This is a genomic window from Hymenobacter lutimineralis (assembly GCF_008271285.1).
GTDB classification, from domain to species: domain Bacteria; phylum Bacteroidota; class Bacteroidia; order Cytophagales; family Hymenobacteraceae; genus Hymenobacter; species Hymenobacter lutimineralis.
Map to the genome: position 1 here is coordinate 1 of NZ_VTHL01000003.1, position 115343 is coordinate 115343.

Annotated in this window: 105 protein-coding genes, 1 tRNA gene and 1 pseudogene (1 of these 107 running past the window's edge); 39 read left to right on the forward strand and 68 right to left on the reverse strand. The window is 58.2% G+C overall.

What is annotated here, in order from left to right; all coding sequences use genetic code 11:
• The 3 genes from FY528_RS03910 to FY528_RS03920 all read left to right on the forward strand — a co-directional run.
• Positions 1-499, forward strand: a 499-nt coding sequence (locus tag FY528_RS03910; protein WP_149069692.1) for an IS630 family transposase, incomplete at its 5' end; no start/stop codon positions are given.
• 134 nt (positions 500-633) lie between these two features.
• Positions 634-1623, forward strand: a complete 990-nt coding sequence (locus FY528_RS03915; RefSeq protein ID WP_149069693.1) for a DUF2157 domain-containing protein — start codon at positions 634-636, stop codon at positions 1621-1623.
• On the forward strand, positions 1620-2819 hold the full coding sequence (locus FY528_RS03920; protein ID WP_149069694.1) for a hypothetical protein: 1200 nt from the start codon (positions 1620-1622) through the stop codon (positions 2817-2819). Before FY528_RS03915 ends, FY528_RS03920 begins: the two co-directional genes overlap by 4 nt.
• A 52-nt stretch (positions 2820-2871) precedes the next feature.
• On the opposite strand, the gene FY528_RS03925 is transcribed toward FY528_RS03920, so the two are convergent.
• On the reverse strand, positions 2872-4014 hold the full coding sequence (locus FY528_RS03925; RefSeq protein ID WP_149069695.1) for a cysteine desulfurase family protein: 1143 nt from the start codon (positions 4012-4014) through the stop codon (positions 2872-2874).
• Between the two features lie 135 nt (positions 4015-4149).
• Entirely contained in the window at positions 4150-5538 is a 1389-nt protein-coding gene (glmM, locus tag FY528_RS03930) for a phosphoglucosamine mutase (protein ID WP_149069696.1), read from the reverse strand.
• Positions 5539-5706: 168 nt separating this feature from the next.
• Here glmM and mazG point away from each other — a divergent pair, with 168 nt between their 5' ends.
• The 9 genes from mazG (at position 5707) to FY528_RS03975 (ending at position 13757) form a co-directional block, all read left to right on the forward strand.
• Entirely contained in the window at positions 5707-6534 is an 828-nt protein-coding gene (mazG, locus tag FY528_RS03935) for a nucleoside triphosphate pyrophosphohydrolase (RefSeq protein WP_149069697.1), read from the forward strand.
• A gap of 252 nt (positions 6535-6786) precedes the next feature.
• Positions 6787-7659, forward strand: coding sequence for a MotA/TolQ/ExbB proton channel family protein (locus FY528_RS03940; RefSeq protein WP_197748836.1), 873 nt, complete (start codon positions 6787-6789; stop codon positions 7657-7659).
• A 61-nt stretch (positions 7660-7720) separates the two neighbouring features.
• Positions 7721-8344 (forward strand): ExbD/TolR family protein, encoded by a 624-nt coding sequence (locus tag FY528_RS03945; protein ID WP_149069698.1) that lies wholly within the window; start codon positions 7721-7723, stop codon positions 8342-8344.
• A 10-nt stretch (positions 8345-8354) separates the two neighbouring features.
• Entirely contained in the window at positions 8355-8876 is a 522-nt protein-coding gene (locus FY528_RS03950) for an ExbD/TolR family protein (protein WP_149069699.1), read from the forward strand.
• Entirely contained in the window at positions 8873-9700 is an 828-nt protein-coding gene (locus FY528_RS03955) for an energy transducer TonB (RefSeq protein ID WP_232066249.1), read from the forward strand. The genes FY528_RS03950 and FY528_RS03955 overlap by 4 nt, the downstream gene beginning before the upstream one ends.
• A gap of 219 nt (positions 9701-9919) precedes the next feature.
• On the forward strand, positions 9920-10741 hold the full coding sequence (locus tag FY528_RS03960; protein ID WP_149069700.1) for an energy transducer TonB: 822 nt from the start codon (positions 9920-9922) through the stop codon (positions 10739-10741).
• 159 nt (positions 10742-10900) lie between these two features.
• Complete coding sequence (locus tag FY528_RS03965; RefSeq protein WP_149069701.1) at positions 10901-11149, forward strand: hypothetical protein; 249 nt, start codon at positions 10901-10903, stop codon at positions 11147-11149.
• On the forward strand, positions 11136-12104 hold the full coding sequence (locus FY528_RS03970; RefSeq protein ID WP_149069702.1) for a PstS family phosphate ABC transporter substrate-binding protein: 969 nt from the start codon (positions 11136-11138) through the stop codon (positions 12102-12104). The genes FY528_RS03965 and FY528_RS03970 overlap by 14 nt, the downstream gene beginning before the upstream one ends.
• A gap of 51 nt (positions 12105-12155) precedes the next feature.
• Positions 12156-13757 carry a tetratricopeptide repeat protein gene (locus tag FY528_RS03975; RefSeq protein ID WP_149069703.1) on the forward strand — a complete coding sequence of 534 codons (1602 nt, stop codon included), beginning with the start codon at positions 12156-12158 and terminating at the stop codon, positions 13755-13757.
• 76 nt (positions 13758-13833) lie between these two features.
• On the opposite strand, the gene FY528_RS03980 is transcribed toward FY528_RS03975, so the two are convergent.
• The 15 genes from FY528_RS03980 to FY528_RS04050 all read right to left on the reverse strand — a co-directional run bounded on the left by FY528_RS03980 (position 13834) and on the right by FY528_RS04050 (position 28374).
• Complete coding sequence (locus FY528_RS03980; protein WP_149069704.1) at positions 13834-14901, reverse strand: RluA family pseudouridine synthase; 1068 nt, start codon at positions 14899-14901, stop codon at positions 13834-13836.
• An 89-nt stretch (positions 14902-14990) separates the two neighbouring features.
• Positions 14991-15638: an OmpH/Skp family outer membrane protein gene (locus FY528_RS03985; protein WP_149069705.1), complete on the reverse strand. Its 648-nt coding sequence runs from the start codon at positions 15636-15638 to the stop codon at positions 14991-14993.
• Between the two features lie 38 nt (positions 15639-15676).
• Positions 15677-16360: an OmpH/Skp family outer membrane protein gene (locus FY528_RS03990; RefSeq protein ID WP_149069706.1), complete on the reverse strand. Its 684-nt coding sequence runs from the start codon at positions 16358-16360 to the stop codon at positions 15677-15679.
• 31 nt (positions 16361-16391) lie between these two features.
• Positions 16392-18983, reverse strand: coding sequence for an outer membrane protein assembly factor BamA (gene bamA, locus FY528_RS03995; RefSeq protein ID WP_149069707.1), 2592 nt, complete (start codon positions 18981-18983; stop codon positions 16392-16394).
• A 10-nt stretch (positions 18984-18993) separates the two neighbouring features.
• On the reverse strand, positions 18994-19740 hold the full coding sequence (uppS, locus tag FY528_RS04000; protein ID WP_149069708.1) for an undecaprenyl pyrophosphate synthase: 747 nt from the start codon (positions 19738-19740) through the stop codon (positions 18994-18996).
• A gap of 76 nt (positions 19741-19816) precedes the next feature.
• Positions 19817-20515, reverse strand: a complete 699-nt coding sequence (gene porG / locus FY528_RS04005) for a type IX secretion system protein PorG (protein WP_222931786.1) — start codon at positions 20513-20515, stop codon at positions 19817-19819.
• 81 nt (positions 20516-20596) lie between these two features.
• Positions 20597-21517: a DUF6089 family protein gene (locus tag FY528_RS04010; RefSeq protein WP_149069710.1), complete on the reverse strand. Its 921-nt coding sequence runs from the start codon at positions 21515-21517 to the stop codon at positions 20597-20599.
• Positions 21518-21644: 127 nt separating this feature from the next.
• Complete coding sequence (locus tag FY528_RS04015) at positions 21645-22541, reverse strand: NAD kinase (protein ID WP_149069711.1); 897 nt, start codon at positions 22539-22541, stop codon at positions 21645-21647.
• Positions 22542-22568: 27 nt separating this feature from the next.
• Positions 22569-23996: a POTRA domain-containing protein gene (locus FY528_RS04020; protein WP_187631995.1), complete on the reverse strand. Its 1428-nt coding sequence runs from the start codon at positions 23994-23996 to the stop codon at positions 22569-22571.
• A 10-nt stretch (positions 23997-24006) separates the two neighbouring features.
• Positions 24007-24675 (reverse strand): CBS domain-containing protein, encoded by a 669-nt coding sequence (locus FY528_RS04025; protein WP_262383898.1) that lies wholly within the window; start codon positions 24673-24675, stop codon positions 24007-24009.
• 109 nt (positions 24676-24784) lie between these two features.
• Positions 24785-25567, reverse strand: a complete 783-nt coding sequence (locus tag FY528_RS04030) for an alpha/beta fold hydrolase (protein ID WP_149069714.1) — start codon at positions 25565-25567, stop codon at positions 24785-24787.
• Positions 25551-26183, reverse strand: a complete 633-nt coding sequence (locus FY528_RS04035) for an anthranilate synthase component II (protein WP_149069715.1) — start codon at positions 26181-26183, stop codon at positions 25551-25553. The genes FY528_RS04030 and FY528_RS04035 overlap by 17 nt, the downstream gene beginning before the upstream one ends.
• Positions 26184-26241: 58 nt before the next feature.
• On the reverse strand, positions 26242-26763 hold the full coding sequence (locus FY528_RS04040; protein ID WP_149069716.1) for a CvpA family protein: 522 nt from the start codon (positions 26761-26763) through the stop codon (positions 26242-26244).
• Positions 26764-26825: 62 nt separating this feature from the next.
• Entirely contained in the window at positions 26826-27290 is a 465-nt protein-coding gene (locus tag FY528_RS04045; RefSeq protein WP_149069717.1) for a GatB/YqeY domain-containing protein, read from the reverse strand.
• A 28-nt stretch (positions 27291-27318) separates the two neighbouring features.
• Positions 27319-28374: a hypothetical protein gene (locus tag FY528_RS04050; protein ID WP_149069718.1), complete on the reverse strand. Its 1056-nt coding sequence runs from the start codon at positions 28372-28374 to the stop codon at positions 27319-27321.
• An 82-nt stretch (positions 28375-28456) separates the two neighbouring features.
• Here FY528_RS04050 and FY528_RS04055 point away from each other — a divergent pair, with 82 nt between their 5' ends.
• From FY528_RS04055 to FY528_RS04085, 7 genes are all read left to right on the forward strand, one after another.
• Positions 28457-29173, forward strand: a complete 717-nt coding sequence (locus tag FY528_RS04055; RefSeq protein ID WP_149069719.1) for a pyridoxine 5'-phosphate synthase — start codon at positions 28457-28459, stop codon at positions 29171-29173.
• 88 nt (positions 29174-29261) lie between these two features.
• Positions 29262-30293 (forward strand): tRNA 2-selenouridine(34) synthase MnmH, encoded by a 1032-nt coding sequence (gene mnmH / locus FY528_RS04060; RefSeq protein WP_149069720.1) that lies wholly within the window; start codon positions 29262-29264, stop codon positions 30291-30293.
• A 65-nt stretch (positions 30294-30358) separates the two neighbouring features.
• Positions 30359-31414: a selenide, water dikinase SelD gene (gene selD / locus FY528_RS04065; protein ID WP_149069721.1), complete on the forward strand. Its 1056-nt coding sequence runs from the start codon at positions 30359-30361 to the stop codon at positions 31412-31414.
• Positions 31415-31418: 4 nt separating this feature from the next.
• Positions 31419-32012, forward strand: coding sequence for a PH domain-containing protein (locus FY528_RS04070; protein ID WP_149069722.1), 594 nt, complete (start codon positions 31419-31421; stop codon positions 32010-32012).
• Between the two features lie 131 nt (positions 32013-32143).
• Entirely contained in the window at positions 32144-34000 is a 1857-nt protein-coding gene (locus tag FY528_RS04075) for an ATP-binding protein (RefSeq protein ID WP_149069723.1), read from the forward strand.
• 33 nt (positions 34001-34033) lie between these two features.
• The gene (locus FY528_RS04080) at positions 34034-34813 is read left to right on the forward strand and encodes an alpha/beta fold hydrolase (RefSeq protein WP_168682142.1); all 780 of its coding nucleotides are present in this window, start codon (positions 34034-34036) and stop codon (positions 34811-34813) included.
• Positions 34814-34866: 53 nt separating this feature from the next.
• Positions 34867-35592, forward strand: a complete 726-nt coding sequence (locus FY528_RS04085) for an SAM-dependent methyltransferase (protein WP_262383899.1) — start codon at positions 34867-34869, stop codon at positions 35590-35592.
• 8 nt (positions 35593-35600) lie between these two features.
• Here FY528_RS04085 and feoB read toward each other — a convergent pair whose 3' ends face one another.
• Entirely contained in the window at positions 35601-37784 is a 2184-nt protein-coding gene (gene feoB, locus FY528_RS04090; protein WP_149069724.1) for a ferrous iron transport protein B, read from the reverse strand.
• A 9-nt stretch (positions 37785-37793) separates the two neighbouring features.
• The gene (locus tag FY528_RS04095) at positions 37794-38057 is read right to left on the reverse strand and encodes a FeoA family protein (RefSeq protein WP_149069725.1); all 264 of its coding nucleotides are present in this window, start codon (positions 38055-38057) and stop codon (positions 37794-37796) included.
• Positions 38058-38264: 207 nt separating this feature from the next.
• Here FY528_RS04095 and FY528_RS04100 point away from each other — a divergent pair, with 207 nt between their 5' ends.
• Both FY528_RS04100 and FY528_RS04105 read left to right on the forward strand, forming a co-directional pair.
• Positions 38265-39167 (forward strand): carboxypeptidase-like regulatory domain-containing protein, encoded by a 903-nt coding sequence (locus FY528_RS04100; RefSeq protein WP_149069726.1) that lies wholly within the window; start codon positions 38265-38267, stop codon positions 39165-39167.
• Between the two features lie 211 nt (positions 39168-39378).
• Positions 39379-40248 (forward strand): carboxypeptidase-like regulatory domain-containing protein, encoded by an 870-nt coding sequence (locus tag FY528_RS04105; protein ID WP_168682140.1) that lies wholly within the window; start codon positions 39379-39381, stop codon positions 40246-40248.
• Between the two features lie 78 nt (positions 40249-40326).
• On the opposite strand, the gene FY528_RS04110 is transcribed toward FY528_RS04105, so the two are convergent.
• The 3 genes from FY528_RS04110 to FY528_RS04120 all read right to left on the reverse strand — a co-directional run bounded on the left by FY528_RS04110 (position 40327) and on the right by FY528_RS04120 (position 44980).
• The gene (locus FY528_RS04110; protein WP_149069728.1) at positions 40327-41445 is read right to left on the reverse strand and encodes a bifunctional transcriptional activator/DNA repair enzyme AdaA; all 1119 of its coding nucleotides are present in this window, start codon (positions 41443-41445) and stop codon (positions 40327-40329) included.
• Complete coding sequence (locus tag FY528_RS04115) at positions 41442-42221, reverse strand: isocitrate lyase/PEP mutase family protein (protein WP_149069729.1); 780 nt, start codon at positions 42219-42221, stop codon at positions 41442-41444. The genes FY528_RS04110 and FY528_RS04115 overlap by 4 nt, the downstream gene beginning before the upstream one ends.
• A 260-nt stretch (positions 42222-42481) precedes the next feature.
• Positions 42482-44980, reverse strand: a complete 2499-nt coding sequence (locus tag FY528_RS04120) for a bifunctional UDP-N-acetylmuramoyl-tripeptide:D-alanyl-D-alanine ligase/alanine racemase (protein WP_149069730.1) — start codon at positions 44978-44980, stop codon at positions 42482-42484.
• Positions 44981-45090: 110 nt separating this feature from the next.
• Here FY528_RS04120 and FY528_RS04125 point away from each other — a divergent pair, with 110 nt between their 5' ends.
• Complete coding sequence (locus FY528_RS04125) at positions 45091-45981, forward strand: EamA family transporter (RefSeq protein ID WP_187631996.1); 891 nt, start codon at positions 45091-45093, stop codon at positions 45979-45981.
• 54 nt (positions 45982-46035) lie between these two features.
• Here FY528_RS04125 and FY528_RS04130 read toward each other — a convergent pair whose 3' ends face one another.
• A complete protein-coding gene (locus FY528_RS04130; protein ID WP_149069732.1) occupies positions 46036-48654 on the reverse strand; it encodes a DUF5686 and carboxypeptidase regulatory-like domain-containing protein in 2619 nt (872 codons plus the stop codon).
• Positions 48655-48804: 150 nt separating this feature from the next.
• Between FY528_RS04130 and FY528_RS04135 the strand changes: the two genes are divergently transcribed.
• Complete coding sequence (locus FY528_RS04135) at positions 48805-49317, forward strand: regulatory protein RecX (RefSeq protein WP_149069733.1); 513 nt, start codon at positions 48805-48807, stop codon at positions 49315-49317.
• A gap of 128 nt (positions 49318-49445) precedes the next feature.
• Here FY528_RS04135 and FY528_RS04140 read toward each other — a convergent pair whose 3' ends face one another.
• Positions 49446-50036 carry a GNAT family N-acetyltransferase gene (locus FY528_RS04140; protein WP_187631997.1) on the reverse strand — a complete coding sequence of 197 codons (591 nt, stop codon included), beginning with the start codon at positions 50034-50036 and terminating at the stop codon, positions 49446-49448.
• A gap of 26 nt (positions 50037-50062) precedes the next feature.
• Positions 50063-50695, reverse strand: coding sequence for a DUF4230 domain-containing protein (locus tag FY528_RS04145; protein WP_149069735.1), 633 nt, complete (start codon positions 50693-50695; stop codon positions 50063-50065).
• An 89-nt stretch (positions 50696-50784) separates the two neighbouring features.
• Between FY528_RS04145 and FY528_RS04150 the strand changes: the two genes are divergently transcribed.
• Positions 50785-52017, forward strand: a complete 1233-nt coding sequence (locus FY528_RS04150; protein WP_149069736.1) for a glycosyltransferase family protein — start codon at positions 50785-50787, stop codon at positions 52015-52017.
• Here FY528_RS04150 and FY528_RS04155 read toward each other — a convergent pair.
• The 4 genes from FY528_RS04155 to FY528_RS04170 form a co-directional block, all read right to left on the reverse strand.
• On the reverse strand, positions 51940-52902 hold the full coding sequence (locus FY528_RS04155) for a 1-aminocyclopropane-1-carboxylate deaminase/D-cysteine desulfhydrase (protein WP_149069737.1): 963 nt from the start codon (positions 52900-52902) through the stop codon (positions 51940-51942). The genes FY528_RS04150 and FY528_RS04155 overlap by 78 nt on opposite strands.
• 85 nt (positions 52903-52987) lie before the next feature.
• Entirely contained in the window at positions 52988-55543 is a 2556-nt protein-coding gene (locus FY528_RS04160) for a YfhO family protein (protein WP_149069738.1), read from the reverse strand.
• A 200-nt stretch (positions 55544-55743) separates the two neighbouring features.
• Entirely contained in the window at positions 55744-56016 is a 273-nt protein-coding gene (locus tag FY528_RS04165) for a DUF4834 family protein (RefSeq protein ID WP_149069739.1), read from the reverse strand.
• A 17-nt stretch (positions 56017-56033) separates the two neighbouring features.
• Positions 56034-56795 carry an FkbM family methyltransferase gene (locus tag FY528_RS04170; protein ID WP_149069740.1) on the reverse strand — a complete coding sequence of 254 codons (762 nt, stop codon included), beginning with the start codon at positions 56793-56795 and terminating at the stop codon, positions 56034-56036.
• Between the two features lie 157 nt (positions 56796-56952).
• Here FY528_RS04170 and FY528_RS04175 point away from each other — a divergent pair, with 157 nt between their 5' ends.
• The gene (locus FY528_RS04175) at positions 56953-57831 is read left to right on the forward strand and encodes a hypothetical protein (protein ID WP_149069741.1); all 879 of its coding nucleotides are present in this window, start codon (positions 56953-56955) and stop codon (positions 57829-57831) included.
• On the opposite strand, the gene FY528_RS04180 is transcribed toward FY528_RS04175, so the two are convergent.
• Entirely contained in the window at positions 57784-58269 is a 486-nt protein-coding gene (locus FY528_RS04180) for a hypothetical protein (protein ID WP_149069742.1), read from the reverse strand. The genes FY528_RS04175 and FY528_RS04180 overlap by 48 nt on opposite strands.
• A gap of 157 nt (positions 58270-58426) precedes the next feature.
• Between FY528_RS04180 and FY528_RS04185 the strand changes: the two genes are divergently transcribed.
• A tRNA-Thr gene (locus tag FY528_RS04185) sits at positions 58427-58499 on the forward strand.
• 82 nt (positions 58500-58581) lie between these two features.
• Here the strand turns inward: FY528_RS04185 and FY528_RS04190 are convergent.
• Together FY528_RS04190 and FY528_RS04195 are read right to left on the reverse strand one after the other, a co-directional pair.
• Positions 58582-59259 carry a hypothetical protein gene (locus tag FY528_RS04190; RefSeq protein WP_149069743.1) on the reverse strand — a complete coding sequence of 226 codons (678 nt, stop codon included), beginning with the start codon at positions 59257-59259 and terminating at the stop codon, positions 58582-58584.
• Between the two features lie 259 nt (positions 59260-59518).
• Complete coding sequence (locus tag FY528_RS04195; protein ID WP_149069744.1) at positions 59519-59881, reverse strand: hypothetical protein; 363 nt, start codon at positions 59879-59881, stop codon at positions 59519-59521.
• A gap of 315 nt (positions 59882-60196) precedes the next feature.
• On the opposite strand from FY528_RS04195, the gene FY528_RS04200 reads away from it, so the two are divergent.
• A complete protein-coding gene (locus FY528_RS04200; protein ID WP_149069745.1) occupies positions 60197-60805 on the forward strand; it encodes a C40 family peptidase in 609 nt (202 codons plus the stop codon).
• A 217-nt stretch (positions 60806-61022) separates the two neighbouring features.
• Positions 61023-61316: pseudogene (locus FY528_RS21485) on the forward strand (YkvA family protein); the annotation flags it as partial.
• 394 nt (positions 61317-61710) lie between these two features.
• On the opposite strand, the gene FY528_RS04210 reads toward FY528_RS21485, so the two are convergent.
• From FY528_RS04210 to FY528_RS04230, 5 genes are all read right to left on the reverse strand, one after another.
• The gene (locus tag FY528_RS04210; RefSeq protein WP_149069746.1) at positions 61711-61983 is read right to left on the reverse strand and encodes an acyl carrier protein; all 273 of its coding nucleotides are present in this window, start codon (positions 61981-61983) and stop codon (positions 61711-61713) included.
• A 37-nt stretch (positions 61984-62020) separates the two neighbouring features.
• Positions 62021-65536 (reverse strand): efflux RND transporter permease subunit, encoded by a 3516-nt coding sequence (locus tag FY528_RS04215; RefSeq protein ID WP_149069747.1) that lies wholly within the window; start codon positions 65534-65536, stop codon positions 62021-62023.
• A 33-nt stretch (positions 65537-65569) separates the two neighbouring features.
• A complete protein-coding gene (locus FY528_RS04220) occupies positions 65570-66700 on the reverse strand; it encodes an efflux RND transporter periplasmic adaptor subunit (protein ID WP_149069748.1) in 1131 nt (376 codons plus the stop codon).
• A 61-nt stretch (positions 66701-66761) separates the two neighbouring features.
• A complete protein-coding gene (locus FY528_RS04225; protein ID WP_149069749.1) occupies positions 66762-68396 on the reverse strand; it encodes a TolC family protein in 1635 nt (544 codons plus the stop codon).
• A gap of 35 nt (positions 68397-68431) precedes the next feature.
• Positions 68432-69046, reverse strand: coding sequence for a TetR/AcrR family transcriptional regulator (locus FY528_RS04230; protein WP_149069750.1), 615 nt, complete (start codon positions 69044-69046; stop codon positions 68432-68434).
• Positions 69047-69285: 239 nt separating this feature from the next.
• Between FY528_RS04230 and ispF the strand changes: the two genes are divergently transcribed.
• The 3 genes from ispF (at position 69286) to FY528_RS04245 (ending at position 73473) form a co-directional block, all read left to right on the forward strand.
• Complete coding sequence (gene ispF / locus FY528_RS04235; protein WP_149069751.1) at positions 69286-69765, forward strand: 2-C-methyl-D-erythritol 2,4-cyclodiphosphate synthase; 480 nt, start codon at positions 69286-69288, stop codon at positions 69763-69765.
• A gap of 204 nt (positions 69766-69969) precedes the next feature.
• A complete protein-coding gene (locus tag FY528_RS04240) occupies positions 69970-71655 on the forward strand; it encodes a M28 family peptidase (protein ID WP_149069752.1) in 1686 nt (561 codons plus the stop codon).
• A gap of 156 nt (positions 71656-71811) precedes the next feature.
• On the forward strand, positions 71812-73473 hold the full coding sequence (locus FY528_RS04245; protein ID WP_149069753.1) for a M28 family peptidase: 1662 nt from the start codon (positions 71812-71814) through the stop codon (positions 73471-73473).
• Between the two features lie 9 nt (positions 73474-73482).
• Here the strand turns inward: FY528_RS04245 and FY528_RS04250 are convergent, their stop codons facing one another.
• Positions 73483-73869, reverse strand: coding sequence for a hypothetical protein (locus tag FY528_RS04250; protein WP_149069754.1), 387 nt, complete (start codon positions 73867-73869; stop codon positions 73483-73485).
• A gap of 46 nt (positions 73870-73915) precedes the next feature.
• Here FY528_RS04250 and FY528_RS04255 point away from each other — a divergent pair, with 46 nt between their 5' ends.
• Complete coding sequence (locus tag FY528_RS04255) at positions 73916-75295, forward strand: LutB/LldF family L-lactate oxidation iron-sulfur protein (protein WP_149069755.1); 1380 nt, start codon at positions 73916-73918, stop codon at positions 75293-75295.
• A 39-nt stretch (positions 75296-75334) separates the two neighbouring features.
• On the opposite strand, the gene FY528_RS04260 is transcribed toward FY528_RS04255, so the two are convergent.
• On the reverse strand, positions 75335-75997 hold the full coding sequence (locus tag FY528_RS04260; RefSeq protein ID WP_149069756.1) for a hypothetical protein: 663 nt from the start codon (positions 75995-75997) through the stop codon (positions 75335-75337).
• A 201-nt stretch (positions 75998-76198) separates the two neighbouring features.
• Here FY528_RS04260 and FY528_RS04265 point away from each other — a divergent pair, with 201 nt between their 5' ends.
• On the forward strand, positions 76199-77248 hold the full coding sequence (locus FY528_RS04265) for a YbjN domain-containing protein (protein WP_149069757.1): 1050 nt from the start codon (positions 76199-76201) through the stop codon (positions 77246-77248).
• A 20-nt stretch (positions 77249-77268) separates the two neighbouring features.
• Here the strand turns inward: FY528_RS04265 and sdaAA are convergent, their stop codons facing one another.
• The 5 genes from sdaAA to FY528_RS04290 form a co-directional block, all read right to left on the reverse strand.
• Positions 77269-78174, reverse strand: a complete 906-nt coding sequence (gene sdaAA, locus FY528_RS04270; RefSeq protein ID WP_149069758.1) for an L-serine ammonia-lyase, iron-sulfur-dependent, subunit alpha — start codon at positions 78172-78174, stop codon at positions 77269-77271.
• Positions 78175-78390: 216 nt separating this feature from the next.
• Positions 78391-79476, reverse strand: coding sequence for a T9SS type A sorting domain-containing protein (locus tag FY528_RS04275; RefSeq protein ID WP_187631998.1), 1086 nt, complete (start codon positions 79474-79476; stop codon positions 78391-78393).
• Positions 79477-79706: 230 nt separating this feature from the next.
• Positions 79707-80165 carry a peptide-methionine (R)-S-oxide reductase MsrB gene (gene msrB / locus FY528_RS04280; RefSeq protein ID WP_149069760.1) on the reverse strand — a complete coding sequence of 153 codons (459 nt, stop codon included), beginning with the start codon at positions 80163-80165 and terminating at the stop codon, positions 79707-79709.
• 65 nt (positions 80166-80230) lie between these two features.
• On the reverse strand, positions 80231-81016 hold the full coding sequence (locus FY528_RS04285; protein WP_373281601.1) for a M949_RS01915 family surface polysaccharide biosynthesis protein: 786 nt from the start codon (positions 81014-81016) through the stop codon (positions 80231-80233).
• A 184-nt stretch (positions 81017-81200) separates the two neighbouring features.
• Complete coding sequence (locus tag FY528_RS04290; protein ID WP_149069762.1) at positions 81201-81953, reverse strand: M949_RS01915 family surface polysaccharide biosynthesis protein; 753 nt, start codon at positions 81951-81953, stop codon at positions 81201-81203.
• 242 nt (positions 81954-82195) lie between these two features.
• On the opposite strand from FY528_RS04290, the gene FY528_RS04295 reads away from it, so the two are divergent.
• Entirely contained in the window at positions 82196-83710 is a 1515-nt protein-coding gene (locus FY528_RS04295; RefSeq protein ID WP_149069763.1) for an NAD(P)H-hydrate dehydratase, read from the forward strand.
• 5 nt (positions 83711-83715) lie between these two features.
• Here FY528_RS04295 and FY528_RS04300 read toward each other — a convergent pair whose 3' ends face one another.
• The 4 genes from FY528_RS04300 to FY528_RS04315 all read right to left on the reverse strand — a co-directional run bounded on the left by FY528_RS04300 (position 83716) and on the right by FY528_RS04315 (position 87901).
• Complete coding sequence (locus FY528_RS04300) at positions 83716-84618, reverse strand: UbiA prenyltransferase family protein (RefSeq protein ID WP_149069764.1); 903 nt, start codon at positions 84616-84618, stop codon at positions 83716-83718.
• Between the two features lie 53 nt (positions 84619-84671).
• Positions 84672-85355, reverse strand: coding sequence for a DUF6766 family protein (locus FY528_RS04305; protein WP_262383900.1), 684 nt, complete (start codon positions 85353-85355; stop codon positions 84672-84674).
• A 119-nt stretch (positions 85356-85474) separates the two neighbouring features.
• On the reverse strand, positions 85475-86059 hold the full coding sequence (locus FY528_RS04310) for an inorganic diphosphatase (RefSeq protein ID WP_149069765.1): 585 nt from the start codon (positions 86057-86059) through the stop codon (positions 85475-85477).
• 129 nt (positions 86060-86188) lie between these two features.
• Positions 86189-87901: an alkaline phosphatase family protein gene (locus FY528_RS04315; protein WP_149069766.1), complete on the reverse strand. Its 1713-nt coding sequence runs from the start codon at positions 87899-87901 to the stop codon at positions 86189-86191.
• A gap of 187 nt (positions 87902-88088) precedes the next feature.
• Between FY528_RS04315 and FY528_RS04320 the strand changes: the two genes are divergently transcribed.
• A complete protein-coding gene (locus FY528_RS04320) occupies positions 88089-88814 on the forward strand; it encodes an HAD family hydrolase (protein WP_187631999.1) in 726 nt (241 codons plus the stop codon).
• 142 nt (positions 88815-88956) lie between these two features.
• Here FY528_RS04320 and atpG read toward each other — a convergent pair whose 3' ends face one another.
• From atpG to FY528_RS04360, 8 genes are all read right to left on the reverse strand, one after another.
• Positions 88957-89847: an ATP synthase F1 subunit gamma gene (atpG, locus tag FY528_RS04325; RefSeq protein WP_149069768.1), complete on the reverse strand. Its 891-nt coding sequence runs from the start codon at positions 89845-89847 to the stop codon at positions 88957-88959.
• A gap of 105 nt (positions 89848-89952) precedes the next feature.
• A complete protein-coding gene (atpA, locus tag FY528_RS04330) occupies positions 89953-91536 on the reverse strand; it encodes a F0F1 ATP synthase subunit alpha (protein ID WP_149069769.1) in 1584 nt (527 codons plus the stop codon).
• Positions 91537-91542: 6 nt separating this feature from the next.
• Positions 91543-92103, reverse strand: coding sequence for an ATP synthase F1 subunit delta (gene atpH / locus FY528_RS04335; RefSeq protein ID WP_149069770.1), 561 nt, complete (start codon positions 92101-92103; stop codon positions 91543-91545).
• A gap of 90 nt (positions 92104-92193) precedes the next feature.
• Positions 92194-92685: a F0F1 ATP synthase subunit B gene (locus tag FY528_RS04340; RefSeq protein ID WP_187632000.1), complete on the reverse strand. Its 492-nt coding sequence runs from the start codon at positions 92683-92685 to the stop codon at positions 92194-92196.
• A gap of 154 nt (positions 92686-92839) precedes the next feature.
• On the reverse strand, positions 92840-93100 hold the full coding sequence (atpE, locus tag FY528_RS04345) for an ATP synthase F0 subunit C (RefSeq protein WP_044511419.1): 261 nt from the start codon (positions 93098-93100) through the stop codon (positions 92840-92842).
• 62 nt (positions 93101-93162) lie between these two features.
• Positions 93163-94239 (reverse strand): F0F1 ATP synthase subunit A, encoded by a 1077-nt coding sequence (gene atpB, locus FY528_RS04350; protein WP_149069772.1) that lies wholly within the window; start codon positions 94237-94239, stop codon positions 93163-93165.
• Positions 94240-94272: 33 nt separating this feature from the next.
• The gene (locus FY528_RS04355; RefSeq protein ID WP_149069773.1) at positions 94273-94650 is read right to left on the reverse strand and encodes a hypothetical protein; all 378 of its coding nucleotides are present in this window, start codon (positions 94648-94650) and stop codon (positions 94273-94275) included.
• Between the two features lie 191 nt (positions 94651-94841).
• Positions 94842-95069, reverse strand: a complete 228-nt coding sequence (locus FY528_RS04360) for an AtpZ/AtpI family protein (protein ID WP_149069774.1) — start codon at positions 95067-95069, stop codon at positions 94842-94844.
• Between the two features lie 210 nt (positions 95070-95279).
• On the opposite strand from FY528_RS04360, the gene porW reads away from it, so the two are divergent.
• The 3 genes from porW to uvrC all read left to right on the forward strand — a co-directional run bounded on the left by porW (position 95280) and on the right by uvrC (position 102685).
• Entirely contained in the window at positions 95280-98237 is a 2958-nt protein-coding gene (gene porW / locus FY528_RS04365; RefSeq protein ID WP_187632001.1) for a type IX secretion system periplasmic lipoprotein PorW/SprE, read from the forward strand.
• Between the two features lie 77 nt (positions 98238-98314).
• Positions 98315-100651: a penicillin-binding protein 1A gene (locus tag FY528_RS04370; protein ID WP_149069776.1), complete on the forward strand. Its 2337-nt coding sequence runs from the start codon at positions 98315-98317 to the stop codon at positions 100649-100651.
• Between the two features lie 222 nt (positions 100652-100873).
• Positions 100874-102685 (forward strand): excinuclease ABC subunit UvrC, encoded by a 1812-nt coding sequence (uvrC, locus tag FY528_RS04375; RefSeq protein ID WP_149069777.1) that lies wholly within the window; start codon positions 100874-100876, stop codon positions 102683-102685.
• A gap of 78 nt (positions 102686-102763) precedes the next feature.
• Here uvrC and porN read toward each other — a convergent pair whose 3' ends face one another.
• The 10 genes from porN to lipB all read right to left on the reverse strand — a co-directional run bounded on the left by porN (position 102764) and on the right by lipB (position 113038).
• Complete coding sequence (gene porN / locus FY528_RS04380) at positions 102764-103657, reverse strand: type IX secretion system ring subunit PorN/GldN (RefSeq protein WP_149069778.1); 894 nt, start codon at positions 103655-103657, stop codon at positions 102764-102766.
• Positions 103658-103707: 50 nt separating this feature from the next.
• Positions 103708-105243 (reverse strand): type IX secretion system motor protein PorM/GldM, encoded by a 1536-nt coding sequence (gene porM, locus FY528_RS04385; RefSeq protein ID WP_444542821.1) that lies wholly within the window; start codon positions 105241-105243, stop codon positions 103708-103710.
• Positions 105244-105342: 99 nt separating this feature from the next.
• On the reverse strand, positions 105343-106149 hold the full coding sequence (gene porL / locus FY528_RS04390; RefSeq protein WP_149069780.1) for a type IX secretion system motor protein PorL/GldL: 807 nt from the start codon (positions 106147-106149) through the stop codon (positions 105343-105345).
• Positions 106150-106207: 58 nt separating this feature from the next.
• Positions 106208-107227: a T9SS ring complex lipoprotein PorK/GldK gene (gene porK / locus FY528_RS04395; protein ID WP_149069781.1), complete on the reverse strand. Its 1020-nt coding sequence runs from the start codon at positions 107225-107227 to the stop codon at positions 106208-106210.
• 236 nt (positions 107228-107463) lie between these two features.
• Positions 107464-108435, reverse strand: coding sequence for a PorP/SprF family type IX secretion system membrane protein (locus FY528_RS04400; protein ID WP_232066244.1), 972 nt, complete (start codon positions 108433-108435; stop codon positions 107464-107466).
• Positions 108436-108590: 155 nt separating this feature from the next.
• Positions 108591-109409 carry a uroporphyrinogen-III synthase gene (locus FY528_RS04405; RefSeq protein ID WP_149069783.1) on the reverse strand — a complete coding sequence of 273 codons (819 nt, stop codon included), beginning with the start codon at positions 109407-109409 and terminating at the stop codon, positions 108591-108593.
• A gap of 94 nt (positions 109410-109503) precedes the next feature.
• Positions 109504-110664, reverse strand: coding sequence for a DUF4271 domain-containing protein (locus FY528_RS04410; protein WP_187632002.1), 1161 nt, complete (start codon positions 110662-110664; stop codon positions 109504-109506).
• Positions 110665-110688: 24 nt separating this feature from the next.
• Entirely contained in the window at positions 110689-111744 is a 1056-nt protein-coding gene (locus tag FY528_RS04415; protein WP_149069785.1) for an MraY family glycosyltransferase, read from the reverse strand.
• Positions 111745-111813: 69 nt separating this feature from the next.
• On the reverse strand, positions 111814-112230 hold the full coding sequence (locus FY528_RS04420) for a hypothetical protein (protein ID WP_149069786.1): 417 nt from the start codon (positions 112228-112230) through the stop codon (positions 111814-111816).
• 7 nt (positions 112231-112237) lie between these two features.
• A complete protein-coding gene (lipB, locus tag FY528_RS04425; protein WP_149069787.1) occupies positions 112238-113038 on the reverse strand; it encodes a lipoyl(octanoyl) transferase LipB in 801 nt (266 codons plus the stop codon).
• Between the two features lie 195 nt (positions 113039-113233).
• On the opposite strand from lipB, the gene FY528_RS04430 reads away from it, so the two are divergent.
• Positions 113234-113593, forward strand: coding sequence for a YraN family protein (locus FY528_RS04430; protein WP_149069788.1), 360 nt, complete (start codon positions 113234-113236; stop codon positions 113591-113593).
• Positions 113594-113605: 12 nt separating this feature from the next.
• Here the strand turns inward: FY528_RS04430 and FY528_RS04435 are convergent, their stop codons facing one another.
• Both FY528_RS04435 and htpG read right to left on the reverse strand, forming a co-directional pair.
• Positions 113606-114559 (reverse strand): toxin-antitoxin system YwqK family antitoxin, encoded by a 954-nt coding sequence (locus tag FY528_RS04435; protein ID WP_149069789.1) that lies wholly within the window; start codon positions 114557-114559, stop codon positions 113606-113608.
• Between the two features lie 179 nt (positions 114560-114738).
• Positions 114739-115343: the 3' end of a molecular chaperone HtpG gene (gene htpG, locus FY528_RS04440; protein WP_149069790.1), read on the reverse strand. Its footprint extends 1228 nt past the window's final position; 605 of the gene's 1833 nt are visible here — the last part of the coding sequence; its start codon lies beyond the right edge, outside the window; the stop codon is at positions 114739-114741.

Here is a 115343-nt window from a genome sequence, read left to right on the forward strand (position 1 = left end):
GGGGTTGCGCCTGGACTACGCCCGCACCCACGGCCGGGCCGTGGGCGGACGGCGGGTGCGGGGGGCGCGGCCGCTCAAGCGCGGCCCGGCCCGCACGCTGATCGGCACCTTATCCGTACGCGGGTTGGGGGCGGTGCAGTTGCTGGACGGGGCGCTGACCAAGCGCCGCTTCGCCTTTTACGTGGCCCGCTGCCTGGCCCCTGCGTTGCGGCGCGGCGACGTGCTGGTGCTGGACAACTTGCCCGTCCACCACCTGAGCGGGCTAGCCGAGTGGCTGGCCAAATGCGGGATAGAGGTGGTGTTTTTGCCGCCCTATTCGCCTGACTTCTCGCCCATCGAGCAGGCGTGGAGCAAGCTCAAAACCAAGCTACGGGCCGCCGCCGCCCGCACGCTGGCTGAGTTGGAAGCAGCCCTGCACGAGGCCCTGAACTGGATTACCAGCCAAGACGCGCGCAACTGGTTTGACCACTGCGGGTATCACACACAGACCGCCAGGTAAGTGGACGAACCGTTCACGAATCCGCTATATCATTGAAACATATAAAGTATATATGTACAAGTAGCTTGCATGAGACGTCGTTCAAGATGTGTATGTTTAGCCGGGCGCTGCCGTAAGCCAGCTTCTTGCCTTGCATGATACCGGACCAACTGCTAGACGATTTACAGACTGCCCAGCTGCTTTCCGCTGCTCAAGCCGCCGCCATCCGCGAGGATGAGCAACACCGTCCCTTCTCCCTGCACTACGAGCTGCGCGCGGCCTTGTACTTGGGCGTTACCCTGCTCGCCGGGGGCCTGGGGGTGTTGCTGTACCAGCACCTGAGCGACATTGGGCATGGGGTTATCATTGGCAGCATGGGCCTGCTGATGGTAGCCAGCTTTGGGTACGCCATCTGGCACAAGCAGCCCTTTACCTGGGGGCAAACCCGTCCCGCCAGCTTCGTACCGGACTACGTGCTGCTGCTCGGGTGCCTGCTGTTTCTGGCTTTGGAAACCTACCTGCAGGTGCAGTATAACTTCTTCGGTAGCTATTACAGGCTGGCCACTATCATCCCGGCGGTGCTGTTTCTTCCCCTGGCCTACCACTTCGACCAGCGGGGCGTGCTGGCTATGGGGCTTACGGCCCTGGCTTCCTGGGTGGGCGTGAGCATTGCCCCCCTTTCGGCTTTCACCGAGAACAGCTTGCTGTCGTCGCGGCTGGGCGGGGCCGCGGTACTGCTGGGGTTGGCGCTGACTGGCGCGGGCCTCTACTCCGATTTTGCGGACCGGAAGCGGCACTTTGCCTTTATGTACATTTCGCTGGGGGCCAACTTAGCGCTGCTGGCCGCCACGGTTTCCCTCTTCGATTTTTATCTCTACAGCTTTCTACCCGAAGCCCTGTTGGTTTTGCTCATCCTGGGGCTGAGTGCCGGCCTGGTGTGGTATGCCCGGCGGAGTCATTCCTATCTATTCCTGCTAATGGGCGCGGTGTATGGCTACATCACCATTACCTACCTGTTCTTTCAGCTGCTTGATTCCGGACTTGGGGAAGCCGCCTTTATGCTGGGGATGCTCTATTTCGTGGGCTCGGCGGCGGGCGTTATCTATCTTTTTGTCAATGCCAAGAAAATCCTGCGCTTAGCATGAGCCTGAAAGCCTACAATCCCGCCTGGGCTTACCATGAGGCCATGTTGCACGCCGCCGCCCGCTGGCACCGCCGGGGCTTGCTCACGCCGGAGCAGCACCAAGCCATCCGGGCGCGCTACCCGCTGGAGTTTTACCGCCCCGGGCTGTTTCTGCGCATTGGTCTGTTTATTTTCACGTGCATAGGCGCGGCCGGCGCCGCTGGCCTGCTGGCCCTGCCATTGGCGGAGGCCATGTCATCGGACTTTCTACTGGTGCTGGCCCTACTGTGCGCGCTAGGGGGAATGGTTGTGCTGGAAGTGAGCATTCAGAGCTCCCGCCTCTACTACGCCGGCCCCGACAACGCCCTGCTGTACAGCTCTCTGGTTTGGGTTACGGTATTTTTCATCGCCCTAGCTCACGACTTAGTGCCAGTAGCCAGCCGCGACTTCGAGTCCTTGGGTAACCCGTACGTGCTGCTCGTATTGGGTCCGCTGTTTACCGTATTTCTGTTGGCCAGCATCCGCTACGCAGACAGGCTGGTAGCAGGGGCCACTTACGTACTCCTGCTGTTGCTCGTAGTTAACGCGTTGCTGCAAGTACCCTACGGCCGGGCGTTCCTGCCCTTTGTCCTGATGCTGCTGGCAGTAGGCGCCCACTGGCTGGTACGCCAGTTCCGCAAGCGGCCCGATTATCTGTATTACCAGTCCTGCCTAACGCTGCTGGAAGTGCTGGTGCTGCTCACGTTTTATGGAGCCGGCAACTATTACGTGGTGCGAGAAGTCAATGCCGCGCTCAGCGGGGCGTTTACGTCCCCGCAAATTCCCTTTGCACTAGTTTTTTACGTTTTGACGGCGGGCGTGCCGCTGGCGTATATCGTGGTGGGGCTGCGGCGCCCCAGCCGGCTATGGCTGCTCACCGGGCTGCTGACGGCGGCGTGCTCGGTGGCTACGCTGCGGTACTACCGCTCTTTGCTCCCGCCCGAACTAGCGGCCGTGCTAGCCGGGGCCGTGCTGCTAGTGCTGGCCGCCTGGGCAGCGCGTTACCTGCGGCCGGCCCGGCACGGACTCACGTCGCTGCCCGACGACGAGCAGCCCCCTCACTTCAACCTAGAGTCGTTGGTGGTAGCCCAAACGGCCGTAGTGCCGCAGGCGCCCCAGCCCGGCTTCGAGTTTGGCGGCGGGCAATTTGGGGGTGGCGGGGCCGAAAGCACCTACTAGCCACCAGAATAGCAAGGTTACCGAAGAGTAGGTACCGGGTAGCTACTGGTGCTTACGCCGGCACTTTCCGGTACATCTTGGCCAGTTGCTCCACCGCGTAATCTACTTCCTCTTCGGTGTTGTATTTGCTCATGGAGAAGCGGATGGTACCCCGGGCCGGGTCGCAGTTCAGCGCATTGAGTACGTGCGAGCCGGCATTGGCCCCACTGGTACAGGCCGAGCCCCCCGAAACCGAAATGTGGTTGATGTCGAGGTTGAACAGCAGCATCTCGTTCAGCTCCGAAGGCGGCAAGCTCACGCTGAGCACGGTGTACAGACTGTGGTCGGCATCGGCGGAGGTGCCATTAAATTCCACCCCGTCAACTTCCGCGCGCAGCTTCTCAATGAACCGGTCTTTGAGCCCCTGGATGTGGCGCTGATGCGCCGCCATGTCGCGGTAAGCAATTTCCAGCGCCTTGGCCAGCCCTACAATGCCGTACACGTTTTCGGTGCCGGCCCGCTGGTTACGCTCCTGGGAGCCGCCGTGGATCAGGGAGTCCACGGCCAGGCCCGAGCGGCGGTACAGGAATCCTACGCCTTTGGGCCCATGAAACTTATGGGCAGAACCCACCAGAAAATTGGCCTTCAGCTTCTGCACGTCGTGGCGGTAGTGGCCCATGGTCTGCACTGTATCGGTGTGGAAAACCGCGTTGTGCCGGGCGCAGATGTCGCCAATGGTGACGATGTCGTTCAGGTTGCCGATTTCGTTGTTGGCGTGCATTAAGCTCACAAAGGTGCGTGGGTGCGTAGCCAGCAGTTCCTCCAGGTGCTCCAAATCGAGGCGGCCCTGGGCGTCATGGCGCAGGTAGCTGAGCTGGATATCCCCACACTTTTCCAGCGCCTGCATGGTGTGCAGCACGGCGTGGTGCTCCAGCTGCGAGGTAATGCCGTGCTTCAGGCCCAGCGTCTTCACGCTGCCGGAGGCCGCGTAGTTATCGGCTTCCGTCCCGCACGAAGTGAATACGATTTCGGCGGGAGCGGCATTAATCAGGTGGGCAATGGTCTTGCGGGCGTTTTCGATGGCAGCGCGCACCTGGCGGCCGTGGCCGTGGATGCTGCTGGGGTTGCCAAAATGCTCCCGCATAAAGGGCAGCATGGCATCCAGCACTTCGGGGTCCAGCGGCGTGGTGGCGGCATTATCGAAATACACGTTCATGAGCAAGACTACAGCTTAATCAAACACTGATTGAAAGAGGAAGACGCCACAAAAATACAGGATTCCAGCGGGGCCGCCGGAATCCTGTAAATAATTGAGTCGCAGAAAGCCCTTGAAGGGGGGCTTAGGGAAGGCTTATTGGTTGATGATTTCCTTGATGTCCCCGATAATTTTATTGGCCAAGTAATCCGCCGTGGCATTTGAAGTCGACTCGGCGTAGATGCGGATAATCGGCTCCGTGTTGGATTTGCGCAGGTGTACCCACTCCTTGTCAAACTCAATTTTTACGCCATCAATGGTGTTAATGGGCTGTTTGGCGTAGCGCTGCTGCATCTGCACCAAAACTTCATCGGTGTTGATTTCCGGCGTTAGCTCAATCTTGTTTTTGGAGATAAAGTAGTTGGGGTAGGATGCCCGCAGCCGTGTCATCGTCAGGCCGGTTTTAGCCAGGTGACTCAGGAAAAGCGCAATACCCACGAGGGAGTCACGGCCATAATGCAGTTCGGGGTAGATAATGCCCCCGTTGCCTTCCCCGCCGATAACGGCATTGGTTTCCTTCATCTTGTTTACAACGTTCACTTCGCCCACAGCCGCGGCGGCATAGCTACCACCTTGCTTTTCCGTCACGTCGCGCAGGGCGCGGGTGCTGCTCAGGTTGCTCACAGTATTGCCGCCGCCGTTCTGCTGCAGCACGTAATCGGCCACGGCTACCAGCGTGTACTCCTCGCCGAACATGGTGCCGTCCTCGTTTACCAAGGCCAGGCGGTCCACGTCGGGGTCTACTACAATGCCCACGTCGAAGGAGCCTTTTTCCAGCACCTTGGCAATATCACGTAGGTTCTCAGGCAGCGGCTCGGGGTTGTGCGCAAATTCGCCGGTAGGCTCGCAGAAAAGTTTTTCAATGACTTCCACGCCAAGCTGCTCCAGCAGCATGGGCACGGCAAAACCGCCCGACGAATTCACGGCGTCCACTACCACGCGGAAGTTCTTGGCCTTGATGGCCGCTTTATCCACCAGGGGCAAGGCCAGAATAGCATCAATGTGCTCCTGCAGGAAAGTATCATCCGTGGAATACTTGCCCAGCTTCGTGACGGGGGCAAAGTCAAAGGCTTCGGAGTCGCCCAGCAGCAGTACCTGCTTGCCTTCCTCGTCCGAAATAAACTCGCCTTTGCTGTTAAGCAGCTTGAGGGCATTCCACTGCTTGGGGTTGTGCGAAGCCGTCAGAATGATGCCTCCCCCGGCTTTCTTCGCCGGCACGGCCATTTCCACGGTTGGCGTGGTGCTCAGGCCCAGGTCGATAACATCGATTCCCAGTCCCTGCAGGGTAGCGGAAACCAGGCGGCTGACCATTTCCCCGGATAAGCGGGCGTCGCGACCAATCACGATGGTGGTATTCTGCGTGGTGTTCAGCACCCACGTACCAAAAGCTGCCGCGTATTTTACCACGTCAATTGGCGTGAGGCCGTCGCCGGCCGCGCCCCCAATGGTTCCCCGGATGCCCGAAATAGATTTGATCAGTGCCACAGTGCTTTCTGAAAGTGATGCGTTGAAAAATCAACTAAACGTGGGGCAAAAGTAGGCAACTGCCCGGTGTTTCTCTAAGCTTGAGCTTACCGGCCCCGGCGGCTTCACCGGCCCTCCCTTGCGCCCCATTGCGCCTACAGAACCCCGCCCCGTTGTATATTTGAGTTCATGGAAAATAATTCTGCTACCCGCCGGCCAGCCCAGTTAGAAGCCTTTGGCCGGCTACTCGACGTGCTGGACCGGCTGCGTGCCGAGTGCCCCTGGGACCGGAAACAAACGCTGGAAAGCCTACGCCACCTCACCATTGAGGAAACCTACGAGCTCAGCGACGCCATTATCCGGGGGGACCTGCCCGACCTGAAAAAGGAACTAGGCGACGTGATGCTGCACCTGACGTTTTACGCTAAAATCGCCAGTGAGCAGGGCGCGTTCGACATTGCGGATGTGCTGAATGCCCAGTGCGAGAAGCTGATTTTCCGGCACCCGCATATTTACGGAAACGTGGAGGCCAGCACGGAAGAGGAAGTAAAACAGAACTGGGAGCAGCTAAAACTCCAGGAAAAAGGCAACTCCTCCGTCCTCGGTGGCGTACCTGTTTCTCTGCCGGCGCTGGTAAAGGCCATGCGTATTCAGGAAAAAGCGCGCGGAGCTGGTTTCGACTGGGAAAAGCCGGGCCAGGTATGGGAAAAAGTACAGGAGGAATTACAAGAATTCGGGGACGAATTTGCGGCTGCTACTCCTTCGGCGGAGCAACAGGAACGGGCCGCAGCAGAGTTTGGCGACCTGCTATTTTCCCTTATCAACTTTGCCCGGCACGCGGGCATCAACCCGGAGGAAGCCCTGGAACGCACTAACCGCAAGTTTATTCACCGTTTTCAATACCTCGAAACTGCGGCGGCCCGCGAAGGGTATTCCCTCCGCGACCTAACGCTGGCGCAGATGGATGTTTACTGGAACCAAGCCAAGCAGCTACCGGCCACGGGCAAACCGGAATAGCGTTTTTTTAAGACTAAGCCTGCATGAAAGCGTTTAAACGCATTTGGGATTTGGCAGCGCCAAGGGTTTTGTTTAGGTTTGCCAGAGAGAGTCTATTTTTCGGACTGGCCCCGCGCACGAGCAGACCCACTTACTTGTCTTTATTTTTGACAACGGTGCGGGTGAGCGGGGCGTTTCCGTCTTAAAGCTTTTCGCAACAGTTTTAATCACAACTTCATCTTTCACCAACCAACCCCCTAATTTTCCGGAACAATGGAACAAAAGAATGCCATGAACAAGAACGTGCGGCCTGCCGCTCCTGCAGCGCCCAAGGGCGAGGCAAAAGGCGGTTCCGCGTTTGCCGCCATCGTGATTCCGCTGGCTTTTGTTGTAAGCGTCATCATCTACCTGTTTGTACTGGGTAATGGCGCTAACTTCCAGGGTGGTAACCATGATAACGCCGCCTTGCCAGGTAACTACCTGGGCACCATTTACAAAGGGGGTGTCATCGTACCGATCCTTATGTCCCTTTTCCTGTTGGTAATTACGTTCTCCATCGAGCGTTTCCTGACCATCAGCAAAGCCAAAGGCACGAAGAGCATCGAGAGCTTTGTGCGCACTATCCGTCAGAAGCTGAACGCCAACGACATCTCGGGTGCTATTGCCGTATGCGACCAGCAGAAAGGTTCAGTAGCTGCCGTAGTTAAATCCGGTCTGCTGAAGTACCAGGAAATGGCCCGTGAGCGTGGCCTCGACAAAGACCAGAAGATCCTCGCTATCCAGAAGGAAATCGAAGAGTCGACGACGCTGGAGCTGCCCATGCTGGAAAAGAACCTGGTTATCCTCTCTACCATTGCTTCGGTATCGACGCTGGTGGGTCTGCTGGGTACGGTATTCGGTATGATCAAGGCCTTCTCGGCACTGGCTCAGGCTGGTAACCCCGACGCCGTAGCGCTGGCAGAAGGTATTTCGGAAGCTTTGATTAACACGGCTATCGGTATTGCCGGTTCGGCCATCGCCATCATTGCTTACAACTTCTTTACCAGCAAAATTGACGAGCTGACTTACAGCATCGACGAAGCCGGCTTCAGCATTATTCAGACCTTCGCGGCTCAGCACGGCGAAAAAGAAACTTACACGGCCTAGTTTGCGGTTAGCGCAATAACGCCTTAGTAAGTCTCGTTGTCTGAATAAAACCACGCAAGAAATGCCTAAAGTAAAGCCCCATAGAACGTCCCCTTCGCTGGATATGACCCCGATGGTGGACCTGGCCTTCCTGCTGGTGACGTTCTTCATGCTCACCACCAAGTTTGCCCCCGAGGAAGTGGTGATAGTGGATACTCCCTCCTCTACCTCGGAAATCAAGCTGCCGGAAAGCAACGTTATCCGCCTCCTCATCGACAAGGATAAGCGCGTGTTCTTCGGGCTGGAAAGCGACAAAGCGCGGGCTCTGCTGCTCGACCGGATGGGCGCCAAGTACGGCGTTTCGTTCACCGAAAAGCAAAAGCGCGCCTTTGGTGGCCTCAACAGCTTTGGCGTACCGGTTCAGCAGCTCGGCTCTTTGCTCGATATGAGCACGGAGAAGCGCAAAGAGGTAAAGCAGCCTGGTCTGCTTTCCGAAGCCGACACGGTGCAGCTCATCGACTGGGTAATGACCGCGCGCCAAGCCAACATGGACGCGGTGAAAAAGCCCACCTTTATTGCCATCAAAGGTGATAATGACGCCGATGTTGCCACGGTAAGAAGAGTAATCCAGCTGTTGCAGAACAAGAACATCAACCGTTTCAATCTCATCACCGACTTGGAAAACAAGCCGGTAGTGAGCCGATAAGCGCAGCGACATGGCAGAAATACAACAACAAGCCGACTCCGGTAAAGGAGGTAAGAAGCGGGCCAAAAAAATGTCGACCAAAATCGACATGACTCCCATGGTGGATTTGGCCTTCCTGCTTCTGACCTTCTTCATGCTCACGACCACGTTCAACAAACCGAACGTGATGCAGGTGACGATGCCCGTGAAGGAAAAGAACCCGGAAGAGCGTTCGGAGCTAAAAGCCTCGGATGCCTTCACCATCCTGATGGGTGAGAACAACAAGCTGTACTACTACGAAGGGCTGGCGGACGCCACCACGAAGCCAGAGCTCAAGCTTTCGAGCTACGATGCTAACGGCATTCGGAAAGTACTGCTGCAACGGCAGCGGCAAAACCCTAAAACGGTGGTGCTGATCAAGCCGGATGACAAGTCCAACTATAAGAACATGGTGGACATCCTGGATGAAATGAACATCACCGACCAGAAAAAGTACGCGCTGGTGCCCATTTCGAAAGTTGATACTGAACTTATTGCATCCTCCGGCTTATGATGGATAACGCACAGCTAGCGCAGGCCAGCCTCAACGACATCGTATTTGAAGGCCGTAATAAGGCCTACGGTGCGTATGTGCTGCGGCGCTTGTACAACAAGCACGTCACGCGCGCCCTTCTCATTGCCGTTGCCCTCTTCGCTTTGCTGGTAACCTTCCCGCTTCTGGCGCGGATGTTCAGCAGCAACGACGTGGTGGAAGACGACAAAATGCTGAAGGAAAACGTCCTGATGGATGCACCTCCCCTGGACGAAACCAAACCCCCACCACCGCCACCGCCACCCGAGGCGCCACCACCCCCACCACCTAAGCTGACGACCATCAAGTTTACACCTCCGGTTGTAAAGAAAGATGAAGAAGTCCGTAAAGTGGAGGAAATTCCAGATCAGAAAGAGCTGGAAGACAAGGTAGTGGCCACCGTAACGGTGAAGGGTAACACGGATAACCCGAACGATCTGGCAGGCCTTGAGGGCGATGGCGACAAAGTAGTAGCCGAAGTAGTAGAGCAGAAAGTCTATACCTATGTAGAGCAGATGCCGGTGTTCCCCGGTGGCCAAGAGGCCCTGCTGCAGTACATTGGTAAAAACATCCGCTATCCTGCTCTTGCCCTGCGCAACCAGATTGAAGGCAAGGTGTTCGTGAACTTCACCGTAGGCCCCGATGGCAGCGTAACCGATGTAAAGGTTACAAAGCCCCTGGGCGGCGGTACCGACGAAGAAGCTGTGCGCGTAATCAAGACGCTGCCCCGCTTCGCTCCCGGTAAGCAGAATGGTCGGGCAGTTAGCGTATCGTTTACGGTACCGGTAACTTTCGCCATCAAGTAACTACCACTCGGCTTCGGCCAGGCTAAAACCCGAATCAAGCTCCGGCTTGGTTCGGGTTTTTTGTTGTCTTTTTCCGTCGAAAAAAATATACGCAACCCTATACTAGATGGTCAGGGCTAGGCGTTTTGTTCTTGAAAGCCAGATAGGGTTCTGAATGTGAGTTGGTTGGCTTGGAAATTATTCGTGCAGCATTCCGTTCACCTTTAACCTATACCACCTATGTCCACGCTCAACCTGCTTACCGCTTCCCTCGACGACATCGTGTTCGAGGGGCGCAACAAGGCCTATGGCGCCTTCGTCATCCGGCAACTGTATCACCGCCACCTGCAACGGGCCGTTATTCTGGCTACGGCCTTGTTTCTGCTGTTGATTGCTACGCCCTTGCTGGTGCAATACCTGAGCCCCAACACGGTGATAGTGCCTAGTCCGATAACCGATCAACCGAGGATTGAACTCACTTCTGTAGACTTGCCGAAACCCCAGACGGCCGCCCGGCCAGCCGTAGCACCGCCCGTAGTGCGCCCGCCTGACGAAATAGTGCCTACCGTGAAGCCCGACGAGCTGGTGACTAAGCCAGACCTAAAGCCCGTAACGCCTCCCACCAATAGTGCCATCGATTTGCCGCCGGGTACGCAGGTGGGACCAGTAGCGCAATCCGGCTTAGAATATGGCACCCCTGCCGGCTCCGACTCCGGTAAAGCAGCTCCCGCGGTGTTAGCACCGCCCAAACCTTTCCTGACCGCCGAGGTAATGCCTTCCTTCGTTGGAGGCGAGAAGGCCCTCGGGGAGTATTTCCGCAAGCACCTGCGTTATCCTTCGCTGGCCCTGCGCAACCAGATTTCGGGACGCGTATTCGTTTCGTTTACCGTTGGTGCTTCGGGCGAGGTACTGGATGTGGAAGTGCTGAAAGGACTGGGCTATGGCACCGAGGAGGAGGCCAGCCGCGTTATCAAAGGCATGCCGCATTGGTCGCCTGGGCAGCAGGGTGGCCGCGCCGTACCGGTGCGCTTCACGCTGCCCATCACGTTTCAGTTTCAATAGCGGGCCACAGCGGCCCTAGTCAGCGCCCTTTGTTGCCCAGCCAGCAACAAAGGGCGCTTTCATGCCGAGTAGGTTGGGGCTCGGTAAGCCCGTGGCCCCGCAACCAACCTACTGGCTACCTTTGTACGTTTAAGCTTTTCTGCCTCTACTTTCCTCTCCATGCTTGACCGACGACCCGCCCGTGAACGGCTTGGCCAGAGTAGCCCCCAACGCCTGACGCGCTATTTCGTGCTGTTTATGGCCTGCGTATACGTAGCGCTGGGGCTTTACCTGCTGCTTTCGACCGTTTCTATCTTTTCGCTCCCTTCCACCCCGCGCCGAATTCTGGGTGGCGTGTTCATCCTGTACGGAATCATTAGATTTGTTCGCAACTATCGGGCTATAACCGGCAAAAATGATGAAGAGTAATACGCTGCTTCTGCCCGCGGGGGCCTTCTTACTGGCCGGCTTGCTGCTGGGGGGCTGCAACGGCGGCAACCCGCCCACAGCGGAAACTATCGACGATACGCCGACCAGCGGGGTACTGAAGGTGGCCGTAGATGCCACGTTTGAGCCCATTATAAAATCACACGTCGACACGTTCCAGCAGCTCTACCAGTACGCCAAGGTGCAGCCGCAATACGTGCCGGAGGCTGATGCCATGGAGGCGCTGCTCAACAATAAAGTGCGCTTGGCTATTGTTTCCCGGGAGCTGACGACAGAGGAGAAAGCGCACTTCGAGCGCCTGAAGCTGTTTCCGCGCACCACGCACGTTGCCACCGATGCCCTGGCCATCATTGTGAACCCTGCTAACGCAGATTCTTTGTTGACTATGGCGCAGCTGCGCGACATTTTTACGGGCAAGACCACCCAGTGGCAGCAAGTAAACCGCGGCAGCAAGCTGGGCGATATTACGGTGGTTTTCGACTCCAATAACTCCAGCACCAGCCGCTACGTGCAGGATTCCGTTACGCGTGGCGCGGCCCTGACCAAGAAGTCATTTGCCTCCAAATCGAACCCAGCGCTGCTGGATTACGTTGCTACCCACACCAACGCTATTGGAGTAATTGGCGTGAACTGGATCAGCGACCGGGATGACGCCTCCGTCCAAAGCTTTTTACGGCGGGTTCGGGTCGTTGGCATCAGCAGCGCAGCGGCTCCTAAAAGCACGGAGGATTACGTGCAGCCTTATCAGGCCTACCTGGCGCTGAAAACGTATCCGCTCCGCCGCAACGTTTACGTCATCAGCCGGGAGGCCCGCGCAGGACTTGGCACCGGTTTTGCCTCCTTTGTGGCGGGGACGAAAGGCCAGCTCATCATTCTCAAGTCGGGCTTGATGCCGGCGGTGGGCCAGACGCGAATCGTGACGACGAAATCCAACTAACCTTGCTCCCTACTCACTTTTTTTCTTACGCTTTCATTTAATTTTTCGCACATGAAGTTTAAGCCCTGGAAGCTTTCCCTCCTCGTTGCTTTGTCCGTCAGCACCACGGCTGCCGTGGCGCAGAACGTAGCTGGCGCTCAGAAAGCCATTGAGCTGGAGCGCTACAGTGATGCCCGGCGCCAGTTGGGTCAAGGCCAGACCCCCGAAGCTGCTTTTGAGCTGGGCCGTTTGTACCAGAAAATGGAAAAGCCTGATTCGGCAGCGTATTTCTTCACGCAGTCGGCCACCGCTTCTAAGTCGCCACAGTCGCTGATTGCCGCAGGCCGTGCCTTCCTGGCACAAGGCAAAAATGCTGAAGCTCAGATTCAGTTCGATCAGGCCGTAAAAGCTACCAAGTCGAAAGACAAGGAAACCCTGATTCAGATCGGCCAGGCCTACGCTGAGTCGAGCAGCAAAGACAACGGCAAAGCCCTGGAATACCTGACGCTGGCTAACAAGCTCAACAAGAAGGACGATCCGCAAGTCATGAACCTGATTGGCGACATCTACCTGAAGCAGGACAATGGTGGCGGCGAAGCCATGAACAGCTACGAGCGCGCCATTCTGGCCGACCCCAACAACGTAACTGCTTACTACCGCAAAGGTCAGTTGAACGTTCGCTCCCGCAACTATAACGGTGCCCGCGATGCTTTCCAGAAAACCACCATTCTGGACCCCAACTTTGCGCCGGCTTACCGCGAACTCGGCGAGATGTACTACTTCGTTGGTAAGTACGATGATGCTCTGAGCACCTTCCAGAAGTACCGCGACATGGCGGAGAACACCCCGGCCACGCAAGCTAAGTATGCTTCGTTCCTGTTCCTGACCAAGAAGTACCCAGAGGCGCTGACGGAAGTGCAAACTATTCTGCAGCGCGACCCCAAGAACGTGACGATGAATCGTTTGCAGGCGTATTCGCTCTACGAAACCGGCAAGAACGAAGAGGCCATTACGGCTATGGATACCTACATGAAAATGGTACCAGCCGACAAGCTCATCACCGAAGACTACGTGTACTACGGGAAGATGCTGGCCAAAGCTGGCCGCACGCAGGAAGGCATTGCCACTATTGAGAAGGCCATTAAGAATGACCCGACCAAGGCTGATGAGCTGCAGGGCGACTTAGCGCAGGCTTATCTGGCTTCGAAGAACTATCCGATGGCCATCAAAACCTATAGCGCCATTGCGAAGAAGAACCCTGAAACCCTGACCAACAAAGTATACCTGGCCCGGGCTTACGAGTTCAACAAGCAATACGCCCAGGCAGACAGCCTCTACGGTGTGATTACGACCGCGAAGCCTGACTACATCCCCGGCTACCTGATGCGGGCCCGTGCTAACGCTAACCTGGACCCAGACTCTAAGCAGGGTGCGGCTAAGCCTTACTACGAGAAGTACCTGGAACTGGCCAATGACCCTACTAAGTATAAGGATGGCATGGTAGAAGCCAACAAGTACCTTGGCTACTATTACTACCAGAAAGGCGACAAAGCGGCTTCACTGCCCTACTGGCAGGCAGCCAAAACGCTGGACCCCGCCGATGGCCAGGTAACGACGGCCATCAACGAAATTACGCGCAAGGCGCCGGCCAAGGCTCCCGTTAAGCGGAAGTAATTTCCATCTGCCTGTTTGCTAAAAAGGCCGCCTCGCGTACTGCGAGGCGGCCTTTTTTTGTAGTCATGCCCCCCTCCTAGTATCCCTGCTCCGCGTAAGCTGCCCATTTCAACAGCGCGGCTTCGAAATCGGCGGGCAACTCTGCCTCAAAGTGTAGGGTTTCTCCCGTAACCGGATGCACGAACCCGAGTGATTTAGCGTGTAACGCCTGCCGAGGTATCACCGCCAATACTTTTTCTACAAAGTCCTTGTAGGCGCCGGTACGCTGCCCGTATAGAATCTTGTCTCCCCCATAAGTGACATCGGAAAACAAAGGATGCCCAATATGCTTCATGTGCGCCCTGATCTGGTGCGTCCGACCAGTTTCCAGGTTACACTGCACCAGCGCCACGTGGCGGAAAGATTGGAGCACTTTATAGTGCGTTACAGCGTGCTTGCCGTAGGAACCATCGGGGTACACAGCTTGCACCTTACGGTCCTTCAGGCTACGGCCAATATGCCCCGTGATGGTGCCTTGTTCTTCTTTGGGTACGCCCCACACCAGCGCCAGGTAAGTGCGCTCAATGGTATGGTGGAAAAACTGCTGCGAGAGGTGGGTCATGGCCCACTCCGTTTTCCCGATTACCAGCAGGCCCGAGGTATCCTTATCGATTCGATGTACCAGGCCCGGCCGAATCTCGCCGTTGCGGCCCGTGGGCAGGTGCTGGAAGTGGTAGGCCAGACCGTTTACCAGGGTACCCTGCCAGTTGCCGTAAGCAGGGTGTACCACTAAGCCCGCAGGCTTGTTTACGAGCAGCAGGGAGTCGTCCTCGTAGCGGATATCCAGCTCCATGGGCTCTGGCACCACTTTCCCCTCGCGCGGCGGCTCCGGCAGCGTAATGGTAATTACGTCCCCGGGCTTCACGCGGTAGTTCGACTTCACTGGCCGCTCATTCACCTGGACTGCTTCGGCCCGAATGGCGTTTTGTATCTTGGTGCGGGAGGCATTCGGCAGCCGGTTCATGAGGAACTTGTCGAGCCGCAGCAGTTCCTGCCGCTTATCGGCCTGAATGCGGTGATGCTCGTATAGTTCGTCGCCGGGGTCCTGCTCGTCGTCGAGGGGCAGCAAATCGTCAGTGAATAGGTCTTCGTCTTCTTGCTGCATAACTACGCTGGTGGCTCCAGGCAAAAATAAGAAAGCCGGAACGAGGTTCCGGCTTTCCTGCTTTACTACTACCCTGTGGGTAGCAGTAATTACTTCTTGGATTTCGTCTTGGTTTTGGTGCTGGTAGCAGCAGGAGTAGCTGCCGGAGCCGCTGGCTTTGCGGCGGTAGGCGCAGCAGCCGGCGCTGCACCGGGGGTAATGCCCATTTTTTTCAGCACCAAGTCCGAGATGTCGCCATCTTTCGGGCCGTGCAGCAGGATGGGCGTGGTGCCGTAGCCGGCGTCCGAATTCAACACATAGGCGTAGCCGTTCTCATCCGCTACGGCATCAATGTTCTTCTGCAGCTTATCCAGCACGGGCTTCAGCAAGGCCTGCTGCTTCTGCTGAACGGAGGCCTCCGCATTGCGCTGGAACTCCTGAATGGACTGCTGCAGGCTCTGCAGTTCCTTTTCTTTATCGGCGCGTACAGGCTCAGCCATCGTAGCAGCGCCTTTCTGGTAGGCTTCGCCCTTCGTCTGATACTCCTGGTATTTGGCCTTCAGCTGGTTTTCCAGTTGGGTGCTATAATCCTTCAGCTGCGACTCAATCTGCTTGCTTTCGGGCATCTGGCTCAGCACGTAGTCTACGTTGGTGTAGCCGATTTTCTGGGGAGCCGTCTGGGCCAGCGTGGCCGTAGCCGTGGTGAGCGTGAGTGCGGCCGTAGCCAGCAGCAGGCGGAATTTGGGAAATGAACTCATTCGGGAAAAGAGAAATGTCTGAGAGTTAGAATGCAAAGTTACTTTTTTCGGCCGGTTGAACGCGGCGCGGGCTTGGTGGTAGCCTTTTTAGCGGGAGCGGCCGAGCGGGTGCCAGCCTCATCGGCGGCTGGCTCGTCGCCAGCCGGGGTGGCGGGCGTGGCTACCGTGCGCACGGCCCCCTTGTTGGCCGGCTGGTTACGCTCCTCCGATCCTAAACCCAATTCTTCGAGCACAAATTCCGTGTAGTCGTGCGTGGGGTTGGTATACAGCATGGTCAGGTCCCCCGATTTATCGAAAAGGATAGCCAGCTGCTTTTTCTTGGCTACTTTCTCCACCGCTTCAAATACCTGGTCCTGCACGGGCTTGGTCAGCTCTTGGCGCTTTTTGAACAGCTGGCCTTCGTACCCGAATATCTTGTTCTGGTAGGTCTTGATGTCCTGCTCCTTTTGCAGAATCTCATCCTGCCGCTTTTTCTTCATCGGGTCCGTCAGCAACACTTCCTCGGCCTGGTAGGTGCGGTACATCTTGTCCAGGTCTTTGCGCATCGACTCAATATCCTTCTGCCAGTTCTGCGACAAGGTGTTAAGCTCCTGTTGGGCCGCGGCGTAGGCCGGCATCTTGCTCATGATAAACTCTGAGTCTACGTAGCCAAATTTCTGGGCCCAGGCACTCGGCAGGGCCAGCAGCAACAGCAGCGGAAGTAAGCAAAGAACTTTTTTCATAGCTACATAAGGGGCTAGCTGGCCAGGCAGCTTAGCGGATCTGCTGACCAATGATGAAGTGGAAGTGGCCTTTTTCCTGCGCCGGTTGGGTAGCACCTGTGTTGTAGCGGTCCACCGGGTCGAAACCATAGCCGTAGTCGAACCCTAGCAAACCGAATGCCGACATGAAAATTCGGGCGCCGACCCCCACGGAGCGGTACAGCTTATAGGGGTTGTATTTGGAGTATTGATCAAAGGAATTGCCGGCTTCGGCAAAGCTGAGGACATAAACGGTAGCCGCCGGGTTCAGCGAAACCGGATAACGCAGTTCCATGACGTATTTATTGTAGGCTACCCCGCCGCTGCCATTCGGGTTCTGAATAGCATTAGCATCCGTTGGGTCGTCGTACCCGCGCAACCCCACAAATTCGGTACCTACTAAGAAGTTGTTCTGCCCACCGGAAGCCAGCCCTGAGCCCCCGAGCTTGAACCGCTCGAAGGGGCCAATGGCGCGGCTACTGTTGTACGACCCGATAAAGCCGAAGTGCGCCCGCGTGTTCAGCACCAGTTTTCCCACGATGGGCGTAAACCAGGAAGCATCAAACATCCACTTGTGAAATTCCACCCACTCGTTTACGCTGGGATGAGCCCCCTTAAACGCGGAGTACGGTGGCGTCAGGTTCACACTCAGCGACAAAGCCGAGCCCCGACGGGTATACGTTGGGTTGTCGGTGCTATTGCGGGAAAGCGTGGTGTTAAAGGTGATGTTGTTGGCGTTGCCGGTGCCGTTGGCAAAGCCCTGCAGGTAAGGATAGTTCTTGAGCTTGTACTGGCTGATCGACAACGAGTTGCTCAGGGAGAAGTAGTCATCGGGCCAGCGCAGGTAGCGGCCGAGGCTTACCGAGGCGCTGTTTACCTTAATCGAGCTGCCCGTGTTCACATCGAAGTTGGTGCCTACCCGTTGAATGCTCTTGTTGAGGCTGACGGTAAGGGAGTTCCGCTTGCGGCCACCCAGCCAGGGTTCCGTGAAAGAGAAGGAGTACGCCTGGTACTGGATACCATTGGCCTGCACGTTCAGGGCCAGGCGCTGTCCATCCCCGGCGGGCACAGGGCGCCAGTTGCTAAAGTTGCCGGCCTTCCGCAGCGAGAAGTTATTGAACACGAGGCCCACGGTACCAATGAAGCCGGCAAAGCCCCCCCAGCCGCCAGAAAGGGTAATCTGGTCTGAGGGCTTTTCTTCTACGGTGTAGTTGATGTCTACCGTGCCATCGGCCTGGTTGGGCACCGGATTGATGCCTACTTTTTCGGGGTCGAAGTAACCCAGCGACGCCAACTCGCGCTGGGAGCGGATCAACAGTTCGCGGTTAAACTTCTCCCCGGGCAGGGTGCGCAGTTCCCGGCGCACAACATGGTCGCTGGTTTTGGTATTGCCGGCAATGTTGATGTCCTTGATCCGGGCCTGTACGCCCTCCGTCAGGCGCATCTCAATATCGATGGAGTCCCCTTCTACCTTGGTTTCGATGGGCTCAATCTGAAAGAACAGGTACCCGTCGTTCATGTAGAGCGAGGTGATATCCTGACCGGTTGGGTTGTAGTTAAGGCGTTTATCCAGCGTTTCTTTGCTGTATACGCTGCCTTCCTTGATGCCTAGAATGGAAGCTAGGGTACGGTTGTCGTAGAGGTAGTTGCCCGACCACGTGATGTTGCGGAAGTAATACTTCGGCCCTTCATCTACCCGAATGCGCAACGCCAGCTTATCAATATCCTGCTCCGTAGCCCGATGAATGCCGAATTTGCCGTTTTCGGTGCCCAGCCACAGGTAGCTGCGGGTCTGAGGAATAGAAATCAGGGAGTCTGATACCACAACCGCGTCGCGGTAGCCCTGGGCGTTATAGTACGCAAGTACACTCTCTTTGTCGTCTTCAAACTCTTTCCGCTGAAACTTGCCGGCGTTCAGAAACTTGTACGGCTTCTTCTCCTTGGTCTTTTTCATTTTCGACTTGAGCTTCCCGTCCTTCACGGCCGAGTTACCTACAAAGTCGATGTCCGTGATGTGGACTTTCTCGCCCCGGTTCACGTTATAAGTCAGCACTACGCTATTGGGCAGGGTAGAGTCGGGCTGCTGGGTGACGTTTACCTTGGCGTTCAAAAACCCTTTGTTGGTAAAGAACTTACGCACCTGCTCGCTGGTATTGCTTAGCAACGCGTCCGTCACCACTTTTCCCCGAATCAGCTTGATCTTATTTTTCAAGTCGTCGGCCTGGGTTTTGCCAATACCGCTGAAGGTGAAGTTAGATAAACGCGGCCGCTCCTTCACGTCGAACGTCAGGAAGATCCGGGAGCCCTCCGTGCGGTCTATCGACACGTTGACGTCTCCCACAATGCCCTGATCCCAGAGGCGCCGAATGGCCTTGCCCAGTTCTTCACCCGGAATACTTACCGGGTCCCCTACTTTCAGGCCGGTGATACCAATCAGCGTGTTAGGATCGAGGTAGCGGGTGCCGGTGAAAGAGATACCACCAATCTGGTAACGTTCTGGTTCTCCTGCCCCTCCCGCTTTCTGGGCTTCAACTGGGCTTAGTGCGCCGCATACTAGCAGTAGCGTCGCGACTAAAGCGCCTACCCGGTTAATCAAAAATTTCATTCCCAAAAACTTACGAAACGTTGAGCTGCTCACTGGTTTTGCCAAATCGACGTTCTCGCTGCTGATACACGCGGACCGCCTCCTGAAAATGCTCCCGCCTGAAATCCGGCCACAGCAAGTCCGTAATATATAACTCCGTATACGCCAGTTGCCAGAGCAGGAAGTTGCTGATGCGTTGCTCGCCGCTGGTGCGGATAAGCAGTTCCGGATCAGGTATTCCGACGGTAGATAAATAGGAAGCTAGGGTATGCTCTGTTATCTGCCCGGGCTGCACGTTGCCCGCAGCTACCTCCTCGCTTAAACGCCGCGCCGCCTGGGCAAGGTCCCAGCGGCCGCTGTAACTCAGGGCCAGCACCAGCGTCATGCGGGTGCCTGTGCGGGTTAGCTCAATGGCTTCAGCCAGTTCCCGCTGGCAGGAGGCCGGCAGGCTCGCCGTATCACCAATAGCCTGAAGCCGGATGTTGTTTTTTAGCAGTGTACTCGTTTCCTGCCGGATAGTGTGCACCAGCAGTTGCATCAGAGCCATTACCTCATGAGCCGGGCGCGCCCAGTTTTCGGTGGAAAAGGCATACAGCGTCAGAAACTGCACGCCCAACTCGGCGGCCGTTTCTACCGTTTCGCGCACGGCGGTAATAGCATTCTGATGACCAAAAATGCGTAGTCCGCCTTTTTGCTTCGCCCACCGGCCATTGCCATCCATGATGACGGCAACGTGAGCAGGAATTCTGGAAGGATCAAGTTCAGCCCGGGCGGCCATGCGTGTTGTTTGCGTAAAGAGGCTGCAAGTTACGCAAATGGTTGCATTGCACGCTTCCCGACAAAAGCGGGCTTGCTTACTGGCTACCGGCCGTTACTTCGGGGCACCGGATCTTATAGAAAGTATACGAAATACTGAAGCCCCCATAGTAGTACCAGTCCTGATCGTGCCGGTTCGCCACTACCTCGTTTTGGGTGCTGATGTTGTCCAGCTGGTCGGTAAAGGCTTTACGGGCCCCAACTTCCGCGCCCAGGTTCCAGTGCGTAGAAAGACCCAGCTTGAGGCCTACGCCAGCCGGTATGGCCAGACCTATCACGGTATTTTTTTCCTCGGGGGCCCGGAAGGTGCCCGTAAAAAGGGTCCGCACCGGGGCCATAAACCCAGCTACTCCCACAAACGCGTAGGGAGTGAAGCGCGTCTTCACCTGTTTGCTGTAGTAATCAAAGAAGTTGTATTCCAGCGTACCGCCCAGCTCGTACAGGCTACCTTTCAGGTTGGCACTGCGGTACTGGTTCAGGGGCATTGGCCCGTTATTTACGCCCTTCACTTGGCGGTCGTCGGCGCGCAGCAGGCCAGCCAGCACACTGCCCTTCAGGGTAACGGCTTTTGAGACATCCTTGCGGTAGAAAGCCGTAATGGCGGGGCGGTTGTTGGCGAAGCGGTACTCCGGCGCCAGCTCACCCTTATAGCTCAGTGCCCCGAGACCAAGGCCCAGTTCGCTGGTATTCTGCCCAAATGCGGCGGTATGAACAAAAAAAACACTCCCTACTTGCAAGGAGCAAATAAGGAGTGTTTTGAAGAGAGAATGCTGCGTCATTAGACTGGCTGTGAGTGAAACATGACAGCCAAATGCTGCCTATCGGAATTTTGGACTTTTTACTTTAGGCCTGATAATGTAATTCAAGGTTAGACCTGTAACGATGTACCAGTCTTTTTCATTGTTATTGCCACGAACTTCACCAAATTGGTTAGCTTCCGTGAAGGTACCTGGTACGCCTTCCCGCGTGATTTCGTAGCCGAAATACTTGCCGCCGGGGGTCTTCAGGTCATTTTTGTTATTAACGTATTTGCCACCAACATCGTCAATATAGTCGGTGAAGGTTTTGCGCCAGCCGATCTCAAAGCCCAGATCGAAGTTACGGTCCAGCTTATAGCGGATACCGGCACCGAAAGGAATAGCAATCTGAGTGCGCTTGTAAGGTGAGCCATAGCCAGCTTCTCCTTGTCCTTCTGTGCCCAATGGCTGCAGAGCCACATAATCACCTTTTTTAAGACCTTGGCTGTTGTCACCTACCAGACCTTTGGGGTTGTGGTGGAAGACGGCCACGCCACCAAACACGTAGGGAACGAAGTCAGGACGGCGGATGTAGTTGTTGCGGTTTTCCAACAGGTCGAAGATACCAACGGCGGAAGCTTCGAAGATGTCGTTCCGGAAGTTCATGTTCCGGGTATAGCGGAATTTTGCTTCGCTGTCTTTGTCATCGGCGGCTTTGGCATCATCACCGGTAAGGCGGCCGTACGACAAACCTACACGACCCGAGATACGGGGCGCAAAGCGGCGGGTGAACGAAAAGCCGATGTTTGGACGGGTAGCGCCCAAGCGCAGGCTGGCAATGTTGGTCTTCGGTACGACGTCGCCGAAATAGTTCATGGCGTTCAGCGTCACTCCTACCGAGTTGTACATCTTCCGTTTCGTGAATCGCTGCGCACTCGCCTCCGTAGCTACCAGCGCGAAGGCCAGTATAAGTGCCAGGGTGAGGGGAAAAAGTTTCTTCATAATCGGGCGAAGTTAAGAAATATCAAGATTCAGGAAATGCATTGACCCATTTGGGCACGGCTACACTTGGTGACAAAAGTACGTGTTGCAGGCAATTATAAAAACAACTGCCTGAAAAAGGCCTCTTTTAAGGCAATAAAATTCCATCCGGGTTACGACGATCCAAGCCCCAATTAAGCTTGCTACGCAGCGTACTCAAGAAATTCACATGATTCAGACGAACTAAACGAGCTTTGAAATTTTCCCGGCGAACGGCAATTTGAATGGTTGAATCGACGGTAACCGAGCGTGAATCCAGCGAAAGCAGGAAGTTATTGCTCCGGCCTTCTATCTCAAATGAAATAACGCTGCGGTCGGATACAACGAGTGGCCGCACGTTTAGGTTGTGCGGACATACGGGGGAGATGATGAAGTTGTTGGTTTGTGGCAGCATTACAGGCCCTCCGCAGCTGAGTGAGTAGCCCGTCGAGCCCGTTGGCGTTGACACAATCAGACCATCGGCCCAGTACGAATTGAGGTACTCCCCATCGATGTACGTGTGCACCACAATCATGGAAGACGTATCCCGCTTCAGAATCGAGAATTCGTTGAGACCGAAGGTGATGTCGCCAAAAACTTCCGGGTCGGTGTCCACCCGGATCAGACTGCGCTCATCCAGTACGAAGTGCCCTTTGAAAAGAGCGTCAATGGCTTGCGGGATGCGGTCGGGGGTGACGGTGGCCAGAAAACCCAGGCGGCCGGTATGAATGCCCAAAATCGGGATTTGCAGGCTGCCTACGTAGGTCACGGTGTCCAGCAAGGTCCCGTCGCCCCCGATGCTCAGGACAAACTGCATGCCCTGCAGGGAGTCGCCCCGGCGGAAGGTATGGATGTGCGTGGGCACCCGCAGGTGCGTTTGCAGGTACACCCAGAACGATTCGACCACGTACAGCTCCGCGTTACGGGCCAGCAGATCGTCGAACAGGGCCTGAATAGCCGGGGCTACGTTTTCATCGAAGGGCTTACCAAGAATGGCTATTTTCATCACAGAATGATAATGCGCTACGGCTGCTCAGATGGGAAACTCCGTGCGCAGGTAAAAGCCGCCTTCGCCAGCCAGGGTGCGGGCATATTCCAGCGTTACCACCCGGTCGTAGTACGAAACCAGATGCAGCCCAACCCCGGCTGAGCCCAGCAGGCGGTTGGGGAAGCGGTTGGCCGGGGGCACATTTTGGGCGCCCACATAACCTGCGTCGACAAAGGTATTTAAATATATGGCCAGCGGAAGAGAGTTGAATTTGGGGTTATCGGTGACGCCCACGCGCAGACGCCGCGTGGCCAGTAAGGGGTAGCTCAAGCCCTGCTGCACGACAAGGTAGCGCACGCCATCCACCACGTACCGGTCGTAGCCCCGCACCAAGGTAGCGTAGCCCAGGGCGCGGGTATCGGCATAAGGCAAGGAGCGACCGGCAATGCGGGCCTGACTAGTAAAGCCCGCATTGTAATAAAAGTTGCGTGGCAGCGCCCAATAACGGGCTGCCTGAACGAAAATCGTCGTGAAAGCCGGGCTCGAAGCGCGGGCGTAGAACCGCTGCGCCACCGTCACTTGTAGATAGCGCCCAGTCAGAGGGTAAGAAAAGGTGTTGCGCTGATTGATAATGCGGGTCAGGCGCAGATCCAGATACTGGCGGGAAGAGCCACTCCGAAAATAATCCGGGTTACCTATCTGCACCGAATCGGCTACCCGCTCCTGATAAAGCGCCAGGTCGAGGGCGGTGCGGCGCTGCACGGTATTGCGCCAGCGCAGGCCCACCGTGGCGTACGCCCGGCGCAAAGCGAAGCCCGAGACGGAGCGGTAGGTTAGCAGCCGGTCGTTGACGGTGCGGTAATCGAGGGCCCGGCTGCGCGTGACAGAGCCGCCCAGGGCCAGCCCCGGCCGGCGGGCCGTACCGGGATTCTCGAAGAAAACCTCGTACTTCTGGTTGAAGCCCAGTTGCAGGTTTCCGCGCAGCAGTTCGTTGCGGCCCCGAAAATTGTAGCGAACAACGTGCACACCGTAATCCACGCGCTGCCATCGGTCGGCGCGGTCGAGCCAGGCGCGGATGTTCCGGTCGGCCAGGGAAAAGATAGGTACCGGGAATGTGTACCACCGTTCCTGCACACCGAACAACACCGTCAGGGCTCCGTCGCGGCACACCGTCTGCACGCCCACCGTATGAAACAGCTGCAGGTTGAAAACGCGGAGCCGGTTTTTTTCCAGGCGCTTGGCCAGGGTTTCCACCGTTAGCGTATCGCCTTCCCGGAAGTCCAGCTCGGCCCGCAGGATTTTATCCCTGGTGGTGGCATTGCCCGCAAAGAGAATAGCCGCCACGCGCACCTGGGTATAAGCAGGACACTGGGCCCGGACTACACTATCGAGGGAAGCGGTGCGAAGCGTATCGGGAAGTGGCTGAGGCCCGGCAGCGGCCAGCAAACCCGCTGCCAGTAGACTTGCTATCACCAACTGGAGCTTAGAGACTCAAGTACTTCAGCAGGGCATCGTAGCGTTCCTGCTCGTTTTCGCCCAACTCGCCGGCCCCACTGAACTGCGCCGTAATGACGTAGCCAAAACGCTCCAAGGTAGCGGCAATGCGGGTCAGGCTGGGCGTGTTTACTTTGAGCGTAAGCCGGATTTTGAAAGGGTTAGCCTCATCCTGGGCGACGTGGGCGCTGAGAATCTTGGCGTTGTTTTCCTCCACATAGCGGCTGATTTGCGAGAGAGAATAGTCGCGCTCATCCATCGACAGCACCATAATGCCTCCCTGTCCCAAGGCAATAGGCATTTGCCCGAAAGCGGCCAGCGTATCGCCCACCGTTACCACGCCTAGGTATTCCTGCTGATCATCCAGCACTGGTACCAACTGCACCTTGTTCTGCACAGCCTGCTCGATAATGCTATAGAAATGCTGGTCCCGCTGCACGTGCACGTCCGCAAAGCCAAACGAAATGGTGGAAAGCAAGCGGTCAGCCTGGCTGATATCGAGTACGTCGGCCTCCGTGATGAGGCCGCGGTACTGACGGTTTTCCAGCACGGGCAACTGGTCTACGTGAAATTCCTCCAGCCACTTGGCGGCCTTGCTCGCAGAGTCCGACACCTTCAGGGGCGGAATCATCTGATTAATCATGTCTGCAGCTATCATCGGCGACATCGGCATTAGGTACTAAGAAGCGGAAGTTAACGGCTATGCCGCCGAGACACAAACGCTGCGCCCTTTTCTTTGTTCGCGGAGTGAGCAGAAAGTAACCCGTTTAGCGGGCAGCTACCGGCTGGGAAGCCGTGCGCCGCAGGAACTGCTGCAGGCGGGCATTGAATGGGCCGGGCCGTTCCATCATGGGGGCGTGGCCGCAATGGTCGAGAAAGTACAACTCCGACTGGGGCAGGAGCCGGTTGAACTCGTGAGCAACCAGCGGGGGCGTGATAGTGTCGTTGAGGCCCCATATCAGCAGCGTGGGCACGCGGATTTTGCCCAGGTCCCTGGCCATGTTGTGCCGCTGGGCCGAGCGGGCGATGTTAATGATACGCAGGCACTTGGCGTTGGAGTTGGTAATGCTGAACACCTCGTCAACCAGCTCTTTGGTAGCCACGGCCGGGTCGTAGAAAGTGTAGGCTACCCGCTCCTGCACGAAACCATAGTTGCCCCGCTTGGGGAAGGAGCCACCCATCGAATCCTCAAACAAGCCACTGCTGCCGGTAAGTACCAGCCGGCTTACCTGCCGCGGGTTGCGCAGCGTGTACACCAAGGCAATGTGCCCACCCAGCGAGTTGCCAAGCACTGTATAGGGACCGGGCACGGCCACCTCGGCCACGAAGCGCTCCACAAACTTCACCAGTCCGGGCACGTCGGCGCTAAGCAGGGGCATGTCATAAATGGGCAGCAGCGGTATAACTACCCGATACTGCTCCCGAAAGGTGGCTACCACTTCCTGCCAGTTGCTGAGGGCACCGAAGAGGCCATGCAGCAGCAGCAGCACGTCGCCCGTGCCTTCGTCTATATACTGATATCCGTTGTGTTCCTTAATCTGCAATTCCATCGGCGGGAGAACTGAAGCCCGGGCGGGGCCGGTTCGTTGCAATGATACAATACTTGACCCAATTGCGAAGGATAGCCAGGCCGTGGGTGGTCAGCAAGGCCTCCGGGTGAAACTGCACGCCGTAGAGGGGCAGTTCGCGGTGCCGGAAGGCCATCAGCTCTCCTGCTGCATCCGCGGTATACGCCAAGGGAACCAAGGCCGGTGGCAGCTGCCGCAGCACCAAAGAATGATAGCGCGTGACGGGTATCTGCGGCGGCAGCCCCGTCCATAACGGCTCGGCAGCGTCCGTGAGTATAATATCCGAGACTTTCCCGTGCATGGGCCGGACACCGCGCCCGAGCTCGGCCCCGAAATACTCCCCCAACGCCTGATGTCCCAGACAGACGCCCAGCATGGGGACGTGCGCATGGTACCGGGCAATAACGGCCGGCATACTGCCCGCCGCTGCTGGCGCACCAGGCCCTGGCGACAACACAATGGCGTCAAAGATGAACTGCTCCAGCTCCTCCAGGCCTACGTTGTTGCGCACTACGTACACCTCTGCCCCCAGCTGCTGCAAGTAGTCGAGCAGGTTGAAGGTGAAGGAGTCGAAGTTGTCTAGCAGAAGTAAACGCATGGCTTTAATGGCCGGATAGCGACTCAGGCAACCATTTAATAATGAGCCATGCCTTCGTTCAGAATACGCCCCGGAGCTTTTCGAGCAGGTCGCTGGCAAAGGGCAGCACCAACCCTACCACTTGCAGGGCGAATGGCGTTGCTTCCTGCACCAGGGGCAGCACCTCCGAGTCGGCAACAAGCCCAGGCGAAAGCACCGACAAACCGGCCAGCCCCACCCCGTGCAAAAGCAGGCTCAAGCCCAACAACCACTTTAGCACCCCGGCCGTACCGCCCAAAATATTATCGAGCATTCCCAGAGGCGTGAGGTGTACGGCCGTTTTGATAAATGTCCCGAGCAGGTGAACACCCCATACGATGAGCACAAACACCAGCAGAAACGATACCAGCGGCAGCATACCAAAGGCCTCCCCTACGTAGTGTCGCACCAACGGAATGGCGTCCTGCAAGAGCAAAAGCCCCCCAATAGCCCCCAGCACGAAGGCCAGCAGCGAAGCCACTTCCAACACCAGCCCACGCCGGTAGCCTTTCACAGCTCCTACTCCCAGCGGAATCAGCAAGAGAATGTCGAAAGCAGACATCTTTAGTTAATGTCGAACGTGGAGAAATGGGCTACGCTTCGCTAAGGTGGGAAATGGGCACCTTACACATTCGTGTTGTTTAGCAGGTTGTTGACCACCTGGGAAATCATGCGGCCATCGGCCTGACCCGACAACTCCCGGGCGGCAACACCCATTACCTTGCCCAGGTCCGATGGGCCAGTAGCTCCCACGCGCTGGATAATAGCGACCAGCTTCTCTACCAGATCAGCCTCCGAGAGCTGCTTGGGCAAGTATTCTTCAATGATGGCCAGTTCGGCCAGTTCTACTTCCTCCAGATCGGAGCGGAACTGTTTGTTGTAGGTTTCGGCGGCCTCGCGGCGCTGCTTGGCCTGCTTGGTCAGGAGCTTGATTTCGGCATCGGGCGAGAGGGCTGCCCCGTGCTGACCTTCGGCCGTTTCGGCCAGCAGAATCTGGGACTTGATGCTGCGCAGGGTGGTCAGACGTACTTTGTCTTTGGCCAGCATGGCCTGTTTGATATCGGCGTCGATGGTTTCTTTCAGAGCCATGGGTTGGGAAATAAAGGAATCTACAAGATTACGGGTTATTCCCGAATACAGGGCCGTCGGCCGGGTTTTCGGGCAGGGCCAACTCCGTTAGCAGGCCGGCAGCATCGTCTACGTAGAGCGCCAGCTCCCGGGCAACCCGGCGCAGGCCATAGGGTCCGTTGAAAACCTGGGGCGCAGTAAGCACTACCAGCACATTGGGCGGCGTGAGCAGCGGCCGAGCCAAATTCAGCCGGCCCGGCACCGGCGCTGGGGCGTCGGATAGCCGCCGCGCCGCCGCCAGCGTTGCCCGGGGCAAACGCGCCGTCCAACAAAAGCCCACCCGCGCTATCAGTTCGTGGTCGGCCGTCAGCTGTATTGGCAGCAGCCGTACCGCCCGGGCGTGCGCCAGCAACAGCAGCAGTCCATACAGGTGCAGCACCAGAAGCACCCCGGCCACCACAGAGCTCCAGCGCAGCAGCAGCAAATGCAGTGCGCCCATTTCGACCACCGACAGTAGCATGACCGTGCCCACGTACGCCGTGAAGGCCGAATCCCGGTAGCTGGAATATGCGCGGCTGCCGGTAGTTACTGCCGGCCGGCTCCGCCAGCTCAACAGCGCGTAGTAGCACACGAGCAGCTCGAACACCAACGGCGCCAGCGGCCGGCCGAACACCTGCCGGAAAGCCGCCGTGAGCCGATCTGCCACCTCCGGAATATGCAGGCAGGCGGTACGATAAGCCAACTGCAGCCGCCGCAGGTTCAGCAGCAGCAGCGCAACCATCAGCACCTCCAGAGCTCCTAACACCTGTCCTGCCCACTGCACATACTGCTGCTGTGGCCCCGGAATAAGCCAGTAGCCCAAAGCCACAGCGGCAGTGAAGGCCACCGCCATGGTGCTTATTGGCAGCCGGTAGGAACGCACCACCAGCAGGTAAAACAAGATAGGCAGCCCCACCAGCACATCGAAACTCACGGCTGCCGGCAGCAGGGGCAGCTGCCGGAACACGGGCTGTTGCACTACCAGCCACTCCAGGCCGGTAACCGCCAGCAGCAACAAGCCAAACCCCAGCGCGGGCCGCGTGGAAACGGGAAGTCGGACGACCATGGCTACCTCAACTAAAATCGGCCAACGCTGTTGGAGCTACGTATCTTTGAGCACCTACTCACCCTCAGCGCCGCTTTTGCATATGACCAAGCTTAGCGTAAACATAAATAAAATAGCCACGCTACGGAACGCCCGCGGCCACAACCGCCCCAACGTGCTGCAGGTGGCCCAGGACTGTGAGCGGTTCGGGGCCCAGGGCATCACGGTGCATCCACGCCCCGATGAGCGGCATATCCGCTACCAGGACGTGCGCGACCTGAAAGCCCTTGTCACCACCGAGTTCAACATCGAAGGTAACCCTACCCCGGACTTCCTGGACCTGGTGCGCGAGGTGCGCCCCGAGCAGGTAACGCTGGTGCCGGACGCGCCCGACGCTATTACCTCCAATGCGGGCTGGGACACCATCAAGCACCAGGTGTACCTGCTGGGCGTAGTGCAGGAGCTTAAATCATTGGGGTGCCGCGTCAGCATTTTCCTCGACCCCGACCTGGCCATGGTAAAAGCCGCCCTGGGCACCGGCACCGACCGGATAGAGCTCTACACCGAAGCCTACGCCAGCGGCTATGCTGCTGACCGCGAAGCCGCCGTGGCCCCCTACCGTGCCGCTGCGGCCCTGGCCCAGGAGCTGGGCCTGGGCGTAAATGCCGGCCACGACCTCGACCTCGACAACCTCGCTTACCTGCACCAGCAGCTACCCGGCCTGGCGGAAGTAAGCATCGGGCACGCCCTGGTATGCGACGCCTTGTACCTGGGCCTGGAGAATACCATTCAGTTGTACCGGCGGCAGCTTGTTTCCTAACCCCAGCGCTACCCGCCCGGAACGCGTACTGACCAGCTAGCGGTTGGCGTGCATCCACTTCTCCTGCCCGCTGCTCCCGTAAGAACCCATGCCTCGTTTATCCATCGAAGAATTTTTGCAGGGTCCGGCTACCGCCCCCATCCTGGATGTACGGGCGCCGCAGGAGTATGCTCAGGGCCACATCCCCGGCGCCGTGAGCTTCCCTTTGTTCTCGGACGAGGAGCGCGCCCGCATTGGCACTACCTACAAGCAGATAAGCCAGGACCGCGCCGTGCTGCTGGGGCTGGATTTGTTTGGCCCGAAGATGAGCCGCATGGTGCAGCAGGCGCAGAAACTTGCCCCCGGCAAAGAGGTACGCCTGCACTGCTGGCGGGGCGGGATGCGCAGTGGGGCGGTGCAGTGGCTGCTGGAGTTGGGGGGCTTTCAGGTGCAGCTGCTCAACAAAGGCTACAAAGACTACCGCCACTTCGTTTTGGCGGAGTTGGCGCGCCCCCACCCTTTGGTGGTGCTGGGTGGCCTCACGGGCTCCGGCAAGACGGATGTGCTGCACGCGCTGCGGCAACTGGCCCAACCGGTACTCGACCTCGAAGGCCTGGCCTGCCACAAAGGGTCGGCTTTCGGGAGCATTGGGCAGCCGGCCCAGCCCACGCAGGAGCAGTTTGAGAATGATCTTGCCTGGCACTTGGCCCAGCTCCCAACCACCGGGCCCACTTGGTTGGAGGATGAAAGCCGCACCATTGGCAGCCTGCACTTGCCTACGCCCTTTTTTGGGCAGCTGCAGCAGGCACCACTGATTCTACTAGAAATTCCGCGGCCGGTGCGGGTGCGCAAGCTGGCTGAGGAGTATGGCCGCCAGGATGCCGGGGCCCTGGCTTCCGCTATTCTGCGTATCCGGAAAAGGCTGGGCGGACTGGCCACCAAGGAAGCCTTGGCCGCCATTGCTGAAGATGATATGGAGAAAATGGTGAGCCTCGTGCTCGACTATTACGACAAGACTTATACCCATAGCCTAGGCAACCGCGCGTTTGTGCGGGTGCCATCCGACACCTGCGACGCCACCGTAAATGCCGGACTGGTGCTGCAGGCCATGCAGGCGTCTGTAGCCAAACAGCCCGAATAACCAAGGAGCCACCCGACGGGTTGCTTTGCCCGGCCTTTCCCGGCCCTACCATCAGCTCAACTACCATGAACGCAGAAACGACCCCCGACCTGATTCGCCTTACCCAGTACAGCCACGGCGCGGGCTGCGGTTGCAAAATTGCCCCCAAGGTGCTCGACCAGATCCTGCACACCAGCATCCCACAGCCCCACGACGACAAGCTGCTGGTCGGCAACTCCTCCCGCGACGACGCGGCCGTGTACGATATCGGCGGAGGCCAAGCGCTTATTTCAACTACCGACTTCTTCATGCCCATCGTCGATGATGCGTATGATTTTGGTCGTATTGCCTCCGCTAATGCCATTTCCGACGTGTATGCCATGGGCGGCCGGCCGGTGCTGGCCATTGCCGTGCTGGGGTGGCCCATCGATAAGCTAGCCCCGGAAGTAGCCCGCCGCGTGATTGAGGGCAGCCGCAGCATTTGCCTGGAGGCGGGTATTCCGCTGGCGGGCGGCCACAGCATCGACTCGCCCGAGCCTATTTTTGGGCTGGCCGTAACGGGCCTGCTGGCTATTGAGAACCTGAAGCGCAACGACACCGCCACGGCGGGTTGCGAGCTGTACCTCACCAAGCCCCTGGGCGTGGGTATGCTCACCACGGCCCAGAAGCGCGGCCTGCTCCAACCCGAGCACGAGCAGATTGCTCCCCTCAGTATGATGCAGCTAAACAAAATAGGGGCTGATCTGGGCCAGTTGACCGGGGTACGGGCCATGACCGACGTGACGGGCTTTGGGCTCCTGGGCCACCTTTCTGAGGTCTGCGAGGGCAGCGGCCTCACCGCCGAAATCGACTTTGCCAAGGTGCCTTTGCTGCCGGAAGCGGAAATCTACCGTCAGCAGAAGGCCATTCCGGGCGGCACCGTGCGCAACTGGGACTCCTACGGCCACAAGATTGGGGCGCTAACCGAAGAGCAGCGGCAGTGGCTCTGCGACCCGCAAACTTCCGGGGGGTTGCTGGTGTGCGTGGAGCCGACGGAGCGCGCGGCGGCACAGGCCGTTTTTGCCAAGTATGGCCTGGCCTTGGAAAGCTTCGGCACGCTGCGCCCGCACCAGGCCAACGAGCCCTGGATTTTGGTGCGATAAGCGCATGAAGCTTTTTCCCCTGGTACGCCAGCTGCTGGAGTTAGGTGCCGTGCTGGTGGGCGCCCTGCTCCTGCTGCGTTTCGTGACGGGAATCTTCACGCGGCGCAGCAACGCTTACCACCTCACCTGGGTCCGCCAGCTACAGCTCTTGTTCTGGCCCTTGCTTACGCTAGCCGTAGGCGGACCGCTGGTATGGGCGGGGCTGCTGGCGGCGCCGCTTTCCGGCTACGATATTCTGCTGGTGAGCCTGCTGGCGGCGGTTATTCTGGGCTTTGCCGGCCCGGCCTTGGTACTCCATGGGCAGTACTACTTGCGCAATCAAGCTACCAGCTTGATTTTTGAGCCCAAGAAAAATCGGCTTGAGGTATACGAAAACCACCTCCTCATCCCGTTTACCCGCCAGCAGGTAGTACGGGTAGAGTGGGTGGAATGCCGTTCCCGCCGCTTTTTTTGGAGTCAGTACAATTACCTTCGGCTGCATTTGGCCGATGGCCACGTGCTGACGCTGACGTCTTTGCTCACTAACCTTCGGCCTGTAGCCGAGTTCCTGCGCAATACCCAGCTGGAGCAGCACCGGCGTTGGTGGTGCTTGCTTTAACGCTCTACTTCCCACTGCTCTTCGCCTTGCCAGCCTCTCCCGTTTTTGCCTTGTCTGCTGTATCGCCCAGGGATGCTGGTTGGGTTGGGGTGCGCTGGTCCGGTACCTTGGCGGTTTTCTTATGCGCTGCGATGCTGACCGAACCGGCCGCAGCCCAGGCCCCTACCCCTACCATAGTCCGCCTGGAAAGCCAGCTGCCCCAAGCAGCCGCCCCGGGGCGGCTCCAGATCCTGGATTCGCTGTGCTGGGCCTGGGAGCCGTACGACGTCAACCGGGCCTTGGCGTATGGCCAGCAACATCTGCAGCTGGCCCGCAAGCAGCAAAGCCCCACGGCCGAGGTTCGGGCCCTCAACAACCTGGGCCGGTGCTACGTTACGGTAGCCGACTACCTCACAGCCCGCCAGCTCTACGACCAAGCTCTGCAGCTGGCTCGCCGCACCCAAAACGCTGATGGTCTTGCGGCCACTTACAACCGCCTCGGGGCACTGCACTACTACCGCAACGACACAGCCAGTGCCTGGAGCAATTTTCAGTTGGCCCTAAGCGTGCTTCGCCAGCCGGGCGTAAGGCCCCAAACTCAGGTGGCTATCCTTAATAATGCCAGCGACCTGCTTTTCGAAACCGGCCACCCGGGCCGGGGAGAGCGGCTGGGAGAACAGGCCGTCGCCCTGGCAAAGACTATTCAGGACCCGGAGGCCGCTATCAAACATCACCTGAACTTAGGTATAGTGGCACTGCAACAGCAGCCAGCCGTAGCCGTGCGGGAATTTCAGGAGTCGGCCAACCTGGCCCGCCAAAACCACCGCCCCCGCCACGAAGCGGCGGCGCTGCTGGAGCTGGCGGCCCTGCACCTGCAGCAGAACGCCATCGGACAGGGCCTAGTGGAAGCCCACCGTGCCCGGGAGTTGTCGCAGAGCCGCCACGACCGGGAGCGGGTGCTGGGGGCGTACAACTTGCTGGCCGAGCTCTACGCGGCCGCTGGCCAATACCCGACGGCCTACCAGTGGCAGACCCGCTTTCAGACGCTGAACGACAGCCTAAACGCACGGCGGCAGCTGGCTACCCTGGCAGCCTGGGAAAGCCGCTACACCCTGCGCGATAAACAGCAGCAGATTGTGCAGCTTACCCAGCATACCCAAGAGCAAACCACGCGCAACCGGCTGCTGCTGGCCGGGCTTGGTGCTTTGGGGCTAGTGCTGGCCGGGGGGAGCCTTCTCTACTGGCAGCTGCGCCGTAGCCGGCAGGCGCTGGCCCGCAACCACGCGGCTTTGCATAGTGCCACGACGCAGGTAGCCCGCCTTGCCGCCGCCAAGGACCGGCTCTATACCATCGTTGCGCACGATTTGCGCGGCCCCGTTACTGCTTTCGTGGGGGTGGCGGAGCTCATCGAGTTTTACCACCGGGAAAACAACCAGGAAGGCTTGCGCAACCTACCCGGCCTGGTACGTCAGTCGGCCTCCAGCCTCAATCATTTGCTGGACAACTTGCTGCACTGGGCCGTCATGCAAAGCGGGGAGCTACAACTCCAATTGGAAGCCGTAGAAGCGGGTGAAGTGCTTCGAGAGTGCGCCGGCATCTATTCCACCCTGGCCCACGCCCGTAACCTGACGCTGACGGTAGACGCGCCCGCCACGCCGCTATACAGCCAAGTTGACCGGAATATGCTGCGCACGATTCTGCGCAACCTCACGGGCAACGCCATCAAGTTTACCCCAGTGGGCGGCAGCATTACGCTAAGCGCCTTCGCGGCTTCGGCTACGGAAATCGTCTTCTGCGTTCATGATACTGGCGCCGGGATGTCGGCCACCCAGGTAGAGCAGCTCATGGCTCCGCTGGCCCAGCCCCCGGTGCCCGCCCACAACCGTACGGGCACCGGGCTGGGGCTGGTGTTGTGCCGGGCTTTCGTGGCCCGTCTGCAGGGCCGCCTGCACGTGGCCAGCGTGCCTGGCACGGGTACCACCGTGCAGGTAAGCCTGCCCCGCGCGTAAGTTCGGCCCCGGGGCTGCATCTTTGCACTTACTATGATACTGCCCCTTCACTACCGCGAGCTTGGCGCCGGCCGCCCCCTTGTTATCCTCCACGGCTTGTTTGGCACGCTTGATAACTGGCAAACGCTGGCGCGGCGCTGGTCGGAGGAGTTTCGGGTAATCGTGGTGGACTTGCGCAACCACGGCCGCTCGCCTCACTCTCCCGAGCACTCCTACGCCCTGATGAGCCAGGATGTGCTGGGCCTCTTCGATCAGCTAGAGCTGCCCGCCGATACTACCTTGCTGGGCCATAGCATGGGCGGCAAAGTAGCCATGCGCTTCGCCCTCGACTACCCCGAGCGACTGGCCCGCCTTATTGTGCTCGATATTGCCCCCCGCCTCTCGGATATGCGCCACCAGGACGATATTCTGGCCGGGCTGAATGCCGTGGATTTAACGACCATTCAAAACCGCCAGCAGGCCGACGACGCCCTGGCCGTGCACATTCCCCAGCCCGGCGTGCGGCAATTTCTGCTGAAAAACCTCTACCGCCGCGAAGATAACTCCTTTGCCTGGCGCCAAAACCTGGCCGCGCTTACGGCCCAGATGGCTGCCGTCGGTGAGGCCATAACCGACACCCAGCCCTTTCTCAAACCGGCCCTGTTCATCCGCGGCGGCAAGTCCGACTACATCAACGCGGAGGATAAGCTCTACGCCATTCCGGCCCTGTTCCCCAATTCCCAGGTCGAAACCATTGTGGATGCCGGGCACTGGGTACACGCCGAAAAGCCCGATGAGGTGTTTGGGTTGGTAGAAGCATTTGTCCGCCAATAGACCTTATAGGCCCCGTTTTCTTTGGCTGACCAAGCGGTAAGCCTTCTTATTATTTGTTCCTCTTCTCCGTGAAGCCCGGCATCCTCTACCTTATCCCTACTACGCTGGCCGACGATACCCTGGCTCAGGTCCTGCCCGCCCAGGTGACGGCGTGTATTGCTCAGCTGCGCTATTTTCTGGTAGAGAATGCCCGCACAGCCCGGCGCTTTATTAAGCTAGCCGCGCCCGGGCAGGTAATCGAGGAGCTGCAAATCACCGTTATCGATAAAGACAGTTCGCCCAGCCAGATTCAGGCCGCGCTAAAGCTGGTGGTGGCCGGCCAGGACGCTGGCGTGATTTCGGAAGCCGGCTGCCCGGGCATTGCCGATCCCGGGGCCGAGTTGGCCAAGGCCGCGCACCAGCTAGGCGTGCGGGTAGTACCGCTGGTAGGCCCTTCCTCCCTGCTGCTGGCCCTGATGGCCTCGGGCATGAACGGGCAGAGCTTTACCTTTCACGGCTACCTGCCTATTGAGCGAGGTCGGCGGGGCGCGGCCATCAAGCAACTGGAAAAATTAGCCCAAACGCTGCACCAGACCCAGCTGTTCATCGAAACGCCTTACCGCAACATGCAGCTGGTAGAAGACCTGCTGGCGAACCTGCACCCCAACACGCGCCTTTGCCTTGCCACCAACCTCACGGCTCCTACCGAATATGTGCGCACGGATACTGTTGCGGGCTGGAAAAAAGAGGGGCCGCCCGATCTGCACAAGCAGCCGGCCGTGTTTCTGGTAGGCCTGTAGGGAGCCGGCTATTTCAGTACCTGATACACTAGCAGGGCCGAGAAGTACGCCAGCCCCGTCATGTAAAACATTTGCAGCAGGGGCCACTTCCAGCCTTTGGTTTCGCGGTAGGTGGTAGCCAGGGTGCTCATGCACTGCATGGCAAACACGTAGAACACCAGCAGGGAAGCCGACCGGGCCGTGGTGAAAAACGGCTGCCCATTCACGTCTTTGGCCAACGCCAGCTTTTGCTGCACGGTGCGCATATCCGCGTCCTGACCCACGCTGTAAATAGTGGAGATGGTGCCCACAAAAACTTCCCGGGCCGCAAACGAGGTGAGCAGGGCAATGCCAATTTTCCAGTCGAAGCCCAAGGGGCGGATGCCAGGCTCCAGCGCGCGGCCAAAAACGCCCGCGTAGGAGTTTTCAAGTCGAATGGCGGCCACCTGCATGTCGGCTTCGGCGGCAGGGGTGCCCTGGGCCACGGCCTGCTGCCGCACCTGCGCTTCGGCCTTTTCCAGGGTGTCGCCGGGGCCAAAGGAAGCCAGCACCCACAGAATAACCGATATGGCCACAATCACCTTGCCCGCCTGAAAAACAAAGGTCTTCACCTTTTCCACAATGGTGATGCCCACGTTTTTCCAGCGCGGCCAGCGGTACACCGGAAACTCCATGATAAAGTAGCTCCGCTCCTTGGTCTTGAGCAGCAGCTTCATGGCCAGGGCCGAGAAAATAGCCGCGAAGAACCCCAGCAGGTAGAGGCCCATCAAAGCAATGCCGCGCAGGTTGAAGATGCCCAGCACCGGCTCATCCGGCACAACCAGGCCAATAAGCACCGTATAGATAGGAATACGGGCCGAGCACGACATGAGCGGCGTGACGAAAATGGTGATGATGCGGTCCTTCCAGTTTTCGATGGTGCGGGCACTCATAATGGCCGGTACCGCGCAGGCGACCCCGGAAATCAGCGGCACTACACTTTTGCCGTTGAGCCCGAACTTGCGCATGATCTTGTCCATCATGAACGTGACCCGAGCCATGTAGCCGGTTTCCTCCAGCACGGCAATGAAGGCAAACAGCAGGGCAATCTGCGGCACGAACATAAGCACCCCGCCTAGCCCAGCAAGCACGCCTTCCGTGAGCAGGTTGATAAGCGGCCCGTCGAAGTTGGTTTGGATAAGACTGTTGATAAGGGCAATGCCCTCGTCAATCAAATCCATAGGGTAGCTGGCCCATGCGAATACCGCCTGAAACATCAGAAACAGCACCCCAAAGAAAATCAGGTAGCCCCACACCCGGTGCGTGAGTACCCGGTCGAGGCGGTTACTATACGGCTCCTTGCGCTCCGTGCGCGTCACCGACACGGTGTCCAGCAGGATGTCGTTGATGCGGGCGTACCGGTCGATGGTTTCCTGGGCCTGCCGGGGCGTGGGCTCAAACCCGTACTGCTCCACCAGCTCCCCGATGTAGGCCTTGTCATCGGCCGAAAGGAAACTAATCTGCCGGTACTGGTGCGCGTAGTGCAGAGCCAGATAGTCGTTGTGCAGGTTGAAGTAGTAGCGGATCTGCCGGATCATGGGCAGCAGCGCCTCGTCGGGGGCGTAGAACTGCACGGCCGGAGCATCCAGCTGCTGCGCCATCACAATTTTGAGGGCCGCCACGCCAATTCCCTTGCGGGCATTCATCGGAATGACGGGCACGCCCAGCTCCCGCTGCAAGGCCTGAATGTCAATCTTCACGCCGTGCTGCTCGGCTACGTCCATCATGTTCAGGGCCAGCACGGCGGGCAGGCCCAGATCGGCCAGCTGGGTAAACAGCAGCAGGTTGCGCCGCAGGTTGCTGGCGTCGGCCGTGATGACGACGAAGTCGGGGTACTGCTGGGACGTTTTGTCGTAGAGCAGGTCGGTAATAACCTTCTCGTCCAGGCTTTTGGGATAGAGCGAGTAAGTACCCGGCAGGTCAATGATTTCGGCCCGCATGCCCGGCGTAATCTGCGCCACGCCGGTTTTGCGGTCTACCGTTACCCCGGGGAAGTTGCCAACCTTCTGGTTCAGGCCCGTGAGCTGGTTGAACAACGACGACTTGCCGGAGTTCGGATTACCGATCAGGGCAATGCGGGTGATGGCACCGGGCTGCCGACCGGCGGCAGTTTCCAGCGCGGCAGCCGCTACGGCCGTGCCGGCCCGGCTGGTAATCAGATCAACACTGGCCATATCCAATGGCTACTCCTTCAGCAAAATGGTGGCTGCTTCGGTGACGCGCAGCGAAAGGGTATAGTCTTCGCCGTCGCCCACCATCACCGTGATAGGGCAGCCCAGGGGCGCCCGACTGTTTAGCCGGATGCGGGTGCCGGGAATGCAGCCCATTTCCAGGAGTTTCAGCGCCATTTCCGGGTCTTTCAGGCAGCAAATGGTCCCGGCTTCGCCCATGCCAAGGTCTTTGACGCTTCGGGGAGTAGTAAGGGCGGGAGCAGGGCGGGCAGACATGGCAAGCTATTTAGACTCGATTTAAACAAAGGTACACCCCATTTGGGTTTCGGCCAAGCACGGAATATCTTTGTCCCCAATCCCCGCAATTACCGCTGAGCTATAGGTAGTACTTTTCCGAAATGGAATTGTTGTTTATAAACAAACACAGATTATAGCTTTACAATTAGGGTTTTTGTTGTATTTTTGACATACACTCGAACACGTATGCAACAACGTCTACTTTTCCTCCTAGCCTTTTTCCTGTTCTCACCCCTGCTGCTTTCCGCCCAAAGCACCGAGAACCGCATCACCGGCCGCATCGTGGACTCTAAGACGAAGGAGCCAATTCCCTTCTCTTCCATCGGGCTGAAAGAAGAGCAAACCGGGGTGCTTACCAACGAGTATGGCTTCTTTCAGATTGCCATGCCAGAGAAAAACGAGTCTGACTCCCTGGTCGTTATTGCGCTGGGTTACTTCCGCAAAACGATTCCCGTAAAGCGCGGCACCAAGATGGAAGATATTTCCGTGGAGGTAGTGAAGCGGGTAATCGAGTTGAAGGGCGTAACCGTGGAGGGCGGCAAGGTGAAAGACCTGGCTCTGGGCTCCAAGACGGCCACGCCCGGTGAGGGCATGATTCAAGGCCAGCCCGGTAGCCAGTACGCCTTCTTCGTGAAAAACGACAAAGGCAAAAAACTCGGCAACATCCGGTCCGTGTCCTTCTATATCGGGGAGCACGGCTTTCCGCGGGAGCCGTTCCGCGTGCGCCTGTACAAGGCCGACGGTGACTACAACTCCCCCAACACCGACCTGCTGACGGAAAACGTGGTCGTGTCGGCCCCCGGTGGCGGGCAGTGGTACACCATCGACCTAACGACCTACAATATCCCAGCGCCAGAAGAAGGCTTCTTCGTAGCTATGGAGTGGGTAGTAAGCGGCGACAAGTTCTACACCACCAACTTCGCTGACAACTACACGCCCTACGGCCAGATCATGCGTCCCACCTTCGAGTTTAAGGAAAGTCGCACCTGGAACTATAGCATCGGCAAGGGCTGGAGCCTGATTACGCTGGTCAACAACGGCAAATACTACAACGCCATGATTAAGGCGGAAGTAGACATGATTAAGTAAATGCCCGGTATTGCTTGGGTTGGCCGCCGCTTTTCCGGATTAAGTCCGGCGAAGCGGCGGCTTCTTAATTAACGCCTAGCGCCGCTGATGCCACCACCCAAGCCTGAAAAAATCTTCCCAACGTTCCGTCCCGTGGAAGTTGTCGGAACTCATTGTATTTTTGGGAAGTAAACCCTGACCTATGCAGCAACGCGTACTTCTTTTATTTGCTTTGTTTTTACTGCTGCCCGCCCTCAGCTTCGCGCAGGCCAACCGTATTTCCGGCCGGGTGGTAGATCAGAAAACAAAGGAGCCGATTTCCTTCGCCTCCATTGGCCTGAAGGAAGAGCAAGCCGGGGCACTTACCAACGAGTACGGCTTCTTCCAGCTGCCCATGCCCGACAAGAACGCCACCGACTCCCTGATCATTATGGCCCTGGGCTACAAGCGCACGGCCTTGCTGGTAAAGAAAGGCACCAAGATGGATGAACTCATCATTGAGGTGCCCAAGCAAAACATTGTGCTGGAAAACGTGAACATCACGGCCAGCAAAGTAAAAGAGCTGGAAATGGGAGCCCGCACCAACACCCCAGGCGACGGTATGATTCAGGGCATGCCTGGCAGCCAGTACGCGTTCTGGGTGAAGAACGACAAAAGCAAAAAGCTTGGCCTGATTCGCTCCGTGTCGTTTTTCCTGAGCGAAAGCGGCTTCCCGCGGGAGCCATTCCGGGTGCGCATCTACAAGGCCGATGGCAACTACAGCTCGCCCAATACCGACCTGCTGACGGAAAACGTGGTCGTGTCGGCGCCCGGTGGTGGGCAGTGGTTTACCATTGATCTGGCCGCCTACAACATTGTAGCGCCTGAAGATGGTTTTTACGTAGCTATGGAGTGGATTGTGAGTGGCGACAAGTTCTACACCACCAACTTCATGGACTCCTACACGCCCTACGGTCAGATTCTGCGCCCCACCTTCGAGTTCAAGGAAAGCCGTACCTGGAACTACACTATTGGCCGGGGCTGGACGCTCATTACCCTCGCCAACAACGGCCAGCGCTACAACGCCATGATCAAGGCCTCGGTGGATATGTATAAGGATTGAGTGCTTAGTGCTTAGTATGTATGTAAAAGGCCCCGCAACGGTTGTTGCGGGGCCTTTTTCTTTATTGGATGTCCTTTTTTAAGATACAGATGACTTGAGTTCTGCTGAAACGGGCACCATATCGGACGCGAGGGAATGATGCCGAGGTGTATGCTGGGCCTCCAGGTTCAGCAGCCATTGCTTGCGCCATAAGCCCCCACCGTAGCCCGCCAATTGCCCGTTGGAAGCCACAACCCGGTGGCAGGGGACGAGAATGGAAATCCGATTAAGCCCATTGGCCGTGGCCACTGCGCGTTGCGCCCCGGGTTGCAACAAGCTCGCGGCTTGCTGCTGATAAGAGCGCACGGAGCCGTACGGAATAGTCTGCAAGGCCCGCCAGACAGCCTGCTGGAAGGGCGTGCCCGGGGCGAAGAGCGGAACCGAAAACTCGCGGCGGTGGCCTCGAAAATACTCGTTCAACTGCTGTTGCAGTAACTCAAAATGCGGGTTTGGCCCGGGCACAATGGCGGCATTTAACCGCCTGGTCAGATATTTCAACTCCGTTTCCAACATCTTCCGGTCCGCAAATTCCAGCAGGCAGATGCCCTGGGGCACAGCACAGGCCAACATGGGCCCCAAGGGAGTTTCCAGTCGGGTCAGGTCGATGACGCCTTGCTGCCGGCTGTTGGAGGGGGCAACGCCGAATACCGCTTTAAAGGAATCCTGAAAGCCGCTCAACGACTCGTACCCCGCCTCATAGGCCGTACCCGTCACCGATTCGCCGCGCTGGATTCGCTTGAAAGCCCCGTTGAGGCGCACCATCCGCTGGTAGGCCTGAAACGTGAGGCCGTGATTTTTCAGAAACCACCGGCGCAGCGTGGCGGGCTCCAATCCCCTGGCTCGTAGCTGGGCGTCGGTCAGGCGGCTTGCCGGGGCCGCGTGCAGGTCGCGTAGCAGGTCCTGAATGTGCGTAGGGGTTTCGCCCGGCTTTTCCAGCGGCGTACACACCTTGCACGCCCGGTAGCCGTGCAACAGGGCTTCGCGGGCACCCGCAAAGAATTCTACGTTTTCGGGTTTGGGCTTACGCGCCGTACAAGTAGGGCGACAAAAAATGCCGGTAGTTTTCACCGCGGCAATGAAAGAGCCTTCGTAGGCGCCATTTTTATCAACCAGCGCCTGGTAATACTCCTGGTGGCGGGCACTAAGGTCGTTGCTCATTGGAATAGCACGTTGAGCTGCCGGGTCTGCTGCAGGAGGGCCCCAACCTGCTCCTGCCGGCGCGCCAGGAGCTCGAACAAAAAGTTACCCATGCTCACCCGCTTGATGCCAGCCTGCTTCAGGTCTGCCCAACCCGGCAACCCCGGTACGCACAGCACGTTCACGGGCAAGGACGTCTGCCGACACAAAAGCTGCATAGCCGCAACCTCCGCCAGGCCCGGCACAAACAACCCATCGGCCCCGGCCGCGGCATACGCCTGCATGCGTGCCTGGGTCTGCGGCAGAGCGTCCGGCAGGCCCAGCAGGTACGTATCGGTGCGGGCGTTCAGGAAAAGCGGCATGTCATGCGCGCGGCAGAACGCTTTGATCTGCGCTAGGGTGCGGGCGAAATCCGCCGCGTCCACTAAATAACGGCTTCCTTCGCTTACCAGTGAGTCCTCTAAGTTGATACCGACCACGCCCAGGGCGTGCAGCTGCGCAATGTGCTCACAAATGGTGGCTACGTCGCGGCTGTAGCCCGCTTCGAGGTCCACCGTCACGGGTAGCGTGGTGGCCGCGCAGATGCGCTCAACTACCCGCAGCAGATCGGTGAACGGGAGCTGCTCGCCATCCGTGTAGCCCAAAGCACTGGCAATAGCGGCACTGGACGTGCCTACGGCTACAAAGCCGTTTTGCTGGCAGATAGCCGCGCTCCGGGCATCCCACACATTGGGCAGGAGCAGGGGCTCGGATTGATGATGCAGGTGGTGAAAGTAGGTGGAGCGGGTGGAGCTCATAGTCGTTTTTTAAACGAAGGTAGGCGGGCCCAACCAGGGCCGGCAACCGGAAAATGAACAACCATTTTCTTCTGCGTAGCCTTGCCTGTCATTGCAAGCCGGAGGCGAAGCAATCCGTCCTCTGCAATGGGCTGCCCCTTCTTCTACCAAAAAGCCCCTGACGTCCGTACTGGTGCCAGGGGCTTTTCACATTTCAGGGCTTGTCGCGTTGTTCAGGACGGATTGCTTCGCCTCCGGCTCGCAATGACGGCTGCTTGGCCTTACTCCGCCACGAAGACGCGCTTTACCCGGTCACTCACGTTGGTCAGCAGCTCATAGGGAATGGTGCCGATGCGGCCGGCCAGCTCGGTGAGGGTGATGTTCGGCCCGAACACCTCCGCTACGTCGCCGGCCTGCACGCCGGCAATGCCCGTCACGTCGGCCATACACATATCCATGCACACATTGCCCACGATGGGGGCCCGCTGCCCGCGAATAACCACTTCGCCCCCGCCGTTGCCGAAGCGCCGGTCGTACCCATCGGCGTAGCCGATAGCCAGGGTGGCAATGCGCCGCTCGTAGTCCGTAGCCTGGCCGCGGCGGCTGTAGCCCACCGTCTGGCCCGGGGCTAGCGTCTTCACCTGCGAAACCGTGGTTTGCAGCGTACTGACGGGGTACAGGGCATCCTGCTGCTGGCCGGTCGCTTCTACTCCATACAGCCCGATGCCTAGCCGCACCATATCAAAATGGCTGTCGGGGAACCGAATGATGCCCGCTGAGTTGAGGGCGTGCTTCAGTACGGAATAGCCAAGCGCGGCTTCGAGCTGCGGAGCCATCCGGCTGAACGCGGCCAGCTGCTGACGGGAAAAATCATTATGCTGGGCTTCGTCGGCGCCGGCCAGGTGCGTAAGTAGGCTAGCCACGCGCAGCTGGGCGCGGTGCGTTTGCAGTAGCGCGCACAGCTCCTCCAGGTCTTCCTCGGTAAAGCCCAGCCGCCGCATGCCGGTATCCAGCTTCAGGTGCATGGGGGGCAAGGGTTGTTCCTGAGCGGCGCGCAAGTAATCGGCCAGCGCTTCAAAAGAGTAGATTTCGGGCTCCAGATGATACTGGCGCAGCTTCTGAAAAGAGTCCGGCGAGGGGTTCATCACCATCAGCGGCAGGCTGATGCCTTGCTGGCGTAAGTCCACGCCTTCATCGGCATAGGCCACAGCCAGGTAGTCGGCACGGTGAAACTGCAGCAGGTTGGCCACTTCATAGGAGCCGCTGCCGTAGGCAAACGCCTTTACCATCACCATCAGCTTGGTGCCCGGCTGCAGGCGGCTGCGGTAGAAATTCAGGTTGTGGACCAGCGCATCCAGGTTGACTTCGAGCACCGTGCCGTGGATTTTCTGCTGAAACACCGCCACGATTCGCTCAAACCCAAACCGCCGTGCGCCCTTCACCAGAATGGTTTCGTGTCGAAACTGGTCGGGACGGAAATCCGCCAGAAACGCCGCCGTATCGGGGTAAAATTCCGCCGACGCACCAGGGAAGGCCACCGCGCTGGCGCTGATATCCGGCCCGATACCCACCAAACGCTCCACGCCGTGCGTAGCCAGCTGCTGCGCCACCCGGGCGTAAAGCTCCGGCCCCGCCAGCCCCGACTCCAGCACGTCGGACAGAATGAGGGTTCGGCGGCCGCGACGGGGCTGGCGCACCAGCGCATCCAGGGCCAAACTCAAGCCCGCCAGGTCATTATTGTAGGTGTCGTCCAGGATGTAGCAGTCGTTCAGGGCCTGCTTCATTTCCAGGCGCATGGCCACGGGGTGCAGCCGGTCGAGGCGGCGCTGGATTTCGGCGGGGGCCACCTGGCGCCAGAGCAGCACCATCAGGCAGTGCAGGGCATTTTCCAGGGAGGGCTCATCGGCGAAGGGCACGGTGAAGGTGTGCTCCTGCGGCAGCGGGCGGCGCTGGGCCACGCGCACCACGGTGCGGTCGGCAGTGGCTTCGAGCACCGTAACGGCTACGTGCGCCTCCTGCGGGTGCTGGCGGCTCCACGTGAAGGTGCGGCTGGCATCCAGCAGTTGCTGGGCAGCGGCGTGAATGAGGGCGTGGTCGCGGCAGTAAAACAGCGTATCGACGTGGCGGAACAGCTGCATTTTCTCCGCCACTTTCTCGGCCGCCGAGCTGAAACCAGCATCATGGGCCGTACCCAGGTTGGTGAAAATGCCCAGCGTGGGCTGGATGACGGCCGCCAGCCGGGCCATTTCGCCGCGCTCCGAAATGCCCGCTTCGAAGATGCCAAAGGTGTGCGTGCGGTTGAGCTCCCACACACTCAGGGGCACGCCCACCTGCGAGTTGTAGGAGCGCGGACTTTTGCAGAGCAGCTCATCGGGGCTCAGCATCTGGGCCAGCCACTCCTTTACGATAGTTTTGCCATTGGACCCGGTGATGCCCAGCACCGGCACCCGAAACTGCGCCCGGTGGCGGGCTACCAGTTCCTGCAAAGCCCGCAGGCTGTTGGGCACCACCACAAAGCCCGCTTCGGGGAAAGCAGCCGGACCGCCCGGAATTTCACTTGCGCTATCGACCACAAACTGCCGCACGCCGCGCTGGTAGAGCTCGGGCAGGTAGCGGTGCCCATTGTGCTGGGCACCCCGGATGGCAAAAAACAACGAGCCAGCTGCTACGCCCACCCGGCGGCTGTCGAGCAGCAGGTACTGAACCGCCAGGGTCGGATCGGTGGGGGCCTGCAGCAGCGTGCCATCTACCAAGGCCGGCAAATCAGAGTATAGCAGCATACGGCAAAGGTACAACCGACCCTCCTCATCCATTGCAGGTGGGCGGCAGTCATCAAACCATTCAAGTACCTTTGGGTTCTGCCCTGTTCTCTCACCCGCCTCTTGCCTCAGTGACTCGTTACCATTCTGCCGCCCTGCTTGCCTTCCTGATCTGGGGCTTTTTCCCTATTCCGCTTAAAGCATTGGCGGGCTACTCCAGCGGGCAAATTTTGCTTTTCCGGGTGCTGGTCTCCCTGGGCTTGTTACTGATTATCAACCTACTGCTGCGGCGCACGGCTATGCGCATCCTGGTGCAGCAATACCGCCAAGCCACCCAGGCCGAGCAGCGCCGGGTGCTGCTGCTTACCGTGGGCGGCGGGCTGTTGCTCGTGGGCAACTGGCTGCTCTTTATCTACACCATCAACCAAGTGAGCGTGCAGGCTGGCTCGTTTGCGTACCTGATTTGCCCCATTATCACGGCCCTGCTGGGCTTTGTGGTGCTGCAGGAGCGGCTTCACCTGCGGCAGTGGCTGGCTATTGGGCTCAGCGCGGGCAGCTGCGCCCTACTGGGCATCGGGGATTTGCACGCGCTGGGGCTGAGCGTGGTGGTGGCCCTTACCTACGCCTTTTACCTTATTTCTCAGCGCCTGCTCCGGGACTACGATAAACTGCTGCTGCTCCAGATTCAGCTGCTGCTGGCGGCCGTGGTGCTGCTGCCCATAGCCCACTCCCTGCATGCCGACCTGAACGCGGGCTTCCACGATAGGCATCTGCTGCAAATGGCCGGCGTGCTGAGCATTTGCTTTACCATTATTCCGCTGTTTCTCAATCTGTACGCCCTAAATGCCCTGCCCTCCGGCACCGTAGGCATTCTGATGTACCTGAACCCGCTGGTAAGCTTCGTGCTGGCGTTCCTTTACTTCCACGAAGCAGCCACCCTCACCCAGGCCGTAGCCTACGTGGCTATTCTGGCTTCGGTAGTGCTGTATAACCTGCCAGAGAAGCAAGTTGCTGGTTGTTAGTCGTTCGTGGCTGGTTATTCATTATCCATTGCTCCAAGAACAACAGTTAACTACTTAAAACCCCGCTCCTACCCGCACCCCGGTACTGAGTTGCTGGCCTGAGCGCAGGCCCGTGTACACATCTACCCGAAAAAGCTTGAAGATGTGCTCGATGCCGGCCCCCAGCTCAACGTAGTGGCCCACGGCAGGCGTGCTGAGGTAATTGAAAGAGGCTACTTCCTGCCATTTGAGGCGGCGCAGCAGCGGGATTTTATTGAGGAAGAAGCCGTTGAAGTGGTGGTTTACGTGGGCTTCCAGGTAGCGCTGGCGGGTGCTGAACCGGTAGTAATCCAGCAGCTGAAACTGGTCGAAGTTAGCGGCGAATACGGTGAGGTTGCCCGAGAAATGGCGGTAGTCCATAAACGAAAGGCGCGGTGTGCCCACAAATCCGCCCACGGTAGCATCTATGTGCGTCTGCCCGAAGAGGCCCAGCTCCAGGTCTTTCTTTATACCCGCTTCCAGACGCGTATAGCGGACGTCGGAGCCCAGAATACCACTAATGCCCTGGCGCCAGGCAGCGCGCAGCGTGGGGCTTTTCGAGCCCAGGTTGAACTTCCCATCGGGCCGGATGATGTACTGCTGCCCGGGCTGCCACGTTAGCTCGGCAAAGACGGTGAGCGACTGGTTGCGGCCGAAGGTAGGGTCGGGTAGTTCGTCGCTTATGGGCACGTTGGGCGTGAAAGCGCGGCCCGGCACGTCCACCAACACTTTTCGGCTGTGGTTTTGCAGCTCGCGACGGTCGGCGTAGCCCAGGGCCGTGCGCAGCATGAGGCCGTTTACCAACTCGTGCCGGAAGTTCAGCTCGCCCCCATCGCGCTGGTAGAGCTTGGCGTAGTTGCGGTTGCGCAGCAGCGTATAATCGGTATTGATGAAAGGCGTAAGCTGGCTGGCCGGGTCGAAGTTCTCAATGGTGCGCCCCAGCATAAAGCCTACCCGCGTGAACGACAACGGCCGGAATGTGTAACCCCCGGCCAAGCTGGGGCTGAATAGCTGCGCCCCAAACCCGTAGCGCAAAGCCGGCGTGAGCGAATAGCTGCGGCGGTCTTCGTAGCGCTGGGTGTAGGTACCTTCCAGGTTCAGCACCACGCCCTCCACGGTGTTGTACTGCAGCTGGGTGAAGACAGGCTCCACGCGCAGGTAGCGCCGCCGGAAAGAGTTGGAATAGTTGTAGCCCGTGAGCAGCACCTGCACCGGGCCCAGCTCGTTGCGCTTGCGGTCCAGCGAGTCCTGGTAGGGCTTGGAGCGTTTGATTACCTCGGCGCTGTCCTTCACGTGGTAGTCCTTGCGCTCCTCGGCGGTGAGGGGTACCGGACGGATATCGTTCCAGAACGTGGAGTCCCGCTCGTTGGCGCCTTTCTCAATGCGCAGGACTTCGCCCCGGCCCAGGGGCTCTACCCCGGCCACGGCCTCGGGCTGGGCTTCGGCGGCTTTCACCTGCTCCCGCACCCGGCGCCGAAGGTTGGGCAGGCTGGGCCGCTGCTTTTTCACCTCGGCCACGGTTTCGCGGGTTACCGGGGCTTCGGGCTTAGTGGTGGCAGCTACTTCCTTCTCGGCGGGCCGGGCCGGGTACGTGGCCTGCACGCGGTAGTTACTGAATACGGCGTTGAAGGAGCCACTGCCCTTAAAGCCCATCCCGCTGCCCGTCATGCCCACTTTCTGCGACTGTAGCACCCACACATCGGGGCGGCCGGGCGCGGGCATGTATTGCTGCTCGATGCGAATAGACTCCACGTATTCGATGCCCGAGTTTTCGCCCAGAGTCAGGTCGAGGCTGTGCAGGCGCCAAGCCCCGTCTACGAGGTAGATATGGCCCGAGAAAGCGGGGTCGTTGCGGTGGCGGGGCGTGACTTTAATCTTGTGAATCGGCTGGCCATTCTGCTCGGTGGTGCCCACCAGCTCGTAGCGGTAGAACAGAAAAGCATTCTGCGCAATAGGCGACACAAAACCCCGCTCCGAGAAGCCCGACTGCAGCAGGTTGTCGTAGAAGTTGAAGTTGCGGCCCGAGGCCCGGTTAAAGCTGAAGCCCCGGCTGTTGCCGCTGATGCGCGAGGCTATCATCCGCTCCCGAATAACGTTAGGCTGCCGGAAGCTCAGCTCCGACACCGACTCGGACAGGTAGATAACCCCCGGCTTGAGGCTGGGGTCAGTTTTAAACAACCCCAGGATTTTGGCCGGCACATCAATCAGCCGCACCAGCCCTTTGATGTAGGTGCGGGCCGTGAAGGCCGCCACTTCGGCCCGGTGGTAGCGCCGCCACTCAATGGCGTGCTGCACCAAGGCATAGGCCGGGTCCCGGTCTTTGGCACGCACCAGTACTTCCTTCAGCTGGTAGCTTTCGGGCTGCAGCACTACGTCTAGGGTGGTGGCGGTGTCGCCACCGGCTACGCGCACGGTAGCAAAATGCGGCCGGAAGCCCACATACTGGTATACCAGCTCGTAGGAGCCCGGCTCTAGGCGCAGCTGGTACTGTCCCTGCTCATTGGTGGCGGTACTCTGCGTGGTGTTGCGCACGGCCACGTTGGCAAAGGCCAGCGGGGCTTTATCGGGCCCGGTTACGCGCCCGCGCACCACGCCGGCGCAGGCCTGGTACGATACCCATAACAACAACAATTGCAGTAATCCAGCACGCCACATAACAAAGTCCGGTTCAGTCGTAGTTTCGGTGAAGATAGAGACAAACTCCAGCCAGCAAGTTGCGTCAAGCTGGACAAAGGGGGCCGAACGACTTACCACCGGGCTGCGTTACCTTAGTCAACCCGGCGCCGGTGGCGCTTTTTCTTCCTTATGAATCAACGCCCGAACAAAACGTACACGCCCGGCGAAGCCCTCCAAAAAATAGCGGCTTTCTGCACTTACCAAGAAAGAAATCAGCGGGAAGTAGCTGAGAAGCTGCGCAGCTACGGTTTGGATGAGGATGAAGCGGGCGAAATTATCATCCGTCTCAGCCGCGAAAAGCTGCTCGACGAAGAGCGGTATGCCAAGAGCTTCGTGCGGGGCAAGTACCGCCAGAAAAAGTGGGGCCGCCGCCGCATCCAGCAGGAGCTCAAGCAAAAGGGCCTCTCCGACTACTGCATCAAAGCCGGCATGAAGGAAATCGACGGCGACGAGTACTACCAGAACCTGACCACCCTGCTGGAAAAAAAGGACGCCCAGGAAAAAGAGCGTCATCCGGCCAAGCGACGCCAGAAGCTCACCCAGTTTCTCACGCTTAAAGGCTACGAGCAGGACCTAATCCGCATGGCCCTGGAAGACTTGGGCAAAGCCCCCGAAGACGCGGACGAGGCATACGAAGACTAATGGCTTGCTACGCATGCCCTATACGCGGTATCCACATAGCTTATGCAGGCACCGCGTATAGGCTAATGACAATGTCTAGGTGTTCGTGCAGCGGACTAACTTAGACATCGTCATGACTTGGCAAAGGGCTACCTGAGCTGCTGGGCGTCATAGTCGGAACGAAGCAGGCCAAACAGCTGGGCGTCCTGCCATTCATTGTAGAGGAAGTACCGCTCACGCTGGAGACCTTCTTCCCGAAAGCCCTGCTTTTCGAGGCAGCGGCGGGAAGCTACGTTACGTGGGTCTGCGTCGGCCTCGAGCCGGTGCAGGTTAAGCTCCGTGAAGGCGAAGCGCACCAGAGCGGCCAGGGCTTCGGACGCGTAGCCCTGCCCCCAGTGCGCCGAGCCCAGGGCGTAGCCCACGCCCGCGTGGCGGTGCGCGGCATGGAGCCCGTAGAGGGTAGCGGTGCCAATTACTTCGTCGTCGGTGAGGTGGGTGATTCCCCACTGGAACAGGCTCCGCTCCCTGAATAGGCTTTCTATCTGGGTTTGCAGCTCCGTGGCTTCAGCAAGGCTAGTGAATTGCTCACGGCTCCAGTAGCGCATCACGGCCGGGTCGGAGAAAATGGTGAACAGCGCCGGCACGTCCGCCGGGGTAAGCCAGCGCAGGCGCAGGCGGAGGGTAGTGAGCGTGGGCAGCTGCGTAAGGCCAGATAGAAATGCGGGGGCGGCGGTGGTCATGCAGTAAGCATACAACCGGGTGGGCATTATTGCAACCGGGGCCGGGCCGGCAGCGCCAATTGGCGCGTGAGCACCACGCGGCGGCCCGTCATGGTTTCGAGCATAGGCCGCAAGATCAGCTCGGCATTCTCGTTGGTTTGGGCCAGAATACCCGACTGCAGGGCGGCCCGGCGCACGTTCTGCTCGGCGTACTTGTAACCGGCGTCCACCAACTCGGCATCCTGCAGAAAGCCATTCTCCACGCTGTACACTTTGCTGTTTTTGTGGTCGATTTGCCAGGTGCACAGCTCGGCCGGGGGCAGGGCTACGCGCACCACTGAGTCGCCCTCAAACACTACGTCCTGGGCCCGCACCTTACGCAGGTCGAGGCAGCCCACGGCGTCGCCCGCCACAATAAGCGCGACTTTGGCGTCGGGCAGAAAGCGGTAGGTGCTTTTTTTGTACTCCACCACATCCTTGAAGTGGTAGCGCACCAGCTCCAGCCGGCCCAGGCTTTCTACTTTCTGCAGCACGGTGTTGTGCGTGACGGTCACGCGCGGCTCGGCGCGCAGCAAGCTAAAATCGGACAAGGACGGCTGCACTTTCCGCCACAGAAACCAGCCCAGCAGGAGCAGAAAAGCCAGGGGCAGCAAGCGGCGCAGAAGACGGGCAAGAGGCATGAGCAAGCAGGTTAATCTGCCACAACCTACGCAAGCCGCGCGGTTTTTGCCGATTGAGTGGCCGGGCTTTCCGTATTTTGCCAGCCGTTATGCTTCAACTGCCTGCTCTTTTGCTAAGCCAAACGCCGCTTTCGGCCCGGCAGACTGCCTGGCTGAAGCGCCATTACGGCTGGCTGCTGGGCGCTTTGTGGCTGCTGATGCAAGTGGCCCTGCTCTGGAAGCACGGCGGCCCCCGGCACGTCAACGACAGCAACCGTTACATCATCTACGCCACCCAGATTGCCGAGCAGTGGTTTTTCGAGCACGACCACAACCTGCGCTACGTAGGCTACCCATTTTACTGCAGTTTGTGGCTGGCCCTGGGCTGGGGCGAGTGGGGCATTGTGCTGGGCCAGATGCTGGTTGCCGGCGCGGCGGCTTGGGCCTTTCATCAGGCGTTGCTGCACCTCACGGGCCGGGCCCTGGTAGCCGGGGGCGCCACCGCCTTGCTGCTGGGGTGGTTTGACACGCAGAATCTGAATGCCTACGTACTCACCGAGTCGCTGTTTACCAGCGGTATTATTCTCTGTTTCTGGGCGTTTACTAAAGCCCGGAACCGGTGGGGTATCATTCGCCTGGTGCTGCTGGCGCTGGGCACGGCCTTGCTTCGCCCCAATGGCTTCCTGGTGCCGCTGGCATTACTGATAGGGGCGGGCTGGCAGTGGCGGCGTTGGTTGCTGGGCCCGGCCTGCCGCCCCTGGCTGGCCCTCGTAGTTTTGGCGGCGGCACCCGTGGTCTGGGTGGTCCTGAATAAGCTGCTGCTCACCTTTACCCTCGTGGAAACCTACCTGCGCGGAGAAATCATTTATGCCTACACAGCCTGGACGCTGCAACCCCGGGAGCCGCTGCAGTTGCCGCCCCCGGGCCTGAGCCCCGTGCTTCGCCTCGGCTACTTCGTGCTGCACAACCCCGTGTACGTAACCAAGCTGGCCTTGCTGAAGGGCGGCCTATTCTTCAGCTACGTCAAGAGTTACTATTCTTTTGGCCACGTGCTGGCCGTAGTGCTGGTTATCTACCCGTGTTACTGGCTAGCCTGGGTGGGCAGCCGCGCGGAGGAATTCGCGGTGGGTGTTCGGACCTTTCTGGTGGCCGTGGTGGCCTTACAGGGCTTCATTGTGATGCTAACGGTGGAGGACTGGGACGTACGGTTCCTGATACCGGTGCTGCCCTGCATTTTTGCGCTGGCGGCCCTGGGGGCCGCCACTCTACTCGCCCGGTTCGGGGAAGGGCCACCACGCACTGCGCGCCCCGAATCGTTGCCGGAACCCAGCCCAGGCCTGTAGCCCGCCCGTGTGCACGGCCACTACGGTGCTGCCCTCCGCGAAGTAGCCCTGCTCCACCAACTGCAGGATGCCCCACAAGAGCTTGCCGGTATAGATAGGGTCGAGCAGCACCCCATGCCGCTGCTGGAACGTCTGGATAAACGCCAGCAGATCCGGCGAAAAGCGCGCGTAGCCTCCATGGTGAAACTCGGTATGAATCGTCCAGTTGCCTGCTGCATCTTCCTTTCCAACAGGCTGTAGTAAGGTTCGCACCTCCGCCTGCAGAAACTCACCGCCCCGCAAAGCCGCTACGCCCACGGCTTTTTCCGGCGGCAGCAAGCCTGAAACAATACCCGCCAGCGTGCCCCCGGTACCACAAGCCACGGCCAGGTAATCGAAGGGAGTATGCGCCCGCAATTCGGCAACTAACTCGGCGCAACCAGGCAAGGCCAGGGCATTGGTGCCACCTTCCGGCAGCACGTACGCCGGGCCGGTTTCCCGTTGAAGGTCAGCTATCCAGGCAGCCTCGTGGCGGCGCAGGTAGGTGGTGCGGTCCACAAAGCGCAGCTGCATCCCATCGGCCCGGGCCTGCGCAAGTGTAGGGTTTAGCGGCTGCCGGGCCAGCTCTTCCCCCCGCACAATGCCGATGGTCTGAAACCCGGCCAGTTTTCCGGCGGCGGCCACGGCCGCCAAGTGGTTGGAGTAAGCTCCTCCGAACGTGAGCAGAGTAGACTGCTGCTGCTGCTGGGCTGCCTGCAGGTTATATTTGAGCTTGCGCCACTTGTTGCCGGGCAACTGCGGATGAAGCAGGTCGTCGCGCACGAGCAGGAGGCGGATACCCCGCGCCAGTGCCGCCGGTTCGGGCAAGGGCTGCACGAGCAATGAAGAACCAGGCGGAGGCAGCATAAGGCGGAAAACGGTAAACGCAACAGAACCTTACCCGCCACCGCCAGGGCGGTCAGATAAGGTTCTGCCAGATACTCGAGACTAATTAAGCTACCAGCTGTTCGGGTGCCGCGGTGGCGGCGGGCTGACGGCGTAGCGCGTACACGACCGTGCCGAGCAGGGCCAGAATCAGCAAGATGGAGGAAACCAGGGAAACGGTATTGCCTATGGAGTAGGCAGTAGGCTCGAACCGGAATTCGATGGTGTGCTTTCCGGTGGGCACCTGCATAGCCCGCAGCACGTAGTTGGCGCGCACGTACGGAGCTGGCTTGCCATCAATAAAGGCATTCCAGCCATCCTTGTAGTAAATCTCGGAGAAGACCACGAAGCCATCCTGCACGGCATTTACCTTGTACGTGAGCTTATCCGGGGAGTACTGCGTGAGGGCAATAGTAGAGCCGACGGTAATGAAGTTGGTTTTAGCAAGCGGGAACTTGGCTACATCCACCACGGCAGTGGTAGCCGGACTCAGGCTGGTCAGGGCCTTGATTTCCTCATCGGGAGTTTTCACGGGCTGCACTTCGCTCACAAACCAGGCGTTGCCCAGGGCGCCAGGGTTGCGCTGCACCTGCAGCCCGCCCTGAGCCTGCTGGCTGGGCACAATCACGTAGCGCGTGTTCAGCATGTTAAGTACGCCGGGGTTGCCTTGGGCCAGCTGCCGCTCAATCAGGTCCTGGTAGCGGCGCAGCTTAGCACCGTGGTACCCGCCGATGCTCTTGTGGAAGTAAGAAGTATTGGCTTCGTTGAAAGGGTTGCTGGCGTTGTATACCCGGTAGCTCAGGTCCTTGTCCTGCAGAATCTGCTGATCGGCCTGGGTGGGGACAAACTGCTGAGCTACGGTTTCGCGCTGGAAGTTGTCGTCGTTGAGGTAGCGCTTATCCACGCCCCAGAGGTCCACCAGCGTTAGCACCCCAACCAGGGCAGCGGCCAGCGTAGCTGTGAGCTTGCGCTGCAAGTAAAACCAGAGAATAGCCCCGGTGAGTACAATGAACAGCAGGGAGCGGAACACGTCTTTGTGCATGAGCGAAGCCCGGTCCTGGCGGAGGGCATCCAGCGGAAAGCCTTGCTGCTGTAGGCTGCTATCAATAGGCGAAGCAAAATCAGCCCCCAGCCCTACTAAGTACGCCAGCAAGCAGAGGCCGCCCGTGATACCGACGGCGTAGAGCACCTGGCGTTTCAGCAAGGCCGTTTCGGGGGTATCAGCAGGTTTGGGTGCCAGCGCCGGGTACGCCGCGGAGGTGGCTACCACGGCAGGCTGAGCCCGTAGCACCCGCGCCAACGCCAGCACAGCCAGCAGGGGCACGGCCAGCTGAGCTATGACCAGGGCCATGCTCACCGAGCGAAACTTGTTGTAACCCGGGAAGTAATCAAAGATCAGGTTGTTGAAGACCTCAAAGTTTTTGCCCCAGGCCAGCACGATGGACAGCACAGTGGCCGCCAGCAACCACCAACGCGTACGACGGTCGGCCACAAACAGGCCAAGCACAAATAGCAGCAGTACGCCGGCGCCCAGGTAAACGGGGCCACTGGTAATCGGCTGGTCGCCCCAGTACAGGGGAAGCTGCCGGAGCACATCCTGGAGCTGGGCTGGAGGTACCCCTAGCTGAGCCAAGGCCTGGGCCGTAGCCGAGCTTTCACTGAGTGCCCCCTGAGAAGCGCCACCGTAGTAGTTGGGCACCAGCAAGGTGATGGTTTCGCCCACGCCATAGCTCCACTGGAAGGCGTAGTCGCGGTCGAGGCCGGAGCCGGCTTCCTCCACTGCGGCAGTAGGCTGGCCCGGGGCCGTAGGAGCAGGCGTTTTCAGCTCCGAGCGGCCCCGAATACTGTATTTACCGTATTCCAGCGTGGTATACAGACGACCAAAGCTCACGCCCACGGCCAGCACGGCGGCCAGGCCCAGAATGGCAACCCGGCTGAGCAGGGCCGGCAGGCGGTTTTCCCGCACCGCCGCCACCAGCTCTATCAGGCCGAAGATGAGGATCATCAACAGTAAATAATAGGTTATCTGCAGGTGGTTGGAGCGCAGATTCATGGTCAGCCCCAGCGCAAACAGCGCGGCGCCCAGCCATTTATTACGCCGCAGGGCCACCAGCAGGCCCGCCAGCACCAGGGGGGCGTAGGCCAGCGCCAGCGACTTGGTATTGTGCCCCGCCGACAGAATGATGAGGTTGTAGCTGGTGAAGCCCAGGGCAATGGCTCCTACCACGGCCAGCAAGGGCCGCACTCCCAAGGCCACAAAAAGGATGTAGCCGCAGAGCAAGGTCAGGAACAGGTTGGCCACTACGGCCGGCAAATTCAGGGTAAAGATCTTGTGCAGGTAGCCCGATAAGTCGCCCGGAAAGTGGGTACTGATCAGGTAAGTGGGCATGCCGGAGAACATGGAGTTCGTCCAGAGGGCTTCCTTGCCCATGACCTCGCGGTACTGCGCCGCTTCGTGCGCTCCGCCGTTGAACTGCACAATGTCGTGCTGGGCCAGCGTCTTGCCATCAAATAGGATGGGCGCGAAGTAGATGGCGGCCAGCACCAGAAAAAATAAAACAGCCAGCAGGTGCGGCAGCACCCGCCGCCACAATGGCGCGGGGCCAGGGGAAACGGTTGTCATTCGGCGTGAAAAGAAGCTAATACAGACCAGGAGGGCGCTACACCCAACAAAGCAGCCCGAAGGTAGCCCGATTATTTTATTTCCCCGGCCAGCAGGCACCGCCTTTAGCTAGCCTTTTTTTCGGTTTTAAAGGTAAAAACCCCGGCTGTTTTGGTTAAAACAACCGGGGTTTATAAGATTAGGCTTCAAGCGGGTGTACGCTATTTCACTTCCTCAAATTCTACGTATTCTCCGCCTTTGAAGCCCTGGGGTTTGCGCGGCTGCTTAGGGGGCACATAGTCTACGTGGACGCCGCCAGTTGAAGGCCCTGGGGCGGCTGGCGGCTGCTCAAAGGGCACTTCTGTTCCAAATTGCTGGCCGAAGTTCTTCATCTGTTTTCTGACTACCCGCCCCAGCAGCATGCGCAGGAGCACCGGCAGCACAAACCGCACGAACAGAAAAACAAACAGCAGGATAAGCAGGAACTTCGGCATCTCTCTGGGCAGCTAAGCTAGCCAATTGGCGTGGTGGGTTGAAAGTAAAAATCAGCCGTGGCGGCACTTTCGAGCTGCGCAGGTAGGCAGGGCTCCAGTTCCAAACGAGCTGATAACACAAATGGTTTGTAGCCTAGCTCGCTTAACAGTGCCACCACTTGGCGGCGGTTTTCGAGGCCGTTCAGCTCCGTCTGGATAAGGGGGCGGTGGCGGCGTAGCGTGGCCTGCATGTGCCGAAACACCTCGTACTCGAACCCCTCTACGTCGCACTTTACAAAATCCAGGCGCGTCAGGTCGGCCAGCAGCTCGTCGGGGTTGCGCATGGGCACTTCGTAGGTGCGCACATAATGCTCCTGCGGGTTGCTGGCGGCTATCTTCGTCATGCCGTGGTGCAACAGGCCGTCCCGCTCCGGGGTGCCCATCTGCACCGTGGTGTTTTCGCCGCCCAGTGCATAAGGCAGCAGCGTCAGGTTATCGTAGCCGCTCAGCCGCACATTGTCGCGCCAGATGGTCTGAAACGCCGGAATGGGCTCCACGGCCAGCACCCGGCCCGCCGGCCCGGTTAGCTTGGAGAGCATCACGGAGTAGTAGCCGAGGTTGGCGCCAATATCCAGGCACACGTCCCCGGGCTTTACAATCCGACGCAGGAAAAACAGCTCCGGGTATTTGGCTTTGCCCCAGCCAGCCCCCACCAGGCGTAGGTACACGCGGCTCACCAGCCGGATGTACGTCTCGAAGCCTAGGGTGCGCACCAGCAGTTTGCGGAGGTCTTTCATCATAACAGCCGCAAAGATGCCGGAAAGGAAGATAACCAATCAAACCTCTCAAAAATATTAAGTATATGGTATGCTTTTTGTCGAGCCGTGAACTTCTGTGTTGTCAATATCGTTGATGGCGGCTTTATCCTGATTTTCTTCTCTTTTCTATTCCCTTTTTATGAAAGTACTTTTTCTCATTTATGCTGCTTTACTAGCGGGAGGCACTAACGTAGCAGTAGCACAAAGCTCCTTCTCTTCCCAGGTTGATTCGACTAGTTTGGCTGCCCGGCCCGATGCCCGGCCCGAACCGGTGAGTTCCACAAACTTCCGGTTTCAGCGCTATAAGTGGGACGTCAGCGTGGATGCCTCCTTTGTTCTACCATCAATCTATCAAGTGAGTTATGGATACGGATTCTATACTGTTTATGACCCCTTTTTCTATGGTTCTTGGAGTGGGCCCACCTCAAGCCGTTCAACTCGGTTTATGGTACGCCGCAACGAAACCGTAATGACGCGCACTAACATTCCAGTTCGCAAAGGCGCTTATCGAATGTCGCTGCATTTAGATGGATTGAATAGCCGCGTTAGTAAAGACAGCATCCGATTTAATAATCCGAGCTACAGAGACGCCTTCCTTTTTCCGGTATCCCAGAACTCTTTCAACGCGAGCGTGGCCGTGGGCTACGAATGGCAGCATCAAATGGGGCGCTTCCAATTTATATACGGTTACAATATGTTTGTTAATGGTGGGGCGAATCGGGAAACGGGTACTTGGCGTACTTCAGAAGGGTTACGGGAGGATTATACTTCTACTGCCCGTTACGTAGGTATTGGCCTCGGACCACTTGCTGGTGTAAAGTTTTTTATCCATTCTCGTTTCTCTCTATCACTGGAAGGAGCCTATACCGTTGCCTATAACCATCGTCGGTTTGAGTCAACAATAACGTCATATACTTACGTTGTGCGTAATGCAACGATGAATAGTATTTCTTATGGCCTAACGCCTATTTCAGCGTTCAATGCCACTTTTCATTTTGGCAGAAGGGTGAACCCATAGCGCCGTCGCGGCGGCTACCAGCCCGCCTACCAGGTACCAAGCCACCGTCATAGCCCTGGTTTGGGGAGTACGGTTGCTGGGTCCATTTCCGAGGCCTAACGGCCCTGGCAAAGTCACGCCCCCAATGCCCGCCGCCAGCCCTAGCGCAGCGCCACGCCACCATACGCCCCGGCCACTGCCCACTAGGCTATAGTATAAGCCATTGCTCAGGATGTCACCGGCCAATGTCAGGCCATAGGCGTTAGAAGCGTCGGGTTGAGGGGCATCCGCTGCCCGTAGAATTTTGCGCAGGCCCCGCTCGCCAAGGATGTCCATGCGGGGCGCATCCGTCGGCCGCACGCGCCGCACGGTTTCATGAATCAGGGTCACGACAACGGCACCGGTAAAACCACTGGCCAAAGCGCGTAAAACGGAGTTCGGGGAAGACGATTTTTTCATTGGAAAAGCAGAAAACGATGGAAGAATCAGGCCTGATTTAGCCGTTACAAAGCTGTAGACCCTGAGCTAGACCGAAAAAATTGCCAAGTAGCTTGCGCGGTTTCCGCGCCGCTCTTTATCTTTGCAGCCCTTGAAAGCCACTCGGGCTTCGGGAAATGCCTGTTTAGCTCAGTTGGTAGAGCAGCTCATTCGTAATGAGCAGGTCGTTGGTTCGAGTCCAATAACAGGCTCACAAACAAAAGCCCCCGCATTCGTTAGTACGATGCGGGGGCTTTTCTCTTGCTAGTAGTTTGCCAGCAAACTACTAGCAGCCTAGCTGTCGATGTTTACGTGGCCAAGGGAGCCGCGGTCAGAACGACGAGCATCCTGGTCACGGTCGAAGGAAGACGAAGAAGCCGTTGAGGCTGAAGAAGGCATCGTGCGCTTGTTCCACTCCGAGGAACGCTGCGAAGACTCTACGCGGGGAATGTTGCCCGAGCGGTAGTCGTTGCGGCGGGCTTTGGCGGTGCTCCACTCATTGTCGCTGGTTTTCTGCGAAGAGCGCGAAGCCAAGTAGCCGAGGCCGCCCAGCAGCAAGGCGCCACCCACGACTTTCTGCGTGGTAGTGAGCTTATTGAATTGCTCCGTAGCCTTAGTACCCAGATCTTTCACGGACTGGGGCAGCTGATTCATGGTTTCGCGCCAGTCGGTTTGGCTGATCCAAGACTGTACTCCCGACTTGCCTTGGGTGAAACGCTCCTCTACGCTGCTCAGCAAATCTCCTGCATTCATCGAAGCAGACGACTCGGTGTTGACAGCATTGGTGCTCCGGGTGCTGCTGGTCTGGGCTTTAGACGATACATCCTTCTGGGCACCCTCGCGCTGCGTAGCGCCGCTAGTGCTGCTATCCGAAGCCGAAGCTTGCTGGGCAAACGAGGACGGTGTAGAAGACTGAGCGTTTTTATTGGAATTCGAATTACTCGAAGAGGGTTGATTTTGCTTATTTTCCATGACGAGGAAGGGTGGTTAGATAGAACAATAACGCTGCTGCCGGCTAGGCAGCTTCTGGCTACTATTCGTAAGTTTGCCTTCCTAGGTTACAAAAAGAACAGGGTTTTATACACTCATTCTCTGCTACATCACCTGCTAATGGCCGCTTGTAAGAAAGCCGGTGGCGGCGGCGCTTGATCATGCATCCGTGGCCGCCCCCTGTCATCATGGCAAAAGCAGCCTCGTGCTTACCCGACCAGTTAGGGTGTAAGCAACAGGATCAGGCCGCGCCAGCGCCGCGGTGCATCTTTGTAGGATCTGGCAATGGCAGCCCGTTGGCGTAAAGGTGGGCTTCGTCGCGGCCGGCCTGCCGGGCTTCCGCCTCGAAGCGGTTGGCGTAGTAGCCCACCCGCATCGATTCGAGCAGGTAACGGCCCAGGAAGCCGAAGTAGCCGTGCTGTTGGTACTGCCGAATGTGGCACATCTCGTGCGCCACCCAATAAGGGTCACGCAGAAAGTCCTGGCGCTTCACGCCGCTCAGATGAATAGTATTGCCCAGAACCATGGCCACGCTGGACGACTTCAGCACCAAACGGGCAATACGTGCGAAGGGGGAGTTTTCAACGATGCGGGGACTAAGCATAAGGCTCGGCAGAACGGCCGGAATATACGGGCCTCATCAGCGGCTGGTTGCAAGGACGACCATAAATATTTGAAAATAATATAGCACTAAATGAAGTATTTAACACCATTACCCGGTCTTCGTTTGGATAGCTTGACTTTTTGAGGTTAGCTTTACTCAACGGGACAGGAATAATCTTTATTGATTTGGTCTGATTCCGCTGGTCTTCACTCTCTTTTTTGGCTGCTGCAGCTCTGAGTATCGAGTAACACGAAGTACGCTAAGGCTCCTGGTTGGAGCTGACCCTTAAATTGATTCTGCCACCTACGACGGACAATGAAAAACAGAATTCTGTATTGCCTCGCCGCTGCCTCCCTGGCTCTATCTTTCTTCTTCGAGCAAGCCCCTGCTCCAACTGCCCTTGGCTCGCCTGTGGCAGCGGAAGCTTCCCTCCTCCCCGATTTTCTCAGCACTGACCCTGTTGAAGGCCCCAGCACCCGGGCTTCCTACCGCGACTCTATCCAGTATAGCCAGTACGCGCAGGCGCTGGGCGTAAAGCTGGAATACACCGAGAACAAAGATCTGCTCCGCACTGTAACAGACTGGCTCGGTACTCCCTACCACTACGGCAGCAACTCCAAGCGCGGCACCGACTGCTCCGGCTTCGTAACCCGCGTGTTCAAAGAAGTATACGGCATCACCCTGCAGCGTAGCTCCCGCTCCATGTTCGAGAACGTGCAGCGCGTTGCCAAAGACGCCATGCAGCCCGGCGACCTGGTATTCTTCCGCCGCGGCCCCGGCCAGCCTATTTACCACGTAGGTATCTACCTCACCAACGGCAAGTTTGCCCACTCTGCTACCAACGGTGGCGTTATGGTAAGCTCCCTGCACCAAGCCTACTACCAGCGCAACTTCTACGCCGCTGGGCGGGTAGCGCACAACTAGGTATCAGCACGTTTTGTAGTGGCACAGCCCCGGTCGAATTTCGGCTGGGGCTGTTGCTTTTCCGGCAGCCAACTATTTTCGCGTACCGCAGTATAGTACCCGGGCGGCCCTACCGCTTTCCAACCATTCCTCATTCTCTTCCTTACTTCGCATCATCATGGCAAACCAAGCTCCCAACGGTGAACAGGTTAGTTCTTCGCCTTTCTTTAAGCGCGCTATGCACTCGGCCGAAGAGTACGTGCGCAAACCCCTGCGCATCAAGCAGCTGCTGAACGATGCGTATCAGAAAGCCAGTGAAAAGAATGACGTAGGCACCATTGCCCATGAAGCCTGGGAAAGCCTGCAGCGTCTGTTCCGCCTGATACGCGCCTCCGTTTCGGGTGAGTATACGGGCCTGCCCACGCCGACTATTGTGGCTGCCGTAGCAGTCATCATCTACTTCCTCAGCCCCATTGACCTGATTCCGGACTTTATCCCGGTGCTGGGCCTGCTCGACGACGTAGCCCTGGTGGCGTGGTTTACGTCTACCCTCACCGATGAGATGGACAAGTTTGAAGCCTGGGAAAGCAGCCGCGCGGTAGTGGTAGAAAGCCATGCAAGCGTAACGGGCGAAACGCCCAAAGAGCGGGCTCAAGCCACGGCGTCTACCTTCGAACCCAGCTCTGAATCGGCCAAGAAAGCTGGCACCACGGATTTTCCCGCTACGCCTCCGGTGCCCAGCGCAGAAGCCGCTACCCCAGCCAACGATGTAGCGGCCAACACCACCGATAGCAGCCGGGTCCCCAACCACGACTCGCAGATGCCTTCCGGTGACACCGGCGGAAACGTCCGCTAAGCCCGTAGTCTTAGGCACAAAAAAGCCGCCCGGAACTTAGGTTTCGGGCGGCTTTTCCATTGTGGCTGAGCTAAGCAGCTACTTGGGCCTGAGGCGTGTGCGAGGCTACGTAGTCCACAAAATCTCCTACGGTGCTTAGGGGCACCTCGTCCGGGATGGTGATGTGGAAGTTTCGCTCCAGCTCCAGGATGATGTCTACCACATCAACGGTATCGAAGCCGAGTTCCCGGCTCAGATTACTGGAAACACGCAGGCGGGAAGCACGGATGTGCTTGCGCTTGCTGATGATACGCAACACCTGCTGCGTGATGGCCGGAGGGGCCAGAGTCGTCGAGGCAATCATGGGGGATACGACGTTCAGGTAAGGGGAAGGAAAAGAATTAGTGTTCGGCGAAAACCGGCGGGGTGGCCGCTTGTATCTCCTCAGCATCGGCCACGGGTTCCGCCGTCTTGTTCAGACGCAGCTTCAGGCTCTCACTGAGCAGGTACATAACCGGGACTACCACCAGCGTGATAATGGTTGCAAACGTGAGCCCGAAAATGATGGTCCAGGCCAGCGGGCCCCAGAACACCACCGACTCGCCGCCGATGAAGAAGTGCGCGTTGCCGGAAGCGAAGAGCTCGTAGAAGTCGATGTTCAAGCCAATAGCCAGCGGAATCAGCCCCAGCGTGGCGGCCGTGGCCGTCAGGATTACTGGGTTGAGGCGGGTGCGGCCGGCCAGCACAATGGCTTCGCGCAGGGGCATGCCCTGGGCCCGCAGAATGTCGGTGAATTCCACCAGTAGAATCCCGTTTTTCACCACGATACCGGCCAGGGCAATGATGCCCACACCCGTCATCACAATGGAAATGTTCATGCCCGTGATGGCCAGGCCCCAGAACACCCCCGCAATGGAGAACAGCACCTCCGAGAGGATGATAACCGGCTTGCTGAACGAGTTGAACTGCGTGACCAGAATCAGGAAGATGAGGGCCAGAGCCCCGAGGCCGGCCATGGGCAGGAAGTCGGTGGTTTCCTTTTGGTCTTCTTCCGCCCCGCCCATTTTCAGCGTATAGCCGGCCGGCGTGGGGAAAGCCTTCAGCGCCGTGCGGATGTTGGCTACCACGTCGGGGCCAGTATAGCCGTTGAGCACGTTCGAGGAGATGGTAATCACACGCTTGGTGTCTTTGCGCCGGATACCGCCGTAGGTAGAGCCGTACGTCACTTCGGCCACCGAGGAAATGGGTACCTGCCGCACCTGCCCGGTAGCATCGCGGAACGTGAGTGGGGCGTTGATGATGGCGCCCACGTCGTTGCGGTAAGGCTTGGCGTAGCGCACCTGCACGGGGTACTCGTCGTCGGAGGTCTTGAATTTGCTGGCTTCCGAGCCGTAGATGGCCGTGCGCACTTCCAGACCGATCTGGCCGGTGCTGATGCCTTCCCGGTTGGCGCGGGTCCGGTCGATGTTCACCGCAATTTCGGGGTTGCGGTCCTCCAGGTTGGAGCGCAAGGCTTCCACGCCGCCAATGTTGAGCGAATCGACGTAGCGGGTTACCTTCTTGCTGAGCTTGGCCAGCGTGGGGTAGTCGTCGCCAATTACCTCAATGGCAATGGGCTTGGCCTGGGGCGGACCGCTGGCTTCCTGGTCCACCGAAATTTCGGCGCCGGGAATACCTTTCACTACCTCCCGGATTTTATCCATGTATGTGCCGGTGGCGGGGCCGGTCCGGTCGCTGAGCTCCTTGAAGGCCACGGCCACCTTGCCCATATTCGACATAGCCGTGCCGCTCGACGAAGAAGCGTCGGAGGGGTCGCCGGCGCCGATGGCCACGTTGGTAATCACCGATTCCACGTCGGGGTTCTGGCGGCCGATGACGCCGTAGATGCGGTTTTCCAGCACTTTGGTGATGGAGTCGGTGATTTCGACGCGGGTACCTACCGGCATTTTCAGGTAGGTATAGATGAATTTCGGGTCGCCTTTGGGGAAGAAGTCCACCTTGGGGCCGCGCAGGCCGATGGCCACGAACGAGCCCAGGAACAGCACCACTACGCTCACCATCACCAGCGCTGGGTGGTTGATGGACCAGCGCACCAGGCTGGCGTAGCCGTTCTGGAACTTAGGCAGCGCGCGGGTCTGGAACCAGGCAATCATCTTCACCAGCACAAACTTGTCGAGCAGGATGAAGCCGGCCAGGGCCAGGCAGATGTTACCGATGAAGTGCCCCAAGCCACCAATTGGCTCACCAACGTCAATACCGGCACCTACAGAAACACCACCACCGACAGGTATACTAGCTCCAAATGTGCCAGTAATGGCCAGCACGTTGAACAGGATGCCCAGCGCCACCAGCACGCCCACGGCAATTTTGAGGCCTTTGGTGAGCTTGGGCTTGCTGTGCAGGTCTTCCTCGAAGTGCTCCTCGCGCTCCATAAAGCTCACGGCAAACACCGGGTTCATGATGAAGGCCACCACCAGGGACGACATCAGGGTGATGATGAGCGTGACGGGCAGGTAGTACATGAACGAGCCTACAATGCCGGGCCAGAACATCAACGGCACGAAGGGCGCCACCGTGGTGAGCGTACCGGCCAGCACGGGCACGAATACCTCGCCGGCGGCGAATTTGGCGGCCTTTTCGGTGGTCAGCTCGGGGTGCTCGTGCAGGAGGCGGTGGGTGTTTTCAATTACCACGATGGCGTCGTCCACCACAATGCCCAGGGCCAGCAGGAAGGCGAAGAGCACAATCATGTTCAGCGAGAAGTCGAAGCCCGGGATGATGAGGAAGGCCAGGAACATCGAAATCGGCACCGACAGGCCCACGAACATGGCGTTGGTGGTGCCCATGAAGAACAGCAGAATGGCCGTTACGAGCAGGAAGCCGATAACGATGGTGTTAATCAGGTCGTGCAGCGTTACACGGGTGTCGTTGGAGGTATCCCCGGTGATAGTCACCTTCAGGTCGCGGGGCAGCGTTTTCTCCGCATCCTTCACCAGTGCCTTGATTTTGTCGGACGCGTCAATCAGGTTTTCCCCCTGGCGCTTCACCACGTTCAGCGTAATGGCGGGCTTGCCATCGAGGCGGGCGTAGGACTCCCGGTCCTTGAAGCCATCCGTCACGGTAGCAATGTCGCCGAGGCGCACGGCGGCCCCGTTCAGGTTCTTCACCTGGATGTCGGCAATGTCTTCGGCGCGCACGTACTGGCCGGCCACGCGCACGGCCCGCTTCTGGGAACCCACGTCGATGGAGCCCCCGGAAATGGTCACGTTTTCGCGGGCAATGGCATTGCTGATGTCGGAGAAGCCCAGGCGCGAGGCCCGCAGCTTGTTCAGGTCCACATCCACGTTCACCTGCTGGTCGAGGGCGCCTACGATGTCCACGCGGGTAATTTCGGGCAGGGCCTCAATCTTATCCTGGAAGTCGTCGGCGTACTTCTTGAGCTGCACGGCGGGTAGGTTGCCGCTCAGGTTCACGAACATGATGGGCTGCTCGGAGATGTTGATTTCCTTTACCGTGGGCGGCGAGGGCAAATCATTGGGCAGCTCGGGCGCGGCCTTGTCCACGGCGTCCTTCACCAGCTGCTTGGCGTACTGCACGTCCACGCCCGAGTTGAACTCGATGTCGACGATGCAGTAGTCCTGGTTGGAAGTGGAGTTGATTTTCTTCACCCCGTTCACGCTTTTCAGCTCTTTTTCAAGCTGGCGCGTCACCAGGTTTTCAATATCGGCCGGCGAGGTGCCGGGGTAAATGGTGGCCACGATGATGCGCGGAATCACGATGTCGGGGAATTTCTCTTTGCCCAGCTTGATGTAGGCAAAAATCCCCGCCAGGCACAGCAGCACCGTGATAATGTAAATGCTGGTTTTGTTATTAATGGACCAACTGGTCGGCCCAAACTCTTTCTCTAAATCCTGCATGGCTTCGGGAGTTGACGTTGGGGGTGGCGCTGATTACAGCGTCACCAATTGACCTTCGTTCAGGGTTTGGTAGCCGGCGGAAATCACTTGATCATTGGGCTTCAGCCCGCTGGTTACTTCTACCTTGCCGTTGTAGGTCTGGCCGGTCTGGATAACGCGCTTGGCGGCTACTTTCTTGCCGTCCTTCTGCTCCACTACCAGCACGTAGCTGTTTTGCTCGTCTTTCTGCACCAGGTCTACGGGCAGCACGGTAGCATTACTCTGGGCATAATTCTGAATGCGCACGGTAGCTACCATGTTAGGGCGCAGCAGGGAGGCTTTGCTGCTGGTGGGACGCAACTCCACCGCAAACGTGCGGCTGGTGGGGTTGATGGTGCGGCTCACCGTCCGAACTGTGGACGTCATTTCCTCGTCGCCCAGGTCGGGGATGCGCACCAGGGCCTGGTCGCCGGCTTTGATGCGGTTGGCGTAGGCCTCCGATACGTCGGCCACGATTTTGCCGCCCGCGCCGCTTACCAGGCGCACCACCGGCACGCCGGGGTTGCCCATTTCGCCTATTTTGGCGGGCACATCATCTACCACCCCGCTGAAGGGGGCTACCACGTTGTACATGGCGCGCTGGCGCTGCTGGGTAGCCAGGCTGCGCTGCAGGGCTTCGTAGTTGTTCTTAGCCTGCAGGTACTGAATCTCGGTGCCGATCTGCTGTTTCCAGAGGCGGTCCTGCTTTTCGTACACGGTGCGGGCCAAGTCCAGGCGGGTGCGCAGCTCGGCAATGCCCGATTCCAGCACGGCCGCATCCTGGGTAGCAATAAGCTGCCCTTTGCTTACCCGGTCGCCGCGCTGCACGCGGATATCGGTAATCACGGCCGGCACGCGGGGCGACACGTTGGCATTCTGGTCGAAATCAACGCGACCCTGTACTTCCAGGTAGCTTTTAAAGCTTTCGGGCTTTACGTCGATTACGGACACGGGTACTGACTGATCGGCGGCAGCAGGCGTGCCGGTTTTGGCTTCCAGCTCGGCAATTTTAGCCTGGTTGGCGGCTTGTTCTTTTTTAAGCTTGGCGAGTTCGGCGGCGGGGTCCTGCTTGCCACCGCAGGCCGCAGTAAGTAAGCTGATAGCTATTAGCTGATAGCTGAGGGCTTTCGTTAGCGAAGAGTTCATAGTGAGTCGGAGAAAGAATGTCTGGGAAGAAGCCAACAGCCACCGGCTATTAGCTAACAGCTTATTTGGTTTTCTGGTACAGTTCGCCGGTGGCTTTGTCGCGGTCTACTTTGGCCACCAGCACATCGTAGAGGGCGGCGTAATAGTTGGTCTGGGCCGTGCGCAGCTCGGTTTCGGCCGTCACCACTTCCAGGTTCGAGCCCACGCCCTCCTGGAACTTGATGCGCGAGACGCGGGCCACATCGGCGGCCAGGTCCAGGTTGGCCTTCTGGTTGTCGAGCACGTCCAGGGCGTTGGTGAGCGTAGCCCGGCTTTGGGCATCCTGCAAGTCAATGCTCTGGCGCAGGGTTTCAAAGCCTTTCTCAATGGTCTGCTGCTGAATGCGCGCCTGCTGCACCTGGTAGCTGCGGCGGAAGCCGTCGAACACTGGCACCGACAAGGTCACGCCCACGTTGCCGAAGCCAAACCAGTTCTGGTTGGCAAAGCCGCCGCCATTGCGCGAATCGGGCCCGCGGAAGGCGAACAGGTCGCGGGCCGTAGGTCCGGCCCCGTTGAAGCCGTAGGCCCCCGTCAGGATCAGGCGTGGGTAGGCACTCACGCGGCGGTTGCGCAAATCGAGGCCGGCCAAGGCCTGCTGGGTTTCCAGGGTGCTGAACTCAATGCGGTTGCCGTAGTTGAAAGCGGCGCCGGCGGCCGTCGTCAGGCCATTGTTGAGGGCATCCTGCCGGTCCTGGCGGGCCTGCTCTGCGGCATTGGGCTGGCCCGGCGTGGTAGCGGGGGCCGTAGGTACGCCCGCTGCCCCGCCACCCTGGGCAAAGTCGGCGGTGCCCAGGCGCTGGCGCAGGGCATTGGCATCTACCAGGGCCGTGCTCAACGAATCGGTAAGCTCTACGGACTGCTGCTGGGGCAGGCCCATCTGAAACTTGAGCAACGCCACGCTAAGCTCCGTAAGGCGCTGGGCTTTCTGCTGCTCCACCACCAGGTTGTTGCGCTGCACGCGCAGGCGGTCCACGTCAAGCTTCTCTACGAAGCCTTCTTTAAAGGTCTGGTTGGTCTGGTACAGCAGCGTATCGAGGCGGCGCACGTTGCGGGCCAGGAGCTGCAGCCGCTCGCGGGCTACCAAGGTGCTGTAGTAGGCTTTACTTACTTGCTCTACCACGTCAATTTCGGCCTGCTGGGTCTGCTTTTTAGACAGGTCCTGGTACACCTTAGCCGCCTTCAGCCCCAGGAAATAGGAGCCATCGAACAGCAGCTGCGACACCGACACGTTAGCTGAGCCCTGCCACTGCTGGCCGAACACGAACGGCTGGGGCGGCAGGTTCAACTGCTGGGTTTCCAGCACTACCCGCTCTCCGGTTTCAGCCTTATTCAGGCTTTCGGAGGTCAGCACTGTTTGCGACAGCGGAAAAGATACTAGGGCTTTCTGCTGCTTGAAGTTGTCGGCCACGTTCAGGCCTCCGTTCACCTGGGGCAGGCCCGCCGAGCGGATTTCGCCCACTTTGGCTTCAGCCGTGCGCTCGGCTAGGCGCGTGGCCAGCAGCGTGGGCTTGTTCTTGATAGCGTAGTCGATAGACTGCTGCAGGCTCAGGGGCATCGGGGTGCCGGAAACGGCGGTGGGGGCCTGTGCCAGCAGCTTGTGCAGACTCAGAAAACCCAGCACCGCAAGCAACAGCACGGCGCGCAAAGCGTTTTTCATAGGGTAATTGGTAAAGAAAGAAGCGCGGAAAACGATTATTCTGCTTCCGTCACCTGACGGTATTCATTAATTAGGCGGTGGCCTTTCAGGGTGGAAATGCCCATCAGAAAGTGTTCTATCATAGCTGAGTTCACGCGCTGCAGGGTGAACTGCTTGGGCGGGAAAACCACGTTGTTGAACATCAGCTCGATTTCGGCCAGGTGCAGGCGGGAAAGAACGTCCACGTCCAGATCGGGGCGGTACAGGCCTTCGGCCATGCCCTGACGGATGTTGGCCGCTACTTTGGCCAGGATGAAGGTGTTTTTGTGCTCATCAAACAGGGCCCAGGCCTGGGGGTAGTATTTCTGCAGCTCGTGAAAGATGCTGGGGTGAATGTTGGCCAGCATTTCCCGGTGCCACTGAATCAGGTTGAACATGGCTTCCAGGGCGTTGGAACCTTGGGCAAAAGCGGCTTCGCAGTCTACCTCCTCACGGTTGAGGTGCTGCTGCATTACGGCCAGCACGATTTGGTCTTTGTTCTCGAACCACTTGTACAGGGTTTTCTTCGACATTCCCAGGCGGGTGGCAATGTCATCCATCGACACGCTGCGGATGCCATTGCGCATAAACAGCTCCACTGCCCCAACTAAAATCCGGTCTTTGATTTCCATGACGGGGCAAAGGTACATTGGAAACTTTAAACGGATTCAAAGTTTCCATTATTTTTTTTCTATTCTTTTACGCTTCTCGCTGCTGTCGTTTTTCCTGACGCAAAGCCGGGGCTTTTACTTTAACCCTCCGGCATTTTTCCCGGTTTTTATTTACTCGGGGCCGCCATCCGGGAAGCCAAGCCGCAAAAAAGGCGGGGCCGTTGTACCTTGGGCTCCCAACTTTCTGTTCGTTTCTGCTTATGAAAATCCGCACTGGCTTTGGCTACGACGTCCACCAGCTCCGCGAGGGGCTGCCCTTCTGGCTGGGCGGCATCCAGGTGCCGCATACCCACGGGGCCCTGGGCCATTCTGATGCCGATGTCCTGATTCACGTTATCTGCGACGCCCTGCTGGGGGCCGCCAATCTGCGCGACATCGGCTTTCACTTTCCCGACACCGACCCCCAGTACAAAGGCATCGACTCTAAGCGCCTGCTGGCGGAAGTGGTCCGGCTGCTGACCGAACGGGGCTACACCATTTCCAACATCGACTCCACTATCTGCCTGGAAGCACCCAAAGTGAACCCGCACATTCCCGAGATGCAGCGGGTGCTGGCCGAGGTGATGCAGATTCCGACCGAAGACATTAGCATTAAAGCCACCACCACCGAAAAGCTGGGCTTCGTGGGCCGGCGCGAAGGGGTAGCCGCCTACGCCTCGGTGCTGATTGTGCAGGGCTAAAATGTGCTGCGCTTCGCCAAGAATGTAGTGATGTGCACGAAGGCTCAGTGGAAAATCGGCCGGCCTTATTCAGGGCGAATGGCTTCGCTCCTCCACCTGCCTACATTTCGCACATTTCCCACCGTAGCGAAGCGCAGCACATTATCCCTATGCAACCATTGTTGCAAAATTCCATCTAACAAAAAACGCCTCACCCCCTCTCCTATGAAACTACCCTTTCTGGGCGCACTGCTCCTGGCGGGTGCCTGTACCACGGCCGCCGTGGCTCAGCAGCCGGAAACCAAGCGCAAAATCAAGGTCAAGCACAAGCCCAAAACCGAGCAGCCCGCCACCACCGAGCCCGCAGCGGCTCCCGCTCCCGCCCCGGTGGCCACCGACTGGGCCCGCCAGTATGGCCAAACCATCACGCAGGCCGACTTGCGCCAACACCTGACGGTACTGGCCTCGGATGCCTACGAAGGCCGCGAAACCGGGGAGAAAGGCCAGAAAATGGCCGCCGAGTACATCAGCAACCGCTTCAAGGAGCTGGGTCTCACGGGGCCCGTACAGGGCTCCGATAATCCTTACCTGCAGCACTTTACCATGCTGCGCTCTTCCTGGAAGGACGGCGCTATCCTGAAAGTGGGCAGCCAGAGCTTTGCCTGGCTCCAGGATTTCTACGGCTATGGCTCCTCCCCTTTTCAGCAGGCCACGGTGGTGCAGCCGGTGTTTGCGGGTTACGGCATCGAGCAGGAGGGCTACTCCGACTACGCTGCCCTGGGCGACGTGAAAGGCAAGGACCTGATCATCCTCATCGGGGAACCCATGAAGGATGGGAAGCCGCTGCTGGGCAAAGACGGCCAGCCCAGCAAGTGGGGCATGGATTACCGGGGTAAAGCTACGGTAGCCACGCAGAAAGGTGCCCGGAGCGTGTTCTTCGTGAGCTTCAACCCCAACGACAACTTTCAGAAAACGGCGGCCCGCTTTGGGCCCTACCTGAAAAAGCCCACCATCACCTTCGCCGACAAGCCCTCGGAGCGGGTCGCCACCTTCTTCGTGTCGCCGGCTGTGGGCTATAAGCTGCTGGGTACGACGGCGGCCAACCTGACTAAGTACACCGATGCCACCGCGGCAGCCGGCAAGCCCCAGAAATCCACGTTCAAGCCGACGAAGTTTACCATCACGGCGCCTAAAGACCAGCAGCCTTTCACCACCGAAAACGTGCTGGGCTTCCTGGAAGGCACCGATAAGAAAGACGAAATCCTGGTGGTTTCGGCCCACTTCGACCACATCGGTATCATTGATGGGGAAGTGCACAATGGCGCCGACGACGACGGCTCGGGCACAGTCTCGGTGCTGGAGCTGGCCGAAGCCTTCACCAAGGCCAAAGCCGAGGGCCACGGCCCGCGCCGCAGCATCCTGTTCCTGACCGTGACGGGCGAAGAGAAAGGCCTGCTAGGCTCGGAGTACTACACCGACCACCCCGTCTTCCCCCTGGCTCAGACGGTGACGGACCTGAACATTGACATGGTGGGCCGCACCGACAAAGGCCACGAGGGCAAAGGCGACTACGTGTACGTTATCGGCTCTGATAAGCTTTCCTCGGAGCTGCACGCGGCCCTGGAAAACGCCAACAAGCAGTACACGCAGATCGACCTGGACTTCCAGTTCAACGACCCCCAGGACCCGAACCGTTTCTACTACCGCTCCGACCACTACAACTTCGCCAAGCACAAAATCCCGGTGGCCTTCTTCTTCAACGGGGTGCACGACGACTACCACGGTCCCAAGGACGAGGTAGACAAGATTGAGTTTCCGAAGATGGAAAAGCGCGCCCAGCTGGTGTACTACCTGGCCTGGGACATTGCCAACCGCGACAACCGCCCCGTGGTGGACTCCAACAAGCCGTAGTTTAAACCGCGGCTTCGCTTAGCCCGCTATTTCTGTCAAAAGCCCCTGGCTCCTTCCCGGATGCCCGGGGCTTTTTTCTGGCGGGCCTGCCCGCTGGCAAGCTAGCTTTAGGGCTTGGCCGCAGCAGGTTTGGCCATTTCTGCCGTTCTTGCCTGTATGAACTCCCTGCACCGTTACGCCATACTGCTGGCATTGGCCGGCGCCACCGCTCAGCCGGCGCTGGCCCAGAGCAAAATCAAGGTAAAGCACAAACCCAAAGCCAGCCAGCCGGCTCCATCGGCTCCCGCCCCGGTGGCCACCGACTGGGCGCTTCAGTACGCCCAAAGCATCACCCAGGAAGATTTGCGCCGCCACCTGACGGTATTAGCCTCGGATGCCTACGAAGGCCGCGAAACCGGGGAGAAAGGCCAGAAAATGGCCGCCGAGTACATCAGCAACCGTTTCAAGGAGCTGGGCCTCACGGGGCCGGTCCAAGGTTTTGAAAACACTTACCTGCAGCCGTTCACGTTAGAGCGTACCCGCTGGAAAGATGCCCCCACGCTCACCATTGGCAAGCAGCCCTTTGTGTGGAAGCGCGACTTCTACGCCACCGGCACTTCGCCCTTCTCGCAGGAAACCACGGTACAGCCGGTGTTTGCGGGTTACGGCATCGAGCAGGACGGCTACTCCGACTACGCGGCTCTGGGCGACGTGCAGGGCAAGGACCTCATCATCCTCGTCGGGGAGCCGATGAAGGATGGAAAGTCGGGGCTCCCGGCCGTAGCCGCCCCAGGCAAGGCGTTTGTGCCGAACACGCGCAGCAAGGTGCTGCTGGCCACGCAGAAAGGCGCCCGCAGCGTGTTCTTCGTGAACCCCGACACGGCTGCTTATCGCAAAACGATGGGCATGGTGCGGCCCTACGTAGACCAGGCTCGCATGAATATGCTGGGCAAGGCGGAGACCCCGCGCGCGGGCTACTTCTTCGTGTCGCCGGTCCTGGGCGCGGCCCTGCTGCGCACTACCGCTGAGAAGCTGCGTGAGTATCAGGAAAGCACCGCCACGGCCAAGCAGCCGGTAAAGTCGCCCTTCAAACCGGCGCCCTTCGCCATTAAGGCCGCGCGCCAACAAGAAACCTTTGCTACCGAAAACGTGCTGGGCTTCCTGGAAGGCACCGATAAGAAAGACGAAATCCTGGTAATATCTTCCCACTACGACCACCTGGGCATCAAAAACGGGGTAGTCTTTAACGGGGCCGACGATGATGGCTCGGGCACAGTCTCGGTGCTGGAGCTGGCCGAGGCTTTTACTAAAGCCAAAGCCGAGGGCCACGGCCCGCGCCGCAGCATCCTGTTCCTGACCGTGACGGGCGAAGAGGAAGGCTTATTTGGCTCGGAGTACTACACCGACCACCCCATTTTCCCGCTGGAGCAAACCATTGCCGACCTGAACATCGACATGGTGGGCCGCACCGATAAGGAACACGAAGGCAAGCCCAACTACGTGGCCCTGGTGGGCTCCGACAAGCTTTCCTCGGAGCTGCACGCCATCAACGAAGCCGCCAACCAGAAGTACACCAAGCTCGATTTCGACTACCACTTCAACGACCCTAATGACCCCGAGCGGGTGTACTACCGCTCCGACCACTACAACTTCGCCAAGCACAAAATCCCGGTTATCTTCTACACCACCGGCGACCACGCCGACTACCACCAGCCCACCGACGATGTGGAGAAGATTGAGTTTGACAAACTCCAGACCCGGGCCCAGCTGGTATTTTACACGGCCTGGGAACTGGCCAACCGGGACAACCGGATTGTGGTCGATTCCAACAAGCCGTAGGCTGGCGGGTTATAGCAGCAAGGCTTGCTGGGCTTCGGCTGACAGATGGAGGCCTCGCTGTACGCAAAACTGCAGAAACGCCCGCCGGATAGGTGCCGAGGATGGAATAAACGAGTAGCTCGTGTGTTTTGGACTGGTGAAGAACAACACTACCCGTTCCTGGCGCAGGAGTCCGGCGGGCCGGTAACCCACCTCCCGCAGGGCCGCGTAGGGGTAGCTACTCACGGATAGTACCTTAAGCTCCACCTGCTCGGGGTAGAGCGTGAGGCGGGCGCTGAGGCTGTTGCGGGAGTAGCCGGGCAGAAACCCCCAGGTGCGGAAGCTGCCCTCAATTTCGTCGACGGGCAGCGAAAAACCTTCGGGCGGCAGAGGGTCAGGAATGTGAGAGAAGGCCAAACCGAAGGATGTTCAACAAGACAACGCGGCACACGCCACCAGAAACATGCTTACCAAACCTAGTCAATTTCAGCGGGACAGCGAGGCCAAAGCCTTTGACCTGGAGCATCGGCGCAAGATTCGCTTCAACATCGGCAAGTACAACGCGGCCGTGCAAACCGGCCTCGACTGGTACCGCGACCATGAGCTGGCGCGGGAACGGGCTTCCTATCTGAAGGCCAAGGCCATCAACCACCTCGATGACTACCTGCTGGAGTTTGAGCGCAACTTCACGGCCCAGGGCGGCCGCGTTATCTGGGCGCAGAATGCGGAGGAGGCCCTGCTGGAAATCGGCAAGATCATGGCCCGCAAGCACGCGCGCACGGTGGTGAAGGCCAAGAGCATGACTACCGAGGAAATTCACCTGAATTCGTTTCTGGAGAAGCACGGCATCGAGTCCATTGAAACGGACCTGGGTGAGTACATCGTGCAGCTGAACGGGGAGCGGCCCTACCACATCGTCACGCCGGCCATGCACCTGAGCAAGCAGGACATTGCCAACATCTTCGTGAAGCACCTGGGCATCCAGCCCACCGACGATGCCCAGGAGCTGGTGCTCACGGCCCGCCGCCTGCTGCGCCAGAAGTACACCACGGCGGAGGTCGGCATCACAGGCGGCAACTTCCTGATTGCGGACGTGGGCGGCGTGGCCGTGACGGAAAACGAGGGCAACGCCCGCCTTTCGGCCACCTTCCCCAAAACGCACATTGCCATTGTAGGCATCGAGAAGGTAATACCGCGCCTGCAGGACCTGGATTTGTTCTGGCCTTTGCTGAGCACCAGTGGCACCGGGCAACAGCTCACCGTCTACAACACCGTGTACACGGGTCCGCGCCAGCCTTTGGAAAAGGATGGCCCCGAGGAAATGTACGTGGTGCTGCTCGACAATGGGCGCACCAACCTGCTGGAGCAGCCCGACAAGCGCGAGGCCCTGCACTGTATCCGCTGCGGGGCCTGCCTGAACGTATGCCCCGTGTACAAGAACATTGGCGGCCACACCTACGAAACCACGTACTCCGGGCCCATCGGCTCGGTGATTTCGCCCCACCTGGCGGGCATGGAGGAAAACAAGCACCTGAGCTTTGCTTCCTCGCTGTGCGGAGCCTGCACTTCGGTGTGCCCCGTAAAAATCAACCTGCACAACCTGCTGCTCAAAAACCGCCAGCAGGCCGTCAGTCAGGGCTTTACTGACAAGGAAGAGCGTCGCGCCGTGGGCTTCTGGCTGTATGGCATGAAGCACCGCTGGGCCTGGGATGCGGCGCCAGCGGCTGGCAAAAACTGGGTGCTCAGCCGCCTGCTAGGCGAAGTAGGTTGGAGCAAGCGCCGCGACGCCCTGCAGATAGCGCCGAAGTCGTTTCGCCAGCTCTGGAAACAGCGCAAGAAATAAGGCATGTGGCCCACACACTGGTTGTGCGGGCCACATGCCTTACCGATGGTGCATGAGTAGGGCCGTTACGGCGGCTACTACCGGGCCTTTGGTTTCGGGAGACAGGGCCGGGCTCAGCCACACCCGCCCGCGCCCCAGCAGCTCTACGGCCGCCACTACGGAGCCATTAGCGCGCACAAACTCGTAGCCCAGGGGCGAACCGGTTGGCAGCTGCATGGGCTGGCCGTCGCGCCGCATCAGGTGCGTAACGGGCCGCACCGTCAGCACCGAATCGCCACTGCTGAGCGTGCCGGCCGGGGGCTGTAGCTCCCGGCCCAGACCCAGGTGATTTTCCACCACCAGCTGCCACCCCGGCTGATTCGGGGCGAAAATATACGTCCTGAACACTTCGTCGCTGCGCAGGGTGACGTCGGTGCGGGAGTTTGCCCCGGTCTGTATACCCAGGTCGTTGTCACGCAGCAGATAAGCACTCTGGGCTTCCCAGGTAGTGCCACCTACGGGCTGCAGCACAAAGGATGACTTCTGCCGGACGCGGGTTAGATCGGCACTTATTGGCTGGCCCACCGAGTGCGTAGCCGTGCTGCGCCAGCCTTTGTGCACGGCAGCAGTGCTGAATTCACCGAACTGATAACTGTAGGTAAAGCCTTGCTTACCGGTGACCGGCAAAGGACTGGTAGCCGTTAGCTCCGTGGGCACTTGCATGGACACCCGACTGACGGAACAGCCCGCTGATAGTAACGACGCACTCAGAATTGAAACAAGAGCAGGAGTAAAGAATTGCATACCATAAAGGGGTTAGGTAAAAGAACGGGCGCGCGGCGAAAACCATACCAGCTTCTACCTCAACTGTGGGAAACGCGTCACGTACACTCAGCCCATACGCTGGCTTTCCCTGACCATTTGATGCCCTCCTGGACTTTCTTGCTGCATGTGCTGGCCTTTGTGGGCGGGGCCTTACTGGTGCTCAGTACGCTGCTGGCCGCCATTCGCTCCTTTGTGCTACCCCGCAACGAGTCGGTGCTTATTACCAATTGGGTATTCCGGAGCATTCGTTTTCTGTTTAGCCGGCTGGCCCGCCTCAAGAAAACCTACGGCAGCCGCGACCGGGTAATGGCTTTGTATGCTCCCGTAGCCCTGGTAACACTGCCGGCGGTGTGGCTGGTGATGGTGGGGCTAGGCTACACCGCCATCTTTTGGGCGCTGGGTGAGGGAGATTTTGACCGTTGTTTTCGTATCAGCAACAGCTCCCTGTTTACCCTGGGCTCTGAGGAGCCCAGCAAAGGGTTTCTGCCCAACGCCGTGTCATATTCCGAAGCCGGGCTCGGGCTGCTGCTGGTTACGCTGCTGATTTCCTACCTGCCCACGATGTACCAGGCTTTTTCCCGGCGGGAGCTGGTGGTGGCCCGCCTGGAGCTGCGGGCAGGCGCTCCGGCCTCCGCCGTAACGCTGCTAGAGTGGCTGCACCGCGCCGGCGCCCTGCAACACGACGGCGTGAAGTGGGAAGAGTGGGAGTCCTGGTTTGTGGAAATCGAGGAAAGCCATACTTCCCTGGGCATCCTGGCCTTCTTCCGGTCCCCTCAGCCGGGGCGCTCCTGGGTTATGGCCGCCGATATCATCCTGGATGCAGCGGCCCTGCTGCTGAGCACGGTGGCTGCTCCCCGCAACCCGCACGGCGAAATCTGCTTTAAAGCCGGATGCATCAGCATCAACCGCGTGTACCGGTACTTTGAGGGCGCCCATGCCAATCCCGAAGCCCTGCCCAAGGCCCGCATCGAAGAGCCCTCTGGGGAAAGTTTCCGGGAAGCCTACGCGCAGTTGCGGGCGCAGGGAATTCCCCTGGAGGAAGACGTAGAAGTCTGCTGGCACCAGTACCAGGAGTTGCGCAGCCGCTACCAGCCCGCCATTGCCTACCTGGGCCAGCTCACCATGACGCCGGAAATCAAGGCCTTTTAGCGCCTTGGCTTGGGCCGGCCTCAGGTAGTTTCTTCGTCGGGCAAAATCTGCACGTCCTGCACCAGCACCATTTTCTCGATTTCGCGCCCCCGGGTAGTATTGGCTAGGCCGCCCAGCGCGGTTTCCTTGTAGCGGGTTTCCATGCTCTGCCCTACCTCGCCCAGCGCGGCCACGCACTGATCTACGGGAATCACCGGGTCGACGCCGGCAATGGCAATCTGGGCGGAGCTGAAGGCTATGGCCGCCGCAGAGGCGTTGCGCACCACGCAAGGTACCTCCACTAGTCCGGCTACCGGGTCGCACACCAAGCCCAGCATGCACTGAATGGTAATAGCTACGGCGGCAAACGTCTGCTCTACGGTGCCGCCCAGGCAGTACACTATAGCGCCGGCACCCATGGCCGCGGCAGAGCCCGTTTCGGCCTGGCAGCCACCTACGGCCCCAGCCAAGGATGCATTTTGCTCGATGATGAGGGCAATACCCGCCGCCACCAGCAAACCTTCCAGGATCTTTTGGTCTTCCAGCTTATGCAGGTCCTGCAGCGTAACGAGCACGCCGGGCAGGATTCCGGAGGCCCCGGCCGTAGGAGCGGCCACTACCCGGCCCATGCACGAATTCACTTCCTTGGCGCCCAGGGCCCGAATGATAAGGCTTTTGAACTCGGGTGACAGCACCGTCACGGGGGAAGCCGCAATCTTCTTGGCGCCGTTGTTGATCATGCCTGAGCGGGAGGTCATGTCGCCGGTGAGGCCCGTGTGCACGGCGTCGCGCATCACGTCGTAGGCGCGCTGCAGGCCAGGCCAGATCTGGTCTTCGGTGCGGCCCTTTTGTTCTATCTCGTAGGCCAGAACGGGCTGGTACAGCGGCTCCCCAGTACTGGCGCAATGCGCCTGCCAGGAAGCAAAATCGGTGAATAGTAAGGACATGGGGTGGGTGGGGTAACTTTTGTTGGCGGTTGCTGGTGGTCAGTAACGGCTCCTGCCTAAAGCAAGAACTGTCAACTACCTCCGTCTTACGAACAACAATTGGTGGATGGGGTGCGAAAATCGGTAGAAATTCTGGTCTGTGCCCTGAAAACAAAGCCGCCACCGACCCAGTGCCAGTGGCGGCTTTGTTTTACTATTTAAAGTTGTGGTGCGAGCTTATTGTACCACCAATTTTGTCTGGACTACCTCGTCGTTGATGCTGAGGCGCACGACGTACAGGCCTGGTTGCAGCGTAGCAGGGACCAGCAATGATTGGCGGCCAATACCCTGCTGCTGAGGTGCAGCTAAGCGTACCACCTCCCGCCCGGTGCCATCAAACACCTGAGCAGCTACCGTGGCCGGAGAAGCCAGTGTGTATTGTACCTGGGTTGCGCCATGGGCGGGATTAGGCGCTACCGTCAACTGAAACTGCCGGGCCTGGGCTGCCTGGTTAGCCGTCACCAACTGACCCGTTATCAACACCCGGCGCGCATTTACAAATGCGGTGCCCGACCAAGCCTGCTCGGTATAGCTGGCTGGGTTGCCCTTGCCGTCGTAAGCATACACCGTTTGCTGCACCGACACCCAAGTAGCGACCTTTTTCTCTTCCGTAAGAATTTTAGTGACGCGGTCGGCCGCATCATAGGAAAACGTAAACCGATACATGACTTCGTACAGGTTATTCACGGGGCGGCTGAGCTGCTGCTGGGCTAGCTTGCCCGTGGCCGTATAGGTGTTGTCGTAGCGCTGCAGCTTTACCCAGGCATTGTTTTCAAATTTCTGTTGCTCGTGCTGCGTTTCCTGCTTGCTGGCGTTGTAGCTATACAGCGACCGGGCTACGTTCAGATACTTCTCCGTGCCGTAATCGTAGCTCTGTTCTACCTGCTGCGTGGCTAGTCCGTTGGCGTAGCTGATCTGGGCGCGGCTAACGGGCACCCACTTGGTGGTGCCGATATTGAGAGCGGAAGTAACCCGCTCCGTAAGCTGCCGGGCGCTATTGAAGCTTTGCGCAATGGCCAGGTAGGCAAAGGCTTTGGGGTTGCCGGGCTGGTAGGTGAAGAACGTATCGGTTTTCATCTGCCCGTCGGGAGTGTAGCGCAAGTGGCTGTACAAAGACGGCTTCCAGGCATTCCCATCCCAGGCATCTACCACGGAAAGCTGTGGCTGGTTGGGACCGGCAAATTTCTGCAGCACTGTGCGGGTTTTATTTTTCCAGTCAGTCAGCGCATAGGTCTGCTCCAGCAGCTGTGTTGGCTGAAACATTGTAGCGGCAGTGGCCCGCGCAGCACTGGCAATGGGGTCAGGTAACAGGGGTTCCGGCTGGACTTGTGCGTATAGCGCCGCTCCTGGCAATAAGGCAGTAGCAAATAAGGCGAGTAGCTGTTTCTTCATACAAAGTGATAAGAACAAAAAAGGCTTGCCTAACCCCACGGTCAGACAAGCCCAAAGTAGTTGATTTTGGCGGGTTTCCCTTCCGGCTGTGCGTAAAAGCATCAGGCCTCCTGCGGCTCGCTCACCAGCTTGATGCTGGCCGAGTTGATGCATAAACGCAGCCCCGATGGCGGCGGGCCGTCGGGAAATACGTGGCCCTGGTGGGCGTCGCAGGCATTGCAGAGCACCTCTACGCGCGTCATGCCGTAGCTGGTGTCTTTCTTGTACCGCAAGGCGTTGTCTTTTACGGGCTGAGTGAAGCTGGGCCACCCCGTGCCCGACTCGAACTTGGTGCGCGAGTCGTAGAGCGGGGTGCCGCAGCACACGCAGGCGTAGAGGCCAGCCTCGTGCGCTTCGCAGTATTCGCCCGTGAAGGCCCGTTCGGTGCCGTGCTCCCGCGTAACGTGGTACTGCTGGGGCGTGAGCAGCTGGCGCCACTCCTCGTTGGTTTTTTCTACGCGCTTATCGGGGGCCGGGCTGCCGTGGTTGGCGAGCCGGATAACATCGTTCCAGGTTTGCATAGTGGCAAAAAGTAAAGTCAGCAATTCAACTACGGTGCAAACGCCGGGGCCGCGTCAGAAGTTTTCTACAGTTGCCCCATTTCCTGCTCTACTACCCACCGCCGCCAGTGCTGGCGGGCAAAGCGCAAAAAGGCGGGCGGCGCTTGCCGAAACTCTTTTTCGGTTTCGTAGCGCCCCGTGAGCAGTTCGTACTCTTCTTCCAGCCGGGCCGCGCTGATGGTGTCGAGGCAGCAGGCATCAGCTGGTATGCGTTGGGCGGCGGGCACCGAGTCGTACTGCACTACGGTGTGGCCACGCAGGGCGTACTTGTCTGGTCCTTCCCGCATAATCAGCTTCAGATCTGCCGGGCTCACGTCGCTGCGGCACACCAGTTTGTAGACCAGCGTGGTTTCCGTCCGGCCATCGGCATCCAGGTCGGTAACGGCCACTGCGCCGGGCACCGGGCCCAGCCACATATCGAAGGCGCACCGCTCCACGCCATCCTGCAAGTGCCACAGCTCTTTCCACTTTCCGGCCCGCTGCACATACTGCCGGGCGTAGAGGCTTACTGATTGCACGTCGTTTGGGTCGTCGGGGCCAGCGGGCAGCGTTTGCACGGCGGAGCGGCTTATCAGCAGCAGGTTTGGGCCGTTGGCGTCCGTCCACTGCGTCATTTCCAGCACTTTGCCCGGCTGACGTGGCACCCCAGCCGGCAGCTGGCGAAGCGGTAGGCTCTTAACGGTTGTGGAATTGAATCCTGCGGAATCAACTGTGGCTGCCGCCGGAGGGGCTGCTTTCGTTTCGGCGGGGGAATGCGGTTCGGAGCAGGCCGCCACAAAGAGCAGAGATGCTAACCAGAAAGCAGGGCGCATAGTGTATCGGTCAAAGCCGGTTTCAACCATCATAGTAATATGAGAATCAGGGCTACTGTATCTGCATTGAGAACCGGGCTGCCGTAGTTAGCTAGCCGCACGACCTGCTTTCAGGCAGGTAATAGTCAGCAGAAAGTGTCCTGTTAGCAAACTTTAAAAAGCCAAACCACTGGGGAGGTTCGCGCTAAAGCTGGTTGAACTGTTCCCGCACGCGCCAGTAGCGCCACTCCTGCCGGGCAAACTGCAGAAAGGATGCTGGAGCAGCCGCAAATTCCTTTTCATTGAAATACATTCCTTCATGCCCAGGCATGAGACCAAACCAGCTTAGAGCATACTTTCCAGCATCAGCATCTTGGTTTACTGTATCGTTGCAGCAGATCGGAACCTCAGTCTTACTGCGGTATTGATCAGCATCAACGTTGAGCAGGGAAAAGCCACGCAACGCATATTTTACCGGGCCTTCCCGCATGACCAGCTTCATAGCCGAAGCGCTATAGTCGCTACGACAGGTTATCATGTACACTATCGTCGTTTCCGTTTGCCCGTCCTTATCCAGATCGGTAACGGACGTGGAGCCGGGCAAGGTACCTATCCACCGATCCAGGAAGCACTTATCCAGCACATCCTGCAAGCGCCATACTTCCTGCCAGGCTTCGCCCACGCGGCGATACTGCCGGATATACAGCCAGGCGGTGGACGCGTACAGCCGAATGTCGCCCTCTTTCAAGATGTCACCCTCCGCGCTTCGGTCGCCCGGCCGGTACTCGACTTTCGGGGCAGGGCGCGACACTACCAGCAGCTGCTCACCGGCCGCATCGCGCCACCGCTTCATTTCCAGCACCCGGCCTGGCTGCCTGATACCCACTGGCAGAGTGGTATCGGGCAGCGCAACCACCCCGGGCCACGCGGCCTGCCGGGCGGTTGGGGAAGGCTCCATCAGCAACACCTCTTCCACGACTGCCGTTGTATCAGGCTTAGAAGCCGAGGGGAGTGGTGCTGGCTGCCAACCTTCGGTGACAGGCTTTGAAGGGGTTGAGGGTGAAGAGCTGGCAGCTTGTTTCGGTGCCTGCTTGCAGGCCGCTACCAGCCATAGTAATGCTAGAGTTCTAAATCGTATTGGTTTAGCTATCATCGCTCCAAGAACTAACTATTTTTCAGAAAGCCCCCCGATTTAATTCCATGAAAATCCTTTCCGCTGCCCAAATCCGCGCCCTCGACCAGGCCACTATTCAGGCAGAGGGCATTACCTCCGTGGAGTTGATGGAGCGCGCAGCGGCGGCTTTCACGGAGTGGCTGCTGGAAAAGCTGGCTGCTCACCCGCAGCGCGAAGTGCACGTCTTCTGCGGCCCCGGCAACAACGGCGGCGACGGACTAGCCGCCGCCCGCCTGCTGCACCTAGCCGGGCAGGCCGTGCGCGTGTGGCTGCTGCCCGCCGCCCGTCACTCCGCCGACTTTACCGCCAACCATCAGCGCCTGCCTTCGGAAGTGCCGTGCATAGAACTGGATGCTTACCAGCTGCCTGAGCTTTCCTCCTCGGCCGTGCTGGTAGATGCCTTGTTCGGCACGGGCCTGAACCGGCCGCTGACAGGCGTGGCCGCGGCAGTAGTACACTACCTCAACAACTCGTCTGCCCCCGTCGTGGCCGTGGATATGCCCTCGGGCTTGCTCACCGATGCCCCTCAGCCCAAGAGCAGCCCCGTGGTGTGCGCGCACTACACCATCAGCTTCGAGCTGCCTAAACTAGCCTTCCTGCTTCCTCAAAATGCCGACTATGTTGGGCAATGGGAGTTGGTCTCAATTGGACTGAATACTACAGTTATCCACAAAACACCTGTGGATAACTACTATACCGACCTTAAACTGTTGACAAACCGGCTGCCGGCTCGTCAGCGCTTCGCTCATAAAGGCACGTACGGGCATGCCCTACTGTTGGGCGGCAGCTACGGGAAGATCGGCGCGGCAGTGCTGGCAGCGCAGGCCTGCCTGCACAGTGGAGTCGGTCTGCTCACACTGGCGGTACCTGCCGTGGGGTATACCGTGGCTCAAACTGCCGTACCGGAAGCCATGGCTCTGCCGGACGTAGGGCAAGACTACATCGGGGAGTTGCCGAACCTGAAGGGGTACTCGGTTGTAGCCATCGGCCCCGGCCTGGGGCAGCAGCCCGACACCCTCCGCGTGCTGGAACAGCTGCTGCGCACGTGCCCGGCGCCGCTGGTGCTGGACGCCGACGCGCTAAATCTACTGGGCAGCAACCGACACCTACTGGCACTCCTTCCCCCCGACACCATCCTGACGCCTCACCCCAAGGAATTTGAGCGCCTCACCCAACCGGCCCACGACGACTACCACCGCCTGGAGCTGCTCCGCGCATTCTGCGCCCGGCATCGGTGCTACGTAGTGCTGAAAGGGGCCTACACCTGTATCGGTACGCCGACGGGCACCTTGTATTTCAACAGCACCGGCAACCCAGGCATGGCCACCGGGGGCAGCGGCGACGTGCTGACGGGCGTAGTAGCGGCCCTCTGCGCCCAGGGGCTGGCCCCACTCGATGCGGCCTTACTGGCAGTATACGCCCACGGCAGAGCCGGCGACCTAGGAGCCCAGCAGATAGGCCAGATGGGGCTGACCGCCGGTATTATTGCTGCCCACCTAGGGCCTGCGCTCGAGGAGCTAACTACCCCACCTACTTTTTAGCCGGACTACATCAGGGTGCCGTAGGCGGCCAGGAAAGGAGTCAGCATCACGCCATCGGCAAGCAGGGCAAAGTAATAATCGGAGCGGCCCTCCCGGGCAAATACCACCAGCAGCGCCGCCAGCCCCAGGGGCAGGGTATACCAAACCAAGTGGGGGCCGGCTATGGCAGCCGGTACCAGTAGCCCCGAGACGAGCAGGGCCAGTAAAGCCAGTAGCTTGGCCGTAGCTACGCCCAGCAAGCCTGGAAACGTGTGGGTTCCGCTGAGCCGGTCTTTGGTGTAGTCGCGAATATCGAAGACGAAGGTGAGGGCCAGAATAAAGAAGAAGCGCCGGCCAAACAACAGCGCCACCACCGGAGATGCTAAGGGCTTGCCCAGGTGCAGGGCCGGCAGCCATACGCTCACGGCTGCCCATACGTAGGCAATCAGGAAGCCCTTCAGCAGGGGTACCTCGCGCAGGCTACGCCATTTATTCTGCCAGCGCACTACCGGCAGCGAGTAGAACACCGCTACGGCGGCCAGGTGCCCCAGAAAAACCAGCAGGGGCAGGTTGGCCTCGGCCCACAGGGCCCACCCAGCCAGGGCCAAACTAGCGGCTGCCAGCCCCAGCAAGGCCTTCCGGTGCACCAGCATCCAGTGCTTGCGCCCCGAAAGCAGGGCGGGCCGGGTGTATTTATAAGGCAGGGCGCTGTCGAGGTTATACAAAAACAGCGTAGCAGAGAAGATGAACAGCCCCAGGCGCGGCGGCAACGGCTGGCGCCAGAACAGAAAGGTGGACCAACTCAGGCTGGCCGCCGCGGCCGCCACTACCAGGTTGCTGTATAAGATGGCATCGAGCACCTGCTTTAGGCCCCGTGGTACCCGCTGCACTATTTCATCGGAAGAAAAAGAGGAGTTGACTGAAGACATACCCGGGGCCGGAGCCCGCAGAAAAGCTCCACAGCGAAGGTACGCAGCCAGGCTTATTCCCCGGTTTCCTCGTAGCTGGCATCTACCGGCTTCGACTCAGGGGAGCCTTTCTGCCGCAGGAAGATGGACAGGCCTACAATGGACACAATGGACAGAAACTCGCTCTGCCAGTTCTGGAAAGACTCGAACCAGAAACGAGTAGTTGCCATGTATTCCTGTACACTTACGGCAGGCTTGCCCTCTTGCTGCTGCTCAATGCTGTACACCTCGGCGCCACCTTTGGCATGCAACCAAAATGAAGCGAAAAACAATAGCAGGAAGGCCAGCGTCAGAGAATTCTGGTACAACAGCAGCTGCCACCCCCCGCGCTTAACCGGGCCCGGAGCATCCTCTTTATAGGGGTTAGGCTCCCGGTCTACTTCTTCCTCTTCGTATAGCTTTTTGGACTCCGATGAGCCTTTCTGCCGAAGCCAGATAGTAAGCAGCACATACAGGGCCATCTGCAGAAACTCACTTTCCCAGTTTTCGAACGTGGCTTCCAGGAAATGACCCGAGCCTAGGTACTGGCCCAGCGTCAGGACTGGTAACTGCATCTGGGTTAGCTCGTCGTTGTAGTCGTGCCAGCCAGTAGCTATCTGGCCAACCAGGGTACCGAGCACCAGCACAGTGCCCACAAGCAAGAGGCTGTTCTCGTACAGAAACCGCAGCAGGGAGTTTTGGGGTGGTTTTTGGGGCATAGCCCACCCTACGCAACGCCCGCACAAAAGGTATAGCGGAGCTTGCGCCGGCTCCCAAACAAAACGCCCTGCTGGCGCAAAGGCCAGACAGGGCGTGTCAGGGTACTAAGTGCGGGAGCTTACAGCTCTACGCCAGCCGATTGTGGGGTGTCCTGCGTGGCTTGGCCTGCTTTAAACGTCTCGTTGTAGAGGTCTATGCTCTTCTCCACAATCCGGTAGGCCTCCTCCCGGCCCATAAACCGCTCCACGGTTACGTGTTTGTGCTCTAGGGCCTTGTAGTCTTCGAAAAAGCGCTGCATCTCGCGCAGGGTGTGCGGGGGTAGGTCATCGAGGTCGTTGTAGTGGTTCACGGAAATGTCGTGGGCCGCTACGGCAATGATTTTGTCGTCCTCTTCGTCGCCGTCTACCATCTGCATCACCCCTATCACCTTGGCTTCCACCAGGCACATGGGTACAATATCCACGGAGCACAGCACCAGAATATCTAGGGGGTCCTTGTCGTCGCAGTAGGTTTGCGGGATGAAGCCGTAGGCGGCGGGATAGTGCACGGCCGAAAACAGCACCCGGTCCAGCTTCAGCAGGCCGCTTTCCTTATCGAGTTCATACTTGCCTTTTGAGCCTTTCGGAATTTCAATGATGCCATTCACAACGCGGGGGGCGTCTTCGCCGCGCGCTACGTCGTGCCAGGGGTTAAAATGAGCCATGATGGGGAGTTAAGCGTTATTCGTAGTTGATTTCTTTGTTATTCGGTGGCTGCCTAGTTCGTTGTGCTCTAAGCTTGCCTTGGGTCGATTTGTTTTCGCACCAGAAAACGACCCGCGCCACCCGGAGCCTTACCAGCCAAGCACTTCGGGCAAGGGATGCCCGCTACAGCCATTGGGTTCCTGAATGTGCAGCCAGCGCGCCAGTGTGGGCGCAATGTCGGTAATACTAGCCGCTCGGCTCGACTCGCCGTGCTTTACGTGCCAGCCCCAAAAAAGTAGCGGCACATGGGTATCGTAATTGCCTGCCGACCCGTGCGTGGAGCCCCGGTTTACGGGGTACGTGTAGGATTCGAGCCAGCCAGGGGCCAGCACAACCATCACGTCGCCGCTGCGCTTGGGGAAAAAGCCGTTTTCCAGGTACATCAGCATGCCGCTTTCCCAGTGCGACTTTTCCAGGTCATCAGCCGAAATAGCTCGGGTAACACCCGCAAACTTAAGCATGACATCGGCTACTTCCTGCTGAAAGGCCCGCAACGGCAGCTTCTTCTGCGCCAGCAACGGCCGGTTCAGGTACACTTGCTGATTTTCGTAGCTGAGCACCCATTCGCCGGGGCCATGCCGACGCACCAGCTCGCGCTGTACCGAGTCGCGCATGAGGCGGGAACCTACATTATCGGCAGGTACGCCGTGCTCCCGCAGGAAATCGGGCGCGTGCGCGGCTCCGTGGTCAGCCGAAAGAAATATCAGCGCCTTGCCCTTGCCTACATTGGCATCGAGGTAGTTGAGCAGCCGTTCAAGGTCGCGGTCGAGGCGCAGATACGTGTCTTCGGCCTCAATGGAGTTCGGCCCAAACTGGTGGCCTACGTAGTCGGTGCTGCTAAAGCTCAGGGCCAAAAAGTCCGTGGCCTCACGCTGGCCTAGCTGCTCATTGCGCAGCGCTTCCAAGGCAAAGTCGAGCGTGAGAGAGTTGCCAAAGGGCGTAGAGCGAATCAGGTCGTACGTGGTGGATTTGTTTGCGGCCGAGGCATCAACGCCAGCGCGCAGCCCGGCCCGGGCGGCAGCTATATCTACGCCGCTTAGCTTGGGCAGGTCGTGGGGAAACACCGGCTTGTCTTCGCCTTTGAAGGCTCCCTCCCAGGGCATATCGTCGCCGGTGCTTTCTGTGTACTGCCCAAGGGGCAGCAGGGGCTCCCAGGGTTTGCTGAGGTACTCGGCAGGGTGGAGTTCCCCGTTGAACTTGCTGACCCAGCCAGGCAAGGTGTTCTGGTAGAAAGTGCTGCTGATAAAAGCTCCATTGGTCCCGTCAAACCAGTACGCAGCGTTGGCCGTGTGTCCGGCGGGCAGGATGGAGCCCCGGTCCTTGATACACACCCCAATCACCTTGCTTTGAAAGTTGGTAGCCAGCCGCAACTCGTCGGTGATGGTGGTGGTGAGCATATTTCGCGGAGACATTTGCCCCCAACTGGTGTTGCTTCCTACCGCCTGCACAGATTTATCCTCGGTTACGTAGGTGCCCTTGCCGCTTTCGCGCACAAACCAGTTGTTGCCTACAATGCCGTGCACGGAAGGTGTAGTGCCCGTGTAGATGCTGGCGTGGCCTGGCCCGGTATAGGTAGGTACGTAGTTGTAGTGGGTATTCTCGTAGCTAAAGCCCTGGGCCAGCAGCCGCCGGAAGCCGCCGCTGCCGTATTTGTCCCAGTAGCGGTAGAGGTAGTCGTAGCGCATCTGGTCTACCACAATGCCTACTACCAGCTTGGGCCGCGCCAGGGGTTGATTTTTCTTTTGTGCCACCGTGGGCAAGGCTAGGCCAAGGGCCAGCAACACACACAAACTCTTTTTCAAATCAGCAGCAGCAAGGTGAAGGGCTTGGCGAAATACTTTCTCCGTACACAGGCCCGGGCAAAGATAACCTGTCCGCTTGGTACTTACGTCCTGGGTAGCCAAAATGGGCCGCTACCCGTATCATAGGCCACATGGCATCGGGCTCCACTGCACCGAACCCGCCCATTTAGCCTCGCCTTTTTCTGCTATGCCTGCTGCCGCTTCTTACGCCCTGATCTTCGATATGGATGGGGTTATTGTTGATAACACGCGCTACCAGGCTCGGGCCTTTCAGCTGCTGTTCCGCGAACATGGTCTTACTACTGATGCCCGCCGGCTGCTGGCGCGTCTCAACGGCATGCCCGCTACCACTATTCTGCAAACCGTATTCCGCCACCCCGTGCCCAAAAAGCAGCTGGAGGAGTATGCCTCCCAGCGCGAGTTCCTATACCGCACGCTTTACTGGAACCACCGCCAGGAACTGCCGGGCCTTACGACCTTCCTGCAGGCCGCCCGTGCCGCGGGCTTCAAGCTGGCGCTGGGCACCGGCTCCGCCCCCGAAACCATTGGCTATATCCTCGACCACCTGCACCTGCGCCCTTACTTCGACGTGGTAGTGGGCAAGGCCGACGTGCCCGAAGGCAAGCCCCACGCCGATACGTTTGTGGTAGCCGCCCAAAAGCTGGGCATCCCGCCCGGGCAGTGCGTGGTCATAGAAGATGCTCTATTGGGTGAGCAGGCCGCCTACCGCGCCGGTATGCGCTGCATTGGCGTGAGTACCACGCTAAAAGCCAAGCAGTTTCAGGCACCTCTCACAGTTATCAACGACTTCACCGAGCTAACACCCAAGTGGGTGCTAGCACTGCTGGAAGCCCATTCAGCCGTCCCCAAACCCAGCAAGGCGCTAGCCCAACGAGCGTACATGAACCTGTAGGACTAACTTTTGCGCTATCCATTAACGGCCTTGACAAACTTAACTAGCGGCTGTTAAGCCAAACAAGAACCTCTGGTCAAAGCAAACGAAAAAGCCCGCCTCCTTTGGGAAGCGGGCTTTTTTGATGAAATAAGAATTCGCGTTACCGGCTGGATGCCAGGGCCTCGGCACCACCTACGATTTCGAGAATCTCGGTGGTAATAGCGGCCTGACGGGTGCGGTTATACGTGAGCTTGAGCGACTTGAGCAATTCCCCGGCGTTGTCGGTGGCTTTGTCCATGGCGGTCATGCGGGCGCCGTGCTCCGAGGCGTTGCTTTCCAGCACTGCTTTGTAAAGCTGCACCTTCAGCGACTGTGGAATCAGGGTCTGTACGATTTCCTCCTTCGAAGGCTCGAAGATGTAGTCCACGTTGGAAGTAGCCGTAGCGTTGGCAGCCGGTTCGGCGGGCACCAGCGGCAGCAGCTGCTCGGCCCGAACAATCTGGGTAGCCACGTTGCGGAACTCGTTGTACACCATCACCACTTCATCGAACTGACCAACCCGGAAACCTTCCATGGCTTCTTCGGCCGCTTCCCGCACAGTATCAAACGACAGCTTGCCGAATACGTGCGTGTAGTTGCCGAGCAGGGGATTGCGCTTGGCAAAGTAGTCGTGGGCCTTCTTCCCGATGGCCATTACCGTTACGTTGCCGGCCGCCGACTGCGCCGCGTACCGTTCGCGCACCAGTTGGTTGACCCCTTTGAAGATGTTGCTGTTGAAAGCCCCGGCCAGGCCACGGTCGGAAGTAATGGCGATAACCAGTACCCGGCGGACTTCGCGCTGCACGGCATAGTCGCTCAGCACTTCTCCCCCGGTAAGGCTGGTCAGGTTGCTCAGAATGCTGTTGAGCCGCTGGGCGTAGGGGCGCATGCGCAGGATGTTGTCCTGCGCCCGCCGCAGCTTGGCCGCCGCCACCATTTTCATGGCTTTGGTGATTTGCTGCGTACTCTGCACCGAGACAATGCGGTTACGAACTTCTTTTAAGCTTGCCATGCGTTGGGAATTAGTAATTAGTAATTAAGAATTAAGAATTGCCGTCGGGCGAAGACCAGCCGGATGGCAACACTCAATTCTTAATTACTAATTCTTAATTGTTAATTACTTAGTGGCGTACGCTGCCGACAGATCTTTGGCTACCTGACGGATGGCGTTGGTGATGGTGTCATCCAGCTTGCCAGCCTTGAGGGCCTTCAGCACATCGGGGTGACGGGTGTTCATCACCTGAACAAACTCTTTCTCGAACTCCCGCACCTTGTTTACGGGCACCTGGTCGAGCAGACCGTTGGTAGCAGCGTAAATTACGGCTACTTGGTCTTCTACTTTCTGGGGCGAGAACTGGGGCTGCTTCAGAATCTCGAGGTTGCGGCGGCCCCGCTCAATGGTGAGCTTGGTCGAAGCGTCGAGGTCGGAGCCGAACTTGGCGAAGGCTTCCAGCTCGCGGAACTGAGCCTGGTCCAGCTTCAGCGTACCCGCTACCTTCTTCATCGACTTGATCTGGGCGTTACCACCCACGCGCGATACCGAGATACCTACGTTGATAGCCGGCCGGATACCCGAGTTGAACAGGTTGGTTTCGAGGAAGATCTGCCCGTCCGTAATCGAAATTACGTTGGTCGGGATGTAGGCCGAAACGTCACCTGCCTGGGTTTCGATGAGGGGCAATGCCGTCAGCGAACCACCACCTTTCACGAGGTGCTTGATGCTCTCGGGCAGGTCGTTCATGTCGCGGGCAATAACGTCGGAAGCGTTGATCTTCGCGGCGCGCTCCAGCAGGCGGCTGTGCAGGTAGAATACGTCGCCGGGGTAAGCTTCGCGTCCGGGAGGACGACGCAGCAGCAACGACACCTCGCGGTAGGCTACTGCCTGCTTCGACAAGTCATCGTACACTACCAGAGCCGGGCGGCCGGTGTCGCGGAAGAACTCGCCGATGGCAGCCCCGGTGAAGGGAGCGAAGAACTGCATGGGAGCCGGATCCGAAGCCGAAGCCGAAACTACCACGGTGTAGTCCATGGCACCACCACGCTGCAGGGCGTTTACCACCTGGGCTACGGTAGAGGCTTTCTGACCTACGGCTACGTAGATGCAGAATACCGGCTCCCCGCGCTCGAAGAACTCACGCTGGTTCAGGATGGTGTCGATAGCTACCGCCGACTTACCCGTCTGACGGTCGCCGATGATCAGCTCGCGCTGACCGCGCCCAATTGGAATCATGGCGTCAATAGCCTTGATACCCGTTTGCATGGGCTCGGTTACCGGCTGGCGGTAGATTACACCGGGAGCCTTACGCTCCAGGGGCATATCATAGGTTTCGCCCTGGATGGGGCCGCGGCCGTCGATGGGCTGGCCCAGCGTGTTTACCACGCGGCCTACAATGCCTTCGCCGACGTTAATAGAAGCAATTTTATTGGTGCGACGCACCGTAGCGCCTTCCCGGATTTCGCTGTAGTCGCCGAGCATTACGGCGCCTACGTTGTCTTCTTCCAGGTTAAGCACGAGGGCCTGCAGGCCATTTTCAAATTCGAGCAATTCCCCCGACTGGGCTTTGCCCAGGCCGTAGATGCGGGCTACACCGTCGCCAACTTGCAGTACCGTACCAACCTCTTCGAGCTCGGCGGCGGTTTTGAAGTTGGACAGCTGCTCCCGCAGAATGGCGGATACTTCATCCGGACGTACTTCTGCCATGGTGGGTTATAGTTGGGATTGGTAGGGGTTCTTCGAGAATTCGCTGCGCAGCTTACGCAGGCGGTAACGTACCGAGTCGTCGATTTGCTGGTCGCCCACGCGCAGCACGAAGCCGCCGATGAGCGAGGCATCTACCTTCTCGGTGAGGGTGACCTGCTGGAGGCCGGTTTGCTCGCGCACGATCTGCTGCACCTGAGTGCGCAGTTCGGGCGTGAGGGGAGTAGCCGTGGTTACTTCCGCCGCTTGCACCCCCCGGAGGGCGTTGTACTGGCTCAGGAACTCGGAGCCAATAAACTCCAGCGCGCTTTCGCGGTTTTTCTGGGTGACAATGGTGAAGAACTTCTCGGTGAGGTCCGACACCTTGCCGCCGAACACCGCGCGCAGGATGGAAAGTTTTTTATCGTGATTCACGATGGGGTTGCGCAGCAACAAGCGCAGGTCGCGGTTCTCGTCCAGCGTTTTGCTGAACAAGTCCATATCCTGTTTCACTTGCTCCAGCGCCCCACGCTCCTCGGCCAAATCCAGCAGGGACTTGGCGTAGCGGGAAGCAACTCGTTGTTCAGACATTGATTTTAGTATTGAGTAGTTGGTAGTGAGTATTGAGACAGATGTTATTCGGCTGACCGAACCTCATTACTCAATACTGAATACTCACTACTAATTCAATTTTACTTCCTTCAGGTACGAGTCCACGAGCTGCTGCTGAGCGGGCGAATCGGCCAACTCGCGGCGCAGGATGCGCTCCGCAATATCAATGGACAGCTTGGCGGCGGTGTTTTTCACCTCGGCCAGAGCGGCGTTTTTCTCGTTCTGAATGGCTTCGCGGGCCTGCACAATCATGCGGCTGCCTTCTTCCGTAGCCTTGGTTTTGGCCTGCTCAATGAGCTGGTTGGATACCGTGGTGGCTTCCTTCAGAATACGGTCGCGCTCCAGGCGGGCTTCAGCCAGCAGCTTTTCGTTGCCGGCTTTCAGCTCCTGCATTTCCAGCTTGGCCTGGTCGGCCATGCGCAGGGCACCTTCGATGGAGCTTTCCCGCTCTTTGAGGGAGCTGAGGATGGGCTTCCAAGCGAACTTGGTGAGCAGGAAGAGAAGAATCAGGAAAATGACCAGCTGCCAGAACAGCAGGCCAATACTAGGGTTGGTAAGCATCAGGGCTCAGCTAAATCGGTGAATAATCGGTGCCGGGCGAAGAAACGGGGCGCGTAGTTCGGACCGGACCGCTACAACCCAAAGAAACCGCAAACCCGATTCACCGGCCGGGCTACAGACGAGCCCAGCCGGCGTATCGGGTCTTGCAGGTTCTCTACTGAAGCTTCAGGGCAATCAGCAGGCAGACTACTACTGCGAACAGAGCAGCACCTTCTACCAGAGCAGCTACGATCAGCATAGCCGTCTGGATTTTGCCAGAGGCCTCGGGCTGACGGCCGATGGCTTCCATGGCCGAGCCACCGATGCGGCCGATACCCAGACCAGCACCCAGAATAGCCAGACCGGCACCGATACCGGCACCCATTACAGCCAGACCAACAGCATTAACAACCTGCAGCAACAGAGAGAGCAGCATAAGACAAAGAGTTTGAAGAATGTGTGAAGAAAAAACGCAGAAAAAAAGGGGGAATTTGGAGCTTAGTGCGCGTGGCTGCCCGATACGTGCAGCGGTGCGTCGGCGTCGTCACCGCCAATGCCATAGTCGTGGTCGTGGTGTTCTTCCACGGCCCCACCGATGTACATGGCCGTCAGCAGCGTGAAGATGTAGGCCTGCAAAACAGCTACCAGCAGCTCCAGCACGTTGATAAACAAACCGAAGGCAATAGACAGCGGCGCAATGCCAATGCTGTTGAAGATAAAGATCAGGGCAATGAAGCTCAGGATGATGATGTGCCCGGCCGTAACGTTGGCGAACAGTCGAACCATCAAGGAGAAAGGCTTCGAAATCACGCCGATGAGCTCCACGGGAATCATGATCGGGCGCAGCCACAGCGGAACACCAGGCGTCCAGAAAATGTGCGACCAGTAGTACTTATTGGAGCTGAACGTGGTGATGAGCAGCGTGAGGAAGGCAAAGAGGAACGTCACGGCCAAGTTGCCGGTGAGGTTGGCCGCGCCGGGCAGCAAGCCCAGCAGGTTATTGAACCAGATAAAGAAGAAGATGGTGAGCAGGTAAGGCAGGTACCGCTCATACTTCGGGCCAATGGCTTTCTTGGCTACTTCGTCGCGCACAAAAATGATGATGGGCTCGAAGAAGGACTGAATGCCTTTGGGGGCGCGGCCGTGGTTTTTACGGTAGCCTTTCGATACGGCCGTGAACACCACAACCAGCAGCACCACGCTCAACAGCAGGGAAGCTACGTTTTTGGTAATCGAGAAATCGTGTACTTTGGAGCCGTCAACGGCTTCCAGGGTTTCGTGCTCCAGCTTGAGGCCTTCGTGCACAGTGCCCTCGGGGTACAGGTGATGCGAAGAAAACACCGACAGGCCTTTGCCTTCCTGGTACGCAATGATGGGCAGGGGCAGGGTGAAGTGAGGCCCTTCGCCTTCTTCGCCGAAGAAATGCCACTCGTGCGCGTCACCTACGTGGTGCAGAATCAGCTCACCGGCGTTGAAGCCTTCTTCTTTGTTGGCCTCGTGAACGGAAGCCGTCTGCTCTTGTGCAAAAACGGGCAGGGAAAGAATACAGAAGAGGGCTACAAGTAAGCGCTTCATTCAGAAGATCTTAGGGTGGGGCAAAGCGGGTACCTAAACGGTGGGTTCACCCGGTTTTGAAAACGGGCGCAAGTTAGTCAGAACGCTCCAGACTTCAAACCCGGTAAAGAGAAAATACCCAAGAAAGAAGGCCCCCAGGAAGGTGTAAGTACCTCTGCCTTCGTGCGCGCCCCCTCTATATAGATAGACTAGTACGATGCCGATGCTCAAAAACATCCGTAGCACCATAGACCCGAAGTAGGCCGCCATGAAGTTTTCGGGGTTTGCTTTCACCAGGCGGGCCGTGACCCAGTAGATGATGCCCGTGAGCAGGGCGAAGTAGCCCATGATATACCCAGCCAAAGGATGCACCACCGCGTCGCCGTAGCGGGCGTTCAGCAGATACAGGCTACCGTATAAGAGTAGGCCCAACAGCAGCAGATTGCGTAAAAAGCGAAGCAAGTCTTACTATATAAGGAGGATGGGCCGGCAAAGGTAACAGATGCAAGCCGGTAAAGTACCATAAGGCACAAAAGTGCACACCTAACCGCCCACCGCAGTAGCTTCTTACCTAAAGAGGATATCGGCAGCAAATGGCCGTTGCATTTACTTTAGGCTACTCTTCACTTTTCCGAAACCGCCCGGATTACCTGATACAAAGCCGCAAAGATTCCCAGTAAGCTCAGAACAACGGTGGCCCAGGGACTGGTGTGAAAATGCCCATCGAGCCAAACGCCCAGCCACGTGCTCAAGCCGATAATGGCCAGCATCTGCATACCGGCGCCGGCAAACTTGCCAAAGTTGCTGCCGCCACTGGGGCGGGAATCTTCCGGGAGAGGCGTTTCAGACATACCAGACAGCGGGGGAAAGGGCCGCCAAGCGAAAGTACGGGTTTCCGGGGCGCCTGGCCGGAAAACGGGCCTTTCCCGGGGTGGGTCGGGAAAAAGCGTACTTTTACTTACTGTGTGACGTTGTGAACCAGAATGGGTGACTGGCTGAACAATTTTGGCAGCTTGGCCCGTTACGCGTTTACTGCCCGGCCTCCGACTTCTTTCGTTGTTTTGACCCGAACTCTGCTTTCCCGTCTGCTTTTCTGGCCCTCCGCGGCGTTGGTAGTGGCTGCCAGCTTGCACGGCTGCGCGTCCGAGCGTGGTCCAGTGGGCCGCACGTACCAGAATATTGTAGCCCGCGACAACGCCTACTTCCTGGCCCGCGAAAAAATGCGCACGGTAGAGGAAGACCTGAACAAGGCCCGCCTCAACGACTACAACCGCGTGCTGCCTTTGTTTCCGACTATTGACTCGCTGACGGCGGTGCGGCTGGCCCCGGACATGGAGGACATTATTAAGAAGACCTCCATCCCCATTCAGTATCACCCAGGCTCCGACTGGACGGACGACAGCTATATCCTGGTAGGCAAAGCCCGCTATTATAAGCGTGAACTGGAGGATGCCATCAAGACCTTCAAGTACGTTAACACCACCAGCAAGGACCCACATGCCCGCCACGAGGCTTTGATCTGGCTAATGCGCAGCTTCCTGGCCCTGAAGGAGTACGAAAGCGCCTCGGCCGTATCTGACATTCTCGATAAAGAGGTAGGCACGGAAAGCAATGCCAAGGCTCTGTTTTTGACCCGCGCTGAGTATTACCTCCGCACCGACAATCAGCCCCTGGCCATTGCCAACCTGGAAAAGGCACTGCCCTACATCACGCCTAAAAACGAACAGTCGCGCACGCGCTACGTACTGGCTCAGCTCTACCAGGCGCAGGGCAACGACAAAAAGGCCTACGCCCAGCTCAACCAAATCCTGAAGCGGAACCCACCCTACGAACTCGATTTCTACAGCAAGCTGATGCTGGGGCAGGTTTCGGACCTGAATCAGAATGACCGCGCCCGGCTGGATAAGTACTTTGCCAAGCTGCTAAAAGACACCAAGAACAAGGAGTACGGCGACAAGATCTACTACGAGATGGCGCGGCTGGAATACCGCCAGCAACGCTACCCCGAGGCCCTGAAGCTGCTGCAGAAATCGGCCCGGGCTACGGGCAGCACCCAGGCCCAGAAGTCCTATACCTACCTGCTGGCGGGCCGTATCAACTACGAGAACCTGCAGAAGTACCGCCCTGCGGCCGCTTACTACGACAGCACGGTGCAGAACTTGTCGCGCGAGTCGCCCGATTACGCGGCTATTGCCGAGCGCAGTGCCATTCTACAGGAGTTTGCCAAGCAGCTAACCATTGTAGATACTCAGGACAGCTTGCAGGCCCTGGCCAAGCTGGACACGGCTACGCTACGTACCCGCTTGCTTAGCTACGCCGAAGCTGAGCTGGCCGCCAAAGCCGCCGAGGAAAAACGCCTGGCCGACCAGCGTGAGCGGGAAAGCCGGCGGCAGACAGCTACCGGGGTAAGCAGCGTCCGAAGCGGCAACCCCGACATCGACCCATTTGCCTTTGCCAACGCGAATACGGGGGCACAATGGTACTTCGACAACCCAACATCACTTAGTACGGCGCGCTCGGAGTTCGTGCGCCGCTGGGGCGATCGGCCTCTGCAGGACAACTGGCGCATTACGAGTACAGCCAGCACCTCCCCTGCTACCGCCCGCGGCGGCAATGTGCCCATCACCGTGGCGGGTTCTGATGCCACCCAGGTGAATGCCGCAGGAGCAGCAGCGGCAGCTCTTAACCCAGCTCAGCAGGCGGCTACGCTGGCGGCCCAATACCGGCAGAATATTCCCCTGACCGCCGAGCTGCTGGCAGCCTCCAGCCAGCAGATTGAAGAAGCATTGTTTGCTTTGGGCAGCATTTACGGGCAACAGCTCCGGGAGCCCGCCAAAGCCGCTGAAACCTACGAAACCCTCCTGACGCGGTTCCCTACCAGCAAACATGCCCCAGAGGTATACTACAGCTTATTCCTGCTGTATAAAGAGGCTGGCAGTACCAAAGCTGACGAATACGCGCAGCGGCTCCGCCAGGAGTTCCCCACGTCGTCGTACGCCCGGCTGGTCGCCGACCCGGAGTACCTGCGGCGGATGTCGGTAGCCAACGCCGGCGTAAGCGTGCAGCTGGACTCGGCTTTTGCGTTTTATAAGCAGCAGGAATTCAAAAAAGCCGGCCGGGTGCTTACCCGCACGCGCAAGCTGTATCCGGAAAGTGACTACAACGACCGGGTAGCTTACCTGGGGGTGCTGCTGGCGCTGCGTACCCAACCACCTGCCACCACCAAAGCGCAAGTAGCCCGCTTTGTGAAAGATTATCCGAATAGCCCCTTGGTAACCGATGCGCAAAGCCTGCTGGAAACCTTCGCACGCTATGAGCAAGGCAGCTTGCCCGGCGCACTGGCTTCTACCGACAAGCCCAGGGTTTCGTATTTCCGCCCCGGGGAAGTTGATAACCGCATGCGCATTTTCTACGGGGCCAATGAGTCGCCGGTGGTAGTGCCCAAGCCGGCAGTTCCCGCTCCGGTTGAAGCAGCCACTCCTGCCGCACCGACTCCCGCGGCCCCTGCTTCAGCTACGCCTGCCCCCTCCCCTGACAAAACTCCAGCTACCACTCCGCTCGCCGTAGCCGAGCCGGGTGCAGCTGCGGTACCGGCCCCGGCTACTGCCACGCCCGGTGGGCCCGACCCCGCGCCTACGGCTCCGGTTTCGCCTTACGCAGCTAACCTGAGCGCCAACCACGCGGTAGTGTTGGTAATAGCCAAAGATGCGCCCTTGCTCGCTACGCTGCCCACGCAGCTTACTGCCTACAACAACCGCTACTACCGGGCCGCCAATCTGCAGGTGCAGCAACAGCCCCTCGGCGACGGTTTCGTAGCCGTGGTGGTGCAGTCGTTGGCTGGGTCTAAGGTAGCGCAGAGCTATGCCGTAAAGCTCCGTGGGCCCCAGGGCCCCCTGGGCCGCCTGCGGGGCGTGGGTTACCAAAGCCTTATCGTAGGTATTGAGAACTTACCAGTGCTGCTCCAACGCCAGAACGTGGCCGAGTACGAGCAGTTCTATCAGCAAGCCTATCGTCCGTAACTTTGCGGACTCTTCCCTGAGCCCTGCTGCCGTCTTTGCTTGCGAGGGCGGCGCAGGCTGATTTACCTTTTTATCTAATGGCTTATTCTGCTGCCAGAAAACCTGCTGTTCCGCGCAAGCCTGCCCGGTCTGGGCGGTTCGCGGCTTTCATTCGCACGCTTTGGGCGCTGTTTGGCTTGGGCACGCTGGCGTTTTTGTTTTACGTGTGGGCCGTCAGCGCCAATTTCCTGAACCTCTTCGGGCGGATGCCCAACCTGAAAACGCTCGAAAATCCCAAGAGCGAACTGGCCTCGGAAGTTTACTCGGCCGACAATGTGTTGATGGGCAAGTATTTCCGGGAGAACCGCACGCCCGTTGAGTACGAGGACCTCCCACAGCACTTGGTAGATGCCCTTATTGCTACGGAGGATGCCCGTTTCGAAGAGCACTCCGGTATCGACCCTAAAGCTACCGGCCGGGTAGCAGCGGGCCTGCTCACGGGCGGCAGCGGGGGCGGCGGCTCCACCCTCACCCAACAGCTGGCCAAAGTGCTGTTCCGCACGCGCGAAGACCTTAGCGACGGGCGTCTAAACGACGTGCCGGGCCTGCGCATGCTCATCACCAAAACCAAGGAGTGGATTCTGGCCATCCGCCTGGAGCGCAGCTACACCAAGCGCGAAATCATGCGCATGTATTTGAACGTGACGGACTACGGCTCCAATGCCTTTGGCATCAGCACGGCGGCCAAAACGTTTTTCAGCAAGAAGCCCAAGGAGCTGACGCGCCCTGAAGCCGCCACCCTGGTGGGCGTGCTGAACGCACCCAGCCGCTTTAGCCCCAAGTTCAACCCCCAGCGGAGCAAAATGCGCCGCAACTGGGTACTGCGCCAGATGCACAAGTATGGCTACCTCGATGCCCAGTCCCTGCAGGCCGACACCGTGAAGCCCATAGTGCTGCGCTACAACGTGGAAAACCAGAACGAAGGAATTGCGCCTTATTTCCGGGTAGAAGTAAGCAAAATGCTGCGCGACTGGGCCCGGGAAACCGACCACGACCTCTACGCCGATGGTTTGAAAATCTACACCACCATCGACTCGCGCATGCAGAAGTATGCCGAAACCGCCATTGCCGACCACATGAAGCTGCAGCAGCGGTGGTTTGATACCCACTGGAAAGGCATGCAGCCCTGGCGCGACGAAAACGGCAAGATTATTCCGGGCTTCCTGAACACGGCCATTAAGCGTACGGAGCGGTACAAGTCCTTGTCCATCCGCTACGAAGGCCAACCCGACTCCATCAAGTACTACCTCAATAAGAAGTACAAGATGAAGGTGTTTACCTGGCAGGGCGAGAAGGAAGTAACGATGTCCCCCATGGACTCCCTGGCGTACTACAAGCGTTTCCTGCACGCCGGGTTTATGGCCATGAATCCGCTGAATGGGCAAATCAAGGCCTGGGTAGGCGGCACTAACTACAAGTACTTCAAGTACGACCACGTAAAGCAGGGCAAACGCCAGCCTGGCTCTACTTTTAAGCCCTTCGTATACACCGCCGCCATCGACCAGGGCTACTCTCCCTGTTACCAGCGCCCCGACGTAGCTACCACGTTTCCGGCTGTAGCCGGCCGCCCGCCCTACACCCCTCGCAACTTCGAAGGGGGCTTCTCGGGCCGCACATTTACCCTGCGCCAGGCCTTGGCCCGCTCGATGAACTCCATCACAGCTTGGCTGGTGCAGAAACTCGGTCCTGAGACAGTCGTTGCATATGCCAAGCGTTTGGGCATCACCTCCCCTATTGAAGCCGTGCCGGCCGTGGGCTTTGGCTCTTCCGACGTGAGCATTTACGAACTTACGGGCGCCTACGGTACGTTTGCCAACCGCGGCGTGTGGACTGCCCCCATGATGGTGATGCGCATCGAAGACAAAAACGGCAACGTGCTGCGCGAGTTTGTGCCCCAGACGAAAGAGGCGCTCAGCGAAGAAACGGCCTACCTGATGACGTATATGATGCGGGGCGCCGTGGAGGAAAAAGGCGGCACCTCCATCATCCTGCGCGGCGGCTTTAAGTTCCCCTACCAGATGGCGGCCAAGACGGGCACTACATCCAACTATTCCGATGCTTGGTTTATGGGCCTCACGCCCGACCTTGTGTGTGGTATGTGGGTAGGTGGTGAAGACCGGAGTATTCACTTCCGCACGGGCGCTTACGGCCAAGGCTCCCGCCTAGCGCTGCCCATCTACGGCATCTTCATGAAGCAGGTGTACAAGAACAACAAGGAAATTGGCATCAGCACCCAGGATTTCCCGGTTCCCCAGCAGCCGCTCAGCATCGAAATTGACTGTGCCCGCTACTACGGCGGTCAGCGCGACACCATTCCGCCGGATCAGAAGCTGAACCAAGTAGATTTGGATGATTTGAGCGACCAGGATATCTAGATTGAAGCTCAAGCCTGATTTCTGCGAAGCGTCAGTGCCTGCCAGAGAAATTATTAAGTTGACTTTGCGAGGCCGGGACTTCCCGGCCTCCTTTTTTGTTCTGACATTTCAGAAACCTACCCGGTCCTGAACCTGCCTCTGGCCGGTTTACGTACCATTTTACCCTGCTGCTACGGTTGTGGTGTCCTGCCCGCCCTGTACGCTTGCTCAATCCGTGATTCTATGGCTGCCAACCCTGCGCTGCAAGAGCAAATTCGTCAACTGCCTCACCGGCCCGGAGTATACAAGTACTTCGGAGAAGAAGATACCATCATCTACGTGGGCAAAGCCATTGACCTACGCAAGCGCGTGAGCAGCTATTTCACCAAGCAGGACCACAACAAGAAAACTCAGCAGCTGGTCAAGAACATCCGTCGCATCGAGTTTACTATTGTCGACTCCGAATCGGATGCATTCCTGCTGGAGAATAACCTTATCAAGCAGCATCAGCCCAAGTACAACATCCTGCTGAAGGATGGCAAAACCTATCCGTACCTGCTGCTCACTAATGAGCGGTTTCCACGCCTGATTCCGACCCGTAATAAAGTACCCGGGCAAGGCCGCTATTACGGTCCTTACGCCAACGTGACGGGCATGAACCTACTGCTGGAACTGATTCGGGCCCTCTATCCACTGCGCACCTGCACGTACAACCTAAGCCCGCAGAACATTGAAGCCGGCAAGTTCAAGGTGTGTCTGGAGTACCACCTGGGCAACTGCAAAGGCCCCTGTGAAGGACTACAGGATGAAGAAACCTATAACCAGTATATCCAGCAGATTCGGTTAATTCTGAATGGCGACTTGCGCTTGCCCAAGCAATACTTCCGCGAGAAGATGACGGTAGCCGCCCAGGAGCAGCAGTATGAGCTGGCGCATCAGTTCAAGCAAAAGCTTGACCGCCTCGACGAGTTCCAGAGCAAAAGCACCATCGTCAATGCCTCCCTATCGAACATCGACGTGTTCAGCATTGCGTCCAATGAGAAGTCCGCTTTCATCAACTACCTGAAGGTGATGAACGGCAGCATCATTCTGACGCAATCGGTAGAGGTCCAGAAAAAGCTCGACGAGCCCGACGACGAAATCCTGGCCCCGGTGATTATGCAGATGCGGGAAGAGTTCGAAAGCCAGTCAAAAGAAATACTCACCAACGTAGCCATACCTTCCCTGCCCCTGCCTGGGGTAAATATTGCGCAGCCCCAAATCGGCGACAAGCGCAAGCTTCTGGAGCTGAGCATCAAGAACGTGCTGTACCTGCGCAAGGAAAAGGAAAGCATGAACGACCGAAGCAAGGACCTAAACGAGGTGCGCATCATGGAAACCATGAAGAAGGATTTGCGCCTCACCGAGCTTCCCAAGCACATTGAGTGCTTCGACAACTCCAATTTTCAGGGCGACAACCCGGTGGCCGCCATGGTGTGTTTTCGTAATGCCAAGCCCAGCAAGAAAGACTACCGCCACTTCCACATCAAAACCGTGGTAGGCCCCAACGACTTCGACTCCATGTACGAAATCGTGACGCGGCGCTACCGCCGCTTGCTGGATGAAGGAGCCAGCCTACCGCAACTGGTGATTGTAGACGGCGGCAAAGGACAGCTGAGTATGGGCGTAAAAGCGCTGAAGGACCTGGGGCTTTGGGGGCAGATTCCCATCATCGGTATTGCCAAGCGCCTCGAGGAAATCTACGTTCCCAACGACCCGCTGCCGCTCTACATTGACAAGAAAAGTGAAACCCTGCGCCTAATCCAGCGCATGCGCGACGAAGCCCACCGCTTTGGCATCACCTTCCACCGTTCCCGCCGCGATGCTGCTACGCTCAAGACAGAACTGACCGATGTAAAAGGCCTGGGCCCCGTCACAGCCGACAAATTGCTGACGAAATTTAAATCCGTCAAAAAAATTAAAGAACTCTCCGAAGCCGAGCTGGTCACTGAAGTAGGCAAAGCCAAAGCCCGCATTCTGCTGGATTACTTCAGCCAACCTGATGCCCTCGGCTAGCACCCCTTCCTGCCTACGAATAGCAACAAAAAGGCCCAACCGTTTGGTTGGGCCTTTTTGCTAATCAGTAGAAGCGAGTTAGAAGCTCCAGAGGTTGTACTCGTATTCGATCAGGTCGGTAGCGGCTTGCTGCGAAGCCAGAATACCTTCCCGCTCTCCACCGTAGATATCCGAAAGACGCGAATCATTGGGGTTCGACACTTTCACGATGTAGGAGTTGAACAGCCAGAGCTCAAAAGCATCCGCCAGGTTCTTGTGCTGAGCATCGTTCTGGGGGTTAAACCAGATGGCTTTGTCCGGGTTGTTCCGGAATACGCGCACCAGGTCGCTGTATTTGAACGTGCCAATGGGCTTCTCAATACCCGAAGTGTTCGACGCCAGGGTAGAAGGAACGAGCAGCGTAATGGTTTTGATGTCGTGATACATCCGCGACCGTTTCTTGTCGAAGATCATATCTTCCTTCAACTCCATCTGGTACAGATCCTTCGGCCGGTATTCGTAGCTAGGCGGTGCGACGGGCTTTTTGGGGGCTGCTTTCGCCGTGGTTTTGCCTTTGCCTTTTTTAGGCGCCGGAGCTCCCCAGCCGTCGTCCGAAGACTCTTCGCTGAAACCAGCCGCTTTTTCTTCTTCGCTTAGGCCGGCACTGGCTTCCGCGTAAGAGCTATTCGCCACTACTTCTTGGGCGGTGTAGGTAGAGGTTAGCGAATCGTTCCGATACGCTTGTAGTTCTCCACGTTTTACGGCCTCCAGAATGGTTTTGCTGATTTCCTTGCCTTCGGCGAACATGGGCTTGTTCTGCTTTTCGCGCAGGTCAATAGCACGCCAGATGGTTTTGCGGAACATGATGTCCGAATTCGGAATCGGGCGGTACGAGCCATTGCTGCTCGCGGTAGTAGCTTGTTCCTGAGCCGATGCTGCTACCGACAGCGTCAGGCTGGCCGCCAGAGCGGCGAAGGAGAGGAATTTGTTCATACTAGGCGAATCGAAAAAGTCGGGCGTTAGTTCAATTTACTGAGTAACGCTTACAGCAGCGGAATATTGAAGTTCTTCGACACATTTACCGACTCGGTATTACCCTGGAAGTTCATGCGCTGCACTTCTTTTACTTCGATGTACAGACGGTCACCTTCGCGGGCAGTGTTTACTACGTCGTTCAGGCTGGCATCCGGACCATTAATGGTGCGTGTAGGAATGGCGGGGCGCTTGCCACGCACCAGCGTCACTTCGTAACGGGTTACGCGGTAACGGGCGTCCTCGGGCAGGAACGTAGCGAAACCAGCGTCAGCTACTGCCTTCAGGCTCATGTTACGCACGGCGGTTACCGGGGTGCCTTGCTTTTCGTTGGCCTCGCGGCCACCTACGATGCACTTAATCTCGGGCTTGGGAATAGGACGTACCTGAAAGGTTTGCGAGCCGATGGGGTTACCACCGCTGCTCACGCTAAGAGTTACCTCGCGGGAGTTAGGCACCAACGTTACCTCACCCTTGGCAGAACCTTTAATAGTAGACGCCCCCGAAGCAGAGAAGCTTGGATCATACTGGGCACCCAAAGCAGGCACCTGTACGCTCAGCTTGTTGCCGCACTTGAAATACAGAGCCTGCACCGAAGCCGACTGAATCTGCATGACAGGCTTGGTAACAGTGTATGGTACCGTTACGGTGAAAGTCGTGTCGCGGCCGTTTTGGTTGAAGCGAATAGTTCCTTTCCAGGAAGCCTTGGCGTTGCCTGCAGCATCGAAAGCACCGGGGCGGGCCGTGAACTCAACTTTGCCTTTGCCGTCAGGGCCAACCGAAAGGGGTGAGCCATTCAGCGTCATGGAGGGGCGCAGCGACGAAGCCGAAGCCGTCAGGAACAGTTCTGCTTTGTACTTAGTACCGGCAGCTACCGTGTTTGACTCGGCGCTGGCGAAAGCACCTACTTTATCGAAGACGATTGTAGAAGCCCCAACTTTCTGAGAAAGCTGATTTAGGGCGTCAGCCTCGTACTTCAATACTTCGGTTTCTTTCTGCGAAAGCACAGCCAACGCCGCAACTACGGGCGTATTCTCGAAGTTGAGTTCCGCAAAGTTTTTGTTCTTCTGGTCCTTTTCGGTTACCGCCTTATCGTCTTTCGCATCGAGGGCCAGCGGCGTCGCGTTAGGAACAATCTGCTTGATGTATTCAGCGTATTTGTTCAACTCATCCTTTAAGGGGTAAGCAGCACCATCTTTTTTACCGCCGAGCATGGTCATGGCGACTTTATCTTCGCCGCTCATGTTCATTTCAGCCTTGCCTTTTTCCTGGGTAGCAGCCAACAGCTTCTCCCGGATATCCCGCAGGTAAGCCACCATTTTGGTGGTCCGCTCCCGCACTTCCTGGCCTTGCTTCAGAATAGCAAGGTCACGCGCCTGGTTGCGGTTTTTGGTTACGGCCGCCTCAATGCCTTTCACGGCACCTTGGTTAGCCTGGGTCGTTTTATCGTTTACTCCGATCAGGCTGTCATCCAAAAACTTGAATTTGAGCAGAATCGCGGAGTTTACTTGTAGCGCCAGAAGAGCAGTCAGTACTAAGTACATCATGCCAATCATCTTCTGCCGCGGTGTCTCTTTAGCACCTGCCATCGTTTCTTTCTGTTCTTATCTGTGAAACTGACACTAACTTCCTGCTAGCCCTTGGGCTTAGCTGGTAGCCCGCATGGCGTTCAGCATGTTGCCGTACACGCGGTTGAGGGAAGTCAGGTTGGTGGTCAGGCTGGTTACTTCCTGCTTGAACTGCTCGGTTTCTTTGCCGGCTTCCGTCAGGTTTTCCATGGCCTGGCTCAGGGTACCGTAGAACTTGTTCATGGACTTCAGGTGCGTGTTGGCATCCTGCAGTTCCATCTCGTACACGGCATTCAGCGCACCCAGGTTCTTGGTAACGTTCTGCACCTGCAGATGGTACTCTTTAGCATCCGAAGTAGCATTCGACATGGCCGTAATGGCTTCTACCGTGTTCGAATACGCATCATTGATACGCTCCAGCGACTGAGCCGCCGTCCGTACTTTCGCCGTGTACTCGTCCGTCACGTTGGTAGCCTCACCTAGCGAAGAGAGCTGCTGCGTGGTAGTGCTCAGGCGGTTCAGGCCAGCACCCAGCGAGGAAATGGCTTCGGGGGTTACGTTGGCATCCTTCAGCATATCATCAAGCTTGCGCGTCAGGCCCTTGCTGTTGTTTTCAGCGGCAAAGCTGGCGTTGCCGGTTGAAGGGTCGTAGCCTTCGCTCAACTCGGGGTACACGAGCGACCAGTCGGGGTCTTTGTGCGTGGGCTGGAAGGCGCTCAGAGCGAAGATCAGGGCTTCGGTACCTAGGCCCACGATGAGCATTACGTCAGCGTAATCCCAGTGCTGGATTTTAAACAATGCGCCTACGATTACTACTGCTGCACCCAGACCGTAGATCTTCGGCATTAATACGTCATACAGGAAACTGCCGCCTTTTTGTGCCATTGTACTTGTGTGTTGGTAGAATTGGGGTTGTTGAAAACACTAAGAGTGAAAAGCGGACTTAGTTCAAAGAGCTGTTGGTGCCCATACCAATCTGAATCATAGCCGTCCGGAATCCAATGTAAGAACGGGCCGAGTCTTGGTATTCGAAGTTCCGCGTACCGGTTTCGAGAAAGTACGCAATATCTTTCCAAGAACCACCACGCACTACTTTGCGGGGCTCATTGTCATCTGGGTTGGTAGGGTTCAAATCCCAAACCACCGGTACCGAAGCTTCCATGTAGGCATCGTCGCACCACTCGGAAACGTTGCCCGACATATCATAGAGGCCGAAATCGTTGGGGAAATACGACCCTACTGCGGAGGTATAAGCGGCTCCGTCGGAAGCGTAGTCGCCACGGCCAGGCTTAAAGTTGGCCAGCATGCAGCCGTTCTGGTTGCGCAGGTAAGGACCACCCCAGGGATACGTAGCCAGGTCGCGGCCACCACGCGCGGCGTACTCCCACTCAGCCTCGGAAGGAAGGCGGAAGTTAGGCGTGGGTGCCAGCCCCAGCTCTTCGTTGGAAGCATTTTTGTTTTTCGTGCGCCAGTTGCAGAAGTACTTGGCCGCAAACCAGTCGACGCCCACCACCGGATAATCATCGAAGGCCGGGTGCGTGTAGTAGTACTCCATCAGGGGGTCACCCATGTGGTAGGTAAAGTCGCGCACCCACACCGTAGAATCGGGGTAGAGTTCGGTCATCACGTATTCCTCGCCCAGTACGTCAATGGAGTCCTGCCGGATGGCATCCATGAACTGGCGGTATTCGTTGTTGGTGATTTCCGTCTCATCCATGTAAAAGCCGGCAATGGTTACCTGCTTGTTCATGTTTACCATAGAAGCGGAAATATCCTGATCGGTCTGCCCCATGTGGAACGTGCCGCCGGGGCAGGGCACCATACCAAAAGGCACTTCCTGCGGATTGAACTCCGGGCGGTCTTCGGCGCCAATCAGGTCACCCTGTGGGCCTTTACCAAAACCGCAACCTCCCAACAAGAGGGCCGAAGCAGCGACGAGAGGAAATAAGAAAAGCTTGTTCATAGTCCGGAAGCGAAAGACTTGTGAGGCGCGATACCCAAAGATTACAATTTTTGCAGCAGGCAAATTTAATGCGTTGAACGCATGTACGCAAGTATTTCGTTCAACTTCGCTTAGCTACCCGTGAATGGCGCTTTATGCGGGTTAAAACGAAGGGGGTCAGCATCATTTAAAAGTAGAAAGCAAAAGATAGTCAAATGACGCTCTAGGACCAAAAAAGCCCTTTTGAAAGCAGCTTATCAGAAACTGTAGCGGGGTGTACGGATGGCGGGCCGAACAGTGGCTGCTGGCCGCGGCAGGCGGTAGGACAGCATAATTTCATGTGAGCTAAACGCACGCGCTTCTTGATTAAATGCAATAAAATCAAAAGCGTACCCCACCCGCAGCGCATTGTCCTTTGTAAAGCTTGCGCCCAACATTCCCTGAAACGACTCCTGAAACCGGTAGCCAAGTCCTGCCCAGTATTTATCATCCAACGTGGCCCGGCCTCCCAACTCAAACGACGTACTTTTCTGCGAGAATTTCCCCGAATCCCCAACCTTGCCCGGCAACACCATCTTCACCAGCGCAGTGGGTGTGACCACAACGGAAGGCGTGAGCTCAATATTATAGCCCAGAGTGAGATAGGCGTGATTTTCCCCTGTTACGGAAGAGGAATCATTCCCGTTTACATTCTGAAATCGGTACTGCGCCCGCAGCAGGTTATTCACGCTCAACCCTGCGTAGAGCTTCTCTGACTCATACCAAACCCCAGTGCCCACGTCGAACTTGCGGTCGGCACTTTCACTGGGAATGGCCGGGTCGTTGGGCTCTGCGGGGCGGTAAGTACCCTTGCCCAGGTGCGTATACAATCCCTGCACCCCAATACCCAGCGTACCCTCTCCTACCTTCAGGTGATACGCATACGAAAGAGTAGCCGTGGTGATTTTGGTTTCAGCAATTCGGTCGCGGTACAAAACCCCACCCACACCACCGTGCAGAAACTTCACCGGGACCGTAGCCGAGAGCAGATAAGTTTGGGGAGACCCGCCCTGGTCTTCGGGCAGGGTAGCCTGGTAGCCCAAGTACTGATAGCGGCCAATCGTGGAAATTTCGCCGTAGCCTTTCACGCCGGCATAGCCGGGATTCAGGTACATTCCATTGAAACCGTAGTGCGTAAATTGCGGCTGTTGCTGGGCTACAGCAGAGCCGGCTGCTAAGCCCAGCAGCATACTAACCAGTACCGGAACCCTCATAATTGTGTTTTAATAGAAGCGGGTTAAATGCAGAGTGGGACAAGGCAGCTCTTCCAAATGTAACGAAAAAGGTCATTACACTAATTAGGAGCTGTTGACCCACTCTTCAACGGATAATACCGATAGTTAGTCTATTTAGTTGACTTTGCCTTTGCACTGGCTTGCGCCCCTCCGTGCAGGAGGATATACTGCTCGATAGCGCCGGTCATGGATGGAGCATTGGGGTGCGGAGCCTGGATATCCAGCTCTAGGCCGGCATCCAGTACCGCTTTGGCGGTAGTAGGGCCAAATGCGGCAATGCGCGTACCGTTCTGAGTGAAATCGGGGAAGTTGATAAAGAGCGAGCTGATACCTGAAGGGCTGAAGAACGCAATGCAGTCGTACTTCACATCCGACAGATCGGACAGGTCGCTGGCTACCGTGCGGTAAATAACGGCCTCCGTGAATTTGAAGTTATTGGCGCGCATAAACTCCGGAATATCGTCCTTCCGGATATCGGAGCACGGGTACAGAAACTTCTCTCCCTTATGCTTTTTAATAACCTCAAACAGATCAACAGCCGTGCGCTGGCCGACAAACAGCTTACGCTTACGTAACACAATGTACTTCTGCAGGTAGTTGGCCGTTTGTTCCGAAATACAGAAGTACTTCATCTCCGCTGGCATCTCAATCTTCGCCTCCTGGCAGATACGGAAGAAATGGTCGACGGCGTTGCGGCTGGTGAAGATGACGGCCGTATGTTCGAGAATGTTCACCTTTTCCTTCCGGAAGTCCTTATAGGAAACCGGATCAACCTGAATGAATTCCCGAAAATCTACTTTAATGCCGTATTTCTCCGCAATGGCAAAATACGGTGATACATCTCCTGTCGGCTTGGGCTGGGTGACCAGTATGCTCGCAATGCGCTTTGCGTGACGGCCAGTTCCCGGTTGCTCTTTGCTATCGGCCATGGTAAGAAAAAAAGGTAAGACTAGGCAATAAAGGAGAGGAAAAAGGAAGAGGAAGGAGAGGTCAGCGCTTCGCTAAAACCGTGCAAAAAGCCCTTTAATAGGCAAAAACAATAAGCTTTAAGAGGATAATGAGCGGTATCACTTCCGTGGCGCAAAGGTACGAAAACAAATGCAGATTCAGTAGGGACGATTTGCGGTGTAGCGTCAGGGCAATACGCCCCACCGTGGCCAGTAACAAAAAGGCAATCACGCCATTGGATATCCACAACACTGTAACCGGCGCGGCCACGTTCAGCGTCAGGTAAAGCACCACTACGAAAGGCAGGACCAACCCGATTAGCAGGATGGTACGAACGAATTCCCGGTACTGCACCGTCACTACGGGAATGACATCAAAGATGTACCCCATTATATATAAATAGGGGTATTTGAGCAGGACGAAGCCAAAAACCAGCCCGGTGTACAAAAGGATGCGTACGACGATGGCCGACTCGGGCACGTTGAAAATTTGCCGCAAAATCAGGGCGTCCTGCAGGCTAGTGTGCACCGCCACCAGAATCAGGGCAAACGACAGTGAGAAAACCAGAATAAGCGCCAAGTTGAGCCAGGTGGCCGTAGGCTTGATGAGAAAGTCCTGATCAGCAGAACTGCTCAGAAAGCTTTTCAACTCATATATCCGGCTGAAGCCCGGGCGATAAGTAACCCGCACCCCACCATAGAGCAGCCCCAGCAGCAGCAGAAAGCAGACATAGGCATTGTGGTGCCCGGGAACCCGCTCCTGCGGCAGCAACGGAGCAACTGCCTCAGTGGCTTTGGTAACATGCAGCGGGGTTGCATCGACGAAGGAAGTGTAGGCGGGCGGAATTTCTGGGTGCCAGATGCACAGCAGATGCCTGGTAGGCGCACTGCTCAAGGGCAGGAGCTTGGCAAGATCCAAGCGGTAGGAACCAGCCGCCGGCGCAGTATACACCAGCTTGTTATCCAGAAACAGGCTCAGGTGCTGATGCGCGGTGAAGGAAATGACCGTCGGTTTATCGGCCTGAAGCGTGACCCACTGGTAATAGGCCCGGCGGGGCTGATGGTACCCGGAAAGATAGAGGGTAAGCCGGTTTTGCGCCCGGTTATAGATCAACCAGTCACTGGATAAGCCGGCGTGGGGCGGAGGTGGCAAGGGACGGTATTCGGCGGCATAACTGGGGCGAATAGCCAGCCAGACTACCCCAACCAACGCTATGAGCAAGCTCTGCCACCGCATCTGTCGCACTGTATGCCCGTGAGGCTAGGACGCTACCCGCTGCCGGCTGCTGCGGCTGTGGTATACGCCCAGAAACACGCTCAAACCCAGCGAAAAAACCACCAGGCCGCCAATAAGCCAGGTATTGCCTAAGTAGGCAAAGTTGATAACAAACAGGATAACAATGAGATTGAGCAACGCCAGTAGCATCACCGTGCTGATTTGCTGAAAGCCCATGGCCAGAATGCGGTGGTGAATGTGGTTTTTATCGGGCGAGAAGGGCGAGCGGCCCGCCATCATGCGCACGATAAAGACGCGGATGGTATCGAACAAAGGCACAAACAGCACCCCCACCGCTACCGACGGCGCGGAAGTGGGAAACGGCTGCTGCATCTCAATAAACTGAATGGTCAGGAAGGACACGATGAAACCGCACACCAACGACCCGGTGTCGCCCATGAAAATGGTGGCCCGGTGAAAGTTGTACCGCAGAAACCCGAGCATCCCGCCAATCACGCAAATAGAAACAAAGGCGTAGTTGCTGTAGTTGGGGCCGCCGTATCGGTAGAAGTAGTACCCAAACGTGCTGACGATAATTAGGACAATGCTGCCGGCCAGTCCGTCGAGGCCATCAATCAGGTTGATGGCGTTGGTGATGCCCACAATCACGAAAAAAGTAAAGGCGTAGCTGATGCCGATGGGCAGCTCGTAAATGCCCAGAATGCCCTGAAATGAGGTCAGGCGGATATCGGCCATGATCATGACCACGCCGGTGGCGAGCAGCTGGCCGACAAACTTTTTGGACACGGAAATGCTCACGAGGTCATCCTTCAGCCCTACGAAGAACAGGATAATGCACCCGGCCAGAAGCTGCTGCACGCCGTTGCCAAGGTTGGCAAAGATGGTAAGGGCCGACATGAACCCGGCAAATACCGCCACCCCGCCCAAGCGCGGCGTCAGCGACTCATGCACGGTCCGCACGTTGGGCGTGTCGAGCATGTTTTTGAGGTGGGCAATGTAGATGATGGATGGTACCGCAAAGAGTGACACCAAAAATGCCCACAAAAAAGAGAGGCCCAGGGAAATACCGATTGGATTCATAGATCAGCGCTCAAAGTACAGCATTTACGCCAATGACAGCAGCAGGGTAGGCACTGGCAGCTGCTTTACTTAGTGGTGTAGAATGCCTTGCTGGTTGAGCAACGCAATGTGAACAAGGTTTTCAGGAACAAGGGAGTCAGGCACGAAAATGTATTTCTTGTCGAAAATCTGCGTGCCCCGGTAGTAGCTTACCCAGTACTGGTTGTTGAGGGCAAACAGCGCGGGGTCCAGAGGCTCAATGGGTACGGCGCTCTGGGCGGGCACTTCCAGCATCACGTGCCGCAGCGTGGAAGTGCGCACCGCCTCCCCGTTGGGTAGCACGCCATAGCCATTAGAATTCACAATGACGTTATGCAGGGCGTAGTCGTTATAGTTGAGCAGGTACACCTGCCAGCCGGCTTCTCCGGATTCAGTCAGGATACTCTCGTCGGGCACTACGGCTACGGCTACTCCCTCTACCGGATCAAACTGAATGTCTTCTTTCATACGATGTTCAGGCTACGTATTCCGCCCCCAGTAGCGTGGCTAAGTGCGGCAGCAGCCGGTTTTCTACCTCCGGCAGGGAAACTTCCCGGCCGAGCTCCTGCCGCATGGAGGTTACGGCCTTGTCGGTAATACCGCAGGGCACGATGTAGCCGAAGTAGGACAGGTCGGTGTTCACGTTGAGGGCGAAGCCATGCATGGTTACCCAACGGCTGCACTTCACGCCCAGCGCACAGATTTTACGCGGGTTGGCGGCCCCTTCTTCAAAATCAAGCCAGACGCCGGTAAGCCCGGCTATGCGGCCCGCCCGCAACCCATATTCCGCCAGCAGGAGAATGACGGCTTCCTCCAGTACCCGTAGGTAGCGGTGGATATCAGTGAAGAAGTTTTCGAGGTCGAGGATGGGGTAGCCTACCAGCTGGCCGGGGCCGTGGTAGGTAATATCGCCCCCGCGGTTGATGCGGTGAAACGTGGCCCCGTGCGCCTGCAGCCCCTGCTCATCGAGCAACAGATGCTCGGGCTTGCCGCTTTTCCCCAAGGTGTACACGGGTGGATGCTGGCAGAGCAACAGATGATTAGGGGTAGGCGCCAGAAGCTGGCCGGCCTCAGCAGCCAGCCGGTTCTGGGTTTTGATGGCCAAAGTGGCCGCCAGCAAGGTCTCCTGGTAGTCCCACGCCGTTTGGTAAGGCACCAGGCCCATTTGTTCTAGGCGTACCACCCGGTTTTGGCCGGCTTGCCCGGCGGCAGCCTGGAGCGAAGCATCCGAGGCGGCAGCAGGGCCCGATACGCAGGTGGTAAGCTGAGAATCCATGCGAAGGAAAGGTAAGGCCTGCTGTCGGTCAGGTAGCGCAAGGACGCTGCTTTCGGCAACCGAAACAACGGTTACTCAGGCAGTTTAACCAGGCACCTGATTGTTGGACGCAGGCTAAATTCTCCGCAAAGGTACTAGATTTAGCTCCAACCTTCCCTTTGCTCCCGTGTATTCTCTGCCTGTGGCCCTTTACCAATGAGTTGTGCGGCTCACCAGCTTGGGGCTGCGGGCGAGCAAGCCGCGGCCGATTTTCTGCAGCAGCGCGGTTACGTGGTGCTGCACCGGGGCTACCGCTACCGGCGGGCGGAAGTAGACCTGATAGTGCAGTATGAAGCGGATCTGCTGGTGTTTGTGGAAGTCAAGGCCCGCTCCGGCACGCAGTACGGCTACCCCGAAACGTTTGTCACCGCGCGTAAGCAGCAGCTCTTCCGGCTGGCCGCGGAGCAGCTTCAGGAAGAGCTTGGCTGGACCGGCGACATCCGCTTTGATATTCTGGCGCTAACGCAGACTGGGCAGGGCTTTCAGATCGAGCATTTCGAAGATGCCTTTGCCTAGCGGGCGGCTTGGCTAGTTGCGGGCCCCGGGACGGGAATTGTCGGGCTTGTCGCGGTTGTCGAGCTTGTCCTTCTCGAAGACCAACACCGCATTGCGGTTATATTCCTTCACGAGCTCCGGAGTCGTTACTTCCGGGTCGTAACCCGATTCGCCGTACTGGTACACGTAGTGGCGGCGGTTGCGGAATCCCCAGTACTTGGTCCACTCCCCTACTTTCTTGCCATTTTCAAACTGCCCTTCCCAGTCCCGCTGCCCGTTTTCGAGGTAGCGCACGTAGTCGCCTTCGAGCTTGCCGTTCAGGTAAGGAATAACTTCCTTAATCAGCTTTTGCTCCCCGTCGTAATAGGTAATGACCGCATCCCGGGGGAAGCCCATTTCATAGTGCACCTTGTTCAGGAGCACGTTGTCCTTGTTGTACCGCTCCCAGCGCAGGTGGCGGGTTCCCAGGGCGTAGTAACCCGTTTCAACGACTTTACCGCCCTGCAGCTTTTTGTAGGGGCCGTGCAGCACTTTATCGACGGCCGGATCCAGCTCCGTGGAGGCCTTGAAGATCTTCTTCTTACGCGGATTGAAGTAATAGCGGGCCGGAGCGTAGGCGTTGGGCTGCTGGAAGGTCTTGAGGTAGTAGAAGATTTCGATGACCTGGTTTTTCCCCTTGGGGCCCGATTTGGTATAGCCTTTCTTGATTCTTTCACCCAGGAACAGGCTCTTCTTCTTTTTGGGCTTCCGCTGAGCCGTTTTCTCCTTTTCCTTGGCCTGCTTTTCCTGCTCCTTCGTGAGCGTGGCGCGTTTGGCTACCAGAGAAGGCGCCGAAACGGTGTCGCGGGCGGTGGTAAGCGTATCGGACAGGCGGTTCTGACTGGCGGGTGGCTCGGGCTTACTATTGAACGAGACCAGCTGCGGCGAGCAGGCGCCCAGCCCCAGCAGCAACCCCGACCAGACAGACAGCAAACGAAACAGGCGCATGGGCAGAAAAGGAATAGCAGACGGCAGGAAAACGCAAAGATATCAGGAGATAGTGCCCACGGCCGCGGGAAGTGAAGGTAGGAAGTTGCGCGGTAGCACCAGCCTGCAGGGGATAATCCGCAAAAAAGCCTGCCGCACCTTAGAGGTACAGCAGGCTTTATTACTTCAGGAACTAAGCGTTACTCCGCCGCCAGCAAATCGGCGCTGCGCTTTACAAAAGCTGTCAGGGCCTCGCCTTTTAGCATGCCTTGGGCCAGCAACGCCAGATCAAAGGCTTGCCGGGCCAGCTTGCTGCCGGCTTCGCCTTCGGCCTGCAGCACGCGCTGGGCAATGGGGTGGTTGGCATTCACGCTCACGGTGTAGGAGTCGGGCAGGGAGCCGAACATTTGCATACCGCCCCCACCGCCAGCGCGCTGCATATCCTTCATGCGCCGCATAAACTCGGGCAGCGTGATGATAACCGGCGCATCCTGCGGCGACAGGGCTTCTACCTGCACGTGCATCTGCTCGTTGCTGATGGCCGCTTTGTAGACGTCTTGGAGCTTGGTTTTGTCGTCGTCGCTGAGTACGCTCTCGGTGCTTTCCTCCTTTTCAATCAGCTTGCCGATGGTATCGGCATCCACGCGCTTGAAGGTGGTTTTCTCCAGCTTCTGCTCCAGCTGCCCAATGAAGTGCGAGTCGAGCGGGCCGTTGAGTTCCAACACGTCGTAGCCCCGGTCCTGAGCCGCCTGCACAAAGCCGTGCTGGGCTTCGGCGTCGGTGGTGTAGAGCACTACCGTCTGCT

Bases quoted from the DNA above. Each gene is read 5' to 3' on its own strand.
- FY528_RS03955 (WP_232066249.1), top strand. From the start codon at position 8,873: ATGATGGATAACGCACAGCTAGCGCAGGCCAGCCTCAACGACATCGTA.
- FY528_RS04200 (WP_149069745.1), top strand. From the start codon at position 60,197: ATGAAAAACAGAATTCTGTATTGCCTCGCCGCTGCCTCCCTGGCTCTA.
- uppS (WP_149069708.1), bottom strand. From the start codon at position 19,740: ATGGCCGCCCGGGCTGAACTTGATCCTTCCAGAATTCCTGCTCACGTT.
- atpE (WP_044511419.1), bottom strand. From the start codon at position 93,100: ATGCTGCTCTCTCTGTTGCTGCAGGTTGTTAATGCTGTTGGTCTGGCT.
- FY528_RS04100 (WP_149069726.1), top strand. From the start codon at position 38,265: ATGCAACAACGTCTACTTTTCCTCCTAGCCTTTTTCCTGTTCTCACCC.
- FY528_RS04275 (WP_187631998.1), bottom strand. From the start codon at position 79,476: ATGTTTCAGCCAACACAGCTGCTGGAGCAGACCTATGCGCTGACTGAC.
- bamA (WP_149069707.1), bottom strand. From the start codon at position 18,983: ATGAAATTTTTGATTAACCGGGTAGGCGCTTTAGTCGCGACGCTACTG.
- FY528_RS04430 (WP_149069788.1), top strand. From the start codon at position 113,234: ATGAGTTGTGCGGCTCACCAGCTTGGGGCTGCGGGCGAGCAAGCCGCG.
- FY528_RS04230 (WP_149069750.1), bottom strand. From the start codon at position 69,046: ATGGAAATCAAAGACCGGATTTTAGTTGGGGCAGTGGAGCTGTTTATG.
- FY528_RS04225 (WP_149069749.1), bottom strand. From the start codon at position 68,396: ATGAAAAACGCTTTGCGCGCCGTGCTGTTGCTTGCGGTGCTGGGTTTT.
- FY528_RS04415 (WP_149069785.1), bottom strand. From the start codon at position 111,744: ATGAATCCAATCGGTATTTCCCTGGGCCTCTCTTTTTTGTGGGCATTT.
- FY528_RS04245 (WP_149069753.1), top strand. From the start codon at position 71,812: ATGAACTCCCTGCACCGTTACGCCATACTGCTGGCATTGGCCGGCGCC.
- FY528_RS04070 (WP_149069722.1), top strand. From the start codon at position 31,419: ATGAAGCTTTTTCCCCTGGTACGCCAGCTGCTGGAGTTAGGTGCCGTG.
- atpH (WP_149069770.1), bottom strand. From the start codon at position 92,103: ATGTCTGAACAACGAGTTGCTTCCCGCTACGCCAAGTCCCTGCTGGAT.
- selD (WP_149069721.1), top strand. From the start codon at position 30,359: ATGAACGCAGAAACGACCCCCGACCTGATTCGCCTTACCCAGTACAGC.
- FY528_RS04320 (WP_187631999.1), top strand. From the start codon at position 88,089: ATGCCTGCTGCCGCTTCTTACGCCCTGATCTTCGATATGGATGGGGTT.
- FY528_RS04220 (WP_149069748.1), bottom strand. From the start codon at position 66,700: ATGAACTCTTCGCTAACGAAAGCCCTCAGCTATCAGCTAATAGCTATC.
- FY528_RS03915 (WP_149069693.1), top strand. From the start codon at position 634: ATGATACCGGACCAACTGCTAGACGATTTACAGACTGCCCAGCTGCTT.
- FY528_RS03960 (WP_149069700.1), top strand. From the start codon at position 9,920: ATGTCCACGCTCAACCTGCTTACCGCTTCCCTCGACGACATCGTGTTC.
- porK (WP_149069781.1), bottom strand. From the start codon at position 107,227: ATGAACAAGCTTTTCTTATTTCCTCTCGTCGCTGCTTCGGCCCTCTTG.
- FY528_RS04195 (WP_149069744.1), bottom strand. From the start codon at position 59,881: ATGCTTAGTCCCCGCATCGTTGAAAACTCCCCCTTCGCACGTATTGCC.
- porN (WP_149069778.1), bottom strand. From the start codon at position 103,657: ATGAACAAATTCCTCTCCTTCGCCGCTCTGGCGGCCAGCCTGACGCTG.
- FY528_RS04310 (WP_149069765.1), bottom strand. From the start codon at position 86,059: ATGGCTCATTTTAACCCCTGGCACGACGTAGCGCGCGGCGAAGACGCC.
- FY528_RS04015 (WP_149069711.1), bottom strand. From the start codon at position 22,541: ATGAAAATAGCCATTCTTGGTAAGCCCTTCGATGAAAACGTAGCCCCG.
- FY528_RS04295 (WP_149069763.1), top strand. From the start codon at position 82,196: ATGAAAATCCTTTCCGCTGCCCAAATCCGCGCCCTCGACCAGGCCACT.
- feoB (WP_149069724.1), bottom strand. From the start codon at position 37,784: ATGGCCAGTGTTGATCTGATTACCAGCCGGGCCGGCACGGCCGTAGCG.
- FY528_RS04030 (WP_149069714.1), bottom strand. From the start codon at position 25,567: ATGGAATTGCAGATTAAGGAACACAACGGATATCAGTATATAGACGAA.
- atpG (WP_149069768.1), bottom strand. From the start codon at position 89,847: ATGGCAAGCTTAAAAGAAGTTCGTAACCGCATTGTCTCGGTGCAGAGT.
- FY528_RS04305 (WP_262383900.1), bottom strand. From the start codon at position 85,355: ATGCCCCAAAAACCACCCCAAAACTCCCTGCTGCGGTTTCTGTACGAG.
- FY528_RS04045 (WP_149069717.1), bottom strand. From the start codon at position 27,290: ATGGCTCTGAAAGAAACCATCGACGCCGATATCAAACAGGCCATGCTG.
- FY528_RS04055 (WP_149069719.1), top strand. From the start codon at position 28,457: ATGACCAAGCTTAGCGTAAACATAAATAAAATAGCCACGCTACGGAAC.
- FY528_RS04130 (WP_149069732.1), bottom strand. From the start codon at position 48,654: ATGTGGCGTGCTGGATTACTGCAATTGTTGTTGTTATGGGTATCGTAC.
- FY528_RS04420 (WP_149069786.1), bottom strand. From the start codon at position 112,230: ATGAAAGAAGACATTCAGTTTGATCCGGTAGAGGGAGTAGCCGTAGCC.
- FY528_RS04095 (WP_149069725.1), bottom strand. From the start codon at position 38,057: ATGTCTGCCCGCCCTGCTCCCGCCCTTACTACTCCCCGAAGCGTCAAA.
- FY528_RS04300 (WP_149069764.1), bottom strand. From the start codon at position 84,618: ATGTCTTCAGTCAACTCCTCTTTTTCTTCCGATGAAATAGTGCAGCGG.
- FY528_RS04035 (WP_149069715.1), bottom strand. From the start codon at position 26,183: ATGCGTTTACTTCTGCTAGACAACTTCGACTCCTTCACCTTCAACCTG.
- FY528_RS04290 (WP_149069762.1), bottom strand. From the start codon at position 81,953: ATGGAGCCTTCCCCAACCGCCCGGCAGGCCGCGTGGCCCGGGGTGGTT.
- FY528_RS03965 (WP_149069701.1), top strand. From the start codon at position 10,901: ATGCTTGACCGACGACCCGCCCGTGAACGGCTTGGCCAGAGTAGCCCC.
- FY528_RS04405 (WP_149069783.1), bottom strand. From the start codon at position 109,409: ATGGCCGATAGCAAAGAGCAACCGGGAACTGGCCGTCACGCAAAGCGC.
- ispF (WP_149069751.1), top strand. From the start codon at position 69,286: ATGAAAATCCGCACTGGCTTTGGCTACGACGTCCACCAGCTCCGCGAG.
- FY528_RS03920 (WP_149069694.1), top strand. From the start codon at position 1,620: ATGAGCCTGAAAGCCTACAATCCCGCCTGGGCTTACCATGAGGCCATG.
- FY528_RS04145 (WP_149069735.1), bottom strand. From the start codon at position 50,695: ATGCCTCTTGCCCGTCTTCTGCGCCGCTTGCTGCCCCTGGCTTTTCTG.
- FY528_RS03975 (WP_149069703.1), top strand. From the start codon at position 12,156: ATGAAGTTTAAGCCCTGGAAGCTTTCCCTCCTCGTTGCTTTGTCCGTC.
- FY528_RS04080 (WP_168682142.1), top strand. From the start codon at position 34,034: ATGATACTGCCCCTTCACTACCGCGAGCTTGGCGCCGGCCGCCCCCTT.
- msrB (WP_149069760.1), bottom strand. From the start codon at position 80,165: ATGCAAACCTGGAACGATGTTATCCGGCTCGCCAACCACGGCAGCCCG.
- FY528_RS03950 (WP_149069699.1), top strand. From the start codon at position 8,355: ATGGCAGAAATACAACAACAAGCCGACTCCGGTAAAGGAGGTAAGAAG.
- atpB (WP_149069772.1), bottom strand. From the start codon at position 94,239: ATGAAGCGCTTACTTGTAGCCCTCTTCTGTATTCTTTCCCTGCCCGTT.
- FY528_RS04175 (WP_149069741.1), top strand. From the start codon at position 56,953: ATGAAAGTACTTTTTCTCATTTATGCTGCTTTACTAGCGGGAGGCACT.
- uvrC (WP_149069777.1), top strand. From the start codon at position 100,874: ATGGCTGCCAACCCTGCGCTGCAAGAGCAAATTCGTCAACTGCCTCAC.
- FY528_RS03985 (WP_149069705.1), bottom strand. From the start codon at position 15,638: ATGAGTTCATTTCCCAAATTCCGCCTGCTGCTGGCTACGGCCGCACTC.
- FY528_RS04240 (WP_149069752.1), top strand. From the start codon at position 69,970: ATGAAACTACCCTTTCTGGGCGCACTGCTCCTGGCGGGTGCCTGTACC.
- FY528_RS04155 (WP_149069737.1), bottom strand. From the start codon at position 52,902: ATGCTGCCTCCGCCTGGTTCTTCATTGCTCGTGCAGCCCTTGCCCGAA.
- porL (WP_149069780.1), bottom strand. From the start codon at position 106,149: ATGGCACAAAAAGGCGGCAGTTTCCTGTATGACGTATTAATGCCGAAG.
- FY528_RS03980 (WP_149069704.1), bottom strand. From the start codon at position 14,901: ATGCAGCAAGAAGACGAAGACCTATTCACTGACGATTTGCTGCCCCTC.
- FY528_RS04215 (WP_149069747.1), bottom strand. From the start codon at position 65,536: ATGCAGGATTTAGAGAAAGAGTTTGGGCCGACCAGTTGGTCCATTAAT.
- FY528_RS04370 (WP_149069776.1), top strand. From the start codon at position 98,315: ATGGCTTATTCTGCTGCCAGAAAACCTGCTGTTCCGCGCAAGCCTGCC.
- FY528_RS04165 (WP_149069739.1), bottom strand. From the start codon at position 56,016: ATGCCGAAGTTCCTGCTTATCCTGCTGTTTGTTTTTCTGTTCGTGCGG.
- FY528_RS04260 (WP_149069756.1), bottom strand. From the start codon at position 75,997: ATGCAAGTGCCCACGGAGCTAACGGCTACCAGTCCTTTGCCGGTCACC.
- FY528_RS04285 (WP_373281601.1), bottom strand. From the start codon at position 81,016: ATGCGCCCTGCTTTCTGGTTAGCATCTCTGCTCTTTGTGGCGGCCTGC.
- FY528_RS04265 (WP_149069757.1), top strand. From the start codon at position 76,199: ATGCCCTCCTGGACTTTCTTGCTGCATGTGCTGGCCTTTGTGGGCGGG.
- FY528_RS03990 (WP_149069706.1), bottom strand. From the start codon at position 16,360: ATGAAAAAAGTTCTTTGCTTACTTCCGCTGCTGTTGCTGCTGGCCCTG.
- porM (WP_444542821.1), bottom strand. From the start codon at position 105,243: ATGATGTACTTAGTACTGACTGCTCTTCTGGCGCTACAAGTAAACTCC.
- FY528_RS04040 (WP_149069716.1), bottom strand. From the start codon at position 26,763: ATGTCTGCTTTCGACATTCTCTTGCTGATTCCGCTGGGAGTAGGAGCT.
- FY528_RS04210 (WP_149069746.1), bottom strand. From the start codon at position 61,983: ATGATTGCCTCGACGACTCTGGCCCCTCCGGCCATCACGCAGCAGGTG.
- FY528_RS04170 (WP_149069740.1), bottom strand. From the start codon at position 56,795: ATGATGAAAGACCTCCGCAAACTGCTGGTGCGCACCCTAGGCTTCGAG.
- FY528_RS04115 (WP_149069729.1), bottom strand. From the start codon at position 42,221: ATGAGCTCCACCCGCTCCACCTACTTTCACCACCTGCATCATCAATCC.
- atpA (WP_149069769.1), bottom strand. From the start codon at position 91,536: ATGGCAGAAGTACGTCCGGATGAAGTATCCGCCATTCTGCGGGAGCAG.
- FY528_RS04255 (WP_149069755.1), top strand. From the start codon at position 73,916: ATGCTTACCAAACCTAGTCAATTTCAGCGGGACAGCGAGGCCAAAGCC.
- FY528_RS04190 (WP_149069743.1), bottom strand. From the start codon at position 59,259: ATGGAAAATAAGCAAAATCAACCCTCTTCGAGTAATTCGAATTCCAAT.
- mnmH (WP_149069720.1), top strand. From the start codon at position 29,262: ATGCCTCGTTTATCCATCGAAGAATTTTTGCAGGGTCCGGCTACCGCC.
- FY528_RS03945 (WP_149069698.1), top strand. From the start codon at position 7,721: ATGCCTAAAGTAAAGCCCCATAGAACGTCCCCTTCGCTGGATATGACC.
- FY528_RS04400 (WP_232066244.1), bottom strand. From the start codon at position 108,435: ATGCTGCTGGGCTTAGCAGCCGGCTCTGCTGTAGCCCAGCAACAGCCG.
- FY528_RS04360 (WP_149069774.1), bottom strand. From the start codon at position 95,069: ATGTCTGAAACGCCTCTCCCGGAAGATTCCCGCCCCAGTGGCGGCAGC.
- FY528_RS04050 (WP_149069718.1), bottom strand. From the start codon at position 28,374: ATGGTCGTCCGACTTCCCGTTTCCACGCGGCCCGCGCTGGGGTTTGGC.
- FY528_RS04160 (WP_149069738.1), bottom strand. From the start codon at position 55,543: ATGACAACCGTTTCCCCTGGCCCCGCGCCATTGTGGCGGCGGGTGCTG.
- FY528_RS04140 (WP_187631997.1), bottom strand. From the start codon at position 50,036: ATGACCACCGCCGCCCCCGCATTTCTATCTGGCCTTACGCAGCTGCCC.
- FY528_RS04075 (WP_149069723.1), top strand. From the start codon at position 32,144: ATGCTGACCGAACCGGCCGCAGCCCAGGCCCCTACCCCTACCATAGTC.
- FY528_RS04120 (WP_149069730.1), bottom strand. From the start codon at position 44,980: ATGCTGCTATACTCTGATTTGCCGGCCTTGGTAGATGGCACGCTGCTG.
- FY528_RS03970 (WP_149069702.1), top strand. From the start codon at position 11,136: ATGATGAAGAGTAATACGCTGCTTCTGCCCGCGGGGGCCTTCTTACTG.
- FY528_RS03925 (WP_149069695.1), bottom strand. From the start codon at position 4,014: ATGAACGTGTATTTCGATAATGCCGCCACCACGCCGCTGGACCCCGAA.
- FY528_RS04435 (WP_149069789.1), bottom strand. From the start codon at position 114,559: ATGCGCCTGTTTCGTTTGCTGTCTGTCTGGTCGGGGTTGCTGCTGGGG.
- FY528_RS04150 (WP_149069736.1), top strand. From the start codon at position 50,785: ATGCTTCAACTGCCTGCTCTTTTGCTAAGCCAAACGCCGCTTTCGGCC.
- FY528_RS04410 (WP_187632002.1), bottom strand. From the start codon at position 110,664: ATGCGGTGGCAGAGCTTGCTCATAGCGTTGGTTGGGGTAGTCTGGCTG.
- FY528_RS03940 (WP_197748836.1), top strand. From the start codon at position 6,787: ATGGAACAAAAGAATGCCATGAACAAGAACGTGCGGCCTGCCGCTCCT.
- FY528_RS04340 (WP_187632000.1), bottom strand. From the start codon at position 92,685: ATGCTTACCAACCCTAGTATTGGCCTGCTGTTCTGGCAGCTGGTCATT.
- FY528_RS04110 (WP_149069728.1), bottom strand. From the start codon at position 41,445: ATGAGCAACGACCTTAGTGCCCGCCACCAGGAGTATTACCAGGCGCTG.
- FY528_RS04180 (WP_149069742.1), bottom strand. From the start codon at position 58,269: ATGAAAAAATCGTCTTCCCCGAACTCCGTTTTACGCGCTTTGGCCAGT.
- FY528_RS04010 (WP_149069710.1), bottom strand. From the start codon at position 21,517: ATGAAGAAACTTTTTCCCCTCACCCTGGCACTTATACTGGCCTTCGCG.
- lipB (WP_149069787.1), bottom strand. From the start codon at position 113,038: ATGGATTCTCAGCTTACCACCTGCGTATCGGGCCCTGCTGCCGCCTCG.
- FY528_RS04135 (WP_149069733.1), top strand. From the start codon at position 48,805: ATGAATCAACGCCCGAACAAAACGTACACGCCCGGCGAAGCCCTCCAA.
- sdaAA (WP_149069758.1), bottom strand. From the start codon at position 78,174: ATGTCCTTACTATTCACCGATTTTGCTTCCTGGCAGGCGCATTGCGCC.
- mazG (WP_149069697.1), top strand. From the start codon at position 5,707: ATGGAAAATAATTCTGCTACCCGCCGGCCAGCCCAGTTAGAAGCCTTT.
- FY528_RS04025 (WP_262383898.1), bottom strand. From the start codon at position 24,675: ATGATAGCTGCAGACATGATTAATCAGATGATTCCGCCCCTGAAGGTG.